The organism is Ruegeria sp. AB5, assembly GCF_056542645.1.
Window position 1 is genome coordinate 112893 of record NZ_JBQGAE010000007.1, and the last position, 100235, is coordinate 213127.

Sequence of the window (100235 nt, forward strand, 5' to 3'; positions counted from 1 at the left end):
GCACTCTGGAGGCCACGATGCACAGCATCGGCATGTTTGACCGCCTCGGGCCGCTCAACCTGGACAATTTCGAGGGCTCAGGTGCCGACTGGATGCCGCAATACAAAAAGTACATTGAGGATGGCGAAACTGTCATTTGTTCGCCCCACAAGGTTTATAGCCCAGCTCAGAATGACCTGAACTTGCAATTGCGTAAACGCAAGATCGACAAGGTGATCCTTGCGGGGATGTCGGCGAACCTGTGTACGCAGGCGCATCTCTACGAGCTGCTGGAGCTTGGCTACGAAGTTGCTGTCGTTCGCGATGCCACGGCCGGGGCCAAGGTGCCTGAAGGTGACGGGTATCTCGCAGCCATCATCAACTTCCGAATGGTCGCCAACGGCGTCTGGTGGACCGACGACGCGGTTGAGCGCATTGGCCAATCGGCCTGACCCAAATCGATCTTCAAATTTGATCCTGACATCCTGAAAGAACATATCATGACACGCATCTTTACATTTCCCGCACTTACAACAGTGTTGACTCTCGCCCTGGCGGCGGCGGCATTGGCCGATGATGAATACAACGTTTCGAACAGTCTTACTTTGACCGGACACCCCCTTGGTATGCACGGCGTCGATCCTGTGTCGATGTTTGAAGCTGAGAAACCCGAGATGGGCAACGCCGCTTACACGTCGGCTCATGATGGTGTGGACTACTATTTTGCATCACAGGCAGCGCAAGCCACGTTCGAAGCGGATCCGACGGCACATCTGCCTCAATTCGGCGGCTTCTGCGCCTTTGGCGTCTATGTCGGCAAGAAGCTTGATGGCGATGTTCGGTATGCCGATATCGTCGACGGCAAGCTCTATCTCTTTGTGAATGAAGACATCTTCAAGAAGTACCTTGAGGACAAAGAGACCGTGATCCAAGGCGCCCATGCCAAGTGGGCAGACATCCACCACACGCCTGTCGGCAGCCTTTGATCGAGGAATTTGGTGGCTTTTGCCGGTCGGAGCCACCGCTGCCTCTCCCCTCCCCAAAAGGCCGGCATTTCTCCAAGACGCCCTGTCCGCAATGACAATTCGCGTGCGTCGAAAACTCTTCCCAAAGGAACCCAGACATGACTGATTTTGAGACATATACAATCGCCTCAGCCCCTGATGCCGCGAAACCAATTCTGGAAGCATCGCTGAAAGGATATGGTTTTGTGCCCAACCTTTATGCGGCCATGGCCGAAGCGCCCGCAATTTTGGAAGGCTATACGACACTTTCCAACATCTTTGGAAAGACCAGCCTGTCAGAGACTGAGCGCCAGATCATCCTTATGACTAACAACCGGTTGAACGGGTGCAAGTACTGCATGGCCGCCCATACCACTCTTTCACAGATGGCCGGTGTCCCCGAAGACGTGATCGCAGCGTTACGCGATGGCAGCCCTATCGCCGACCCCAAATTGGAAGCACTGCGCAAATTCGCCATCGTGATCAACGAAAGCCGAGGCTGGCCCAGCGACGCACAGGTCGAGGCGTTTCTGACGGCTGGTTACACACGCCAATCTATGCTGGAAGTCATCCTCGGCACAGCGTTGAAAACCCTGTCGAACTATACGAACCATGTGGCGGACACCGCGTTGGATGATGCCTTTGTGCCAAATGCATGGATCGCCTCGGTCGCGGCAGTGGCTGAATAGCGCGACGCCCGCCCATTTGTTAATCTTGCTTTTGGACCTGTGTTTGATTCCCGACAAGAAGGGGATGTGATTTTAGACGTCCGACAGCAAAGTCAACAAAGGTGCGCACCTTCGCAGACATGGTTCGTCCCTCTTGATGCACAAGATGGATGGGGACTTCGGGTGGTTCATACGACTTTAGAACAGTCTTGAGCCGCCCATCTGCAATGTAAGGTGCGACTTGATAGGACAGAAGCCGTCCGACACCATGACCTTGCAAGGCCAACTCGATCACAGCGTCATTTGTGTTCATGCTGATGCGTGGGCTCATGCGTTTGGATATAGTCTTTCCCGGCTTCTAAAAGGCGTCTGACGTCAGCGCCCATGGGACAGTTTAGGTCGATCTGATAAGAGAGGGTTTCTGGCTCATCGTAAGCGCCGAGGAGTGGAGATGAGATAGGTCAAAGCGTCAAGCGTTTGATCCAGTGGATCAAACGTAGCGCATGACCGGAACCAAGCAGAGCCACGGTGAGAAGGTCGTAAAGGACATTCACCGTGCGACCCGCAAACAGTACTCCGCAAAAGAGAAGATCAGGATCGTGCTGGTTTTCCCGCTGCGAGCGCACGCAGCCTAAAAAACGAACTCACAGGATGGGCTCCTTCGGTCATTCTTTGCGCGTTAGAAGAGCTGCTTCTCGGTTGCTCATCCAGAAAATCATGAATTCCAGAACCTTAGAAATTCAAACCTCCAAGTAACTGATTTTGTTGCGACTACAGTCTCAGCAATTTCAATGGGCAGCACGAAAGAACTGAAAGTGCTTACGAGCCAGGAGTGTTGTCTTGATCTGACGCCTCGTCGGGCCAACCAGAAAGGAAAAACTGCCAGGTCGCAATGGCTCCAATCGCGCCAAACAGAATGGCCCAGAACAAGTTCCCGGTTACAAGCTCCAAGATCGCCCATCCAACGCTCAAGAGTGTGACGGCAACCCGCCGCCAGAGCGGAAGAAAGAAGGGTACACGAAGTTCGAACATGTTCATCCGGGGATCACTCCAACGTTGTGGAACACGCGATGTTAGACCTTTGGCACGATAGGTGCGCCAGCAAATGCAATCAACCAACGCCCTACCCCACGGTTACACGTCTCGGATTCTGCGCAAGCCGTTGAGTGGTTGCAAAGGTCGACGGCCGCACTGCCAACCTTCGATGACTCGGCATCGTGGCGCACAGCTCAGGCATCCACACCACGATATCATTCGCTGTCACTTCACCACGTCTACCTTGCTTCTGTTCAGCGAAATAGCGATGGCCGCAATCAGCAAAACACCCAAAGCGACCTGACTCCATGATGGTGGCACGCCCGCGATTGTCAGCCCGTTGCGGACGATTGTCAGGGTCAATGCCCCGATGATCGTTTTGACCACACTGCCATAGCCACCCGTCAGCGGCGTACCACCAAGCGCAACTGCGGCAATTGCGTCGAGCTCAATCATCAGACCCGCCTGAGGCGTTGCCGCCCCTGCCCTTGCCAGGTTGACGCAAGCCGCCAACCCCACCATCAATCCTGCAGCGGCAAAGACCTTGATCTTGAACGTCGTGACATTGATCCCGACCAGGCGGAGGACTTTCTCATTGCCACCTACGGCGCGCAACTGTTGACCAAAAACGGTCTTCTCATAAAAGGCCCACATGAACAGCGCGACAATCGCCGCAAGAATGAAGATCGCGGGGAATTTGCCCATCGATAAAAGCCAGGGTGCTGCGACAGACGAGATGTTGGTGCCGCCTGACACGCTATCGTCCGTTATGTAGATCGCCGTACCGTCTGATGCGATAATCACAACGGCGCGCACGATGATCAGCATTGCCAATGTTGTCACAAATGATGGGATCTTGAGCAGTGAAATGATCAGGCCGTTGACCATGCCAACAAGGCCACCTGCGACAATTCCCAGGATCAAGCCCACATCCCCGAACCAGAGCATTCCAAGTGCCCCCAGAAACGCCGAAAATGCCAGGCTTGACCCGATGGAGATATCAATTGAACCGGTTGTCACGATCATCAACTGTGCGAATGCCAGCAACATCAAGACAGGCGTTTGCTGCGCGATGAACGTCCAGTTGCGCACCGACATGAAACGGTCGCCGGAAATCGCCCAGAACAACAAGATCACCAGAACAATGGCAATGAACGGCACATAGTCTCGCAACATTTCCGCGCGTTTGGGCGTCAGGAAGGGGCCGGAGGCGGTTGTTTCGGTCATGTCGTTCTCCTCATTCGCCGAGAGTTATGGCCTTCACGAGCCGGTCCGAGGTAATCTCGTCGCGTTTGAATTCACGCGATGTGACCCCGTGATGGGTCACTACGATACGGTCAGCGAGGCGGCGCACCTGATCGAGATTGTGGCTGACCAAAAGGAATGACGTGCCCTGCTTGTCGCGAACATCCTCGACCAATCGCTCAACCTCCGCCGTTTCATTCGGTCCAAGTGCAGCAGTCGGTTCGTCAAGGATTACGATGTCACTTCCCCAGGCAATGGCGCGCCCGATCGCGATACTTTGTTGTTGTCCTCCTGACATCGAGGAGATTGGCTGCGACAAATCCTGAACGGTGGTGACATTGAGCTGCGCGAGGGCTTCACGGGTTTTTTCGCGCATCTTTCGTTCATCCACAAAAATCCCCCATTTGCGGGGGATGCGCCCCAGAAACAGGTTGTATGGCGCCGTCATATTGGGAACCAATGCCAGATCCTGATAGACAACTTCGATCCCGCATTCCTGCATATGAGAAACGCTGTGCTCAGCCCGGGACACTTCCTTGCCATTGATGATGATCTCTCCACCGTCCGGAACATGGGCCCCAGCCACAACTTTCATCAACGTTGATTTTCCGGCACCATTTCCGCCCACGATCGCGACAACTTCACCGCGATGAAGATCAAAGGAGCCGTCACGCAATGCCTGGACACCACCGAATGACTTCGAAACGTGTTTCACCGAAAGAAGAGGTTGAGCCGTCTGGTCATTCATAGTGGGTTCTCCTTCATTCCTATCCGCTTGCTTCGGCAACAACGGCTTCTGGCTCGGCTCTGGGAGAACCGAGATAGGTTTGTGCAAGTACGTCCAGAAAGGCTCCGCGCAGAACTGTATCTTCGCTTTGCTGGCTCAGCTCGATGTCGACCGCATCATAGATGCTTGGCAAAACCGTCGCTCTTACATGGGTCTTGATTTGTTCAAGAAAGTTTTGACCGAACCCGGCATATTCATCTCCGATCACCACCAAATCCGGATTGACGAAGTTGATGCAGTTGGTGATGCCTTGCGCCAGATAACGCGCAACCCTGTGCACCTCTTCGCTGGCAAGCCGGTCATCCGCCGCATATGCATCGAGGACCTGAGAAAAATCAGCGTCTGAAGTCAACGTTGTGCCGCTGACGTCCTCCGCGCGCTCCCGAATGGCGCGCAGTAGGGCAATGCGTGACGTAAAGAGTTCCAGACAGCCTCGATTTCCACATTTGCACTGCTCGCCATCAACGCTGATGGACGTATGCCCCAGTTCACCTGCAAGTCCTTGCGCCCCGCGGTGCACATGGCCATCCACGACAAGCGCCGAGCCGATCCCCTGACCGGCCGACACGTACAACATGACCTTGGCCCCCAGCGCCCGGCCATGATGGCGCCATTCAGTCAAGGCAGCTGCCTTGGCGTCGTGTGTGGAGTGAACAGGAATGTCGGGGTAGCGGGAGCGCAGCTCGGGGATCAGGTCGAAGCCCTGCCATTGAGGGCTTTCAGTCATGAGGATGACGCGTTCATCCCGCTCCAGGAACGGGCCAGGAACAGCCACGCCAATGCCATCGACCTGTTTCAAATTGCCAATCTGGCGATCCAGTGTCTCGGAGATCTCCTTGAAAGTCTGCTTGGCGGACCCGTCTCGTGCGATGGGGAATTCATTGGTCTCCAGCAGGTCACCGCGCAGATTGAATGCAGCGATGGAAAAGCTACGCCGCTGCAGTCGGAGACAGAGGATGTATCGCCCGGAACCGACAAAGGCCAGGTTGATCGATCGTCGGCCGCGCCCCCCGCGAACAAGCCCCACTTCCTCTACGATGCCATTGTCGATAAGGGGTGCAATTGCACGGGTGACGGTCGCCTGATCCAATCCGGTGGCCACACTGATTTCCTTGCGCGAGCACTCTCCCATGTCGTGCAAAGCCGCAAGGATGGCGCGCCTGTTGTGGCCTTGAATGCCTTCGATCGACAGACCTTTTTGAGCAAGCTTCATGTCCGAACCCCAATTCTTTCAATTTGGCTCAAACATAGCGAGTTTTGATTGCGACCTGCAATCAACTGTCGGGTGCTACGCATCGACGATCTCCTGAAACAGGATGTCGGCGAATGTGGCACTTTGTCGGATCCTCTCCGCGTTGGGCATGTCGGTCTTGGTGATCTTTTCCCGCGTCTCGACTTCACCTCTGCCGCCACGTTCGTGGCGTTGCAGCAAGCGCTGCTTCAGGAGATCGTCCGGCGTGTCTACAAAGATACGCAGGTCGAAATGCGATGCCGCTTGAACCCAGGTCGCTTCATTCATCAGAATGTAGTTGCCCTCGATTATGCAAACGGCTTCGTTTCCTTCGATCCGAGTGCCTTGTGGGACCGGGTCATGTATGTGCCGGGAATATCGCGGCCACCAGAACGCATCTCCCCTGGACAAACGTACGACCGCATGGGCGAACGCGTTGCCATCAAATGTATCGATACGGCCTTTCACGCTTCTAAGCCCTTCGGCCTCAAGCTGGGCGTTTGTTTTGTGAAACCCGTCCATCGGGCAGTAGGCAGCAATGTGCCCGGCAGCGCGTAGATCCTCGGCCAGCCGCTCGGACAGCGTAGACTTACCCGTCGCCGGAGGCCCCGCAATTGCGACAATGAGCGGCGGTTGACCTGCCCCTATCCGCTTTTCAGTTGCACCCAGAAGGCTGGCATAGTCGGCGAGCTGCTCAGGCATCCATCCAACTCCGCGTACCCGCATGGGTGCAGGACTTACCCGCAATCTGGTTTGCGATATTCAACGCATCTACAAATGACCCGATCTCGAGATACGCATGGCAGAAAGCGCCGTGGAAAATGTCTCCTGCGCCCAAACTATCGACAACGTCCACCTCCAAAGCGGGTATCTCGCCCTGACGTCCCTGATCATGCCAGACGACCCCAGCGTGACCCCGTGTCATCGCCCAGCGATGGATGCCCAGGTCCTCACACATATTGGCAAAGGCGCGTGGTCCCTCGGGACAAAACACGTCGCTGACAATTGGAATATCGGCCAGCTTTAGAAAGTCCGGTGACCAGTCTTTCCAGCCACCGCCATCCAAAATGATTGGCCCTTCAAACGCACGCAAAGCGTCAGCGTGGGCCGCAACAAAATGCCGTTCGTACTGGTCGATCTGAATCAACCCGTATCCTTCCGTCAGGATCAGATCATCTTGAGAGTGCACCTTTTCGCACTCATCCCCTGCGCCATTGACAATCATCCTGGCCCCAAGGCTCCGGGTTGAAACAACTGTCGAAAGAGGAATGCGATAGTCCGGGTCATTACAGATGTCGTGCACCGTAACGTTTCTGTCCTTCAGATCGGACGTCAGCATTGTCTTCATTGGGCCCGGCGCACCCAGCGATGTAGCCAGCGCCGCCCTTCCGCCAAGATGGGCGAACGTAACGGCGGCGTTCAAAGCAGACCCGCCCGGGATCACATCATTGCTCAAAGCCTTGGTCTTGCCGTCCGGACCCGGAAAATCCTCGACAAGCGCGGTGACATCCATCACCGAGCGGCCTATGAACAGCGCCCGGCTCACGCGGCCTTCCGGGATGGATCGAGCCCGCCATCAGCATACCGCTTTGCCATTTCGGCAACTGGGATCGGCTTGATTTTACACCCGTGGCCCGCTGCCCCGAACCTCTCGAACCTGTCACGGACCAGCGTCTCAAGCTCCACCATGCCGGCCAGGATAAACGCCCGCGGATCGAAGTTCGACGGGTTGTCCCGGGAGAAGCGCCGCATTGCGCCGGACATGGCCATGCGGCAATCGGTGTCGATGTTGATTTTTCGAACACCATACCGGATCCCGCGTTCGATCTCTTCGACGGGGACGCCCCAGGTTTGTGGCATTTCACCGCCAGAGGCGTTTATCAGGTCCTGTAAACCCTGTGGCACAGAGCTCGATCCATGCATCACAAGATGGGTATTCGGTACGCGACGGTGGATCGCCTCAATCTGGCTGATGGCCAGGATGTCGCCATCCGGTTCCCGTGTGAACTTATAAGCGCCATGAGAGGTCCCACAGGCTATCGCAAGCGCATCGACCTTGGTTGCAGCTACAAACTCCGCCGCCTGATCGGGGTCGGTCAAAAGCTGATCGTGATCCAGTTTGCCCTCTGCCCCGGACCCGTCTTCTTCACCCGCCTCGCCGGTTTCAAGCGATCCAAGAACACCCAACTCTCCTTCGATTGAGGCACCCGTCCAATGTGCGATCTGTGCAACGCGGGCCGTGATATCGACGTTGTGGGCATAGCTGGCGGGTGTCTTACCGTCGCCCATCAGGGAGCCATCCATCATAGCCGAGGTGAACCCCGCAGCGATGGCGCTGACGCAGGCCTGTTCGTCGTGGCCGTGGTCCTGATGAAGACAGATTGGGTTGTCGGGATACATGGACGCCAGTGCGTTCACTATGGCGACGATCATCCGATCTCCGGCATAGGCCCTGCGAACATTCAAGCTGGCCTGCAGGATCACCGGTGCGTCGCAGGCGCGCGCAGCGTTCATGATCGCAAGGCCCTGCTCCATATTGGAGATGTTGAACGCTGGCACACCAAATCCTTGATCCGCCGCATAATCAAGCAATTGTCTGAGGGTTATGAGGGGCATGGCGAGGCCTTTACTTGCGGAAGTTGAGATTGTGGAATTTGGCCGAGCCTTCCTGAACAAAGAGACCCCAGGCATCGGTATTGGAGATGTCATAGACCCGGAAGGATGCAACAACCTGCCCGGCCACAAAGCATTCTATGGCCGACCCGTTGCGCAGGATCTGGACCCGGTAACACCCATCCTCCGGTGTGAAGGCGAGCGGACGCTCGACCAATGGGCTGTCGATCTCCTGACGGACCTCAATGCCATGCCGCTCATTGAGCACCAGGCTGTCCCAAAGTGGATCCATCGCGGCAGGCCAGCGATCAAACAGGACGCGCTCCTTCATGGGCTCGATTGAAAGGCTGTAACCGCTGTCCAGATGATCGCCACCGCGAGGTTCGATGAGAATACCCACTGCTTCAGTTGCGGGGCTGGGCTCGATAAGCACATCGAGCAACACATCATCCCGGTTCGGACCGTCGATGAACGCGTATCCGTATGATCCTGTCGCATCACACCGAGGGTCTGCATCGCCGGTCCAGTCTCCCAACATGGGGCGCAGCTTGTGAGGCACGGTCTCTGCGTAACTCTGGTCCACGTTATCGGGCAGTTTGCAGGTCAGCGTGCCGTCTGGCAGCGAGACAAGTTCGCGCGGGCTGCCCAGTTCTCCGCCCCAGACCCAGCTGCGCTTGGGGCCGTGATGCTTGCGGAACGGAATCCATGCGAAACTCATGCGGCGGTCGCCATCGCTGGCGGATTTGGCGGCGTAGAACCGACGCCCGTCAAGACTGTCGAGCTTGCGGCTTTCCCAAGGACCATCCGGGGACTTTGACACCCGATACACGGTTTGCATTCGTTCCGAGTAGCGGCTTTCAACGAGATACCACCAATCGCCCAGCTTGAAGATTTCCGGGCATTCCGGGCAATGCGTCAGCATCGAGGACGCCAGCGGCGGGCCGACCTCCCAGTTTTCCAGATCATCGGACGTGGCAACGGCAACACAGCCCCGACGAAACTGCGGACCTTCCTTGAGGCGGGCCGAGATCAGCATCTTGAAGCACCCTGCCTCTTCGTCGCGGTAGACAAAGGGGTCGCGCCAATCGACGGTTTCGTACCAGCGGGGATCGGGGGAGATCATCGGGTTGGATCCGGATTTCTCCCAGGTCTTGAGATCGGTCGACGTTGCTTTGCAAATTGACTGTGGCGAGGCCGATTGACGGTTGTAGCCTGTATAAAAGAAGTGAAAAACGCCCTCGTGCTCAATGACAGAGCCGGTCCAGATCCCATCACCGTCGCATTCGCCATGCGCGCCGGGACCAAAAGCGTCGGGCATTACTTCCCAGTTTACGAGGTCATCTGACCGAAGATAAGCGGTCGAGACACGCGCCCGCTCAACATATTCCCAGGCGCCTACGGGGGGTTGGGAAAAAAACAGATGCCATGTGCCATCGTGGTAGAATGGCATTGTATCACCAGCGGCAGCACCGCGCTCCGGAGCGTATCCGAAAAGTCTCATCTGCGGACCTCGAAAAAGAGTTTGATATTTCTGGGTCCCCCGGCCCATTGAGCCGGGGGAGGGCATGCTGCGTGCAAGGGGAGTTATTGCACGTAGTCTTGCCAGTTTGCCTGCCAGGCGTCGATGAAACCAGGCAGATCAGCGTCGGGATTATGGACCTTGCTGAGACTGCGAATGGTGTCCGGCGAAAGAATACAGCCGTTCAGAAGACTGTTGGCATAGGTATCTACATTGTCGGCCGTTACCGGAATGAGGCCAACCCGCGGCTGGGTGTCTTCAATCGGGTGACCGTGCAGATAGTCATAGAGCTGGATAAGACCGAACCCGCCAACCATCCAGTGACCACCGATCGAGAAGTCCAGCTTGCCGTCCTTGATGAACTGAGCCACCTGCTCGTCGATATCTGTGGTGATGATGGCGATGTCATCTCGCCCGGCCTGTTCCACCGCAAATTGACTGCCAAGGCCAGCGACCGCACCAAGCACGACGATCGCGTCAATCTCGCCAGGTCCGAAGCGGGCAATGAACTGTTCGGCATATTTCTGGCCATTCTCCCGGTTCAGACGATCCCAGGCCTCGGCGATCACCTCGACCCCTGCCGCATCCAGTTCCGATTGGACACCAGCCCAGATTTCTTCCGCAGAAGTCACACCCTTCTGGTTCCAGACCATCGCGACTTTCTTGTGCCCCAGATCTGCCGTGGCTTTGCCAATCGCCTGCCCCCAAGTGTCATTGTTCTGGGTCACCTGCGCGATGAAATCCTCACCTTCATAGTCATCGTCGTAGCTGGACACCACCAGTCGACCGACAGCAATGCCCGGAATGTCATTCTCTTCCAGAAGACGGGCGACCTGGATACCGGCCGGCGACGTCAGCGGGTTGAAGATCAGCCCGTCCGGGCCGCTTGCGATGATGGATTCAGCTTGCGCAGCGTGCTGTTCTTCCGAGTTCTGATCGTCAAACTCCTTCAGCTCGACACCAAGCGCATCGGCGACGCAGCGTTCAAAACGATGGCGGTTGATTACCCAAGGGTTTGTTTCCGGCTGGCCAAGATCTGCGATTACCAGATCGGTACGAGCTTCGCTTTGAGCCGTTGCCACGCTCGCAAGCGGCAACATGGCTGCTGTCACAAGCAAAGGCTTGAGCATCTTGTAGGTCATGATCTCCTCCCTGGAGAGTTTTTCGCGTTGATTGCGGAGAGGTAAACTCCTATTTAATGCGTACTGCAATTAAATGCAGTTTGCAAGTATATATCCAATCCGCTGAACCAACCCGGGAACCTTGAGGTCAGGAAGTAGTAAAAATCCAGGCTTTACGGCTCAAGCAGTCAAGGCATCAAGTTCCGCGCGAACCACGCGGTACGGCAGGGCACGGTGAGGAACCGGTTGGGCCGATGACCGACGACTGCGGGTCCATCGCACCCAATAGGAGGAAGATGAGCCTTTGGTATGAGCGCAAATCAAGGAAGTTGAACGTTTAGCCGGCAAAATCTCAAACGATACAAGCTACTTCTTCATTTCTCAGCCTATCTTGAACCGGCTTTGGATCAAGGCTCTAATCGGCCTCGAACAGTTGGTGATTTTGGCGCTGCTCTTGACGTCATCCGTATCGGAAAGCTGCGCTCCGTTTCGGTTTCAATCAAAAAAGGCGCCAAACACTACGATCTGGAGGCTTGTAATGGCGGCGGCAATTTGCACTGGTCAGTGTCTTTGTGGAAAAATTGAGGTTCGTATTTCGGGTTCTCCCGAATTTTCGGTTTTGTGTTTCTGTCTGGACTGTCAGAAAATTTCCGGTGGCGGCCATCTTCCGCAGTCTGCGTATCTTAGGCAGCATGTGGTAATTAGCGGCGAGCCGAAGCTCTACAGCTGGGAGTCTGACGCCGGGAACACCGTCAGCCTGGGTAATTGTTCTGACTGTGGTTCGCCGATCTACAAAGCGACGTCGAAGATGCCGGAGTTTCTATTCGTCGCGGTAGGTGTTTTGGGCGACCACTCTGGTTTCGAGAACCCCCATATGGCTTTCGTCGAAAACTGCCGGGATTGGGACAGGTCACGCGCTCTCAAACTGAAGGGTTCTCTACAGTGAAGGCTGGTCCAAATTCAATTCGCCAAGACGGTCGCTTCTCTCAACGCGCCCGTAAATGATCAGGCATATTTTTTGATCGCCGCAGTTTGATGGCCTCCGGAATTACCAACAGGTGCAGCCTGCCCTGCCTCCCAAAGTGGGGTCGTTTGCGGTACGGGGCGAATTGACACTCTAAGCGTTTTCGCGATGCCGCTTGACGATGCTGAGCACCGTGTTTTTGCTGATACCGAGGTCGCGCGCGATCCAGCGATAGCTACGACCTTCCTCAACGGCAGCAAGAACGTCGGGTGCAAGTTTGTCTGATTTTGGGCGCTGCCCCGGCTGACGCCCAAGTTTTTTACCACGCGCTCTGGCGGCAGCCAGGCCAGATTTTACGCGCTCGCTGATCAGGTCTCGCTCAAACTGCGCGATCCCAGCCAGCATTGTTGCCATCATGCGCCCATGTGGCGTGTCTAATTCAAAAGTCATACCGGACATTGCTACGACCGAGACTTTCCAACCCGAGAGCCTATTGAGGGTATCAAGCAAGTCTTGAGTGGAGCGCCCCCACCGGGAAAGCTCAGTGACCAACACGGCGTCGATTTTCCGAGTTTGAGCCAGTTCCATGATTTTTGACCGCTCCGCGCGGTTCGACTTGGTGCCTGACGCGGTTTCCTTGAAAACGCCCATCACATCATAACCGCCTCGCTCCGCAAACTCGGCCAGCTCACGCAATTGGCGTTCGCAGGACTGATCGGAAGTCGAAACCCGCGCATAGATAGCCGCTCGCTGTCCCATTTGAACCCTCATAGATTTTCGCTTTGCAAGTCATTGAATTTACTGACGTGATTATTGTCATAAACAGACATATTTTTAATAGGTACATATTTCATGCCCCGCCGCAATATTCTGACAGAACGACAACGCGCAGCGTTGTTTGATCTTCCCTCCGATGAAGCCTCGCTTCTGCGGCACTACACTTTGTCCAACGAAGACTTGGAGCACATCAATCAGCGCCGCCGTCCGGAAAACAGACTGGGTTTTGCGCTTCAGCTTTGCGCCCTGAGATATCCCGGCCGAGCGCTGACACCGGGCGAACTGATTCCGCACGATGTGCTTGCCTTCATAGGAGCTCAGTTGGGACTCACCGGTGAGGCGTTGCTTTCATACGCCGCGCGACGACAAACCCGACAGGAACACATGGAGGTACTGCGTAGCTTATACGGCTATCGGGCATTTTCTGGTCGCGGCGCGCGTGATCTTAAGGCCTGGCTTGATGAGGCAGCAGAAGTTTCCATATCCAACGATGACATTGCGCGTCGCTTTGTCGAGGAATGCCGGATGACACAGACGATCCTGCCAGCGGTCACGACGGTCGAGCGTTTATGTGCGGATGCTTTGGTGGCTGCTGAACGAAGGATCGAAACTCGGATCGCACAACGTTTGACTGATGATCTATGCGGCCAGCTTGACGCATTATTGTCTGAACGCATTGATGATCGGCTCACGCGGTTCGTCTGGCTGCGACAGTTCGAGGTTGGCAACAATTCGGCAGGTGCAAACCGACTGCTGGACCGGCTGGAATTTCTACATCGTATCAACCTCCCGTCTAATTTGGTTGCGGGTGTGCCGGAACACCGTGTCACCCGCCTCCGGCGGCAGGGTGAAAGGTATTTCGCCGATGGTCTTCGCGATCTGCCCGACGATCGTCGTTTGGCCATCCTGGCGGTCTGCGCGTTGGAATGGCGCATGGCCATTTCAGATACGATTGTCGAGACCCATGACCGCGTTGTCGGTAAAACCTGGCGCGAAGGGCAACGGTTTTGCACGGTGCGGATTGAGAATGCCAGATCAGCAGTTCAGCAAACGGTTCGGTCATTCCGGGACCTGGGTGCCGCTTTGCTGGAAGCCAAACAGGATGGGGCCTCTTTGGAGAATGCCGTTGAAAGCAGTCTGGGCTGGGATCGTCTGCCTGATCTGGTCGCCATCGCCGCGAGATTGTCCGATACGTTGTCGTCAGATCCGATTGCACACGTCGTTCAAGGTCACAATAGATTCAGGCGCTATATCCCGCGAATGCTGCGCCTTCTGAGCATGGAAGGAGCCAATGTTGCTCTGCCACTCATAGAGGCGACGGATCTGATCGAGAGCGGCGTAAAGCATGACCAACCAAGGGATTTCCTGCGTCGGACATCCAAGTGGCATCGGCATCTGGATAGCCAAGACCCGGGGGACAAGCGCCTTTGGGAAGTGGCAGCGTGTTTTCATCTGCGGGACGCCTTTCGGTCGGGCGATGTTTGGCTGAAGCAATCCAGGCGCTATGGTGATCTGAAACGTGTTTTGGTCCCGGCGACGGTGGCGGCAAAGAATGCTCGGCTGGCCGTGCCGCTTGATCCGGAAACATGGCTGGCAGATCGGCACGCTCAGATGGAGATCGGGCTGCAACTACTGTCGAAGGCTGCAAAGAACGGTGAAATTCCGGGCGGCGCGATCAAGGATGGCGTTCTCAGCCTGAGCCGTTTGCCAGCGAAAGCACCTTCTGACGCAGCCGCTCTCTTGTTCGATCTTTACAAGCGTGTACCAGACACGCGGATCACCGACATCATGCTGGAAGTGGATGAAGCGACCGGATTCTCGGATGCTTTCACCCATCTGCGGACTGGCGCACCGCCGAAAGATCGCATCGGCTTGATGAATGTCCTGCTGGCCGAGGGTCTGAACCTCGGGCTGAGCAAGATGGCTGAAGCCAGCAATTCCCACGGATTCTGGGAACTGATGCGTATTTCCCGCTGGCACATTGAAAGCGAGGCATATGGCCGAGCGCTAGCAAGGGTTGTTGACGCCCAAGGCAATCTTCCGATGGCGCGGTTTTGGGGTATGGGGCTGACAGCCTCAAGCGACGGACAATTCTTTCCTACCACCCGCCAGGGCGAAGCCATGAACCTGATCAACGCAAAATACGGGAACGAACCGGGCTTGAAAGCCTATACCCATGTGTCTGATCAGTTCGCCCCATTCGCATCCCAGACCATCCCCGCCACCGTCAGTGAAGCACCTTATATATTGGATGGACTGCTTAACAACGAAATGGGCAAGCGGATCAAGGAACAATATGCCGACACCGGCGGGTTCACAGATCATGTATTCGCCGTCACTTCAATCCTCGGCCATCGGTTCATCCCGCGCATCCGGGACCTGCCCTCAAAACGGTTCTATGTTTTCGATCCCGGCGGTACTCCGCCCAACTTGAAGGGGATGGTTGGCGGCAAAATCCGGGAGGAGCTGATTGCCTCAAACTGGCCCGACATCTTGCGGATCGCCGCGACCATGACCGCAGGAACCATCGCGCCAAGCCAGATCCTGCGAAAACTGGCGTCATATCCGCGTCAGAACGATCTTGCCGTTGCTTTGCGTGAGGTCGGTCGTGTCGAACGCACCTTGTTCATGATGGATTGGGTATTGAACACCGACATGCAGCGCCGAGTGCAGATCGGCCTGAACAAAGGCGAAGCCCACCACGCGCTAAAGAATGCACTCAGGATAGGACGACAGGGCGAGATCAGGGACCGAACCGCGGAAAGCCAGCACTACCGAATGGCCGCGCTCAACTTTTTGGCCGCCATCGTGATTTACTGGAATACGGCCCGTTTGGGTGAAGCGGTCGCCGAGCGCAAGGATGCTGGGCTGCCCATTCCGCCTGAACTTCTGGCGCACACTTCTCCACTTGGCTGGGCGCACATCCTGCTCACAGGTGAATACAAGTGGCCGAAAAAGCGCTGACAGACCCTGAACTCGGACATTGGCTGCGCCTTGTTCAAACTGGAAAGAAGCGGACATAGCACCATTTCGCTGCACAAACCCCAACGGCGGCAATCATCGCATCGCGAATACGGTGGAAAACGCCTTGGGCGGGAGGCTGATCTTCTCCATGGTCGCAAAGTAATCGGTTAGTGAGCGAAAAAGCCGACATTCAAGTTGCGCGACATCCAGTCTCTCTTCTGCATGCTTGCGTGGCGGTTCCATGCTCGTCTTGCCAGCACCAAACTTGCATAACACTAAGGGCTCAAACGCCTCCCATTGTATGAGAGGGTCTCATATTTCTGACCATTCTTATTAATTTCCTTTGGAGGTCATGAAGATGTAGCCTCATCATCAGTACCGCGTCAAAATCAGGGTAGTTCGCAATGGATCGACAGGCACCAGCAAAACAGGGCCAACAGGAAGAGCTCCCTAGAGGGCGGCGGAAGCGAGGGCGATCCAATGCTGGTTCGGACACTTCCGGCACAGCCGCTCGCAATTCGAACTATTGCGCTTTGAAAAATGGCCTCATCAGGCAACCCGCATTTTCCGAAGACCGGTTGGAGAGTTTGCACCGAACCGCCTTGCGGGTCCTCGACGAATTGGGAATTCGCGTTTTGCATGCTGAGGCTCGAAATAGGTTTGCAGCGGCGGGTGCGAACGTGGATGAAGCGACGGAGATCGTCCGAATTGATCGCGCATTGGTGGAACAGGCCCTCGCGTCAGCACCCAGCGAATTTACTCTGCACGGCGCCACGCCGGAAAAGGATGTCTCGCTGGGAGGAGACAGCGTTGTTTTCTGCCCAGTAATTGGTCCGCCCTATGTCTCCGATCTTGATCACGGCAGGCGCACAGGGACGCTGGAGGATACTCGGAACTTTATTAGGCTATCCGAACATTTTGATGTGATCCATGTACAAACCACCAACGTTGAATCCCAGGATATTCCCTCTCAATTTCGGCATTTGCATACTACTGAAAGTCAGCTGACGCTCAGCCGGAAGCCAGTTTTCATTTATTCTCGTGGCGCGCCACAGGTGCGTGACGCGCTCGAGATGGTAAGAATCGCGCGTGGCCTAAGTGGCGAACGGTTTCGGGCGAAGCCTTACTGCTACACGTCGATCAACACAAATTCCCCGCGTCAACTGGATGTGCCCATGTGTCAGGGCATCATCGACTTCGCGGACGCGGGGCAGATGCTGATTATCACGCCTTTCACGCTGGCGGGTGCCATGGCGCCAGTTACGTTGCCCGGCGCGCTTGCCCTCCAGCATGCAGAGGCATTGGCGGGGATTACGCTTGCGCAGATTGTCCGGCCCGGTACGCCCGTGGTCTACGGTTCCTTCACCTCAAATGTCGATATGAAATCCGGGTCGCCAGCCTTCGGGACACCTGAGTTTGTGTCCGCCGCATTCGGGGCTGGCCAACTGGCGCGGCATATCGGCCTCCCCTGGCGTGGTTCTGCCGCAACTTCGTCGAACGCTACGGATGCGCAAGCCGTCTACGAAACTGCAATGTCCGCCTGGGGCACTCTGTTGGGAGGGGCAAATTTCATGATGCATTCGGCTGGCTGGCTGGAGGGCGGGCTCACTGCATCGATGGAGAAATTCGTCCTGGATGTGGAGCTGTTACAAATGTTCGGTGAGATCTTTCAAAGACAGCAACTTGACGATGCCGACACGGACTTTGAGGCGATAGCAAGCGTTGATCCCGGTGGGCACTTTTTTGGCAGCGATCACACTTTGTCACGCTACCGAACCGCATTTTACGAACCGCTTGTCTCAGATTGGAACAACTTTGGCACCTGGACTGAGGCAGGCAGTAAATCTGCACCTCAACGTGCCAATGAGATCTGGAAACGCATTCTACGCGAGTTTGAACCTCCGCGCTTGGATGACGCGGTCGCCGAAGAGCTCAGGGGCTTTGTGGAGCGCCGCACGAGCGAGGGCGGTGCGCCGCCGGAATCTTGACTTCTCCGAAAACTCGGAAGCCCTAAAACGAGGCACTATCGTATGCGTATCAGCGAAATTCATGTCTTTCAAAAAGATCTGCCGATAAAAGGTGGCCCATACACTTGGTCAGGAAACTCTTTGCATTCGGTTGATTCCACTATCGTAAAGATGGTTTCCGACACAGGGCTGGTTGGTTGGGGAGAGGTCGCACCCGTTGGGCCAACTTATCAACCGCAACATGCACTTGGCGCACGCGCGGCGATTGCGGAAATGGGGCCAAATCTGATCGGGCAATCAATTCTTACGCCACTTCTCTTGCGTCGGCGGATGGACGGTCTTCTCAACGGTCACAACTACGCCAAGACGACAATCGATGTCGCGGCTATGGACATGCTGGCCCGGAACTATGGGGTTCGGGTCTGTGATCTGCTCGGTGGTGCGGCGGCCGAAAGGCTGCCCGCATATTATGCGAGCGGTCTAGGCGAGCCTGATGAGATCACACGACTGGCAAAAGAAAAAGTTGCACAAGGCTATCCAAGGTTTCAGATCAAGGTTGGGGGCCGGGACGTTGCCATTGACATTGCGGTCGTCCGAAAAGTTTGGGAGGCGGTTGGCAACAGGACACAAATTGTTGTCGATGCAAACCGCGGCCTGACGGCAAGCCAAACCTTGCGGTTGAGCTTGGCCTGCAAGGATATTCCATTCGTTCTAGAGCAGCCCTGCAGCACCATAGATGAGATCGCTTCTATTCGGGCACAGGTTGCTCACCCCATCTATCTCGACGAGAGTACGGAGAGCCCCAACGACGTCCTTCGGGCCATCGCAATGGGGATTTGCGACGGGTTTGGTCTCAAGTTGAGCCGTTTGGGTGGTCTGACTCCCTTTGCAACAGTGCGTGATCTATGTGCGATGCGGTCTCTCCCGCATACCTGTGAAGACACCTGGGGTGGCGATATTGCTGCAGCTGCCTGTATTCACATCGCAGCAACCGTTGAGCCACGTCTGTTAGAGGCTGTCTGGACGGCAGGAAGCTACATTGAGCAACATTATGACCCTGAGAATGGCATTGCCATCGAGGGCGGTTACTTCGCGGTCCCCAAAGGGGTGGGACTTGGCATCACGCCCGACGAAAGCCTGTTCGGTGAGCCTGTTGCAAGCTTTGGCTAGAGTTTTGGCGCACATCCGTCAAGGTCTAGGTCGGGCCAGCGGGTGTCAATCTAGTCGACACCTTGGCACCAGTTCTGGTCGGATTTTGCTTGAAGGCTTCAAAGATTACACATGAGAAAATAGCGTGCCTGCGCTCCAATACATGTGCGATTGCATTTTTCACAAGTGAACGCGGCAGCAATGCTATTTTGCATCGAACACACGCTTAATCGGAACCATGCAGGACGGGCCGATTTGGCAATCACACTGTATATCGACCACCGAATTCATCGGGAAACCCAATCTCCAGTTGCACCGAGGTTTCCCAGAATTTGCCGAAATGCTGTGTGACCTCGGTGCAGGGCGTCGCTCTCAAGTTCGACGAGCTTTTCGGGGCTGAACTCCGATTGCTGTAAAACGACGACAGCCGGGTCGAATGGAGGGTCGAGAAATGCAAATGTGCCCTCGCCCAAGTTTACCCCATCCAGCGCTGTGCGACCTTCTTGAATAGGCGCGCTATAAGCCCAGACGTTTTCGAAAGTGAACCGCCGCAATCCCTGATTCAGCAAACGGCGGGTCAGTTCGGTAAGAGGCAGGAACCCGTCCCCCACCGGGACACCCGCAACGGTGAGCTGGCCAGCGTCCTCAGGGCGTATCATCACATGGTCTTTGAAATGGATGGAGTGGACATGGGGCAGCACCGCTTCCAACGCTGCAATCGGGTCCTCGAGAACCATCTGCGAATTGCCGTAATCATAGAGGATTTTCAGATTGGGGTGGGTCACCCGCTCCACAATCTCTGCCAGTTCTGGCCCGGTGAAATCCTCGTGGTTTTCCAGCACGATGATCACGCCCAGTTCACCCGCCTCCTGCATCACCTCCGCCAGATCAGAAGCCGTGTTTTGCATCATCTCCCGCACCTCCCCGCCATGGCGGGTATAGGTGCGCAAGGACGTTGCCCCCATGCGGTGGGCCACCTTCAGCATCTCGGACATATTGCCCGGTGACGTGTCCGAAGTGTCGATCTCCAGGCTCATCCCATGGGCTGTCAGATAGGTGCGCAGCCGATCCATCCGCTCAGTCTCGCGACCGCCCAGATGACGGTAGCTGGTATCATTCAGCGAAAGGCTGATGCCCTGAAAGCCCATTGACCGCGCGAGATCCGAAAAGGCAACGGCGTCAAATCCGGGCTTGTGCGCGAAGTGATGCCAAAGGCTGAAACTGTGGATGGTGGTCTCAACGATCATGCAGGTTGCCTCATGTAATCCAGTTCTACGCCAAGCGCGCGGCGGTACCGGGCGCAAATTTCTGCGTCCGTCAATACTTCGGCCCGCCATGCGCAATAGCCCGCAAAGCGCCAGGCATAGGCCGGGCGCAGCAAGGCATATCGTTCAGCAAGATCCGGGCGGGCCAAGGCTTGCCAGAAGGCATCTACCTCTATGCTGGTCAAAGCCTCACGTTCCGCAAGGATCTGAAACGCAGGTGAGAGAAAGCTATAGATGTCCTCGCAGATGTCACCAGCAGCAGGGCATTGCCAGTCGATCAGACGCAGCGCCGTTTTCGAGCCGACAAGGTTCACACCTATGTCCGTATGGACAAGGGACAGCTTTTCCAGTGCGGGTACCCCGGGCGCCGGCAGCGGTGCGGAAGCTGGCATGTGCTGGCAGCGTGCGAAAAACGCAGCCCCCTCGGCTATGATATTCGGGGATGTCAAAGGCACTTTGCGAAACCCGGAAGGATCGGCGGCTTCCTTGCGTAAAAGCAGCTCTGCGACGCTTGGCATATCCCCGTCCCACATGTCCCCTTCGACAAATTCGTAAACCAGCAGCGCGGCTTCAGGCCAATACCCAACCAAATCCGGAGCAACGTCCAGCCCAGCAAGGCGGCGCAAGGCCTCTGCTTCATCATCTGGCAAATTGGGAAAGAGGGTGCCTGTCATCGGCTCTGCAAACTCTTTGGCGACAAGGCGCACGCCAGGCGCATCGACACGCCAGACAGTGTTGAGATACCCTCCCTTGAGTTTCCGAAAACCCGTCCGGTTGCCTGCCAGACCTTGCTCACAAAGGAACCGTCGCAGTTCAGCCTCTGTCATGCGAAACCTTTCAGCGTCTCATAGAGTTCTACGTCAATCGGAATGCCCTGTTTTGCAAGGTGCTGCTTGTTCGCCTCGCGCCGCGCATTTGGCAGACGGGCGCCGTCCTGTTCGGTGATGGAGGCCACAAGCGCAGTGATCGTCTGATCAAAACTGCCGTCAGACAGTTTGCCCGGCTCAAAGGCCACAAAGAACTGGCCGTTATCGATCGGCTTGCCGTCATTGTCGGTGAATGACCCCTGATCCGGCCCCAGCTTGCCCCCGGCAAGGGCGGCGCACAGCACCTCAACCAACAGCCCGATGCTGAACCCTTTGACGCCGCCCGCGGGTGCCATCGATCCGTCAAGCCCGGCTCCGGCGTCGGTTGTGGGATCGCCATTCGCATCCAGCGCCCAGCCCAGGGGGATCGGTTCGCCTTCTTCGGCAGCACGTTTCACCGCGGTCCAGGCCACCTGCGTTGCCGATTGATCAACCAGAAAGGCTATCCCGCCATTCGGAGCAGGCACTGCATAGGAAATGGGGTTGGTTCCGATGATCGGGGTCTTGCCGCCGACCGGCGCAACGGTAGGAACAGCATTGGTTGCACCGATGGCCAGAAGGCCTGCGCGCGCAAGATACCCGGTGTGAAATCCCAAGGTTGCAGCATTATAGGAATTATGAACGCCCATCGCCGCAACCCCATGCGCCTTGGTCGCCGGGATCAGATGTTTGAACCCGGCCTCAATCGCCGGATGGGCGAACCCGTGCAGCGCATCCACGCGAAAGCTGGTGTCGGACAGCGCCTCGATCTGCGGGATGACCTTGCCATCCACCTTGCCGCTGCGCAGATGGGCGCAGTAATATTGCAGCCAGTAGAACCCGTGGCCCTCCAATCCGGACAGTTCTGTATCCAGAATGGCGTCAGTGAAATACCCTGCGTTCTCTGGCGCGGTTCCGCTGCCGGTCAACGCATTCCAGATCAGTGCGCGGGCCTCTTTGGGTGACAGTAAAACGCTCATTTCGCATGCATCCTTCTTTTGCGGTCACGGATGACAGCCGTCATCTCTTCGGTTCCGTCGTGGTAAGTGCCGAACCATTTATCGAGCGGGAATTCCGGGCTGCCATAGTTGCATTCGTAATAACGGTGGTGAAGCTGGTGAAAGAACCCGCCAATCAAAATGCGCGCTTTGTTCCTGGCAAACACAGCCTCGTATCCGGAATGACCGGTCGGTGCCCCCAACATCTGCCAGTGCAACAGGAACATCATGTATACGGGATGGGCGGGCAGCACGAAAAAGTTCAAAAGACTACTGAAGTAGAACAGATGCTCAACCGGGTGCATCGACAGTCCGGACCAAGGGCCAACGTTGACATTCCGGTGGTGCACCGAATGCACATGCCGGTACAGTGGCGGCCAGTGGATCAGGCGATGGATCAGATAGAAGTGGATCCCCTGCAGCAGGGTCAGCAAAGGGAAAAGCAAGACAAACCATACCGGGCTTTCAGAAAATGAAAGCGGCATCGTCCATCCGTTGGCATAGGCCCAACGTATGGCGATCTCAAAACCAGATGCAATCGCCACACCATAGACCAGCGTGTGAAACATGTTGTCCCATGTCTGGTATCCAAAGAGGAACAGCGCATTCTTGCGACCGGTGATCGGACGGGCATCAAAACGCAGCACGTTGCCCTGTACGTCAATTCCATAGAACCAGATATGCAGACCGCCAACCACCATAAGCACAGCAACCATATTCCGCAGCAAGACCAGCGTGGCCCAATCCCACGACAAAGCCGCCTCAGCAGGCACAAAGGGCATCAGCCAGAACGCGATGACAAAGCTGTAGACCAGAAACAGCGCCCGGTCAGAGACCTGCAAGAAATTCTCAAAAAGCCAGCGCAGAACAGCCCATGGCCGAGGCGGCCAGTACCAGTAGGGCATGGATTGCAACGGTAGTTCTGGCGCGTGGTTCCAGGTCGAAGATTTTCGTTGATTTGTAGACATGGCTCAGCCTGCTTTCAAAGGGAATGCCCATGTTTCCTGGTTTCGGTGATGCACCGAGGGCACTGTTGCAAGCCGTCCGGTTCGACTTCGACCTAAAAACTCGGAAATGGGGCGGCCATTTGGCCGCCCTGTCCAAGTCAACTTTCGAGCCAGACGAGATCGAGGTGTTGCTCCCGCCCTTGCTGCATCTCGTAACCATGAACGCCCTCCCGGTAAGACCGGAAATACGACCGCCAGTAGGGCTGGATGATGGCACCGGACTCGCGCAGCAACGTTTCCAGCTCAGCCATGATCGTGCGTCGGGCATCAACATCCGGCGTCGCCAAAGCCTGGTCCAGAAGGGCATCGAACTCGGGATTCGAATGGGCGCTTTCGTTCCAGGGAACGCCTGACCGGTACGCGAGTGACAGCACCTGAACACCGAGTGGTCTCGGGTTCCAGTTTGTCGACGAGAAAGGATACTTAGCCCAGTCGTTCCAGAAGGTTGAGCCAGGCAATACCGTCCGCTTCACCTTGAGGCCGGCGTCGCGAAGTTGGGCCGCGACCGCGTCGGTGGTGTTCTTGATCCAGTCGACATCCACTGAGATGATTTCAAACTCATGCTCGGACTGACCTGCGTCTGCCAACAAGGCATTGGCCTGTTCTACATCGCGAACATGGGGTCCGATATCGGCATATTCCGGGTGCATCGAACCCACGTGGTGGTTCTCGGCAACGACTCCAGTGCCGTTGATGCCCAGTTCGAGCAGAATGCTGTTTTCAACAGCCAGCTGTGCAGCCCGCCGGACGCGAACATCATCATAAGGCGGTTGATCCGCATTCATCCTGATGACGATTGTCGCTGCGGTTGCGATGCTGGAATTCACAATTCCGATGTTTTCGAACGCGGGCAAGGAGTCCGGCGAGGTTTCGTGGTTTCCATCGACCTCTCCGGCATCGAAAGCAGCGACTTCCGACGCAAAATCTGTTCCGTAGTCAATCCACTCGATACCATCGAGCCAGAACTCACCGCGCCACCATGGTGTCTCCTTTCGGCGCACCTCAGCCTTTTGACTGACAGTGTACTCAACAAGTTCACAAGGCCCAGTGGTGATCGCAAGTGCCTCGAAAGGATCCGCGCTGCCTGAATAACTGCGATGCATTATAAGGGCAGGATAGTCCGCCATGCCGGCGACCAGCGAAATGTCAGCAGTGGGCAGGTTCACGCGGACCGTGTGGTCGTCAATTCTTTCTAGCGAACCATCGCGGACCTTTTTGGTTTCGGTGTCGACGAGCCCACCCATCCTGGCCGCCATCGAGTTTCCTTCTACGTCCGCCTCGCACCAGCGGGATATGTTGTGGATCACGTCGTCTGCATTGAATTCGTCGCCATTTGACCATTTGATGCCTTTGCGAACGTTGAGAGTGTAAGTCTTGGCATCGTCGCTCGTCTCCCAGCTTTCAAGTAGCCAGGGCTCGAAGGTGAAGTCACGGTTCCAGCGCACGAGGTACTCGTTGCACTGACGGGCGACATTGGCAACTTCGTCCCAGTCGAACGTACGCGGGTCCTTGAAACTTTTCACCGACATCGAAATCCGCATAACGCCGCCTTTTTGCGGGCTTTGCGCAAATGCCGGGGTTGCAGTAATTCCCCCGAGTGCCAAAGCCCCCGAAGCTGTCACCCCGAAAGCAGCCATGCTTGCCAGATACTCTCTGCGGCTGAGTTTACCCGCCCTGAAGCTGGCGGCTGTTGGTTCCGCAAGCGGATGCAATGATCTATCCGTCATCATGAAGTCTGTCATGTGTTCCTCCCAGGTTGCCATTCCAGGTGCCGATTACTCGCTTCGAAGGCGACAACACTTGATCTTTCCAAGGCGAGACTTCCGGTCTGGTGCAGTCGATATTTGGTTCGGGCGGCACCGCCCCAACATTGGGGAGCGTAGGTAATTGCTTTGTCTTAAAGAAATTAATAATATTCACCAAAAGTATGATGGAGATTAATTCATGGCGGTCTTGGATCTGCGGCATTATCGTGTGATCCGCACACTCCAAACACAACGTACAACTGTCGCTGCTGCGGAGGAGCTTGGCCTGACGCAATCCGCTGTCAGCCATCAGATTGCGGAGGCAGAGCGACGTCTGGGCCGACCTCTTACGAGACGAGTGGGTCGTAGGCTCGCCCTAAATACCGCGGGTGAGCTTCTGGCAGCCGCCGCTGAGTCAATCCTTCGTGAGGCGGAGTACGTTGAGCGCAATTTGTCAGCGGGTCCGGATGTTGATCGTACCGAGATCATGCGAATTGCCAACTATGCCTATAGCTCTTACAAATGGCTGCCCTGGTTCTTGAAGGAAGTGCAAGCAGAGTTTCCGAGCCTGTTATTCGAATTTGAAGCCAATACATCGAAACTGCCTGTCCGAAGCGTTGCCGACGGAGAAGTGGACATCGGAATCGAACCCGGGACTATCTCGTCGCCGTCCGTGCATGTGGAGCCACTTTTTGCAGACGAGCTTGTTGGTGTTTGCCACGTGAACCACAAGGTTGCTTCGAAGGACTATCTTGAGGCAGCCGATTTTCTGGATGATCCGTTCATCACCTATTCTTCGATTTTTGAAACTGGCATCGAGGAAGACTTGTTTTGGCGCCCGTCAGGAATGAGACCAAGAACGTTACTCAATGCCGGGCTGACCGATGCGGTTGTTGAACTTGTCAGGGCCGAATTCGGCCTGACCATTCTCAGCCGCACAACAATCACACCGTTTCTCAAGGATAAAGAACTGACCTGTCTAAAGCTCACGAAAAATGGCCTCCCTTTGCAATGGAATGCCCTATACCGGCTGGGAAGCCCCCGCGCCGATAGACTTGAATGGATTGTGGGAAATTTGCGGGAGTGGTGCCAACTGAGATTTTAGTCCTACCTCCGGTCCTGCCTTTGTCGCTGGGCTAGACAAGAGCATTCGACATGACGAAGACTGGCGGCCACGATTGCAGTAAATAGGCATTTGCAGATCGCGACAAAATACCGGGGGAGCGATCAGCTGTAAGGTGTCCCACTTCGACATCGCTCACAGCGATCAAATTGTGCTGTTGTGAGGAATGGCCGGTTCGGTGACACTGTTTCGCGGCGAGGCCGGGCCCAATGAATAACCGATAAGGACCTGTCATTGCCATTGCCTATGGCAGCAATTCGCGCTTCGCACCTGTTCATGCGAAGCGCAGCATTAGGTAGATTGGGCTCTTTCGTTGAATCCGCCGCACTATGCGCGAACGGCGGCTTTATCGAAAACGCTTAGAGTGTCATTTCGCCCCGTCCCGCAATGGACCCCAAAGTTCCTGTATTGGGGGACGAGTTCGGCTAGGGGCATGATCGTATCAAAAAAATGCTTACCTTCGCTGCGCGCTGCATGAACCGTTAAAACGCGGACCTTGCCGACATTGGATTTTGGCACTTCGCTGACGCAGTAACTTCTTGCGGTTGCGGCACGACTGTTGCTGTGGCGTGGAAAATGTCTCCATTCCGGTCATTCGAGGGTACTGATATCGTCCGGATCGAAACCGTACTTTCGCCGCTGTAGTCCCGAATCAACAGTGACGGTATAGGCCAGACTTTGGGTTTTCGATCTTCGCTGACGCAGCATTCTTTTGCGCGCGGATCTAACCCAACATGGTATGTTGTCGTTGTGGTAGAATTAGTCCTGCGTCCCAACGCGAAAGATAGGCCACCGCGCGGGTATCTTACAAATTGGCCTCACCGGAAGAAGACAAACCTTTCAAGGATCAACTCGCTTTGGTGACCGTTGGAATATTCGGATCGTGGTCGCCGCCTTGCAGCCGCGCGGCCGTTGCCAGAACGAGCGCTTGCGAAATACACATGGGGGCTGCGATGGAACGTGAAAATGTCTGGCGATGCTCCGGCACAACAAAAAAAGGCTTGGCGGATTTGGCGAGAGGCGAGAGGTTGCTATCTGTGATGGCGATTATCGGGTGTCCAACTTCTTGCACCTGCTCGACAATCTTTACGACTTCGTTTGCGTAATAACGGAAAGACACCGCCACGAGAACGTCTCCTGTCTGCATTGTCTGCGCCATATGGGTCGCCAAGCCTCCGCTCGGATCAAGCATCACACATCGCTTACCAATCATAGTCAGCATGTATCTTATGAAGTCTACCACAGGTGCCGATCGCAGTTGCCCAATCAAGAATACTGTTTCCGCTTTGCTAAGCCGGTCGGCGGCGAGCGCGAGGTCATCGCCTGAAATGTCCTCAATAAGGGACTGAAGGGACGCAATGTCTCTGACCACCAGATCGCGCAGAAAGCCCATATCGCTGGGATCGTCTCGGTTTCCGAGGTCATCCTCTAGCGCACGGACGCGTGCTTCAAATCCGGGTGCCGCAGTCTCCAGTCGCTTTTGAAACAGGACTTGCAGATCTTTGAAGCCGGTGTACCCCATCGCTTGGGCAAATCGGACGAAACTAGAAGCATGAATACCACAGCGATCAGCAATCGCATTGACAGAATGCACCGCAATTTCGTTTGGGTTCTGCGTCAAATAGAGCGCGATGGCCTGATGAGACTTGCTCATCTTGTCGTAGCGTTCCTGCACCAGTTGAACAAAGGTTTCAAAGTCCGAGGGACCCGTTGACAAGTTTTGATCGCCCAATCTAGGACCCTCCGAATTACCGTCGTAGCGTCGACAATGCGACCGACTGCTTCCTGGTGTGAACTTCTAACATCAGACTTTCGCAAACCTTTGCATTTTCTTAGCTCTCCTGATGGGTCTGGACAGTGCAGCGAACCGTCACGGGCTCACATCTATCCAAGTGCGATTGTTGGAAGACTCTTGGATCTGCTCCACCAATGATTGAATTCGCAAGCCCGCGCGGAAATTGAAGGGCTCTGGGCCATCGCCATTGATGGCGGACATGAACCCCGCCACTTCGATGGCCTTGAGTTCGTTAAAGCCGATCTGGTGGCCAGGGGCCATGCAAAAGTGACCATATGGCGGATGGTCAAGTGCAGCTTCGATCCGACGAAAACCCTGACGCCCGGCGGGATCATCGGCAGAAAAAAAATGCAACTCATTGAATCGCTGCTGGCTGAAGGCAAGCGCACCTTTCGAGCCATAGACCTCAAAGTCGTGTTGCATCTTCCGCCCCGTGGCTATCCAGTTGCCTTCGATCGATCCTGACGCACCATTGGCAAAGCGTAGAATTGCGCGACCTACGTCATCGACGGTGCTTTCATGCGCAATGCCCTCTGAATCGGTGCGTGCGCCATGGACTGTCACCAAATCGCCTAAGATTTCAGAGATCGGGCCAAGAAGGAACTCGGCCGTGGCCAAGGCATGGCTTCCCAGATCGGCAAGCGCCCCACCGCCTTCGGGGTCGATGCGGAACGTCGCCGTGCCTGTCGCAGAGGTCATGTAGTCTTCGGCGTGGAGACCGCGATAGCCATAAATCTCACCAAGTTCGCCAGCGGCAATCATCTCGCGCGCCAGCCTAAGCATCGGGTTGCACAAATAGTTGAAACCCACTTGTGTTTTAACACCTGCTGCTTCGGCGGCCTCGGCCATTTCATTGGCGTCAATGACCTTTGGAGCAAGGGGTTTTTCACAGTAGACGTGTTTCCCAGCCGCAGCCGCTGCGAGCGACATCTCTTTGTGCAGGGCATTGGGTGCAGTGATCGAGACAATGTCGACCTCGGAATCGGCGATGATGTCGGTCCAATCCGCCGTGTAGTCCGAAAAGCCAAACGCGTGTGCGGCAGCTTGTGCCGCCTGTTTGTTGACATCAGCGACGGTGTGCAGTTCTGCCTCGATTGGCAAATCGAAAACCCGGGCGGCGTTTACAAAGCCAAAGGCATGAGTTTTACCCATGAACCCGGTGCCAATGAGCCCGACCTTAAGCTTAGGCTTGTTGCGGGACATTGATATGGTCTCTGTTCACAATCAACGTGTGGTCGATTGTTCCATTGAAGTAGTTCAGAATATTCTCGGCGGAAGAGATTGCCATACGTTCGGCTGCGTCCTGCGTAAGCCCGCCGATATGGGGGGACAGGATGACCTGATCAAACTTCTTGAGGGCGCAATTGTCCCGCATCGGTTCAGTTGCAAACACATCAAGTCCTGCCGCACCGACTTTGCCACTTTCAAGCGCTGCGACCAGTGCGGTCTCGTCAATCAGCCCGCCTCGGGCGGTGTTCACCAAAACGACCCCATCGCGCATCGAGGTAAATTGCTCTGTTCCGATCAACGGCTCGCCAGTATGAGGCAGACTGAAGGAAACCACGTCGGCCCAACCCAAGCCATCTTCAAGATTGGCGACGCTTGGCGCTCCGTCGTCGGGCCACCCTGCTTTTCGTAGATAGGGGTCATAGGCACGCACATTCATGCCAAACGCACCCATCATGCGGCCCGTGTGCCGACCGATGCGCCCGTAGCCCACCAGCAACAGATTCTGCCCGCGCGCATCACGGGCCTCCAGCCTATTGCGCCACTCCCATGGGCCATTGCGGACTGATGCGTCGCCCCGCAATAGACGCCTGTTGGCCGACAGGATCAACATGGCGACATGCTCGGCCACGGTGGTTGAGTTCACATCCCCGCAAACCGCCAGGGCGATGCCGCGCTTATTCAATGCTTCTACATCGACAGCGTCATAGCCCACGCCATGGCGTGACATGATTTTGACCTTCGGACCAAGGGCGACCGTAGCCTCGCTAACCGGCTGTGTGCGCAAAAGTACCGCATCGGCATCGGCGATCTTGGCTGCGAGGCTTTGTTCCGAGGTTTCGTCAATATAGGTGACTGTGATGCCCTTGGCCCCATCCAAACGGGCGCGGCCAGAGGGATGCAAGGGGCCTGCGACAACGACATGAGGCATCAATAGCCACCTTTCGTCGTCGCGGCGATTTCGCCGCCGGTGAGATCACGGAAGCGTTTCACGCTGGCCGCAGCCGCGCCGGCCAACAGGCGGCTATCACCTGAAACTGTGGTCAGGCTATAGCCCCATTCGATCGCGCGGACCGCATATTCCGGTGTGCCGCAATGGAGGCAAGCCTTGATGCCCGCATCCTTACAAACATTCGCGATGTGCTGGATCAGTTCGATCATCTCGGGCTCTTCGCGGTCGAAACCGGGCGGCAAGCGGCCCTCCTGGGTGCCCAGAGTCAGATCGGCCGGCCCCACATAAATCCCATCAAGTCCCGGCGTTGCGGCGATTGCCTCGACATTTGCTACACCCTCGGCGGTTTCAATCATGGCGAGTGCCACGACCTCGTCATTCATCGCAGGACCATAACCTGGCATGGCAATACCCGCGCGTGTTGGCCCGAAGCTGCGCTGACCGTGGGGGGGGTAGCGTATGTAGCTGACAAATTCCGCGGCTTGCACGGCCGTGTTGATCATCGGGCAGATGATGTTCATTGCCCCTGCATCCAGAGCTTTCATGATGATCGCCGGATCAAGCCAGGGAACACGCGCGCCGATGCTTACACCGCTTGCCCGCATCGCCTGGGCCATGGGCAGAAACGCGGAGTAATCCAACGCCCCATGCTGAATATCAACCGAGATCGCATCATAGCCTTGCGCGGCCATGATCTCGGCGGTGAACGGGTTGCCGATGGAGCACCAACCGTGGAGCACCGGTTTCCCCGCAGCCCACATCTTTTTGACTTTGTTTAGTCCGCTCATCGTCTCACCTCACAACACGATCTGGGCGAGTTTGATGTCGAGGTAGTCCGCGATGCCTTCTATGCCGCCTTCGCGCCCCATGCCTGAAAAGTTTGTGCCCCCAAATGGGGCCTCTGACGCGGCCAGCGCAAAAGAATTGATCCCCACCATGCCCGATTTCAACGTTGCAACTGCGCGTCGCGCGCGGTCTGGGTCGGAGGTGAAAGCGTAGGCTGACAGGCCCATGGTTGAGTTGTTCGCCCGCGTCAGTACTTCGTCTTCATCCTTGAAGGTGGTAATGGCAGCCACCGGACCGAAATTCTCTTCGTCGAAGACCCTCATGGAATCTGTCACGTTGGTCAGCACCGTAGGCACATAGAAATGCCCTTCGTTGAAACCAGCCGCGCGCTTGCCCCCAAGGGCCAGTGTTGCGCCCTCGGCCACGGCCGCTTGCACGATCGCATCGATGGTTTCGAGGCTGTGATCATTGATAAGCGGGCCCATCCCCACATCAGGATCAAGCCCGTTGCCCACTTTGATCTTGGACGCTCGTTCGACAAACCCATCGACAAATGCGTCGTGCAAACTTTCGTGGACAAAGAACCGGTCCGGCGTCACGCAGACCTGGCCGCAGTTGGCGTATTTGGTTGGAACGCTCACATCCAGCGCGGCTGCCAGATCGGCGTCATCATAGACGATCAGCGGTGCGTTCCCGCCTAGCTCCATCGAAACCTTCTTTACGGTGTCAGCGGCATCGCGGATCATTTGCTGGCCCACACGGGTTGACCCGGTCAAGGATACTTTGCGCACTCGTTTATCCGCCATGATTGGCCCATATGTGCTGGCGGTGGAGCCTGTGACGAGATTCACTGCCCCATCAGGAAGGCCACCAGCGCGCAGGCAATCAACAAGAACCATCGCCACGCCCGGCGTTTGCGAGGAAGGACGCAGCACAACAGAACAACCTGCCGCCAGCGCGGGGGCCAATTTGCGTGCGGGAAGTGCCGCCGGGAAGTTCCATGCGGTAAACGCACCAACGATTCCCACCGCTTCGCAACTGATATCGAACCGTCCGCCTGGTACGCGACTTTCGACAGTACGGCCGTAAATGCGCCGCGCTTCCTCGGCGTACCAACGGAACTGATCGCAGGCGAGCGTCCATTCGCGACCCGCCTGAGCAATCGGCTTGCCCGTCTCGGTAGAGATCATCGTCGTCGCCTCATCGGTGCGCCGGATCATCTCATCCGCCACCTTGTGCAGCGCATCAGCGCGGCCAAACCCGCCCATTTCACGCAGCGCTCCGAGCGCGCTTTCCGCCGCATCAATGGCCGCTGCGGTATCATCTCGGGTTGCCGCCGCAATCTTACCCAGCGATTTTTCCGTCACCGGAGAGAACACCTCGGTTGTCTCTCCCCCTTTGACCCATGCGCCAGATAGAAAAAGTCCAAAAGTATCGTACATAGCTCACTCCAACTCGCTGGTTTTCACGACGCGGCCTTCAGCCACGGACATAAAACAGGCATCTGCAAGCAGGAGTGCCAAACGGCCATCTTCAAATCCTACGGGGACTGGCGCGCCTGTTTCGATCGCATCGACGAAATGGTCGATCTCGATGTTAAAGGCCGCGCCGTAGCGTTCGATGAAGAAATGCTGCAATGCTGCCGACACGTTCGTCTCGGTTGCAGAAAACTTCCTCATGTTGTGATTATGGTGATTGTCAGAGATCACCATGCCCTTGGATCCTAAGAGCTCGACCCGCTGGTCATAGCCATAGACGGCTTCACGCGAGTTGGTGATGATAGCCTGCTTACCGCTGGCGGTTTTCATCGTCACGACAACGGTGTCGAAGTCGTCACACTCATCCATCAGTGCCGGGTCCACCAGTCGCGATCCGGTGGCAGAGACTTCGGTGACCTCTTCACCCAACATGAAGCGGGCCAGGTCAAGATCATGGATCGTCATGTCGCGGAAGATGCCGCCGGACGTTTTGATATAATCATCGGGTGCCATGCCCGGATCGCGGGAGGTGATGGTGACCTGATGCAGCTCGCCAATCTCACCTTCCGCCCGCGCCTTTTGACAGGCCGCATGGCCGGGATCGAAGCGGCGCACAAAGCCCAGCATGATCGGCACGTCCTTGCCAGCAATTCGTTCCTTAAGGGCGTTTACACGCGGCAAGGACAAGTCGATTGGCTTTTCACATAGAACCGGTTTGCCCGCGTTCACACAGGCCTCGAGCAGATCCACATGGGTCGAAGTTGGCGTTGCGATAAGTACTGCATCGACGTCTTCGGCAACTATAGCTTCGTCGGCCGAAGCGAATTTGGTAACGCCATGCTTTTGAGAAATTTCCTCAGCAGAGGGGTCGTGCACATCAAAAACACCGGCCAAATCTGCTCGCGGATGTGATGCAATGTTGTTGGCGTGCATGCGGCCAATACGTCCGCAGCCGAGCACAGAAATCCTTGGCAAGTTCGTTCTCCCATTTTTCTCTTGCAATGATTGTTGCAAGATGTATTGAATGTCAATAATCAATTCAGTGGGTGCTGAACGCAGGCATTCAGGGAGGAAAAGCGAGATGACCGCCAGCACAGTACGCCTTACGATGGCGCAGGCTTGTGTCCGGTACTTATGTGCCCAATACACAGAGATTGATGGCGAACGTGTGCCGTTGTTTGCTGGTGTTTTTGGCATCTTTGGCCATGGCAATGTCACCTGTTTTGCGGAAGCGCTGGAGCGTGTTCAGGATCAGCTGCCGACCTGGCGTGGCCAGAATGAACAATCCATGGCGCTTGCGGCCATCGCGTTTGCGAAAGCCAAAAAGCGGCGCCAGATCATGATCGCCACCACTTCTGTGGGCCCGGGCGCGACGAATATGGTGACCGCTGCAGGCGTGGCTCATGCCAACCGATTGCCGGTGCTGTTGATCTCGGGAGACACCTACGTCAACCGTTTGCCGGACCCCGTGCTGCAACAGGTTGAACATTTTGGCGATCCCTCGAAGACCGTGAATGACAGCTTTAAGGCTGTCTCGCGCTATTGGGACCGGATTGTGCACCCGGCGCAGATCATCCAATCTCTGCCACAGGCGATCGCGACGATGCTTGACCCAGCCGATTGCGGCCCCGCTTTCATCGGACTCCCGCAAGATACTCAAGAGCGGGCTTATGACTATCCGGTCGAATTTTTTGAGGAGAAAACCTGGACGATCCCGCGTCCGCGCCCCTCAGTTGATCAGGTAACTGCGGCGGTCGAGGTGTTGAAGACAGCCAAGAAACCTCTGATCATTTCTGGCGGAGGTGTTCGTTATTCCGGCGCGGAAGAAGCCGTTGCTGCATTCGCCAAGAGACGTGGCATTCCCATGGCCGAAACCATCGCCGGAAAAGGCGCGGTTTGCCATGATGACCCCGCATATGTTGGCCCGATGGGTATCGAGGGCACCGAAGCAGCCCGCCAATTGTCGGAATCGGCTGACGTGGTTCTGGCTATTGGCACAAGGATGCAGGATTTCACCACCGGGTCATGGACGACCTTTCCGAAGGATGCGACGTTCATAAACGTGAACGCCGCACGGTTCGACTCGCTCAAGCACCGCGCCGTGCCGTTAGTGGGTGATGCATTGGAATCGATTATCGAGATCGACGCAGCGCTTGGTGATTGGGCCGCCCCTGCAGAGCGGATGGCGCAGGCCCAGGCCTGGTACAAAGACTGGAACGATCTTCTGGACGAGGGGCAGGCACCCACAAACGCCGAAATTCCAAGCTATGCGCAGGTGATCGGTATCGTGAACAAGATGGCGAAGCCAGAGGACGTGATGGTCACCGCCGCGGGTGGCTTGCCCGGTGAAACGATCAAGAACTGGCGTTGTAAATCGCCTCACAGTTTTGACTGTGAGTTTGGTTATTCTTGTATGGGTTATGAAGTTGCAGGGGGCTGGGGCCATGCCATGGCGCTTGAGGGCACTCCGGGCACACCAATCGTTATGGTGGGCGATGGGTCCTACATGATGATGAACTCGGACATTCATTCGTCGGTCATCGCGGGACACAAGATGATTGTCGTGGTCTGCGACAATGGCGGCTTTGGTGTCATCAACCGTTTGCAGACGGGGATGGGCGGCGCAGGGTTCAACAATCTTCTCAAAGACAGCCGCGTCGTTAATCCGGCCAATGTACGCCATGTGGATTTCGCCAAACATGCAGAAGCAATGGGTGCCGAAGCGCGCCATGTGGAAAGCTTGGCCGATCTCGAAGATGCTCTTGCCTGGGCTCAAACCACGGATCGCACAACGGTGATCAGCATCGAGTCGGATGCCTATACTTGGACCCCGGGCGGGGCCGATTGGTACGTGGGTGTTCCGGAAGTGTCACCCCGCGAAAGTGTCAATGAGGCCCGCAAAGGCCAGGAAGAATTCCGCAAGAGACAGCGGATTGGAGTCTGAGTCGGAATGCTGAAAGCCAAATTAGGTATAGCCCCCATCGCCTGGTGGAACGACGATCTTGAGGAACTCTCGGACGACGTGAGTTTGGACGAATGTTTGCGCCAGGCTGCCGAAGCTGGCCTGACGGGTATGGAAACCGGCCGGCGCTTTCCCATGAATATGGATGAGCTGGGGCCGGTTCTGGACAAACACGGGATGTCGGTCTGCGGCGGATGGTTTTCGGGTCTTTTGCTTGATGGCGATATTGAGGTTGAAAAGGACCGAATCGCCGAACAGCACGCCTTCTTCAAAGCCGCGGGCGCGCCTTGCATCGTCTATGGTGAGACCGCGCGCTCGGTTCAGGGTGAGCGTAACACGCCACTGGCGCAAAAACCAAAACTGACTGAGGCTGAGATGGACGCCTATGGTCGCAAGGTTTCGGATTTTGCCGATTGGTGCGCCAAGGAAGGCATGCCGCTAAGCTATCATCACCATATGGCGGCAGCGGTGGAAACCGAGGCGGAACTGGACATGTTCATGAAGCATTCCTCAGTGCCGCTATTGTTTGACGCCGGACATATGGCCTTTGCAGGCGGGGACAATTTCCGCGTCATTGAAAACCATCACTCCCGGATCAGTCACGTTCACGCAAAAGACATCCGCAAGGATGTTGTGGACGGGCTGAACCGAGAGCGTGAGAGTTTTCTCGATGCGGTGATCAAGGGTGCGTTTTCCGTGCCGGGTGACGGCTCGCTTGATTTCGAAGCGATTGCCAAGGCGCTTGCCGCGAAGGGCTATGAAGGTTGGTTCGTGATTGAAGCCGAACAAGACCCGGTCGCTAATCCGCCGCTTGAAATGGCCAAGAAAGGCCGAGCTGAATTATCCCGTGTCATGAAGGCGGCCGGGTACAAGGTTGTCGCATGAATCGGATAGATGGAAAAATCGCCCTGATCACAGGCGGAACGCAGGGATTGGGTGCGGCCATCGCACGCGTCTTTGCGCAGGCTGGCGCTGCGGGCGTCGCAATTGTGGGTCGCGGCGCGGCCAAAGGTGAGGCTAAGGCCGCAGAAATCAGCGTGGCCACCGGTGTGCCAGTGGAAATGATTGCCGCAGATCTTGGGAATGTCGAGGACGTGCAACGCATTGTCCCGGCAGCCGTAGCGCGCTTTGGCACTATAGATATCTTGGTGAATGCGGCAGGATTGACGGATCGCGGGAACCTTCTAAACACGACACCTGAGCTTTTCGATCAGATGTTCGCGGTCAATGCTCGCGCGCCATTCTTTCTGATGCAGGACACTGTCAAACAGCTTGAAAAGGATGGCAAAGGCGGACGGATCGTGAATATCGGCTCAACCTCTTCGCATGCCGGTCAGCCATTCATAGCGCCCTATTGCGCGTCCAAAGCGGCGCTTTCGACGCTGACGCGCAGCTCAGGCTACGCGTTGATGCGCAACGGTATTCACGTAAACCAACTCGATATTGGCTGGATGGCCTCCGACCACGAGCGCCAGCTTCAACTTGAAGAATCCGGTGATCCTGACTGGGAGGAAAAGGCGAATGCTGGCCTGCCCTTCGGTCGATTGCTCGACCCGCAAGAAGTAGCCCGGGCTGTTTTGTTTCTGGCATCGGACGACGCCGGGATGATGACCGGCGCGGTCATTCACTACGATCAATCTGTCTGGGGTGGCTATGATGCACAAGCCCCAGGACCAGCAGAAAGGCTGAAGGAGTAATCAACCGAATTTCCGCCGTTCCTGATACGGATCACAAGGCAACCGATGACCGTTTGCCAAAATCAGTTTCCCTGCCTGACGATCTTGGAGAGTTGGCAGACAGGGAAACCTAGTATGTCGTGCCGCCAGTGGCGGTAACAAACAGAGGAGGTATACGACATGACTTTGAAGAAAACCATCGTGGGAGCAGTTGTCGCTTCGATGACGGCAGGCGCTGCCATGGCGGCAGACATTGCCCTCGTTATTGGCTCTAATCAGGACTCGTTCTGGAATGTCGTCAAGAAGGGTGCCGAAGATGCCGCCATGGCCATTGAGGCACGTGGCGGTTCGGTCAATATCCTGCAGACCAACAATTATGACAACTATGGCGCGGACTTGGCTACGCTGATCGAGCAAGCGACAGCTCAGGGCGTAGACGGAATTGCAACCGTTCTGCCGGAACCCAACGCACAGCTCCCGGCAATCAAAGCTGCTCAGGAAGCCGGCATCGTTGTGACGTTGTTGAACGGCGGCGGTGACTCCCTCGAAGAGTCCGGTGCTCTAAACTACTTTGGCTCTGATGAGTACGTCGCTGGCGTTGCTGGAGGCAAATATTTGGCTGAGCGTGGCTCCACGCACATTCTGTGCCACATCCAGATCCCTGGAACCGTGAACCTCGAAGCGCGCTGCAAAGGTGTTGAAGACGGTGCGAGTGAATCTGGTGCAAAAGTTACAATTTTGCGTCTTCCAACAACGTTGGACGGCGATATGGCGGGGACGTCAGCAGCTATCGAATCTGAGCTGAATGGCGATCCAAGCATCGACGGCGTCATTACACTTGCGTCGTGGTCCGCCAGTGCCGCATTCGCCGCGATCGAACAACTGGGCAAGGTGGAATCTGTTCAGTTGGGTCAGTTCGACCTGAGCCCCGCAACGCTGGACCGCATCAAGGCCGGGACCCAGGCAATGGCTATTGACCAGACGCCTTATTATCAGGGCTTTCTGTCGGTCTCTACGCTAGCTGCCAACATTGACTTCGGCACCAAGATTGCCACTGAACCGGTATTGACCGGCCCGGCGATCGTTGACTCATCGAATATCGACGCGACGTTCGCGGGTGTGGAAGCTGGCGCACGCTAAGGCCATATGACAAAATCCGGTCGCCTCAATCGGAGCGGCCGGACTCCCGTTCAGGCACTCGATGCGTTCGAGCGATCCGTCGGGTGAAGGGAAGAATTGGAGAGACGCTTTGTCAAAAGTAAATACGAAATATGCGGCTGCAGAAAGCTCTGTTTCCGGCGAGGCCAAAAGCACGTTTTCTTTTGGCGAGCTCATGAGAAGCCCGGCCATGGGTGCCCTTATCGGGATGCTAGTTGTTTTTGTAATCTTCGCAATGTTCGGCTATCACCGGAACTTTCTTTCATTTGCTGGCTTTGCCAATTGGATGAATTTCGCCAGCACGGTGGGGATCATTGCAATCCCAGTTGCATTCCTGATGATCTCGGGTGAATTGGACATATCAACCGGCGCCGTCATGCCTGCATCAGCGATGATGTTGGGGATTTCCGTAAATCACTATGACTTCCCGATGTGGCTGGGCATGGTTTCCACCCTGGCCATGGCCGCTGGAGTCGGGCTCATCAACGGGCTGTTGGTGACACGCACCCAAGTGCCGTCTTTCATTGTTACGCTGGCCACGCTCTTCGCTGTAGGGGGGCTGACACTGGCATTGTCCGACCTCCTCATAAACAACACCAACGTCTCTCTTAACTCACCGGATTGGGCGAAAGCAGTATTTGGCACACGCTATTTTGGCTTCCGCACATCGGTTTTCTGGTGGTTGGGTCTGATCGTCATATTCTGGTTTTTTCTGCACAAGTCACCTTGGGGTAACTGGGTGTTTGCCATGGGCGGGGACCCCGAAAGTGCTCACAATGCCGGTATCCCGGTTAGCAAAATGAAGATTGGGCTGTTCATTCTCTGTGCGGTGTGCACGTCTTTGGCGGGAATGCTTCAGGTGATCCAGTTCAACTCCGCCCAATCTGCAACCTTCTTCAACATGATCTTCTTTACGATTATTGCGTGTGTTGTTGGTGGAGTGCTGCTCAACGGTGGTTTTGGCTCGGTCGTTGGAGTGGTCTTCGGGACCATGACTCTCGGTATCGTACAGCAGGGCATCAACTATACCGAGATTGACCGAAACTATTCGTTGTTAATCATCGGTGTGATGCTGCTAATCGCAGTTCTCATGAACGGAACCTTCCAAAGGCTGGCGACCAATTGGTCAACTGGCAAGAAAGAGGATTAAGCATGTCTGAAGCAAACACCGTTTTGGAACTTCGCAAAGTCGACAAGTCCTTTGGGCCAATCGACGTATTGCATGAGATAAGCCTGAAGGTGAATGCTGGCGAAGTGCTTTGCCTTCTCGGCGACAACGGCGCCGGCAAGTCAACACTGATCAAGACGATGGCCGGGGTGCATGCGCCAACGCGCGGTGAAATCCTCATGGATGGCACCCCCACGTCTTTCACCAGCCCGCGTGACGCGCAGGAGCGCGGGATCGCCACTGTGCACCAGTTCGGCGGGACTTACCCACTGATGTCAATCGGAAAAAACTTCTTCATTGGGATGGAACCCACCAAGGGGCTCGGGCCGTTCAAAGTATACGATCGTGAAAAGGCGAACCGTATTGCGGTGGAAGAAGTACAGAAGATGGGCATTACCCGGATCACTGACGGTGATCGTTTTGTGGGCGGACTTTCGGGTGGTGAACGCCAGTCACTGGCCATCGCCCGCGCAGTCTATTTCGGGGCACGGGTTCTGATTCTGGATGAGCCGACCGCAGCGCTCGGCGTCAAACAGGCGGCGCATGTCCTGCGCATCGTCAACGAAGCCAAGCGGCGCGGTCTGGCGGTGATCTTCATCACCCATCAAGTAATGCATGCCCTTTCGGTAGGCGACCATTTCGCGGTGCTTATTCGGGGCGCCATTGCCGCAGACTTTAAGAGGGGCGAAAAGTCTCGGGAAGAAATCGCGGACCTGATGGCCGGTGGAGAGAGCATGGCAGATCTTGAAGCCGCCATCGGCGCACCTCAGGCGAGTTGAGGTTGGTATCAAAATGACAGAACGCGTTGCCATGATCGAATTCGTGATTTTGGGCGGCGATCATGAAAAGATGGCCGCCCAAAATATATCAGGTGTGTGGCCATCACTGGAAAAGACCGTCAAGTCGTTCGCATAGGGCTTTGTTGCAAAGTTTTGAGCTTACCGAATTGTCTTGGCGATCAGAACGAAGTTAAGCTGCCAGTTCAGCGAATTGTTTAAACGGACAGAGTCCGGGCGCGAATTGGCCCTTTCGGATCATGTGCGACACCTCGATGCCAGCAAGTGTTGCTGCAGCTGAGGCAAAGCTCTTGAAACCGAGCATCGGGCGAGTTCGCCTTTTGATGAAACGATGGTCTTGTTCTACGATGTTGTTCAGATATTTCCGCCTGACCATCTCGATCGGGATGGGGCAGCCAAAACCCGCAAGCATCTTGTTGATTGCCTTGATGCCAGCGGTGTTGGCACCGCTTTTGTCGATAACGATCTTTCGCGGCAGACCGTTGACCTCCATCATTCGGGCGAAAAACCTTGTGGCGGCCGGCTTGTTTCGACGCTCGAACAGCATGAAATCAAGAGTTTTGCCGTGTTTGTCTACGGCACGATAAAGATAAACCCATGTGCCTTTTACTTTGATGTACGTTTCATCCATTCTCCAGGAGCGGTCGCATGGTCCCTTGCGACGACGCGCTGCATCAGCAATTGCGCCAGAATACCTTGTCACCCAGCGGTTCAGTGTGGTGTGATCCACCGTGACGCCTCGCTCGAGCATGATTTCTTCCAGATCGCGATAGGACACGCCGAAACGGACATAGAAGAAGACCGCAAACAGGATCACGTCTTTCGGATATTGTGCGCCTTTGAAAGAGATCATGAACCGACTCTCGAGTTGAAAATAACGATAGCCATTCACTCGCAGCACCGAAGAGCGTCAACAGCTAAAAGTTTGCAACAGATCCAGGAACGCTGAAACAGTCTGAGCATTTGTCGGCGTTATTTTTCGAACAATAGCGAAAACGAGTTCAGATTCCGTATTGGTCCTATGGACTCAACGTGACTGGACGTTGTTTATTCAACTCTTTCGCAGCAATTGCCATGAAGTTTCGAAGCAAGGCCGCACCATCCTGATCATCCGAATAGTTCTCGACATGCTCTGGCTCGGTCTGTTCATACATGCAGGACCAGACTGATCGGCGGGATTCCGGATGGAATTGTGTCGTATACCAATGGTTGCCGTGGTCGATACAGATGGCGTTGCTCTCACCGATGCGGGCCAGTACCTTTGCTTTCTGCGCTTCTGACGGAATCACATGCAGATAGTTGGCAAAGTTGAAACGGGGGAATGTGGACAGGCCTTCAAAAAGGGGGTGCTGGCGCCCAAGGTCTGTCAGCTCAATCTCATAGGTTCCGGCAAGCGTACCTCCGGTACGGCCATCAAGCACGCCATCCTCGAACTGCGTAGACACCAATTGATGTCCACCACAAATGCCAAGCAAAGGTTTCCCGGCATCGCGATACCGGCGCAACCAGGAATAGAGCGCGTGCAGCCAGGGGCGGTCCTCGGTGACTACATGCATCGTGCCGCCGAGGATGACACAATCGACATCATCCACCGCAGGCAGTGCATCACCGCGACAAATGTCGACGCCGGATAGTGAAAAACCCGTTTCCAGCGCCACGGGTCCAAACCAGTCCACGATCCAATCTTTTTCCTGGCCGGAAGTACACAAGCCTCCAAAGTGATCGGGGTTGAAAAGCTCATTCTCACCCAACATGGAAATGAACAGCAAAGAGTTCCCGGCTGTATCGGTCATGGTATTTCTTTCGCTATCTTGGGCGGGCAGACGCTGCGGCCGCCCCGATGTTCAATGATTGAAGAAATCTAGCTCAAATTGTATACCAATTCAATGATTTTAACTGGATAATCTACCAAAATGTGCCCCAATGAAGATATAGGTATACCTATGAAGGATCACTCTGCTTCAAAAAGAACACCGCCTTCCTCTTGGATGGCATCCAGACGCGACACGACCACTCTGAGATAGGTTTTGTGGATCGAGGCCGTCAACTTGATATCGCCGATCTCCAGACTGCGGCGCAATATTCGGATCTCATCCTTCAAATCCTCGACTTGGACGCGCATCTCGACGCGATCCAGCAACAAGAACCAAAAGCGCGCGGACTGATAGAATAATGTGTCGTTGATATCCTCCAGCACCGCGTTGGTGGTCAACCCATGCAGGATTTTGTGCAAGCGCAGAAGCACGCGCGCGAATTCGCGTTTGTCGTGACTATCCAGCATCGCATCGCATCGCGCTTCCAACTCGCGCATCTCGTCCAGTATGGCCGGATTCCGAGGGGACGGAGCGGAATCACCCAGCGCATCCATGAGCCTCATGCGCACGATATAGACATCGCGCATGGATTTCAGATCGATTGAGGTAACGATGGTGCCATGCCCGTGCTGGCTGGAGATCAGACCGATGTGTTCAAGCTTTTGCAGCACGGCCCGCATCGGCGTGCGGCTGACGCCAAATTCCGTTGCCAATTCCCGCTCGTTCAGGCGCGTTCCCGGCTGATAGTCAAGAAGGCAGATACGCCGGCGCATCTCGAGATAGATATCGTTCTTCGTCATGCGTTGCTCACTATCGATAACGGGTATTCGCCAACTTATGCCATCCACGTGAGAAAACTGTCCATATCAACGTTGCCGCCCGTCACCAGAGCAACGACGGTCTGCCCTTGCAAGGCGCGTTTGTTTGACACGGCTGCGGCCACTGAAACTGCGCCGCCGGGTTCGGCAACAACCTTGAGCTCTGTGAACAAAGTCCGCATTGCGGCAACAACATCTAGCTCGTTGACGGAATAGCCACCCGACAGGGTCTTCAGGTTGATTGGAAAGGTTAGCTGTCCGGGTCGCGCGGTCACGATCGAGTCGCAAATCGAGCTGTGACCCGGCTCAATCGACAGGGCAGTTCCCGCTTCTAGAGAGCGCTTGGTATCATCAAAATTCCGGGGTTCAGCCGCCCAGATTTCAGTGTCCTCATGGCGCGCGAGCATGGCAGTAGACAGCCCGGCGATTAGCCCGCCACCTCCGGCAGGGCAAATGACTCTATCCGCCCTTACGCCAAGCGCGTCCAATTGCTCAGCTATTTCCAGCCCAGTTGTACCTTGCCCGGCCATCAGGTCGTAATCGTCATAGGGCGGCACCAGCGTTGCGCCGGTTTTTTCGGCGATGTCCTGGGCTATTTTGGCCCGGTCACCCGTCTGTCGGTCATAGGTGATAACCTCGGCCCCCCACTGGGCGGTGTTGTCCAGCTTTATGCGGGGCGCATCTGCTGGCATCACTATCTTAGCCGAAACCCCCATCGCGTTTGCGGCAGCCGCAACGCCTTGTGCGTGGTTGCCGGATGAATATGCCACGACCCCTGCCTTGCGCTGGCCTTCGCCAAGCGACGCAATCTTGTTGTAAGCACCACGTATTTTGAACGAGCCGGTCTTTTGCAGGCAATCCGATTTGATCAGCAACCGGAACCCAAGCGCGTTGTTGAGCAGTGGAGATTCCAACAACGGGGTTCGGATCACGACATCCTGTAACCGCTCGGCAGCCTGAGTGATCATTTCAATGGTCAACACTGCGTCACGTCCCCACCTGCAAAGTTGAATGAAAGCGGCGTAGAAGGGCGATCACGCTTCGGGCGGTGATGATGCCGGTAGCCGGGTTTTCAGCGCTCGGCCGGTTCTGAATAGACATTGTGAAATCCGAGCTGTCGGAAGTTACCTCTACCGAGTGTGTGTTTCGCGTCAGGGATGGATCAGCCCAGACCTCCATGCGGGTCTTGTCTGGACCAAGCCCGGCCATGCTGATCGCTGCCGCGACATTCACGTTGGCGGGGAATTCGCGTGCCACTTCGGTGACACTGCCTGCGATCACTTGTTTTGGCCCTTGAAGCGCGGTTAGATCCATGCCCAACCGCGCGACAAAAGGTGCCCTGATAAGGCTTTCGACCGGTTTGCGGGTCACTATTGTGACCGAATGAATCTGGCCGACATTCACTGCATTCAACGCGTCCAGACCCAGCATCGCACCTGATGCGACCATAATGCGGCTACCGTTTTTCGCCGCAAGAGAGATTAGGTCGTCCCGGGCAAGCAACTGGCTGGCCGAAAGCACAATCAGTTGCTTGCCTGCCCGCAAAACCGGGTCAGCCAGATCGCCGAACAATGCGGGGGGGAGAGCTTCGATCACACAATCACAGGTCAAGGCCAACGTTCCGAAATCCACTACATGCGCCGGATGTTTCAGAGTATCATTCAGGGCAGCCGCCTTTTCGCTGGTTCGCGCCGCCAGACCACCCAGCGCACATCCTGGAACTTCACCGTTGTCCAATGCGCGTGCAACCGCCGCACCGACAGCTCCGATACCGGCAACTCCAATTCTCATAACAGGTCTTTCTTTGGTGGCGGTTCCTCGGGAACCGTATCATGACGTCAGGTGCAAGGCTCAATCCGCCGCTTTTACTGCTGACAGGAATTGCTGTGTGCGTTCGCGTTTGGGATTGCCGAACAGATCCTCCGGAGGACCCTGTTCTTCGATCTTCCCTTGGTAGAAGAAACAAACGCGATCTGAAATGTCACGCGCAAAGCCCATCTGGTGTGTCACCATCAACATGGTGAGGTTGTGCTCGGCCACCAGTTTGCGGATGACGCCGGTCACTTCACCGATTACCTCGGGGTCAAGCGCCGAGGTGACTTCATCAAACAGCATCACCTTTGGGCGCATGGCCAACGCCCGGGCGATAGCAACACGTTGTTGCTGACCACCCGACAGGCGCGAAGGATGCTGGTCCTTCTTGTCGATCATACCGACCATCGACAACAATTCTTCGGACCGTTCTCGGGCCTCAGCCGTTGGCAAACCCAGCACCTGCACAGGCCCTTCCATGCAGTTCTGTAGGGCGGTCATATGTGGAAACAGGTTGAAATGCTGGAAACACATGCCGATTGAGGACCGGGCCCGGCGCAGGTATTTCGCGTCCGCCGGCACCAGAACCCCGTTCTTTTCCATATGGGTAAGCGGTTTGCCGTCGACATAGATCACACCACCATTGATGGTTTCCAAAGTCATCAGCATGCGCAGAACGGTGGTTTTGCCCGATCCGGACGGGCCGATCACGGTGACCATCTCACCCTCCGACACGTCCAGATGCAGACTGTCCAGTACGGTCAGGGCACCATAGCTTTTGGTTACGTTCATGAACCGCACCATTGGCACATCGGGCCCACTCAACTCAGTTGGGTATTGAGACATATCTTCCATCAGTTCATTCCCAGTTTCTTGCGCACCCAGGCCTCAAAGAGTTTGATCAACCCGGCTGCGGGCAGTGAAATCGCCAGGAAGATGATCCCGACCATGGTATAGGGTTCCAAATACCTGTAAGTTGACCCACCAATGGCATTCGCCGCCTGCATCAGCTCGGCCACGCCGATAACCGACAGCATCGGTGTGTCCTTGAATATCCCAACCAGGTAATTGCCCATCCCAGCCATTGAGGGCGGCAGGGCTTGGGGGATGATAACGCGAAAATAGGTCTTGGTCGTGCTCAGGTTCAGTGCGGTGCAAGCCTCCCACTGTCCTTTCGGCACCGACTCGAGGCCGCCGCGATAAACCTCGGACAGGTAGGCCGAATAATGCAGCCCGATGGCGATCATCCCTGCCACCCAGGGGCTGAGGCGTATCCCGAATTGCGGGCCGACAAAGAACACAAAGAAAATCTGCAGCACCAGCGGCGTCGATCGGATGAATTCGACACATTCCCGCACCACCATTGTGACGATGCGCGACGGTGTGCGTTGCGCCAGTGCAAAAACCAGCCCCAGTACCACTGCGATCCCATAGCCGATTCCGGCAGCGGCCAGCGTGTTCAGCGTGGCCTGTAAAAGCCGGGGAAGAATTTCAAAGGTAAAATCCCAACGCCAGTCAAACATAGCTTACGCCCTCCCCAATTTGCGTGCCATGAAGCGTTCGAGCCACCGCATGAACGGCGTCACGATCAGCCGCGCAAGAATGTAGTAAATTATCAGTGCTGTCCCGAAAGCCTGCGCTGACAGGAAGGTGGAGCCGTTTATTTGCTTGGCTTCGAACATCAGGTCAGTAACCGAAATCAACGACACCAGCGCGGTCGCCTTCAGCAGTTCGATCATCAGGTTGCCCCAAGGCGGCAGCATGTTCAAAAACGCCTGTGGCAGGATGATCCGATACATCCGTTTGGCCGGAGACATCGAGATCGCATAAGCCGCTTCCCACTGCCCTTTGGGCACCGACTGAATGCCGCCACGCACGAGTTCGGCACCATAGGCCCCGAGGTTCAGCCCGACCGCAATGAAACCGGCAAAGAACTTGTCCAGCGTCAATCCGAAGAGAGGCAGGACAAAGAAAATCCAATAAAGCTGCACTAAAAGAGACGTGCCCCGGAAGATTTCAATGTAAACGCCGGCCGTCCAGCGCACCGCAATATTCCGTGACAGTTTCATCAACCCTGCGGTCAGAGCGAGCACAATGGCAAGCGCTGCCGACAGAAAAAACTGCGCGATTGTGACCAGCGTTCCGTCCAGAAAACGCGGCGCGTTTTCGGCGAGAAATTCCCAATATGACATGACGTATCCCGGATGGCGGACGTAAAAGGCGGGCCGAACCTGACCCGCCTGCTAAAGCAATGCCGTCAACGGTTCTGGCAAATCCATTCGGTTTTCACGCTTGGATCCGGAACCTGAAATTCAGTGTATTCGTATGGCGCAACGGCGGCCAACATCTCTTCTGAACCCAAGTACTCTGCCTGCGCGGCATTGAAGGCCTCAAGAAAGTCGCTGTCTTCCGGGCGGAAACCGATACCAACCCAGTTCTGGGTCCATTCGGGCAACGCGTTAGGATCGGTGACCTCAAGCTCGCCATCGGATTGGGCCGCCAGGTTTTGCGCCGTGAAGAACGTCATAGCACCTGCGTCAGCACGACCAACACGCATTGCGGCTAGCACCTCAGTTGGCCCGGGCACTTCGAGGATCTGCTCGGCTGCCACGCCTTCGCGTTTGGCGGCATCAACCGTGTTGTAACCGGCGCCAGTGACCATCGTGGCCCCCTGATCTTTGATGTCAGCATAAGAGGTGATGTTCTTCGGGTTGCCAGCGGGAACCACAAAGGCATCGCCAAAAATCCCCATCGGCTCGGAGAAATCAATGCTCTCACAACGCGCTTCAAGAATGTACATGCCACCCGTGATGATATCAAAGCGATTGGCTTTGAGGCCCGGGATCAATCCACCCCAATCTGTCACGACGGGCTCGATGTTGTCGTAGCCCATTGCCTTCAGGACACCCAGCGTGTGTACGTTTGCAAATCCAAGTGGTGCGTCGTTGTCGCCGGGGTAAGACCACGGCACTTCATTGGAGAAACCAATCCGAATGGTCTCACCACTTTCGATACGATCCATGAGTGGACCCGCCAGCGCCGATGTCGCGACACCCACAATGGTTGTCGCGGCGATAATAGTGGTTCTTAGTATTTGGCTCATTGGTCTCTCCCTGATTGATTCCCTGAACTACGGCGTATTGGTATACCTTTTTGGGAAGTTTCTCAACATAAATCTGCAATTTCGCAAAAATGTCCCAATATTTTGGGGCCTATCATGAACAGCGCCAGCCTCTTGACTTATCATTGGTATACCTTAACAGTCGACGCAGTGGAATCAATCTCAGTTAGGAGACACCGAATGATCGAACACGCCCCGTTCCCAAAAGAGGAGCTGGACCACCGACTCAACCGTGTAAAAACCGTCCTGTCCGAGCAGAATCTGGACGGGATCGTTATCTCGGTGCCCGAAAACATCTATTATCTGACCGGTTTGGACCACTGGGGGTTCTTTGCTGCCCATGTTCTCGTTGTGAACCGAGATGGCGAGATGGCGCTGATCTGCCGGGCCATGGAAAAGATCACGTTTGACAATCAGGTGAGAAACGCCCGGTTCTATGGTCATCAGGATCACGAAGAGCTTTCTGACTACGTGGTACAGGCGATGAAGGACCTAGGCCTGTCCGGTGGTCGCGTCGCGCTCGAAAGGCGCAGCCTGTTCTTGCACCTGCATCATGCCGAAGGGATATTGGCAAAGGCGGAGGGCGTCGAATGGGCGGACGGATCCGGTCTGGTCGACAACCTGCGACAGGCAAAATCCCCGCTGGAAATCGAATACACACGCAAGGCCGCCAAGGCCGCAGATGTCGGCATGAGCGCTTGCATTGACCTGATCCGCGACGGCGCGACAGATTATGAGATTGCCGCGGAGTACATGCGCGCCTCGACTCTGGCAGGTAGTGAGCCGACCGGCTTTGGCCCGTTCATTCGTCCAGCCACACGCTCGGGCGAAGAGCATACGACCTGGCGTGGCGAAACCTTCCGAACTGGTGACGCGGTGTTTCTGGAAAATGCCGCATCCTATCGCAAATATCACGCGCCTATGGGCCGGTTGGTCTTTGTGGGCAGCGCGCCGGAGGGGGCTGAGAAGTCGGCAGAGCTGGCCATGGACGGCATGAAGGCAATCTGCAGTGCATTGAAAGTAGGCGGCAAGGCCGGGGAGGCATACGCCGCCTGGCGCGAGGTAGCCGCAAGCGGCGGCTTGGCAGACTACGAACGGCATCATTGCGGTTATATGGTGGGCATCGGATTCTCACCCAGTTGGACAGGTGGGTCCATGGTAACCAGCCTCTTCCCCGGGTCAGAACGCACGCTGGAGGTCGGCATGGTGTTCCACGCCCACAGCTGGTTCACAGACACCGACGTCGTCGACTACTTCATCTCGAACACGGTCATTCTCACCGAAGATGGTGCCGAAGTGCTGACCGCCACAACACCTGAAAGCCTTGTCATAAAGTGATGACACGCACCGAAAGGCACACAATGCTGACGCAAGAACACATGACCGCTTATCGAAACGATGGCGTGGTTCAGATCAAAAACGCATTTTCGCAGGAATGGTTGGACGAAGTGCGAAGTTCGATTGAATTTGGTCGCGCCAATCCGGGGCCGATGTATCTGGACTATTCCAAAGACACCAATCCGGGCACCTACTGCACAGACATGTGGATCTGGCGCGAAAATGCCCACATGAAGAATTTCATTTTCAATTCTCCAGCGGCGGAACTTGCAGGCGAAGCGATGGAGGCCAGTTCCGTTGCACTCGTGACTGACAATTGGCTGGTGCGCGAGGCCGGCGCGGTCAACAGAGCGCCCTGGCACCATGACAACCCCTATTTCGATGTCAGCGGCGAATGGTGTGTACTGTGGATGGGACTTGAACCCGTTCGTCAGGGTGAGGGCGTGGTCTTCCTCAAGGGTTCGCACAAATGGGGGCGCAAATTCATGCCTCTCAGCTTTGCCGGCACCGGACAAAAGGCAGCACTACAGGAACCCTATGAGCCCACACCGGACTTCACTGAAAATCTGGATGATTATGACGTGCTGGAATTTGATCTGGACCCCGGTGATTGCCTGATCTTCGATTCCCATACATTGCATGGCGCCCCCAACCCTGTACCGCCTGAACGTACCGTCAACCGTCTGACAATGCGCTTCGCCCACGGGAATGCAGCGTTTGAAAAACGAGGCAGTTGGACCGACGCGCAGACAGAATACTGGCAGGCTCATGGAATGAAGGAAGGTGAACCCATTGTAGGCGAACTGCTGCCGCTTGTGTGGAGCCGGTAGCTGTATTTGAACGAACATCAGTCGCAAAGGTTTCGATGGTTGAATATGCCACTGAGCTAGTAGCCAACGAAACGGCACAACTCCAGCTCTAGAAGGTCTCTCCTCATGGTCCTGGCGCTACTCAAATACGGTCTCTCTCGACGCTATCCGGTGCGTGAGGAGATTCCCCGAACCCCTGATCTGAAAAAACACTACGACGTCGTGATCATAGGTGGCGGCGGTCACGGAGTGTCGCTTGCCTATCATCTGGCGACGAAACACGGCATAACAAATATTGCCATTCTAGAAAAAGGCTACCTGGGCGGCGGCAACACAGCGCGCAATACCACGGTGATCCGCTCCAACTACATCACCTCGCAGTCAATCAAGTTCTATGCCGCTTCTATGCGGCTCTATGAAAGCCTGGCCAACGAGCTGGACTACAACCTGATGTACTCCCGCCGGGGTCAGCTGACCCTGTCTCATTCCGATGGCGTTTCGCGGGCGCTGCGCCTACGGGCGGACAGTGGCACATTTCTGGGTGAACGCAACGAAATCTTGGATCGTCAGCAGATCAAAGAGCTGGTGCCCAGTCTAAACCTGGATATTGAAGGTCGCCCAATCCTCAAAGGTTTGTGGCACCCGGATGCTGCCACCGCGCGGCACGACGCGGTTGCTTGGGGATATGCCATCCGTGCTTGTGACCGCGGTGTGGAATTGCACCAGAAAACTCAGGTGACTGGTCTGACAGTGGACAGGAATAAGGTCACAGAAGTGCAGACCAATCGTGGCAATGTCTCGGCTGGGGCTGTGGTGCAATGTGTGGCCGGGCATTCCTCGGTTGTGGCTGCCATGGCCGGGCTACGCTTGCCGATCCGCAGCTTCCCGCTGCAGGCCATGGTGACCCACCCGGTGAAACCCTTCCTAAACCCGATGGTCTCCTCCACTGCGCTGCATTGCTATATTTCGCAATCCGCCCGTGGCGAGCTGGTGATTGGCGGGGGTTCTGATCCTTATGAGCTCTACAACACTCGCTCAACGCTGGACATGAAGGAAAGTCTGGCGGCCTCCGCGCTGGAGATGTTTCCCTTCATTGGGGATCTGAAAATTCTGCGTCAATGGGCGGGTATCACCGACATGACGCCGGATTACAGCCCGGTCATGGGACGTTCGCCATTGGACAACTACTGGCTGGATGCGGGCTGGGGCACATGGGGATTCAAGTCGACCCCCGCCAGCGGTTTCTATCTGGCACAGGCAATTGCTGAAGACCGGGTGCCGGAAATGATCCAACCCTTCCGCCTTGATCGTTTCGACACTTTTGACCTGGTTAATGAAATGGGTGCCACAGCGGCCAGCCACTAAGGGACAACGCAATTGAAAATCATGCACTGTCCGTTGAACGGACCCCGCAACATTTCCGAATTCATTTGTTACGGCGAATTCCACAACCATCCCGACCCGGACAAGACTTCCGACAAGGATTGGGCCGAGTACGTCTGGCTCGCCAATAACGCCGCTGGCGTAGTGCGCGAATGGTGGTGCCATACGCCGACCAACTACTGGTTCATTGCCGAACGTAACACCGTGACAGACGAAATCCTTCGAACCTATCCATCCGAGGACCTTCGCCCATCCGAGGAACTCCGATCATGACTCAAATCACTCGAACCGGCGCGCTGATCGACAGCACGAAACCGATCACTTTTTTCTTTGAGGGAAAACGCTACTCCGGTGTTCAGGGCGACACCATTGCCTCGGCCCTGGCGGCCAATGGGCAATGGGTTCTGTCGCGCAGCTTCAAATACCATCGCCCGCGCGGGGTGCTGACCATGGCCGGTCAGGACGCCAATACATTGGTGCAGATCGGAAATGAGGTCAGCGTTTTTGCCGACCGTCACCCGATTTCTGAAGGGCTAGAGATCAAGGCTCAAAACGTCAACGGTTCCTTGGAGAAAGATCGCGACTTCTTCATGAACCGTATGGGGCGTTTCATGCCTGTGGGGTTCTATTATCGCACTTTCTATAAGCCTAAAGGCATCTGGGAGAAAATCTGGGAACCGCTGATCCGTGCCAAGGCGGGTCTGGGCACTATGGATATCAATGCGCCCGAAGACGGTTATCACGACAAAGCTTATGGCTGGTATGATGTGGTTGTGGTGGGTGCCGGTCCTGCTGGTCTGGCTGCGGCGCTAGAGGCGGCCAAGTTGGGTGGGTCTGTTCTGCTGGTTGATGAAAATCCACAGCTGGGCGGCGCGGCGACCTATGCACGCGGCATGAATTTGCAAGACCTGATCGATCATGTCGAGGCGATGGAAAACATCGAGACTTGGACTGACGCCGTCTGTAATGGCTGGTTTGCCGACAATTGGCTGGCGGTGATCCAGGGTAACCGATTGCACAAAATCCGGGCGCGTCAGTTGGTGCTTGCCACAGGACTGATCGAACAACCCGCGCAATTCCGCAACAACGATCTGCCTGGGATTATGCAGGGTTCCGCTGCGCAGCGTTTGATAAAATCTTACGGTGTCACACCGGGGCAGACGGCAGTTGTTCTGGCGGGCAACGATGACGCCTATGGTGTGGCTCTTGACTTGGTGGATGCAGGTGTTTCCGTCACTGTCTGCGAACTGCGCAAGGAGGCGGAAGGGCCATTGCGGGCACAGGTTCAGACAGTGGGGCTTACCATCCACGATGGCTGCTGCATCTATGAGGCCTTGCCCGGGCCAGGCCACAAGCATGTGCGGGGCGTCTCCATTGCCGAATTGGACGACGCGGGTGCAGCGACTGGTAAGCAGCGGATGCTACCGTGCGATCTGGTCTGCATGTCGGTGGGCTACACACCAACCTATCAGCTCGCTGTGCAAGCTGGCGGCAAAGTTGGGTATGACGATAAAACGGCCATGTTCTCGATCACTGGGCACAACGCCGACGTTGGTCTCGCTGGATCAATGGATGGCCGATACGCGCTGGAGCGCTGTGTAGCTCATGGCACGGCCATGGGTGCGCGGGCTGCGGCCCGGCTGTCGGAGGCTGATGCCCCGGAAGCGCCAGACAAATGCGCCACTTCGCCCAATTACCCCTGGCCGATTTTCCCACATCCTAAAGGCAAGGATTTTGTGGATTTCGACGAAGATCTGCAAATCAAGGACATCAAGAATGCGGTTGCCGAGGGCTACCGCGAACTGGAATTGGTTAAACGCTTCTCCACCGTTGGCATGGGGCCTAGCCAAGGTCGGCACGCGGCGCTGCCGACCGCACGCCTGGTCGCCAAACACTCCGACCGCTCTGTTGCGGAAGTGGGGGTCACCACCGCGCGACCACCTTTTACAACGGAAAAGATTGCCACGCTGGCGGGACGTAAGTTCACGCCGATGCGCCGCACGCCGATGCATTCCCGGCATGAGTCAGCCGGAGCAGAATGGTTGCTGGCAGGGAATTGGCAACGTCCGGCTTATTATGGGCGGGGCAATGCTAAGAAGACCATTGCGCTCGAAGTCAGTAATGCGCGCACCAACGTCGGTATGATCGATGTTTCAACGCTTGGTGGGTTGGATGTGCGCGGTCATGATGCGGCAGAATTCCTCAATCGGATGTACACATTTGCCTATGCCAAACTGCCCATCGGCAAAACACGTTACCTGCTGATGACCAATGAGGCGGGTACAGTGATTGACGACGGTGTGGCTTGCCGCATTGCCGAGGATTACTTCTACATCACCGCAACCACCACCGGCGTCGACAATATCTACCGTAATATGCTGTGGTGGAACGCCCAATGGCGGTTGGACGTGGATATTGCCAATGTGACCGCAGCCTATGCCGGCGTGAACCTTGCCGGACCAAATGCCCGTACGGTGCTTAACAAGCTGACAGATGATATCGCCACTGGCGCTGAGGATTTCCCGTATCTCGCTTATCGCGAGGGGCATGTGGCAGGCATTCCCGCTCGGGCTTTCCGGGTCGGTTTCATTGGTGAGTTGGGCTACGAAATCCATGTGCCCGCGCGTTATGGCGGGGCGCTTTGGGATGCTATTGCAGAAGCGGGTGCCGAGTTTGGCATTCGCCCCTTCGGGCTGGAAGCACAACGCGTCATGCGACTGGAAAAGGGCCATGTGATTGTTGGCCAGGACACCGACGGTATGACCACGCCGGAAGAGCTGGACATGATCTGGGCGGTGGCCAATAAGAAACCATTCTTCGTCGGCAAACGCAGTCTGGAATTGCGCAACAAGACGCTTAGGGATCGTAAATTGGTCGGCTTCTCCCTGGATGAGATGCCTACGGCTGGATTGGAAGAAAGCAATCTGGTGATCAAAAATGGTGAGATCGCGGGCTTTGTGACGTCGATCTGTCAGTCGCCTTCGGTGGGCAAGGTCATTGGTCTGGCCTATGCGGCCCGCTCTGACAGCGAGACCGGTGCGAAGATCACCTTGCGTGCCAGTGACGGAAGCCTGCATCAGGCAACCGTTTGCTCCCCCCATTTCTACGACCCCGACAACAAGCGGCAGGAGATGTGATCATGGACAATCCAATCGCACAAAGCCCCTTTGCTCATCGTTTGCGCGACACTCGCCCGACAGTCAGCGGCGGTGTGAAGATTACCGACCTTTCCGCCTTGCCGCGCACCGGCTTCAAAGGCCGAGGCACCCGCGACTGGCTGGCATCTCAAGTTGGCACCATGCCAGACGCCCCCAACCAAGCCGCCTTTCAAGACGATGGCACAGTCATCGCCTGGCTAGGCGGGCAGGAATACCTGGCACTGCCTGATCCAGAGGGTCGTTCCACCTTCTGCGCAAATCTGACGAAGGCCTGGGATACAGCGCGGTCCACTAGCACTCAGGGCATCGGCTTTCCGCTGCCTCGGGAAGACAGCCATAGTTGGCTGTGGATCACCGGCGCAGATGTACCGTCGATGATGGCCAAGATTTGTGGTGTGGATCTGCGGCCTGACGTCTTTGCGGAAGGGGACGTGGCGCAAACCGTAGTTGCGCGGCTCGGTGCCATCCTGCTGCGCCAGGATCGCAACGGCGAGTTCGGGCTTTATATGCTGAGCGATTTTGCTTCCGGCCATTACCTGTGGGATGTCCTACAAGATGCGGCGGCGGAATATGGCGGAGGATTTGTCTGAGATGCCAAGCTACCAGTTTAACTCGGACAATGGTGCACCGGTTTGTGACGAGGTGATGCAGGCTTTGATCGCCTGCAACACTGGCGTTGAGACAGCTTATGGCGCGGATCAGTGGACCGAGCGTTTGAACCCGGCATTTTCCGAGTTCTTCGAGCGTGAAGCCTTTGTCTTTCCCGTGCCCACGGGTACAGCAGGCAACGGTTTGGCTCTGGGCGCGATCACGCCACCCTATGGCACTATCTTTTGCCACCGCCTAGCTCATGTGGTCACCACCGAATGTGGCGCGCCGGAGTTTTACTCTGGTGGTGGGCGCATGACTTTACTGAGCGGGGCGCACAATAAGATCACGCCGCAGGCCTTGCGTCAGGCGCTCTCCGATCATGGCATCGGCAACGCCCATCATATGCAGGCCAGCGCGCTTTGTCTGACCCAGGCCACCGAATGCGGTGTCACCTATGGGTTGGAGGAATTAGCTGAACTGAATGCCATCGCTCACGGTACGGGCATGAAGACCCATCTGGATGGGGCGCGGTTTTCCAATGCGCTCGTCCACCTGGGCTGTTCCCCTGCGGAAATGACTTGGAAGGCGGGTGTTGATCTGCTGACCTACGGCACCACCAAAAATGGCACGATGAACGCTGAAGCCGTGATCACATTTGATCCGGCCATCGGCGCGGCGCTGCGCTTCATGCATAAACGAGCAGGGCACCTTTCGTCGAAGATGCGCTACATGTCCGCCCAGCTCCTTGCCCATTTGGAGGATGATCTGTGGCGGACAAATGCGGCCCGCGCCAATGGCAATGCCACACGTATCCTCGCTGCCTTGCACGCCTGCCCAGGGGTCGAAGTTGTCCATCCGGTGCATATCAACGAAGTCTTTGTTCAGTTGCCGCTTGCGCTAGAGGCAGCGCTAGTAAAGGTAGGATTGTCCCTGCGTCCCTGGGTTTGTGACGGGCAAGGCAATGGAGTGCGCATTGTGATGTCCTATGCGGATGAGGAATCCCACTTGGAAATTTTTGAACATACCTGTCGTAATTTTTCGAAAAACTGCAATTAGGGCGCTTATCCGAGGCTTTTTCACGCACCGCTGCAGATTTGATGCCGGGAGATAACAAATGCTTTGAGCGTAGACTTTTAGAATTTTGTCAATGCAACAAACTGGAGGAGAGTGAGTTCTACCATGAGAATCGGAATTGTTGGAACAGGTACCATAGCCGCCGCCGTTGTCGATGGGATTGCTGAGGACGGCCACCAAATCACCGTTTCACACCGCGGAGAGGCGCACTCTTCCCGGCTCGCTGGAAAATATGAAAATGTGACTGTTGCTGACAATCAAGAGGTCCTTGATGCGAGTGACATCGTGTTCCTGGGTCTGGTGGCTGAACAAGCAAGGCCCGTTCTCTCTTCCCTGACATTCAGGCCAGACCAAAAGATCATATCACTCATGTCCGGCCCGACGCTCTCAGATTTGCGAGAAATGGTTGCGCCGGCGACTGCTGTCGCAAATATGATCCCTTTTCCTGGAATCGCCACAGGCGGATCTCCGATCTTGATACTGGGCGATGCTGCAATCGCCAATGCGCTTTTTGGGGCTCGCAATTCTATCTTCCAACTAGCGGATCAAAGTGAACTTGCCGCCTATCTCGCCGCTCAGGCTGTGCTTTCACCGGCAACAGTCATGGTGCAGAAAGCCGGAGAATGGCTGGGAGAAAATGTTAAAGATGCTGCGCAGGGCGAAGCGTTTTTACGTGCTTTGGTCGGCTCTAGCCTGCAAGCCACTCCGGATTGCCAGCACCTGATCCGGGCACTGAACACACCCGGAGGATATAACCAGCGCCTGCGGAATTATATGGAAACTTCGGGCTTCACGGAGCAGCTTAAACAGGGGCTTTCCAAGTTATGAGCAGCTGTAGAGCATGATCCATAAGGGCAGAACAGACGACAGTGGCTGGCGAAACCAAAGTGGCCCGAACGCCAATGAGCGGCCTCCATTCTTTAGTTTTTCGGCAGTGCAGCGGAGCGGCGCGCTGCGTGCGCATGCAGCACAATGCCGCCGAAGCACTTTTTGAAATTCGCTAAAATTGCGCGTACCGCAATGCACGGATTAGCTATATTGCAAAGTTAGCCAAGCCGGTCTCTGAATTCGCTGGGTCGTCTCATAGCCGAACCGCTATCGACACGTACTCAAATCAGTATCTTTTTTCGAAAATTCCACGACGTTCATAAACCGTTGCGGCTTCTTCAATGAACTTCGCCAAAAGTTCTGCCTTATAGATGGACCGGAGAACATCGGCCTGCGCGTGAAGCATTTCCAAATCGGCCCGTCCCGGACGCAGCATTTCATAGGTTTCCATGATAACGTCTTGAGGGATCGCAACGAGTTCGGCCGCACGGTGAAAATTCTCGGCAAGGGTGCGGCGGCCCCCGGCAAGTGCTATTTCTGCCTGCAAATGCAGAGCTTCAGGAGTGATTGCGAGGTCAGCCGCTGTCACCTCCCCAGCCAGAACTGCATCCAGCGTGATGTCTGACAGAAGTTTGCCGGTTGGTGTTTTGACCCGATCAGGCGCGTTCTCGGCAAGTGGGTAAAGGTCTTTAACCGACATGGCACTACGCTCCTTTGGGCGATAACGTGAGTTGAATGGGTTTTGCCTTGGGGTCGGTCATCTCAGTTTCCAATGCGAAGAGGATAGCAACACGCGCATGGAAACGGGCCGAGAGTGCCTCGCCCCGGAAGGGGACAACAACCGGCTCCGGTGCCTCTCCGAAGGTGTGGCGGGCCGCATTCCTGCCAAGTAGCTTGTAATGATCGAGCAGAACCAACGGCGCGTTCGAAAACAACTCAAGGTTCAAATGCGGCAAGCGATCGGAACGGTGCAGGACGGCGGTGCCTTTCGATTGAATGCCAATGCCAATCCCTGAACCAGACAGCTTAGCCGCCGATAAACCAACAAAAGATGTATCGGCCGTATGCATGATCCGCACCAGCCTTGCATTGCCGCCAGCGTCTTCAATGCCCGATACAATAGCGTTGACAACATCGGGCAGGCCATGGCCCGCAGACGTTCTGTGCATCTCTGTCCCGAAAGCCGGACTGACGCCAATGACAACCTCATGTCGGTCCTCACCGGGCTCCGCGGTTCCCGCGTCAAAAAGCCAATCCGGGAATTTCTCCTTTCCCAGAGCTTCCGTTGCAAGAACGCTTTCCTTCGTCAGGGTTCCCCGGACGGATTTTACATCTGCCCAGCGTTTTTCGTCCATACGATAGCCGCTTGCCGGGCCGCTATAATCGTTGGGGTCATTCAGTGCGCTGATGATCTTGCCACCGCGGAAGATCGCAGAGGTTTGCAGGTAGTCGCCGGTCACGCGCTGCTTCAGCATGAAAAGGAGGTTCTCGGCCTCCTCGCGGAAGCCACGTTTGGCCAGGGCGCGAACAACGTCCACGGCAGTGATTTTCCGGCTCTTGATGGCTTCGCTAATCGGAGTGACCTCACCGGCAGTGAAACTTTCCGTGTCATCTGAGCCCGAGGCAAAGACCACAGATTGAATCATTGATGTTGTAACATCGGCCAGACCGAGCTCTTCGAACACCGCAGTCAAAGCCTCTACAGCGCGAATTCGCACTCCAAGTGCGCGCTCTTCGTCAAGTGGTGTCAATCCGCCATCGACTTCGAAGTCTCGTTGCAGCGTCAGGTATTCCTCGATCTCTTCACCGTTGAATAAAGAGGCATTAAATGTGTTGTCATATTTATTGATCGATCCCTGCCCACTGGTGATCAGGTCGGAACCTGCCAGCAGAAGTGGCGTGATCTTGGCGCCAACACGTATTTCAGATTCACTGGTGCGGGCATCGTTGCCAGATGCACATTCCAAACCAAGCCAAACAGCGATCAGGTTCTCGGCCATAAGTTCTCTGACCCCGCCCGGCATCGATGCGGTCAAAGCCGCGCCATCCACGCCGCCATTTTGCGTGCCCTGAATGCCCATTGCGCGCTGCACGCAAAGGCACCGGGCTTCGAGATAGAGTACAGACTTCTTTTCGTGAAACCCCATAAGAAGCTCGGCACCCGCCCCCGACGTGCATCGCGCCTTAATTCCGCGCGACGCGTAAGCCGCCGTGAGGAACGCTTTGGACCAAGGCGTGTCGTCACCATCAATAAAAGCATTTTCTGTTCCGTATACAGAAATGGTCTCTGCATAGGTTGCCAGGCCGGCCATTCCGATCTGCAATTCTTCCGCCTCTTCAATAGAGCACTGAAACAGGGCGTCTCCGCGACCGACGGCGGCTCCGACCGTACAAGCAAGCGCGTTGGCCCAAGAATTCGAAGAAACGCGCATCGTTGTCTCGAGTTCGTCAAAACCCAATTCCGCAGCAGTTGCCGCGTCCGCGGCCAATTGCAGCGGATCGTCCTTGGCATTAGTGACATGCGCCTGATTGCCTGGGGTCTTACGCTGTCGCATTTTTGAATATGCAAACGCGACCTCAAGCGACGAAAGATGCGCGACAACGTTGGCAAGTTTTGCCGGTGTCATGCCGCGCGCCAGCCGCTCCAGCTTTTCTCTGGGAACATTGATATCCACCAGCATCCTAGCAATTTCACCATCATCAATGGCCATGGCCTCTTCAACCAGGTCCGGATCCAAATGATGGCGTGCGATAAATTCGTCCAGAATGTCGAAGTCCTTTTCAGACTTGCCATCCAGACTGACAACACGTCCGCCTTTGATCGTAACGGCAGGCGTGGGATCATAAGGGCTTTTGAAAACCGAAAACCCAGCCTCGGGCTCTTCTTCTGCGAAGAGATCAAGGCGGAGCATTCTATCGTCCCAATCGGAAAAGCGCCGCCAGCGATTGGTGTCAGAGGTGTTGGCCATGGCTTATCTCCTTGTTGCAATGCCGCTCCGATTGAGCAGCGCGGCCGATGTATTCTGGCGAATTGCGCTACTGTTACGCGTTTGATTTCAGAACTAGATGCATTCCCCGCCATCTACGACCAGCGCATGACCCGTCATGAACGAAGACATATCGGAGGCAAGAAATACAATAGCATCTGAGATTTCACTACATGTCGCCCACCGACCCATTGGAATGTTGTCCTTAACATACTGTTCCAACGCACCTCGCCCTCCCATCTGAACCTCGAAGCCGGCATTGAACGGTGTGTCCACAAAGCCCGGGCAAAGAGAGTTGAAACGGATGTTGAGATTGGCATAGTCAGCCGCCATCTGTCGCGTCATCGCAACAACCGCGTGCTTTGTCGTCGCATACGCAATCATGCCTCGATCATATTGGATGCCAGAATTGGATGCTGTGATAATAATGCTGCCGCCGCCCTGTCGTTTCATAGGTTGAATTGCGGCTCGGGCAGCAATGAAATGGGCTCGTACATTTATTGCCCAGCTCGCATCCATCCCCTCCGGGGCAACCTCTTCGAGCGACCCTTCGACTTGAATTCCTGCATGGGAATGAAGAATATCAAGGCGGCCATGTTCTTCCGCCGTTTCAAGAACCGCTGCTTCCAACGCCGCGTCCTCGCCGACATCCAGCTGGCGTGACGAGCCATGGAAGCCTTTGGCCACGATCTCGTTCTGAACAGCCGCGGCCAAATCTCCATCACGATCTGACACGACAACATGTGCGCCACACCGCGCCATTGCGAGCGCCCCGGCCCGCCCAATCCCTGAGCCCGCACCAGTTACCAGGGCAATTCGACCGTTCAGCGAGACCATGTCCGCAGGAGATTTTGACATAGTTTGCGTTGCAATTCCGTTCACGTTTCCAGCATCCTTCCAACCCTCAGAGGAACGGCCACCGCCGCAATTTGGGTCATTGACAAACTTTCAATCAACAATCGGGGCGGCGCTCTCCTCACTTGCATGATCTTACTGCCTTCCCTCATCAGCAACCGGAGCTGGCATTAAGCTCAACCATGAGATACCGCTGATATTTAAAAAATTGTATAAAAATAGCGCATTGATGTATATATCTCAAAATGGGTATGCACAATGCAATACGTGGCACGATGAAGTGGAGCACCGTCTATGAAATTTGACTTTGATCCCACAGGGCAGTTGATCGGTGATATCGGAAAAACTGCGTTCGGAGCCAGTTTGTCAGCTGCGCTTCAGGAGATCGTCCCTTTCGACTACACCGTAGTATTCGGTTATCACGGATCGGCACGGCCGCTTGATCTCTACGATGATTTCCCACGCAAAAAGAGAAAGATCTTTGTCGAAGACTACCAGGAAGGGCCATACCTTCTGGATCCCTTTTTCCTTGCCACGACCAATCCCAACGAGTCGGGACTTTACCGCCTGCGTGACCTGGCTCCGGACCGGTTTTATCAGGGTGAATATTTTCGCAACTACTACGTGCAGACCGACCTCGCGGAGGAGATCGCATTTTTTGTGAACTTGCCCGACGCTGCAGTTGTGGTTGTGTCACTGATGCGTGCCCAAAAGGCATTCACCGTCAAAGAATGTCGTGACCTGAACAGATACGCTCCCATCGTTCTGGCCGCGTGTGAACAGCATTGGTCTGATCTGGCGCAAAAGTTTGGCGCTCCGGGTGCAGATAAGAAGGCTGATAGTGGCGAGGGAAGCCTGGAACTTGCATTTCAGCAATTCGGCCTTGGACTGCTCACGCCCCGGGAAAAGGAAGTGGCCGAATTCACGCTTAAAGGTCATTCCGCTGCTGCCGTTGGACGAATTTTGGAAATCTCACCCGGCACCGTGCGCATACATCGTCGAAATATCTATTCCAAACTGCGAATCCGATCTCAGGGCGAACTGTTTTCCGAGTTTATTGACACTCTGCTGGAAAACTCTCCCTGATCAAGCAATTCCAAAGGCGGTCACTGCGTGACGGTTGGCAATAGAACATCAGAAAAAACGGCGGCGGTAAAACCACCAACCGCCAGTTCAGGGAGATATTTCTTGATTGTGTTTCATATCCGCTTCGAGTTTGCGTAACAGAAGAACGGTCATTTCATCAAAGTTCAGCTAAAACCAGATCAGCCAGATCAGGAAGACAAGAATCAGGATGATGACATCCCAGAAGATGATCTCACCGATCCGAAACCAGCCCTTACGACGGTTGAGTGCGTTGAGCAAACACCAGAAAAAAGCAGCGACAACGATCGGGACAATATGGACTATAGAGCTCATGACCTACGCCGCCCGTCACTGATTTCGAAGAAATGGCGAGTATGTTCCGGAAACTCCAGATGAATTTGGGAGCTGCGATCAAGACCGGTAGTGTCATGCATGACGCGTACAACCAGAGAGGTGTTGTCTTTCTTGACGAACATCAAAGCGTCGGGTTCGACCAGTTCCAAAACGTCTAGATCAAAGCTGACAGTTTGATCTGTAGGTGCTTCCTGAAGCAATATCTGTTCAGGTCGGACGCCAAGGGCTACCGGCCCGTTCGGTTGTCCCGTGACCGGTAATTCGAACGTTCCCGACCTGAACACGCCACCCGCAACTTCGCCGTCCAGAACGTTCATCGCAGGTCGCCCGATAAATTCCGCGACGAACCGTGTCGCCGGTTCATGGTATACGCGTCGCGGCGTGTCGAACTGTGCCAGCTTCCCACCGTTCAGAACCGCTATTCGGGTGCCAAGAGTCATTGCCTCTTCTTGGTCGTGGGTCACGAAGACAAAGGTCTGGCCCAGATCGCCATGCAGGCGTTTCAACTCTGTTCTGGTTTCTAGCCGAAGCAGCGCATCCAGATTGCTCAGCGGTTCATCCATCAGGCAAATTTCCGGATTCCAGACGAGTGCACGGGCAACTGCAACGCGCTGTGCCTGCCCGCCTGAAAGCTGGCTTGGCCGTCTGTCCAGATAGCTTTCAATTTGCAGAACTTTCGCAATCGCACGGACGCGACTGTCGATGTTGCCGTTGTCGATTTTTCGTATGCGAAGCGGGTAAGCAATGTTTTCGTAAACTGTTTTGTGCCCATAAAGAGCATAGTTCTGAAACACCATTCCCATGTTTCGTTCTCGCGGCGGCAAACTCGTAACCTCAAGGTCGTCTACGGTCACGGAACCGCCCGTTGCTTCTTCGAGACCGGCGAGGATTCGGCATGCCGTTGTTTTACCGCTGCCCGATGGGCCCAGCAGAACGATGAACTCACCCTTCTCGAATTCCAAATTGAGATTGTCCAGCGCAACGGTGCCATCACCGAAAACCTTGCTGATCTGGTTATAGGAAACAGCCATAGTCTTATCCTTTTACTGCGCCGAAGGTGAGGCCTCGAACGAGGTGTTTTTGCACCAGGAATGTGAAGAAGATGATCGGCAGAGTTGCAACGACTGCAACTGCGGCTACCTGCCCCCAAAGCGTACCATGTGGCGTAACCAGACCGGGGATGCCAACCGTCAGTGTCCGCCCTTCAAAGGCGACCAGAATGAACGCATAGAGGAATTCATTCCAGCTGAGGATGAAGCACAGAACTGCGGTTGCCGCGAGTCCGGGCGCCGCCAGGGGGAGCAAGACCCTCAGGAATGTACCACCACGCGTGTGGCCATCCATCATCGCAGCTTCGTCGATCTCTCTGGGAATATCGGCGAAAAAACCGCGCATCATCCAGACCACTAAAGAGACATTGAAGGTCGTATGCGCAAGAATGACGGCAATCGGCTTGTCCGTTAGCCCCAGCACCGAAAACAACAGGAACATCGGCACGACGATGGAAATCGGGGGGGCCATGCGTGTGGTCAGAAAGAAGAAGAACAGGTCTTCTTTTCCAGGAAAATCATACCGGGCAAACACGTAGGCGGCCGGTGTGCCAAACGCCAGCGACAATATTGTGCTGAACGAAGCCACAATCATGGAGTTCCAGACCAGTGGCAGGTAATTCTTGTCGATGAAAATCGTTGGGTAGTTCTCCGAGGTCGGTGTGAAGAACCAAAGGGGTGCGTCTGACAATATATCAAGACGTGTTTTGAAGGATGTCATGACAATCCAGAGATAGGGCGTCAGGAACAAGATCAGAATAGCGATCAGCGTTGCCACCATCGCCATTTTCCAGCCTCGGCTTATCATGATGCTGCCTTTCCGACCGTTTTCGAGCGGCCTTCATTCCAGTACACGGCCTTGTAGAAAACCGAGCACATGATCAGGACGACGAGATACACCATGAAGGCACACACCGCCCCATAGCCAAGATCCCAGTCCCTGAAGTTGATTCGATAGGTGTAAATCGACAGCATTTCCGTAGAGATGCCGGGACCTCCGCCGGTCAGGATGAATACCTTATCGAACTCTTTGAACGCATCAATTCCGCGTAGTAAAAGGACAAGCGCGATGATTGGGCGCAGAAGAGGAAGCGTGACATCTCTGAAAATCTGCAAAGGCCGTGCACCATCCATTATGGCGGCTTCAAATGGTTCCTTTGGCAAGCTGAGCAGACCAGCAAGGATGACCAAGGTTACAAACGGTGTCCATTGCCAGACATCGATCAGCATGATTGCCGGCATGACCAGTGACGGATTGCCCAGAATGGACGTTTGCTGATCGGCAAGGCCGAAGTACCGCAAATAGTAAGTGAACATCCCGAAATCGCCCGAAAGCAAAAGCTTCCAGATCAGTCCGACTGCAATCGGTGCCAGCATCATGGGGACGAGCAGCAGAGTCAGGATGAAGCGATGCTGCTTGATGTAGTGGAAAAGCAGCAACGCCAAGCCCAGACCAAACATGAATTCGACCAAGACGACCCCAAAGACAAACTTCATGGTCAACCAGAAACTATGCCAGAAAATGGGGTCGTCCTGCATCAGTCTCCGGAAATTTGCGAACCCTACAAATGCGCCATCCCGGTTTGGCAGCGCATAGTGGAGATCCGTAAAGCCGGTCCAGACCATGTAGAGGAACGGTCCCAGAAGAATGACGAAGAGCAGGATAACGGAGGGAACCAGCAACAGAGGTGCTACTCCGTGATCCAGCACCCTCTCAATTATCCTGTTTGTTCGCATTTCGGTTCCAGCCTCTACTAGGTTTCAACAGTTTGCAGTTCTATGAACACACTATTCCACCGGATACTTGAGCGGTGCGCAGTCCCCGAGAAGCTCGGACATTTCCACTGCCGCATCATCCAGGGCCTCTTTGGCATTCTTCGCGTCAGACAGGTAACTGCTCAGCTCACGCACCAGAATATCGGTGATCTGCGGCGATTCCGGGATCGTCGGCTTTGGCCGCGCTGCCGCGTTGGTGTCCATCGACGCCTGAGAGTAGCTGATGGCCTGCACATCAGGGTGTGCGTAGACGTCTGGTCGGGCCGTTGCGCCACCGTTCAGATGCTGATTGAGCTGCTGGGTTTCCTCCATCATCCACTGGATGAACAGATAGGCGGCTTCCTGGTTCTTCGAACCCGCCGGGATAAGGTAGGTCCAACCTTCAACCTGGCCCACAGGCTCTCCATTCGCTTGTGGCGGAACAATGTCAAACCCCATCTTTCCTGCAACGGTGCTGGCCTCGTGATCTTCGGCGACGGCATAAGTCGCGTCATTCCACATGATCATCTGATACACCTTGCCCTGCTGCATCAACGCCATGACCTCATCCCAGGTGTAGTTGAGGGAATCCGCGGGCGAATAGGCCAACAGGCTCTTGTAGTATTCAAGTGATGCAATCGCTTCAGGGCTGTTGACGACAACCGGGCCGCACTCACTTCCGGAATTCGTTTCCAGCATGTCGCCACCGAAGCTGTAGAGGAAGTTCAGCCATTCGTACCACAGCGCTTCGTGGCGCTTGCCTTGCAGGGCCGTACCGTAAAAGCCTTCATCCGGTCGATGAAACCACTCGGCGATATCGGTGTATTCCTGCCAGGTGGTCGCCGGCTTCAGCTCATAGCCGTATTTTTCTTTGAACCCGGCTCTCTCATTCGGATCATTGAGCAGATCATCTCGGTACCACATGTACATGTTAAGTGCAGTGAACGGGAACCCATAGACCTGACCTTCATACCAAGAGATTTCATGCCACAAGCCCTGATAAAGCTGTTCCTCTGGCATAAAAGAAGGATCGCGCAGGCTTGGGTCATTCATGAATCTTTCGACCGGCTCGAGATGGCCATTGGCGACAAAACGGCCTAGTTCGCGGTGCGGCTGCAGAATGAAATCGTAGCGTCCGCGGCGCGAGTTCAGGTCCAGCATGACCTTGTTGACCGCCTCGGAATGCTCATACATCTCGATCTCGACGGTGATGCCGGTCCGGCTCTCGAATTCACTTTTCAGCTTGGCCATAGCCTCCAGCGGTGGAAGCGCTTCGCCCACAGTCCGAATCGTAGTTCCCTCATATGGCGCGGCGGCCTCTTCTAGCGACCAGGCCATGGCCTCCGTTCCCTGAAGCGCCAGCAGCCCGCAGACTGCCAAGGAGGCGCTTGATCGAACAAATCGACCCACTAAACTTCTACCAACCATGATTTTCTCCCTTTGGTTAAATGGTGTGTTGCCTCCCGTTTCGAGGCGTTTTGTGAGTGTTGTGCCCGATGCCTTCCCTGCTCAATCCTCTAGCCCGTAATTCTCCTCTGCTTCCCGCAAACACAGATTGATGCGATACCATATTAACTAAAGAAATATTATTAAATTTTTGTTTTACTGCATATATCGCATATGAGGTACTTCATTTGTTATACGTGTAAATTGGTTACCGGCTCATGACGCTCATCATCAACTGAAAGTCGATGATGATTTTCCCACTGCCACGCAGCGTTCAAATTTGCACAGATGCAGCAAATTTCATGCTGTGAGTACGCGCAGCGAAAAAACCAAACTGACAGGTTAGGCTCGATCCGACCCACCGCTGCAGTGCAAATGTAGGTCCGCTCAGGATTGGCGAACGGCAAGTGCCGCCCGCCAACATAGTTCAAATGTCGATTTGCTCGGCGATGCTTAGCGCATCTTCAAGTTCGACGCCAAGGTATCTGACAATGCTGTCTACCTTTGTGTGTCCGAGCAGAAGTTGAACCGCTCTGAGGTTTCCGATTTTGCAGTAGATTTCTGCTGCTTTGGTCCGGCGCCGCGAATGGGTGCCATATCCGCTGCGTTCCAGCCCAATCGCGGCAACCCAATCCCTCACAAGCCGGCCATATTGGCGCGTCGAGATATGCGGGCGGTCATGAAACCTGCTGGGAAACATGAAACGGCGGTACGCGCTACCCTGAATTCCCGAATTTATGGTTCGTCCCGCCTGGAACGAATCATGGATTGAAAGCGACGTTTGTTAAATGGGTGTTCCGGGTGGTAGCCGTATACGGATGTGTAGGTATCGTGATTGCGTCCACTGCCCTGCAGAACAATGGCGCAAATCAACCCGAACAGAACCACCACAACAAACGCGATTGCAATGCCCGGCATCCAGTATTGGGCAAGCCCTGTTGCAACAGCTCCGCCCGCGCAGAACAGTACAAAATATCCCGCCGTTTTGTGATAGGCTTCAAACCACCACCGTCGGGGTGTCATGTCAAAATGGTCACCGCCCCATGAGGAGCGATCTTCCTGATCAGCCTCCGAGCCCCTTTGTCCCCCATGAGTACCCCTGAACCAAGCCGAAACCCCTTGCAAGAGCCCAAGTATCAGAGTGGCCAAACCGAAATACGAATGCATTGTGCCGGAAAAACCTCCGGAAAGCAGCATCGCAAAACAAACTCCCCCGATCGCCAAAATGATCACCGTGTACAGCACGATCTTGTGCATCGTCCAGGGAAACTCTGGCCGGGAAAATTTCGGTATCCCCCCCTTCATACCGTAGGTCGTGGGTCGCACTTTGCCGAAACGCAGCAAAAGAATCATTGCCGGCACAAGTATGAACCAGAGAACGAACATCAGAATTGCGTGGTTGCCCCAATGAATAGTGATCGGTTCAGAGAGGAATGGAAGATAACCCTCCTTTGGAATCTCATACTCCATGCCCGGTCTCATCCAATTGGCAGCGGTTGAAAATCAATGTCGGATTTAGTTGCCCTTTCAAGCCCGCAAGAACATTCTGAGCAGACACAACGCCCATTGAGCGTGTCGATTCCGCGCTAAGCGCAGCAGAGTGCGGGCTGAAAACCACATTTGGCAGAGAAAAAAGCGTATGATCGGTATTGGGTGGTTCTGATGCGAGGCAATCCAACCCTGCACCACCAATTCTGGTGAAATTCAAATCGCCCTTTCGCTGCAACAAGGATCTAACAGCAAGACGCGAGACAATCCCAATTTTTGCAAGCGCGTCTATTGTTTACGCAGAATCACTCGATGGCGTGGCTTTCATACTGTAGTGATGCAGCACGATGCCGCCTACCATAACAGCATTGACCTTTTCGGGCGCGTATCAGTTGAATGGCCGGGTCGTGCGCTTGCATTGTTTTCTCCGGGCAGTCTCGAAGCATTTGACGCCTGGAATGCCAGCACTCGAGCAGCTTGAAACCCGAATATCAGCACACTTTCGTTGGCCGGAAGTTAGCGTGACAACACCTCTGAAGTTAGTGCGCAAGCACAACCTTTTCTTCTCGAGGCGCTATGCCGAAGTGCCTTCTGTAGTGTTTGGAAAACAGGCTCTGTGTTGAGTAGCCACAGGCCGTGGCAACGTCGGTCACGCGCATCTGGGTTTGCTGCAGCAATACGCGTGCCCTCTCGAGCCTTAGAACCATCATGTATGTTTTTGGACTCATTCCCAGATATCGGCCAAACAACCTTTCAAGCTGCCGTGTCGATATCCCAACCTGACGAGCGATAACCGACGGTGAAACAGGCTCTTCCAAGGTTTCCTGCATATAACTCAACGCAATGAATAGCTTTTCGTTTCTGTGTTTCGGGCCGTGAAGACTGGAGATGGTCTGACGGCAGTTTCCGTCACGCATAGATCCACAAAGGAGTTGATCAGCGACCTGACTGGAAGTTTCCGGACCTGCTTTTCGGCGGATCAACGCAGAAAAAAGGTCCAGAGTGGCGGCTCCACCCCCACAGGAAACGATATCTGAGGTCTCATCGAAAATTGTGCAGGCTGGCTCAAGGTCCAGAAAGTCTTCTTCAAAGACCGGTTTCATTTTCCAGTGTGCGCTGATGCGTCCTTCGTTGGCGATGCCGATGCGAGCGAGAAACAGAACGCTGCCGCCTACACCACAAACTCGCGCGCCTTGTCGCGCGGCGCGCCTTAACCACGCCACAGCCTTCCCGGTTTTTGGGTAGTGGTTCGAATTGAAGGCGCTGCAAACGACGATGCAATCACCACGCTGAACATCCGGCAAGGCGCTATCAACGGCCACTGTCAGCCCTGACGAAGATACAATGCTGTCCCCTGTTTCGCTTACGGTTTTCCATTGAAAGGCGGCTCTACCCAACGTTTCGTTTGCCGCTGCCAGCGAGTCGGTTCCCGATCCGAGCTCTAATGCCGAAAATCCCGGCATTAACAGGAATACAAAGCGGTTCACCTCTACAAGTTCGCTTAGAACCGCGTTTATGCCTCTCTCTGGTCGCCCCATAGGTTTGTCTCCCGATCAAGCACGCATGTTTGCGCCGTTGGCGTCGTAGAAGTTACCCAGTACTTCCACCTGGAGCGTAGTGCCAGGAGCCGCACGCTGGGCGGCGACATAGCCAATTGCCATTGACCTGCCGACATGCTGTGCATAACCGGCCGAACTGACGTAACCGACAGGTTTGCCGTCCCGCAGGATCGCTTCGTCATGCGCGGCGTCGGTCCCATCGGTGTCAATGGTCATCATTACCAGCTTCTGCGAAACGCCCTCATCGCGCGCCTTCAGCGTTGCCTCTACTCCCGACCAAATTTCAAGCGCAACCGCGCGGCTGCACTCGCTGAGTAGCGCGGTCTTTGCGCGACCTAGAGGCGACTTTCCAGCCTCACCGGAGACCAGTTGGCAATTATCTGACAGCACCAGCTTGCGCATTATTCCCCACAGGATAGAGATACCTTTGCACCGGTAAGAAGAGTCTATTGAGCGCGTTCTTCAAACGGGACACTGTAAATAACTTCGTTCAATATTACCTCGATCAATTCGAATGAAGACTGGCTGTTGATGTCTTCGAAGTAGAGATGGCTCGGCCAGGGGGTGGTGGCATAGGTATCCCCGGGCAGATTAGTTGCCTCACAAACACGTCTGATCGCGTCAACATGAGATTTGGCGAGTTCTGCCAATTCAATTCTTACCGTGCCCATGTCTTCGATACTGTTTCGGTCAATCTGGGGCGAACCGATGCCGGAAGTCAGCGCCATATTGCGTTGGATTGCCTGATCTTTGTAGAAGGAGATAGCCACTTTGTCCGCATCCAATCGCATGATAAAGTAACGATTGACGCTGACTTTAGCATCGGTCAATTCTACCAGACTGCCGCGTTCAGAATTTGCGCCTTCAGGCGTCTTGCGGCGGGATCTGCGATCCTTCTTCTTAACCTCTGATGTAAAATCACCGCGATAGTTGTTGCAGAAAACGCGGTCCGCATAGGGCTTGTCTCGCAACATATGTTTGATGGCTCGGATCGACATGTTTTTGCAGTTTTCCGGCCCGATGAAGAAAGGCGAGCCCGATGCATCCGACAACTCGACCCAACCGTTCGGAAATTTCTCGTAGAAATGGTCCATCCATGGTCCCAACACGACATCGCCGAGATGATCCAACAGCGCATTCACCATATCAGGGTCGTGAACTACGTCGTCCAACAGGGGTTCCTGTCCGTAGATATCGGCGGCAAGGCTATAAGGGGCCGAAACCTGCAACATCGGGGGTAACCCGGTCAACTCCTCTGTCACCCGCAGGATTTCGTCGATCATTTTAGGTACGCCAGTCGTGAAATCGGGCGTCTGAAGTTCGTGCCAGTTGCTTTTGTTGATCAGCACGGTATCCGGATCCGATCCCGGTGGGTATTTGTCCGGATACATCATTTTCTGACCCAGAGGCTCACAGGTCAGCGCGTAAAGCGCCCAAGTTACATAGGGTTTTTCAACACCAAGCAACTTGGAAAGAGCGAGACTTGCGCGAACAAAGCGATATGCGTCGACATTGTAGTAATCCCACGATTCGATGCCATAGAGGTCATGTAGTACACCCAACCCAAGCATCTGCATACAAGCGGTTGAATGAACTCGGTCGGGCAATTCTGTCAGCTTAAAACTCTCATCTAAATCACCCGAAATAGCCGCATCCATGACTTCGGTTAGTTCTCGTTTCGCATCCAAGTCACCTGACTGCCACCGCCCTAGCAGGCGGAGTCCTTCGGGAAAGGCATAAGTATCGATATCGACCATGATGCGGTCCAGCCTTTGTGCTTAGTTACAACAGCGCGTCTCGATTGACGTTGCCTTCTCAGGTTATTTTGATTTGGAAGGGTCATCTATATCCATTATGAAAGATTCTATAGACCCATTGTGATCCTGCTATGCCAAAGCCCCCGAAGGGAGCATTGCTCCAAAACCTGAGTATTGAACGCGGCACGTCCGAGCCAATCTACCGGCAAATCGACGCGTCGTTGCGCCGTTTGATCCTGGAAGGCAACCTACAGCCGGGGCAAAAACTACCTTCAACGCGAGAGCTTGCCGACGAACTCGGGGTGTCACGTATCACGGTAAAATCGGTTTATGAGCAGCTGTCGACAGAAGGCTTCGTTCGGTCAAAAACTGGCGCGGGTACGTTTGTGGCCGAGGGACTGGATGTCAAAGCCTTGCCCGATTTTCAGCGACCACACCGCCAACCCAGATTGGGTAGTACAGTGATCTCTGTTCGCGCGAAAAAGATAATGCCCTCTAAATCCGCAGTGCGACTGGGCAAGGTCGATCCCTTTCGTCCGGGTGTGCCCGCACTAGAGCTATTTCCAGTCAAACTTTGGAACAAATACCTGCTGGACGCAGCGATTTCCTGCGACAGACAGAACATGAGCTATGGTGAATTCAAAGGTCAGAGTTCGCTCCGCCAGTCCATTGCCAGGCATTTGATAAACACACGCGGCATGCAAGTAGATCCTGAGCAGATTATCATCACGGCCGGGGCACAGCAGGCTTTCGCCTTAACGGCTCTGGTACTGCTGAATCCAACCGACACTGTCTGGTACGAAAACCCGGGCCACATCGCAGGACGAGAAGTCTTGGAGGTGCTGGGAGCAAATGTAGTACCCGTACCGATAGACGAAGAAGGTATGGATATTAATTACGCGATCGCCAAGCACTCCAAACCGGCATTGATCTTCACAACACCATCGCACCAGCAGCCACTTGGCACAACAATGAGCCTTTCCCGGCGGCTGATGTTGCTGAATTACGCCCGTGAAAGTGGTGCCTGGATTGTCGAAGACGACTATGACAGCGAATTCCGGTATCGCGGGCAACCCCTGCCGGCGCTTAGTGCGCTGGATAGCGAACGCAGCGTTTTCTATGTCGGCACGTTTTCCAAGTCTATGTTTGCGGCCATGCGAATTGGCTATGTCGTGGTGCCCCCTGCGTTTGTAGAGGCCTTTGCGCTGGCCCAGAACTTGCTTGGGCAGAGTTCTTCTTCAGTTGTGGAGAAGGCTCTGTCAATGTTCATGGATGACGGAAGGTTTTCTGACCATATCCGAAAGATGCGCCGAGTTTACCGCGAAAGGCACAACATTTTACATGATTGTTTGGTGACGGAATGTGCTGATAGTCTTGAACCCCAACCGACAGATGCCGGAATGCATATGCTGGCCTGGCTGAAAAACAATGTAGACGATCAAGCGGCACATAGGGCCCTACTAGATGTCGGCATCGAGTGCCTTCCATTGTCCGTTTACTGTACGGAGCCGTTGGAACGCTCTGGGATTGTTTTGGGATTTTCCGGAGTAAATGAACGGCACATGCCGAAACTAGTAAAGCGCATGTCAGAAACACTTAGAACCCTTTAGCCGCACGAACAACTTGCCACGAGTGGAATATCGGGAGTTTAAAAGATCTAAGTCGGTATTAGGGGTCGGTTCAATTCGACCTGACAACATCAATCGTTGGGGCAGCAAGTGCAGCCAGATGACCCAAAGAATACACAATTAGACACTTAGCACGTTCAAGTATCTTCGTACGGCCGCCGAGAAGCCTCTCACAAGCGCTTCAGCAGTAATTCCATGTCCAATTGAGACTTCAGCGATATTGTGAACACGGTCCGTTAGGGTTTCAAGATTTTCAACTGTCAAATCGTGACCCGCATTGACTTTCAGTGTTTGGAGCATACTTGCCCGCTCGGCTGTCGATGCTAAAAATTCAAGCTCCTTTTGAATGTCCTGATCGTCTTGAGCTGCTCCGTACGGTCCAGTGTAGAGTTCAATCCGATCCGCGCCAACGTGTAAGGCAAGATCGGCGTTCCGTGGGTTTGGATCGACGAATAATGCAACGCGACTGCCCGCGTTGTGATATTTGCCTATTTCGGTCCGCAGAAAGTCCACGTTGGAGTCGATGTCCCAACCGTGGTCTGACGTAGACTGGTCTGGATGGTCAGGCACAAGTGTAATCTGTGTTGGCCGCGCATCAGAGACCAGTTCCAAAAACTCTGGTGATGGATACCCTTCAATATTGAATTCAGCTAAAGGATATTCAGTCCGAATAAGTGTTGATAAATCTTGAACGTCACTACGTCGAATATGTCTTTCATCGGGTCTGGGGTGGACAGTGATGCCATGGGCACCGGCATCAAGTACAAGTCGAGCGATGTTGATCAGGTCTGGCCAAGGGACGTCTCTTCTGTTCCGCAAGTACGCCACTGCATTGAGATTAACAGATAGGTTAGTCACCCGCTTTTTCCTTCGCCACTTTTGCTCGATGTTAGGTTAAGTGTGGCACAGTTTCTATGATCAAAACAGACGAGTGCGGTCAATATCTCTCCATCAAAATCCCCTGAGATCATAAATGTCGAGAACCAACCTATGGAAAGTTGGAATCGAACAAGCGATGTATCAGCTGCTTGTACCAAACCAAGAAACGTCTCCAACATAGGAGAAGGCCTGCCTCACCCGTGCTGCTTCAATTAAGGCAAATCGGAACAGAACTTTTGTGTTTCAAGCCGGCATGTTTCGCGATGGTTGCTTCAATGAATTCATCTAGGCGCGATATTTGGTTTTTGTCCATTGTAAGTCCGAGCTTGGTGCGTCTCCAAACGACGTCTTCTGCTGTCCGTGCAAACTCCTGCTCGATCAACCACAAGACTTCCCGTTCCGTCAGTGAGGCACCAAAATGCTCCCCAAGATCCTCGACTTTTTCTGCATTCTGCAAAACGTCCTTCGCTTCAGATCCGTAGGCTCGGATCAATCGGTTCGCCCAAATATCGTCCAGAAATGCATAGTCTGCCTTCAGCTTGGAAATCATGGAGGGAATGTCCTTGACACTAAAGTTACCTCCCGGCAGCGCAACTCCGCCCGTCCAAGTTTTTGTGGCTTGCGGGTGAGAGGCCGAGATCAATGCCAATGCCTGCTCAGCCAGTTTCCGGTATGTTGTGATTTTTCCACCAAATACGTTTAGAACTGGTGCCCCTTCGTCGTCGTCATACTTCAGGACATAATCCCGGGTAGCCGCTGCGGCAGATCCCGCACCATCATCATATAACGGGCGCACGCCTGAGTAGCTCCAGATCACGTTATCAGAACTGATTGGTGTTTTGAAATATTTGGACGCGAACGCGCAGAGGTAATCAGTCTCTTGTGCCGTGCAGATTGGTGCGACAGACGGGTCGGAGTGATCGGCATCTGTTGTGCCGATCAAAGTAAAGTTCGCTTCGTAGGGAATCGCAAAAATGATTCTCCCGTCCTCGCCCTGAAAGAAGTAACTCTTGTCGTGATCGAAGAGTTTTTTCACCACGATGTGGGAGCCTCTTACCAATCGTACTCCTGCGCCCGCTTCGATCTGCATGACATCCGCAATGATGCCGCCCACCCATGGGCCGGCGGCATTGACCAGGCAGCGTGCCCAGGTCTTCTTTCGTGCACCGGTTTCTGTGTCCTCAGTTGTGATGCACCAGTGCCGGTTAATCCTCTTTGCTGAAATAACTTTTGTGCGCGTGCGGATTTTGGCACCGCGGATTTTGGCATCTCGGGCATTGAGAACCACCAGACGCGCATCGTCAACCCAGCAATCGGAATACTCAAAAGCCCGAGTGAATCGTTCCTGCAAAGGTTCGCCGGAAACATCGCTCCTCAGGTTGATTGTCGACGTCCCCGGCAAAATCTCTCGACCTCCGAGGTGATCGTAAAGAAACAGACCAAGTCGTATCAACCACGCTGGCCGTCGCCCTTTCATCCAAGGCATCATGATGCTCAGCAGGCGAGACGTTGGAGTTGAGTTTTCGAAGCGTTGATCCTTATGATAGGGCAATACGAACCGCATAGGACGGCTGATATGCGGCATGGCCTTGAGAAGAATCTCCCTTTCGACCAGTGCTTCGCGAACCAGACGAATCTTAAAATATTCGAGATACCGCAACCCGCCGTGAAAGAGTTTGGTCGACGACGACGAAGTAGCAGAGGCCAGGTCGTTCATCTCAGCTAGCTCGACAGAGAGCCCGCGACCGGCCGCGTCGCGCGCGATACCGCATCCGTTGATACCGCCACCGATGATAAACAGGTCGACTTCCGATTCGGGCGTGCTCACTGCCAATATTTTCTCCATTTGCATCCATTGCTTCGATGTGCCCCGAAAAACTGTTCAAGTTTTTCGGGGGCTATGGATTGCGAACAAGTGTCCACAGTTTTCCAACGACCGCACGTCGCTAATAAGTCTCTAATAGGCTCGCAAGGCAGCCCGGTGTTTCTTAGCGTTCGCATCTCCACGAAAATTCTGTTGTGCGAGAACTCCAACAAAGAGCGCTGAAATCCACAGCCACGGTACACCCGAAGTTTGTAGGTAACAACGTAAATGTTGCTCTTACCACATTTTGTGTTTATCATTCAGACTTGAATCAACTTCGACGCAATGGAGATTGCAGTGGACTTCATATTCATGCTCACGAAAGACGATCAGACGGTCGAAGACTGCCTGGAACTTCATGAGGAGATCCTACCGGTTGGCCTTACCCACGTGGGCTTTAAGGATGTGGGTGTCGACAAGGCTACGCTGAAAGCGTTGACGGATGCGATCAACGCTTCCGGCGCAATTTCCTATATGGAAGTGGTTTCGACAACGGATGAAGAGGCAATCAACTCCGCAAAAACCGCCGTTGACCTTGGTGTACAGCGTCTTTTGGGTGGCACGCAGGTGGCTGAGATCACTGAAATCGTAAAAGGAACCAACACGTCCTACTACCCGTTTCCAGGATTCCCTGAGGGTCATCCGACCAAGCTGGGCGGGAACGAGGCAGATGTTGAAAACCATTGCCGCGACTTCATGGAGAGGAACTGTGCTGGGTGTGACATTCTGGCTTATCGTGCCACCGAAGCCGATCCCGTTTCTTTGGTCCGGGCGGCACGCAAGGGGCTTGGCGATGGGTACCTTATCGTCGCGGGTTCGGTAAACGACATCGATCAGATCGGCAACATTGCTGCGGCAGGGGCCGATGCATTTACGATTGGCACCGGTGTATTCAATGGCTCCTACGCATCCCGCATGGGATCGATCCGAAACCAGTTAAAGGCCGTGATGGCAGATTGTGCCAAAGTGAGCGCCCAAACAAATGCCGCTTGACCTACACATCTGATGGCCTTTTTTGCATGGATCTACTGAATAAATGACAGATTTGCTTGACCGACTTCTTTCCGGATGCCTGCCCGACCCTGATGGATCTGGGATGCTGAGTGTTCCTATTCGTTCAGTCGTCATTGATCGAGATTTGGCAAAATCCGCCTATGATCTGATTGCTCCACTCAATTTTGGATCGCACGTATTCATAATATCCGACCCAGATACTCGTCAGGCAATGGGTGAGAGTATTGTCGCGAACTTGCAAAGCAATTTGAAGGTAAGTGAATTCGTTCTTCCGCATTTGCCCCATCCTGATATGGACACAGTTGACCTGATAATGGGCCAGGTTACGGACCCGTCAATTACCGGTGTCGTTTCGGTCGGATCGGGCAGCATTTGTGATTTGGGGAAAATGGTGTCGCGCAGGCTTGACCTACCCTACGCGGTATTTGGGACCGCGCCGTCGATGAACGCTTATACATCTGTCAACGCCTCGATAACCGAGCACGGGCACAAAAAAACACTATCGGCGTCAGCCGCAAGAGGCGTCTTTCTGGACCTCGACGTGTTGGCTGCTGCACCACGTCGGCTGATTGCATCCGGCTTTGGCGATTCCGTCTGTCGTTCTACAACGCAAACCGACTGGCTGGCAGCTCATCTGATTCTGGGTAAACCCTATCGCGAAGCGCCGTTCATGCTGCTCAGAGACGAAGAGGATGTTCTTGTCGATCGTGCCGGTGCACTGATCGAAGGCGATATCGATGCGATCAGAGTGCTGGCCAGAACGCTAGTGTTCTCAGGACTTGGAATGACGATTTGCGGTGGGTCCGATCCAGCAAGTCAGGGTGAGCATTTGGTTGCCCATGTCATTGACATGCTTGGTAGTTCCGACTGGCCCCTCAGCTATCACGGAGAGCAGATTTCAGTAACGACGCTTGCCTGCTCCGCGTTGCAAGAGCGCCTGTATCGGGGTGATGCTGCGCCGGTAATCAGCGCAAATAAGGAAACAGAAGAGGATGTAATTGCTGTATTTGGTGAAGAGCTTGGCACGTCCTGCTGGAATTCCTTTAAAGGCAAAATGCTCAGCGCGGAAGCCGCGGCGGAGGCAAACGCGCATTTGGCAACGGATTGGCCCGAGATTCAGTTGCAGCTTAACCAGGTCATGCGACCAGTGGATCAGATTCGCGCTGCTCTTGAGGCGGTCAATGCTCCGACAAGCCCTCAGGATATCGGCGTCCCGGCTGAATTCTACAAGGATGCAATCGTAAAGTCCCGACTGATTCGGGATCGATTCACATGTCTGGATTTTGCAGCTTCTGCCGGCATTCTCGAGCAAGTTGCCGGTGAGGTTTTACAGGCATGAAGCCGCTTTCCGAGTTTCCGCAACAGGAATTGCAGTCGGTGCGCGCTGTTCTCACCGACATCGACGATACATTGACCGATGAAGGGCGCCTGCCTGCGTGTTCCTACCAGGCAATGGAAGACCTCAGAAATGCGGGTATTATTGTTGTTCCGGTAACCGGACGACCAGCAGGTTGGTGTGATTTGATTGCGCGTCAGTGGCCTGTCGACGGAGTTGTCGGTGAGAACGGAGCGTTTTGCTTTCGCTACAGCGACACTGATCGCAGAATGTATCGTGTTTATGCCAAAAGCACCGAACAACGCGCCGACGCCTGGAAAAAACTTGAGGTCATCAGGGATCGGGTTCTTGCGGAAGTCCCCGGTGCGGCCATCTCTGCGGATCAGCCCTATCGAGAGTCTGATCTGGCGATTGATTTTTGCGAAGATGTCCCACCGCTGAGTGCGGCGGATGTCGAAAAGATCGTCGGGATTTTCGAAGCACACGATGCGATAGCCAAAGTATCTTCAATTCATGTGAACGGTTGGTTTGGAAGTTTCGACAAACTTACTATGTCCCGCTCGTTTCTGCAAAGAGACTTCGGCATTTCCGCTGAGGGCAACAACGAACAGATTGTCTTTGTCGGTGATTCACCAAATGACAGTCCGATGTTTGACTTCTTTGCGAACTCCGTTGGGGTTGCCAATGTGCGGGCGTTCGAAACGACAATGCTCGCTCCGCCTAAGTGGGTGACAAACAACCCCGGTGCCCGTGGATTCGTTGAAATCGCGCAGAAAATTCTGAACACGCGGTAACACCACCGTTGAGGGCCCGTTGAATTCTCCTTTTTAGTGTCCAAGGACGTGGCGTAGTTTCCGCGCTGCTTGCGGTTTGGATTGGGTGACCGCTGAAGTGTTAGTGATCCGTCCAACCAATGGATGGACCATGAAACTCAGATTTTCAGACGAACAGATCATCGGGATGATCAAGAGTATGAGGCGGGCGCAAAGGCGCGGGAGGTATGCCGCTGGTACGGGATCAGCGACGCGCCCTGACCGGCCTCACTTGAGCTTTGCAATGGCACCACTCAGCCGGTCTTGACCACAACCAGATCAACCTCAAGGAGCAGGAACAGATTCTACGCCTGAACGGCCTGGATCAGAGGGCAACGTCACCGATGTTCACCCATATATTGGGCCAAGGCATATTAGGGTTCCTCCAAGGTACCTAGTATTCTTCCACGGCTGGATTGCCATGCCCTGGCTCCTTGGAACACAGCGTCATACACTGCTCGCCCTGTTGCCTCACCGACTTCTGTGTGAAGCCCACAAAAATGAATATCCCCAGGCGGGGCGGCGACAGCAGCGCAATCCGTTCCGGTGCCGGTTGCCAGACCAAAAGGCGTTTCGATCCCGATATCGATTACCGCAGCGGTACGTGCCTGAACAACTAAACTCATCGCTTCCAGTAATCCGGAGTGACTGAGACCGTGATTAATTCTTACTGCCACATTTATTGTGCCCCAGTCCTGACCTGCCCAGTCTCTCCTATGCCCCACTCTCTCGGCATTCAAGAGACCAACAGTTGCGACCGCCTGAACTTCAGTATCATCAATCGCGACTGCCTTATGGCAAGCAGACCGGACATCGCGCGAAGTGAGAAGAACCACAGCATCAGATATTCCGCGCATCGCGATCTCCCCGGCCAACCACTTTCTCACATCAAGGTGCTTGGGTAGCTCGGCATTGCTCACTTCCCGCCAAACAATTCGCCTGGAATTAGTAAATCCCGGTCGATTGAGTGACCAGCTCAGCACCCGTAGCTGCCTTTGTAAATCAAATTCGAGCCAAGGCCGATCAAGGGAGATATTTTCGTGCATCGGCCGCCTCAATGTTGACTATCTTCTATCTGCTTTTATCCCGCGATGCATGCTCGATTTCGGCAAGTACCGGTGCTTTCAATTTTTACGAAATTAAACGTATTCAGTTGGGTATATGGTAAATCGGATATAGCCTTCAGGGTTCGGTTCCACAAGCAAATGGTCCGGCTAACTGGATATTCAGTGCTGGTCAGAGAGTTGAATACGGTTAGTTTTGGAATATCTTCACCGTCGCTCTGAATCCTGAATTTCCTAACAGTTGTGATTTGAGTTTTTGTTGGGACTTACCAATCTGGCAGAAGCAGCGGAAACGATGAAAGCATCAAGGTTTGCGGACGCACAGAAGGCGTTTGTGTTGATGCAAGCTGTCATCGGGGTCTCCGTGTGGTTCGTAGTTGAAGCGTTGAAAATCCAAGCGACCTTACAGTGCTATCGAGAACATGCCTCAGACAATGCTGGCAAGCTCAAATAGCGGCACCAGCCCGTCATTCTGAGAAAACGGGGAATCCCCTAGCAAAGATCGACACAGGGTAGGGGCAGAACAAGAAACGAAAAAATCTATGCCTAAGTTTCTATGCTTAAAACAGCCTGGTTCAAAGAGCTGGGTCACCTGCAACGCTTACTCTGACATTGGCCGAAACTAGGGTGTTCGATAAATCTCGTGAGGGCTCCTGATCAGTGACCAGATCATCAATTTGGTCTAGGCCGCAAACAACCTCAGTTTGGTTAACGCCAAATTTTCTTCTGTCGGCAAGCAGAATTAGCCGATCCGCTCGCTCGAGCATTGTGCGTTTGACCCAGCAGCCACCCGAGCTGATGTCCGAGATCCCTTCGGTCGTGATACCCCCCGCTCCAATTATTGCAGTGTTTGCGTGAAATTGACGCAAAAAAGCTAGTGTTGCAGGCCCCGATACTGCAGCGTCGTGACTTGTGTAATCTCCAGGGCACAGGACAGTTCGAATAGATTTCGAAGCCCCTAATGCACGAGCGACACTGATGCTATTAGTAATAACAGTGATTTTTTTGGGAGAATTGTCAGAGATCGACGCTGCAAGTTGTGATGCAAACTCAGTGGTCGTTGACCCGGCGTCAACCATCAACACTTCGTCAAACGTGACCATAGAAAGAGCATATTTTGCAATACGAGTTCGTTCCTCCCTAAATACTCTTTCGCGAACCTCATACGTTGGCTCCGAACCTAGTGGCGTAACTGCGGCGCCGCCATACGTTCGATCAACCAAGCCTTTTCTCGACATTTCATCGACATCTCGACGGACGGTTTCTGTTGTGACACCAAACTCTTCTGCCAATTCTGAAATTCGAACGGTTGGTCGGGCTTTCAATTCTAGTAAGATACGCTCGTGCCGCTCGTTTTTCCTTAACATTCCACGATCGCTCTCTCCAGTGAACTTGTTACCCCGTAACAGCCAAAATTTTGGCTCTCAGATTGGAGTAACTTGGCTAAAAAATATGTGAAAGTCGCATTTGATACAACCCGACGAACAGAGATTCGGAGTAGTACCCGCATCCTCGCATGCAACGGCCTGTGGAAGCTTAGCTGCAGCATGGGGTGTAGTAAATCTGTTGGCCTTGAAGAGTTATTGCAGTCGCGACAGGTTCTTCTGCTTTCAATTTTTTTGATCCAGTTTTTGCAGCTTGGATCATGAGCAGTGACCACATCGACCCCAGAAATGGATTCCATTTCCGGCTTGTGCAAGGTTCTGGTGATCGCCGAAGTCATTGCCTGTAGGTCACGTCCATCTATTTGGTATAAAGTAGAAGGCCTGATATCAAGCTCAGGCTCACTGTGCGGCGCTTTCCGTGGCTCGCTCGACTTGAAACTAGTGGTCTTAGAAGAACCTGCTTTCGCAATAGCGCAAGGGCGGCGCGTTGTTCAGACATCCCCTAAGTGAACCGACCTCCGAACATAGTCAGTTCGGGGCGATAGCAATCGAGGTGACACCACCGCTATATATTATCCAGCCTCCTTCATGTTCTTGTCCTGAATAAGACGCGTTTCAAGCAATTGTCCGTTTCGATACAAAATTGGGTAGGCGATTGCCGAAATATGACCGTTGATATCACGAAGTGCCCGCAGCGTTTCCAGATGCATATCACTGGTTTCAAAACTCTCTTCCCGACCATTTTGGAGACGAGCCAAATGGAGTTTCCGGCTTTTGCGTTCTGCTCTTTTGATTTCAGACTTTTCCATGACCAGCAAGCGAGCGCTTTCCAGGTCATCCGAGATTAGTACATTGCAAGCCAGTTTGAGATTGGCGCAAACAGCCTCATGCATGTGCACCAGTTCCATCCATCCCTCTTCGGAAAAGCGCGCTTTTTTTTCCTGCCTTTCCTTTGCAATGGCCGTGAGCTTTTTGGCGATGATATCTCCAGCCGCTTCCAGTCGGATGGCATAGTCCATCAATCCACGCACTATTTTCATGTCCTGCTTCGCATAGGTCCCAGCCGGCATGCTCGCAACATAGGACCGAATACCCGAAAGTGCGGAGTTCACAAACTCATCCTGGCTTCGCATCGCTAGCATTTGCTCTCTATCGCCGCTCTCATACAGCTGCAGCACGGTTCGGAACATGCGGTCGACTAGATCTGTCATACGCAATAGTTCTCGTTTGAGACTGGCAATTGATTGCCTTGGGTTACTCAGCGCCGCCGGGTCCAGTGCGCTGGTCATTTCCTGTTCGGACATTTTTAGATCGGTGCCCAACTTGACCGGCATTAGCAGACTAATTGGCGCTTCAAATGATCGGGAGAACGGAAGAGCAACCACAAGTAGAGACAAGTTAAATCCGATGTGGGCGTAAACAAGAGATTGGCCAGGGCTGGCAAGCATCAGGACAGTAGGGTCTATCGCAAGATTAATCCCCAACAACGCCACCAATGCCCAACTTCCGCGCAACATCAGGTTAGCGACGGGTATTCTGCGCGCTTCGACAGTCATTCCTCATGTGAGCCAAATAGGGATAAAGGCGCTACCCAGATTGGCCCCAAGAAGCAATGAAAGCGCAGCAGGAAACGGGATTGCGCCAATCTGAACAAGCGTCACGCACATGAGAATTGCCGCGACACTGGAGTGAAAAACGAAAGCCAACGCGGCACCTATGATGAAGGCAGTGATGAAATCGCCGGCCAGATAGTCTGCGGTCGCAGGCAAGAAGCTGCTTTCGCGGACAGGGTCCATCGCGTCCCTCAGAAATTGCAGAGAAATCAGTATGAACGCGACACCCATTAGAATTCGACCGAGCTGCCGCCCTTTCTTGTGCTCAGTTGTTACAAACAACCAACCTCCGATCGCCAACAGCATTGGAATAAGCCAGTCCATCTTGAATGACAGTATCTGAATAACCAGAGCCGAACCCAGATCGCCGCCTAGTACAACGGCCAGGCCGCTGGAAAACGACAGGTAGCCGCTGGCCAAGAACCCTGATGCAAGCAAAGCAACTGCCGCCGAACTTTGCAGTACCATCGCCAATGCCATTCCAGTAAAGCTTGAACTGACCAAGTTCGTGTTTTGAGTGAGCACCCTTTGAAACGATGCGCCAAAGCTCCGTTCAATACCGGTTCTCACCATGCGCACAGCAAACAGCAGCAGCATCGTCGCGCCAGCCAAATCAACAAGGAATCTCATGATGGCCATGTTTATTCGGGTTCCTGTTCGAGGCCTTGGTCACATAATTTTTCGGGCGTTACGCAAAGATCATTTGAAGATTGGATGCCATCGCGAACGTATTTTCACGCGGGTGCGGAAACCTCTGCAAGACTCACTCCTGCGTTCAATTCCTCAATCTCACGATGGCAGGCGATTTCGTGACCAGCGACCGGCTTTCTGATCGGTGCGGTCTGCGTGTCGCACACACCTTTGATGGACATGGGGCAACGATCAGTAAACGGGCACCCAACCGCACTCAAAGTGACATTTTGAGCGATACCGCTGCGCGCTTCCTGAGTCTCCATTACATCTTCAAGCCATCCCTGGCGCAGTTCCGGCACCGAAGAAAGAAGAAGCTTCGTATAGGGATGAAACGGCGGTGATAAAACTCGAGATGTCGGCCCTTGTTCTACTACGCGCCCTGCATAAAGAACCACGATGCGATCTGCAAAGGCAGCGACGGTAGACAGGTCATGACTGATGAATACATAAGAAACACCAAGCCTTTCTTGCAGGCTCTCAAGCAACCGGATAATAGACGCCGCAACGACGGTATCCAGCGCCGAAGTCACCTCGTCGCAAAGGATGACTTCGGGTTCCGCCGCCAAGGCCCGTGCTAGGTTTACGCGTTGCTTTTGCCCCCCTGACAGTTCGCCAGGAAAGCGTTTGGCGAATTCGCGCGGCAATTCGACCATTTCCAGCAATTCGCCCACACGCTCTTTGCACTGTGCCGGGTTCATATCGTGATAAAATTTGAGCGGTCGGCCTAGGATTTTTCCGATGGTCTGACGAGGGTTAAGCGCGACATCGGCCATCTGAAATACGAATTGAATGCGCTTCAACTCTTCTCGACTTCGTCTTTTCACTGCGCCAGGCAGGACCGATCCGTCGAGACGTATTTCACCAGCTACCGGAGGCAGCAAGCCGGAAATCACTCGTGCCATCGTACTTTTGCCACAACCGGATTCCCCGATGACGCCAATGGTTTCCTTTTTGTCTACCACGACATCCACGTCCCGGAGGATCGTCACCGGACCATAGGCGGCCGTCATATTCCTGACCTCTACCAAATGAGTATCTGCTTTTGCCGGATCCTCTTCGTGGGCTTGATCTTTTGGGGGTGTCTGGCGAACCGCGGACATCAAAGTCTTAGTGTATTCGTGCTGCGGGCGCTTTAATATCTGTTCTGTCGATCCATGCTCCACCATTTCACCGTTACGCAGCACAACAATTTGGTCTGCCACCTGAGCCACAACAGCCAGATCATGTGTTACGTAAATCGCCGCCGTGTTTTCGCGCGAAATGATTTCTTTAAACGCTTTTAGCACTTCGATTTGCGTGGTAACGTCTAATGCCGTGGTCGGTTCGTCGAGAACAAGCAAATCAGGCGTGCAGGACAATGCCATGGCAGCCATCAGTCGCTGCAGTTGCCCGCCACTTACCTGGTGTGGGTAGCGCTTTCCAATCGTTTCAGGTTTGGGAAGGTCCAAGGTCTTGTATAAATCAACTGCGTGACTAACGGCTTCGTTTTCTTTCATGATCCCATGGAGTGTCGGGGCCTCTGTCACCTGCTTGTTTATTCTCAGCGACGGGTTGAAAGACGCCGCAGCACTTTGCGCCACATAGGCAACTTGTGCACCTCTTAGGTCGCGACGGCTTTGCATATCTAGCAACAACACATCCTCTCCGTTGAGAAGCACTTCACCCTTTGAGATACGACATCCAGGACGGGCATATCCCATCGTTGACAAGGATATTGTAGATTTCCCCGATCCAGATTCTCCAATAAGCGCCAGGACTTCACCCGGCTTTATGGAAAAACTAATCCCTTTAACAATCGGCACATACTCGCCGCCGGGTGGACGCCCCTCAACCCAGAGATCATTGACTTCTAACAGATTACTCATCCCATCAATTCCTCTGGTATCATTGCGCTTGAGCGATGGAGAAACCAGTCAACCAGCAGATTGACTGCGACCGATATTGTCCCAATGCACGCCGCAGGAATAAGCGCCGCAGGCGCGCCGTAAAGAAGACCTTGGAGGTTTTCTTTGACCATCACGCCCCAGTCTGCGCCCGGCGGCTGCACGCCCAGACCGAGGAAGCTCAGCGAGCTGATGAACAAAATCGCGAACGTGTAGCGAATGCCGAACTCAGCGGCCAGAGGCGTTATCGTGTTGGGAAGGATCTCATGGAGCATGATCCAGTTCACACCCTCACCCCGCGCCCGGGCGACACTTACGTAATCCATTACAGACGCATCCAGTGCCAACGCGCGCGACAAGCGAAACACCCGTGTTGCATCAATCAACGCTACGGTCAGGATCACCACCGGAAGCGACGTGCCGACACCACCGATTATGATCAGAGCCAGCATGATTGACGGGAACGCCATGATGGCATCTACGGTTCGACTAAGAACCTGATCAATCCAGCCGGGTGAAATCGCGGCGACAAAACCCAGAACAATTCCGGTTGTGAAGGAAATCAACGTCGCGATCAACGCCAGTCCCAATGTCATGCGGGCGCCATAAATAATCCGCGACAGCACATCCCGTCCAAGGTAGTCGGTCCCAAGAAAGCTGGCTTCCTCAACTACTTTGAAACTTTCAAATGACACCATATCGGCCTTGTCAAATGGTGCCAAAATCGGGGCAAAGACCGCGACAACCACCCAGAAAACAATAATAAAAATTGAGACCCAAGCCACCGGCGTAAGCCTTAGATTGTCGCGTTTCTTGCGACTATTTTGCTCCTCGGGTGAAGCAATCGCTTCTGAAGCATCAGCATTATCTGTCGTCACTTTTGTGTCCTCAGGCGTGGATTGCTTAGAATTGAGAGTATGTCTGCGAGTAGGTTCAATAACACATACGTTGCGCAGAAGATCATTCCGCACGCTTGCACCAACGGGACATCGCGTGTCCCAACAGCATCAACCATAAGCCGGGCAAGCCCGGGGTAGCCGAAGGCCGTCTCGACGATCACGACACCTGCAACCAGATAGGCCAGGTTAAGCGCGATCACATTGATGATCGGGGAAAGCGCGTTTGGGAATGCATGAAATAGGATGATGCGCCAGTTGGGAACACCCTTTAACAGAGCCATTTCAACATAGGCCGAGGACAATACGTTGATAACCGCGTTGCGCGTCATCCGCGCCATATGTGCAAGCACTGCGAATGTTAGCGTCATTACGGGCAGCGCCATTGCGGTCAGCGCACTCCATAGAGATTGATCCGGACGGACAATCGGAAGTGCAGGCAGCCACCGCAATTGGACAGCGAAGACATAAACCAGGAGCGCGGCCACAAAGAACTCCGGAAGGGAAATCATGCACAGGGTTCCGATCGAGATCGAGCGGTCCAAAAAAGTCCCTGCACGCATCGCGGAAATCAAGCCAAGGATAACCGCTAGAGGTACTGCGATAATCGCTGTGACCGAAGCAAGACGCACCGTATTCCACAAACGATCATCAATCAGTTCGGAAATTTCTCTGCCACTGCCAAGCGAAACACCAAGATCTCCTACGAAAAGACCGCTAAGCCAATGCCAATACCGCACATATGCTGGCTCGTTTAGCCCCAGCCTTTCGCGCATTACAGCAATAACGTCGTCCGGCGCTTCCTTTCCAAGAATGGATTCCGCGACATCTCCAGGAAGGATCTCGGTGCTTGCAAAAACAAGCAATGAGACAACCCACATTGTGACCAATCCGAGAGCCAAGCGGCGAAAAATCAGACCTGTCATAAAGTACCTCCCCTGCCGCGCGGCTGGCGGCACTATTGTCATCTTGCCCGATCTACGCTTCTTTGCAGGTTCAACCAGAGAAGCATAAACCGGGCAAGATGTTAGTTACGCGCTATCAGGCCAGCCAAGCAGACTCTGCGCTAAACTGATCGCTGAGACCGCCGCTTGGATGAGGCTCTACGCCCATGAGATTTGCTGACCGGCCGTGAAGGTAGTCGACGAAACAGGATACCAAGTCACCGCCGTCTTCATGAACAATCATCTGCAAATCACACCAGATGGCTTTCCGTTTGGTGTCATCCAGCTCTGCCCGAGCTTGTGCTATGAGCTGGTCTATGGTCTCATTGAAGTACTTGGACTCATTGCCCGGCGACGATGTCATGTGAGTTGTTGCATACATGAGGTCTGCAGTTGGACGGGCATTCCAATGCGATCCAAATATTGGATACTTTTCTGCCGTGTGGCTCCAATACCCTTCGGGCGGCGTCTGGTGAACCTGAACTGTAAGTCCTGCTGCAGCCGCAGTTTGCTGGAACACCAGTGACTGCTCAACATTGCCGGGGCCAGCAGTTGTTGATGTGTAAATATCGACAGTCGCATTTTCCATTCCAGCAGCTTTCAGGTGAAACTTTGCCTTGTCCGGATCATAGGGACGAATTGGAATATCGGCACAGTACATCGGATCCGACGGTGCAATCGGATGGTCGTTCCCGATCTGCCCAAAGCCTTTATAGACGCTTTTCAGTACTCTCTCACGATCCTGAAGATATTTCATCGCAAGCCGGAAATCTTTGTTGTCCGTCGGGCCACGATCGCACATCATCGCATTGTAAACCTTCTGGCCACCCTTCGCCGCTATAACTTCAACGCTTGGTGTTAATTCAAAGAGAGGAATCGATTTGGCATCAATGCTGATCGCCAAGTGAATCTCGCCCGCAAACAACGCGTTCATTCGCGCCACTGGGTCTGGAATGCTGAACGTCTCCACGGCATCAGCATGGGGCAGCCCTTCCTTCCAGTAGTTGTCCTGCCGCACAAAGGTCGAACTGATCCCAGCTTTGAATTCGCCCATTTTAAACGGGCCAGTCCCAATTGGGTTTTCAAAGTCTGTGTGACCCTCAGGAATAATCATGGCCCGCGGGCTGGACAACGTGATCGGGAATTCAGAATTTGGACTACTGATCTTGATCCTGACGACATGGTCCCCGTCAGCCGATATCTCGGTGATCTGCTCCATGAAAGCCTTGATGCGCGATTCTGTATCCGGGCCAAGGTGGCGCTCGAGGCTGTAAATCACATCAGCGGATGTCAGCGTCTTGCCGTTATGGAATTCTACGCCCTTACGGATATTAAACGTCCATAGGGTGGCAGTTGGGTCTGCTTCCCAGCTTTCAGCAAGCGCAGGCTCAGGTTTTAGATCGTTTCCCATGCGCACAAGACTGTTGTAAATTTGAGTACAGCGCGCAGCCTCAATGTTGCTGTTCATCTTGATAGGGTCCATGCTTTCGCTTGGATCCGAACTTTCAAGGGCAATCCGGATTGTACCGCCCTTTTTTACTGTCTCGGCGCTGGCGATTCTCGGGAAAGCGCCTGTTAAGGCAGCACCAGCTCCGATGCCAAGAACCCCCTGGCCAAACCGGCGGCGAGATATTCCATTTTTGAATTTTGTTTGTCCCATCGGACCTCCTCCCAAAGCACGAACAAGCCGATTTCTTGGCTTTGCATCGCTGCAGTATGCAAGACCTCCAACCCGGTTGAAGATCCGACGCATTTGTTCTGGCCTCCTCAGGCCAAAACACTCATCGTGATACACCCGCGAACATCAAGAAAGTAGAGATATCGCGGAATATGTTGTACCTACCACATTGTGTGCTGGTCTTGCAAATTTTTTGTGCCATTATTGGCATTCAACTCAGCTAGGGACCTACTAATCCCACGGCAGATACCTTGATTGATTTTGTAACTTGATCATGACAATTAGATGACGCGGAAGAAGCAGGAGATCACGAGAAGATTTCAGCCGCAAAAATCAGGCGCAAGTAAATATTTTTAAATGACTATTACCGAATTCAAATTTGACGGAGTCAAAGCATCCAAGGAAGACTGAGATCGTGGTGGAAGTACTTCACCTTTGTTCGTTTCAGATCGCCATTCAGGGCATAGATGTCGAAGTGCCTTCTAAGTTGGTAGGAACCAATTTTTTCTCTGCTTTCACTTGACGTCGGCTGAAAAACTTGGCTCAACTCTGGTACCAATGTCCGAGTATTAAGCCGTATGTCGAGGATAGCGGCTCAGGGGGTTTTACATTGTCATCGCATGGGTCGCAAATAGCGTTAGGAATTTGAGGCAACGTTTTCTCCATCCAATCAACCAATAGCTAACTCATGGATATGCTCATGAAACCAGTTGAAAATTTGGACCACTTGCGCGGCGCTATTATCGATATGGATGGAACAATCTATATCGGCGAGCAGCTGTTCCCCTGGACGATGAGATTTCTAAAAACTCTGGAAAATGCGGGTATCAGGCGACTATTTCTCACTAACAATTCGGCCGAGAGCACCGCTGAATATGCATCCAAACTACGTCGGCTTGGTATTCCTGTTGAAGACAACGAGGTTCTGACCGCTGGTTGGGCAACGATTCACTACCTCATTACCGAAACACCTTATCGACGCATCTATCTTGTTGGCACGCCAGGTTTGCGTAAGGAATTTGAGGAAGGCGGTTTAACTGTCGTGAACGGCGATGGAGCTGAACACGAGGGTGATAAACCAGATGCCGTTGTGCTTGGATTTGACATGTCAATCACATATGCCAGAATTCGAAAAGCAGCCGAACTCATTCAGAACGGTGTTCCATACATAGCAACCCATCCAGACCAGATATGTCCCAAGGAAAACGGCAATGTCCCGGATTGCGGATCGATGATCGAATTGCTTGCGCCCGCCACGGGCCAACGCCCGCTGATCATTGGCAAACCACATAGCAGGATGGTTGATGCCGCTCTCTCTCGTCTTACAACGACTGCCGCCCAGACTGCTGTAATCGGGGATCTGCTGCCCACCGATATAAAAATGGCTCAGGACAATGGCCTGACAGGCATATTGGTAATGTCTGGGGAAACATCCAAGGAAGATCTTGAAGACAGTGCCTTTTCACCAAGCCTGGTCGTAGAGCACACAGGAGAGTTGGCAGATTTGTTGCAGGTCCGAAATCCTGAATGATCGAGTGAGAAATTTCTCAAGTTCAGTTTTTGAGTGAAGTTACTGCACTCTCCAAAATCCAGGACGTGAACATGAACTCACCGGAATCTGCAGGCGACGGGACGATCACTACGTCGGTGGCGATCGTCGGCGCCGGGATCGTCGGTGTCGCGACGGCGCTTAATCTCCAGCGTAAGGGGCTCGACGTAGTCCTCGTGGACGAGCGAGAACCTGGTGAGCGGGCCTCATAGGGGTCTAATGCCGGAGGGGGCAGGATCCTACGTTCTTATGAGCGTTTTTGGTTTTCACGACACGATGAGACTATCCCGCTGGCGCGGAATGGTCAAAATTTGTAGCCTGTACAGGCGCTGGAGACGGTGGGCCGAACCGAGTGTTGTCTTCAAACGGGAGTTCGGTCGCGTCGGCACAACGATAGCTTAGCCAGTCGTGCTCACTTCGTTTCGTTGCGCGCTCCACCATCTGTTCTGAAATGTCGATGCCTACAACTTCACCACCGGGTCCAGTTTGATCCGCTATTTGAGCCGCAAGAAAGCCGGGCCCGCTTCCAATATCCAAGACCCGCTCGCCCCTTTGAACCGAAATCCTTCGAAGGGTGTCGTCTCTTTGAGAAACCACGTCCGGCCCAAGGTAAACCGCCTCTAATCGCTCCGCTGCGGCGTCGTCGTATTCCATACCCATAGAGTGATCCCCCAATTCCTGGCAGTTACGCTAGCATTGCGGCTAGTGGTCGGGAAGAGGGGCGGTGTCGCTGAACGTTACCGATACGAAGGCAATTCAGACTTTGGTGCTCTCTGCGGCATTCGGGAACAAGGGTTCGTTGCAGACCCCGGAGCGGACGCAGCATAAGGCCTGCCCCGTTTTTCCACTACCTATCAACGGCCCAGAGCTGCCGTCGACCTACCGGTCAAGATGCTGCGGCGCGGCCAGTCAGAGGTGACATTCGCTGCACGTGCGAAATCGAGCAATATGCGAACTGCCAGTCTGCGGTACGAAGCAGGCATTTGCTGGGGCAACTTTCGCAATTGCTTCCAGTCACAAGGTCGCCTCGGCGATTAGTTTCCGACTTGGGTCAAAGGGAGGTCAGCGCCCGCGCTCGCGATCCATTTCGATGACGTCCGGCAGGGTTTCATTCACGAATGGAGCGAAGGCGATGACGCGGTGGTTGCCGGACAGTGGACCCAGATCATACCGTCTTCGGTTTTCAGCATACGGTTCAAGCGATCCTTGCTGCATTAAGACCCACCTTGGCAGTTTGATACCGTCGTGGGGCGGTCTCATCACCAGAGTTAACCGCCCCTCTCAGTCACTGGCCCAGCGGCGGGATAGTCCGGCTGCGGGCAGCGCAAAAGTCGTCCACTTTTTTCCCTATAGACGAATTCCCTTCTCGCCAATCACCCCCGCGGCGCGCCCACCAGCGGTTCGCGCTCGCCCGCCCGGATCACAGCCGGGTCATAGGGCTGGCGGGCAAAGACCTCGCGCACCATCGGCGCAAAGAACTCCAACGGCAGATCATCGTAGTCGGGATCGAAGCTTGCCTGATCCCAGCGCTCGCAGAACTCCGCGCAATCGTCAAAATAGGGATGGCCCTTGAACCGGTCGCGTTTGTGCTGATTGCCGCCCACGTGATGCCCATAGTAGAGCATCTGGAAATCGCCATGGGTCTGCACACACCAGGCGCATTGTTCGCGCACGAATGGGCGCAGGATCGTCGCCGCATATTCGTCGTGGTTGTAGGGCGCGTAGATGTGGCCTATGTCGTGCAAAAGCGCAGACACGACCCAGTCGATATCCGCCCCGTCGCGCCACGCCCGCGTTGCCGATTGCACCGAATGTCCCAGCTGCGTGATCTGGAAGGGCGACGGGCTCTCGTCCAGATCCACCAGCGACTCGAGCAGCCGATCTGCCGTGCCTTGGATGTTGTGTTCGATCTCGTGCTCGGTCAGGAACTCCCACTCTTCCCTCGTCCCGTCCTTCATCTGGGTGAAATTCACGCGATCCATCATATGAACATCTCCTTCGCGCCCTTGGCACCCTTCATGTAAACCTTGGCCTGCGACTGCCGAATTGTTTCGTAAAGTGCCAACGCCTCCGGCTCAAAGAGCCCCGAGGGGCTTGTTGCGTGGCGGAAATTGCCGTGGCGGTCCTCACCCCGAACGGGGACCACCCATTCTTCATGCCCGCCCTCAGTGGCCATGTCCGGGCGGATATACCGGATCACGCAGGCAATGCGCCGGTCATCCGAAGTGTTGGGGCCGGAGCCATGGATTGTCAGCCCGTGATGCAGGCTGATCTGCCCCGGTTGCAGCTCAATAGCGGTCTTGTCGTCCTCAGCGACGTCCACCGCCACTTCCTGCCCGCGGCTCAACAGGTTGTTTTCCGCGAAAGTATCCGCGTGCGGTAGGATCGCGTTCTTGTGCGAGCCGGCCACGAAATCCATGCACCCCGAGGCCCGTGTGGCGGGCGAGAGCGGCACCCAGACCGTGACCAGCCCATCTATGGCACCGAGCCCCCAGTAGGTGAGATCCTGATGCATGGTGACCACGTGTTTTGTCTGCGCCTCCTTGATGAAGAATTCGCCCGAGTACACCATGATGTCGGGCCCGAGTATCCCCTCCACCGCGTCCAGAATACGTGGGTTTCGTGCAATCCGGTCCACTAGGGGCATGACCAGATGTGCGTTAATCCGCTTGTAGGTATTGAGCGGCAAAGGGAGCCCCGCATCGAGCCAGTCTGCCTCGATCCGTTCCAATTCCGCCCGCGCCGCCGCGGCCTCCTTGGCAGTCAGCCCGTCGAGCGGGAACAGGAATCCGTCCCGCCAGTATTGCGCCACCAGCGCGTCGCTCAGGTGGCCATTTTCAAGAGCAAGTGATGCGGACATTCGCGGTCCTCCCTGTCTATCTGCAGTTGTTCGAGCAACACCACCTCGTTCGGCGTTCGCACCTCGAGTATCGCCATCTTGAACTAGGTGCGCCACCAGCGTTCAATCCAGCGGCCGCCGTCGAGATCCCAGTTCGACGCGCGCTGCTCGGGCATGCCAACGCTATCCGTGGTCGCTGCGAGATATGATGCGAACATCGGGATCAGAGCTCCGCCGTCGTCCCACAGGATCTGCTGCATTTCACCGTACATCTGGGCACGCTTGGACTCGTCAAGCTCGGACCGCGCATTGAGCAACAGTTCGTCAAAACGATTGTTGGCCCAATGAGACTCGTTCCACGCCACGCCGCCCTTGTAAGCTGTTGTGAACATCAGGTCCGCCGTCGGGCGACCACCCCAAGCACTCGCGCACCACGGCACCTGGTTCCAAACTTCACTCCAGTATCCGTCGTTCGGCACGCGCTTGACATCAATGCTGATGCCGGCCGGTTTCGCGGAATTCTGCATCAACACAGCGGTGTCGATCGCCCCGGCGAACGCCGCATCAGCGGCCGAGAGCTCGAACGTGTTGCCGAGGACACCGGCCTTCTTGAAGTGAAACTTCGCCTTGTCCGGATCGTACGGGCGCTGCGGAATGTCGGCGTTGTAGAATTTCTGGCTGCGTGACAGCGGGATGTCGTTGCCGACCGCGCCGTAACCGAACAGGACCTTATCGATTAGCTCCTGACGATTGATTGCGTACTTGAGGCCGAGCCGTACGTCGAGGTTGCTGTAAGGATCGACGTCGCACCACATCGGAAACGAAAAGTGCTGGGTGCCATCCGTGCGAACCAGATTTATGCCCGGTGCGCTGCCGAGCTGCCCGGCGGTCTTCTTGTCAACTCGGTCGATAATGTCGACGTTATTGGATAGGAGTGCGGCGCTACGCGGGGTCGCGTCGAGAATTGTCAGCATCTGGGCGCCATCGAGATAAGTCTTCTTCCAGCTGTTTTCGAAACGCGACAGTTCCGCCGATACGCCTGGCTCGTAGTTATCGAGTTTGTAGGCACCGCAACCGACGCCGCTCTGCCAATCAATGGAGTCGCCTTTCGCTTGCGCCACGGTTATGTGGTAGTCAGTCAGGATAAACGGGAAGTCGGCGTTTCCGTTGGCCAGCGTCACCGTGAACGTGCTCTCGTCATCGACCTTTATGTTCGTGACCTCTGTCAGCAGCGAGCTTGCGGCCGATGTCGAGTTGTCGCCACGGTGGAAGTTGAGCGACGCGACACAATCCGTTGCCGTCACAGGTTTTCCATTGTGGAACTCGACACCCTTGCGAACTTTGAACGTCCACTTCTTGGCGTCCGGTGTGCTTTCCCACGATTCAGCGACGCCTGGCACAACATTGCCGTCGACGCCAACTTCGGTCAGATAGCCGTTGAAGCCGAAGGACATACAAAGCAGGAAATCGCCAGCAAATTGGCCCGGGTCCAATGTGTCGGAGGTTGAGCCGAAACCGAAACCGGCCTTCAACGTACCGCCCATGTTCGGTGTAGCAGCTTCGACGCTCGATGCGAACGAGCTCGCCGCAGCAACGGTAACGCCAGCTGCCAGAGCGTTGGTCATAAACTGGCGGCGGCCTATTTGACCACGTGAGAATTTAGCTTCTAGTTCCCGGATGAAGTTCTCTTTCCGCATGATCATCTCCCGACAAAACATATATGACAAATGCTCCAATCAAACCGGGACGTAGACAAATGATAAATTCAACGGTAATTGATTATCTCAAATAATGAATTGGGATTGCTGTGTCGAACACCGACCACATGCCGCATCGGGCATCGGGCATCGGGCATCGGGCATCGGGCATCGACGAAATTCTCTTCCAAAGGAAATTCAAGCGGCCGGTTAGCTCCCAGTTATTCACGCATCGCTGTGAGCCTCTCTTGAACAGCGCCCAGTTACTGGGCTTGTAGAATCAAGTCACTGGCGCGTTCGGCGATCATGATAACCGGCGCGTGGGTGTTGCCGGCCGTCACTGTCGGCATTACGGATGCATCTATCACGCGCAGCCCTTCGACCCCGCGCACCTTGAGTTCTGGCGTGACGACCGCCTGCTCATCGTTGCTGGCCCCCATGCGGCACGAGCCGGCAAGATGGTGACTGATACTTACCGTGCGGCGAATCCACTCTTCATCCGTCTCTTCACCGGGCTTTGGTATCAGCGACTCTCCGGCGTAGGGTGAAAACGCGGGCTGTGCCAATATCTTGCGGACAATGTGCAAACCTCTGACAAAGGCTTGGATGTCGCGCTGATCCTGCAGAAACTGGAAGCAGAATCGTGGTAACTCGCTTGGGTCGCTGGATCGCAGGGCTGTCCAGCCACGGCTCTTGCAGCCAATCAGTTCCACATAAATTTCGAATCCGTGACCGTCGAACTTTGAGTACAGATCCCCGAGTGCCAGCGGTACCAGCGTGAACTGCAAATCGGGGCGGTCAAGATCGTCCCGGCTGCGCATGAAGCCGCCGACGTCGAAGCTGCTACTGGCGGCTGGACCGTCGCGCATCACGAGCCAGCGTAACCCGGCAAGCCATTTTCCTGGAAACCGTGTCGCGGGGTAGAGGCTGACTGGCAACTTGCAGCGGAAGGATAGCTTGATAACCGGGTGTGTGTGAAGATTGCGCCCTACACCGGGCAGATCGATCAACGGTTCAATGCCAAGCCCGCGCAACTTCTCGGGGGAGCCGATACCCGACAGTTGCAGCAACTGCGGCGAGGCAAGCGCACCGGCGGCCAGAAGGATTTCGCGCCTCGCTGCCACCTGACTGACTACACCGCCGCGTTTGAACTCGACAGCGCTGGCGCGCCCGTCATTCAGCACGATACGCTGGACGTGCGTATCGCTCCACACAACGAGGTTCGGGCGTGACAGAGCCGGTTGCAGGTAGCCGCGATAGACGTCGCAACGACGGCCTCGGCGCGTGTTGCGTTGCATTGCGCAGAAGCCTTCCTGACGAGGGCCGTTGTGGTTGTCGTTCAAGGGATAGCCGGCCTGTTCGGCCGAGCGCAGAAATGCGCTGTTCAACGGTGTGGTGGTGTCGCCCCGTGTGATCGAAATAGGTCCTGACTGACCCATGTAAGCATCATTGGGGTCCTCGTAATCTTCGATGCGCCGATACACCGGCGCCACCTCTTCGTACGACCAGCCGTCGCAACCCTGCGCCGCCCAGTCGTCGAAATCGCGTGCGCTGCCGCGCACCCAAACCATGCCATTAATGGCCGACGAACCACCGACGATGCGACCAAGCTTGTACGGCAGTTGCCGGTTGTTCGCGTGGGGCTCGGGTTCCGACAAGTGATGCCAATGGAACTTGCCGCCGGTGTAGAGATCGCCCAACGCACCGGGCACCTCGATGGCGAGACCACGCCATGACGGGCCCGATTCGAGAACCAGCACGCTGACATCGCGATTTTTGGTCAATCGCGATGCAACGACGCAACCCGCGGTCCCGCCACCGATGACGACGTAGTCGAAGGAAATCATCCGTACTGTTTTCGGTACGTGATGTCGTCAGGAAGACGAGTTGCCTTACGATTCTCCTCAGCTGTAATGAATTCGAGCAGTGCCGGTTCGCCTTCGTCATTGCGGGCAAGCGCGCGCTTTATCGCAGGCTTGATCTCTGCGGGATCTTCGATCCGTTCGGCATAACCACCCAGTGCGCTTGCGAGATCGGCGTAGTTGCCGCCCAGTTCGTTGATCGCGTACTTTTCCGAAGCAACGGGATGAAAGTTGGTGTAATTGCCCATTACGCCGTTGCGCAATACTATCGTGGTGGTCCCGATACGGTTACGTACGCTGGTTTCGAAATCCATGCCGACCATGCCCATTGCCGATTCGCCCATGATGTTGATTGCGTGCCAGTCCGGGCGCGCCAGCTTCGCGCCCTGAACGAGGCCAAGACTGGTTCCGAGTTGGGTCGTCTTGCCCCAGCCGATGTACCCATGCGGCACGATGGCTTCGTAAAAGGGGGTGATCTGATCACGGGGCGAACCGGCTTCGTGAGTGACAACCGTTCGGGTACGATCAACACAGTGCATGAGATCCCAGACCACACGGTAAGGACTGATCGGTCGTTCGTTGCACTCCAGCAGAGGTCGCCATTCATCCAGAAAAGCTGCTTTGAGTGCGGCAAGTTCTTCGCGCACCGAATCTTCCGCACGTCGGCCTTCGTCTCCAAGCCTGGCCTTTACTTCGGCATTCATTGCCGCGATTGACGGGCGGGCGTCGCCGATCACGGCAAAGTCCACCGGATAGTCTTTGGAGATGTCGCTTTCGCTGTTGGTTAGCTGCGCATAGCGCCGTCCTTTCAGCGGCAGAGGCGTGATGTACTCGGAACGGGTGAAACTGGTGCCGATGCCGACAACCAGATCGCACTTGTTCAGAAAGTGCACGATCGCGTCGGGCCGTGACAGGCCGCCGCACCCCAAGGACAACGCATGATTTTCGGGAAAACAGCTTTTGCCATTGAGCGTCGACATCACCGGAGTCTGCGTGAGTTCCGCCAGTTCGACCAGTTCCTCCGTAGCGCCAGCGTAAAGTATCCCCTGGCCCGCGACGATCACTGGCGCACTTGCCGCCAGCAACATGTCCACCAGTTCCCTTACCTCGGTGACATCAGCGCTCGGAGTAGATTTGCGCTGTGGACGGTAGCGTTCCAGTAGCGACTCATCGACTTCGCCGGTAAAGATGTCGACAGGTACTTCGAGTGTGACCGGCCCTGGGCGACCGTTGCGCAACTGCGCGAAGGCATGCTGCAGCATCTGGGGCAGACGTTCCGCGTCATGTACGAACTCGCACCACTTGTTGATGCTCTGCAGGCTGCGGGCCGCGTTGAAGTTCGGTCTGACACCCTGACTCGCAATCGGCTATCCGCCCGGGATGTGAAGTACCGGGGAATTGTCCGCAAAACACTGGGCCACACCGCCAGCGGCGTTTTCGGAGCCTGGTCCGTATTGTACCGTGCTGACGCAATTGCGTCGCCCTCCGGTCGCACGCGTGTAGCCGTCGGCAATGTGCAGAGCCTGGCGTTCCTGGCGAACGATGATGGGTCGAATGCCAATTTTCGCTGCAGCTTCGATCAGGTCGCTGTGTGGAAAAGCCGGCAGCACTTCCACACCTTCGCGCTGAAGAATCGCCGCTATCAGATCGGCACCGTTCATTGCACACCCCCGACCGCTAAGCCAGCAATCACGAATTGCAGAAGGCCAATCTGACAACTTGAATATTCATCTTCTAGTGACGGAATGAAGTTCTCTTTCCGCATGATCATCTCCCGAAAGAACATATATGACAGAATTTCCAATTAAACCGGGACGTGGACAAATGATAAACTTAGCGGTAACTGATTATCAGAAATAATGAATTGGGGCCGCCTTGTCGAATACCGACCACATGCCGCCGCTCAACTGGCTACGCAGCTTCGAGGCCTGCGCCCGGCTCGGATCCTTCACAGCCGCCGCAGTGGAGTTGAATATTACCCAGCCTGCGGTGTCCCATCAGATCCGGCAACTGGAAGCTCATCTGAAACTTGCCCTGTTCCGTAGAGTAGGCCGGACCAAGCAGCTGACAGACGAAGGTCGCAACTATCTGTTCTTCGTGCACGAGGCCTTCGAACTGCTGCGCGCCGGGTCACGGAAAGCAGTTGATCCTGATCGCGGAAAATCGCTGACGTTGCGTGCGAACATGGCTTTGACGCTCTTCTGGCTTATGCCACGATTGGACAGCTTGTATAGGCAATACCCTTGGATCCGGCTGAATATCCTACCCCATATCTCGGACATCGAAGAGCGGGTTCCCAACTTCGAGATAGAGATCGTGAACCTGATCAGCAAAGCCCGAGCAGACCTGAGACCACTGCGGGATGAGTATTTTTTCCCGGTTTGCTCACCCGAATTGGCGCAATCGGGCAGACTTGATCATGTTCCCCTGTTTGACACTTCCAGTATGACAGCCAGTTGGGATGAGTGGCACGGGTCCAAATACCGCGGCCCCCCGCCCAAGCCGGTGAATTTCGCCTCGACCGTGGTGTTGTCCATGACTGCGGCGATCAATGGCGTAGGATTGGCATTGGCGCATACTAGTCTGTTCGAGGCCGCCTCAAAGGCTGGGCAACTCGTTCGCCCATATGATGGTCAAATCAAGATGAAGGAGCGTTATTTCATTAGCGAGGTACGCGCCAACGAACAAACTCCGGCCAGCCGTACCTTTATGGAATGGCTGGACGAACAGCTCGATTCCTAATGCGCTAGTCCGTCTGAAGCCCAACGGTTTTGCGCGCTCTGTGCATGAATCGTGCCCGGTGGACATGCTCTGAGGCGGCGTGATCGCCTCTGTTCCCGAGGTGCCGGCAGGCCTGCGTCAACCCCTTCCAGCCTCGGAGCAATGCCAACCTCCGGCCGCCAAACATTGAGATGGACCAAGTCAGCGGGAGAAATCCAGCGATCCCCATACATCAAACTGGGTAATGTGTTACTTTGAAATTTATAATTTGTCGAAAGGACTGATTGGCAAGAGATTAGACCCGAAACCTTTTTTTGGGGTCAAACCATGCCAACACACTCTCTTCGATCTGCTGAAACGGGTTCAAACATGGACCACTGGAAAGAACGTACCGAGCTTGCAGCTTCCTTTCGCTGGGTCGAGCGGCTGAACATGCACGAATCCGTCGGCAACCATCTCAGCGTGGCGGTGAATGAAGATGGCACGCAATTTTTGATGAACCCCAATTTGGTGCATTTCAGGCTGATCAAGGCTTCAGACCTGATCCTGATTGACGCCAACGACCCTGAAACCCTGAACCGCCCGGATGCACCTGACAAAGCGGCCTGGGGGCTGCACGGTGCCATCCATCGGCGCTGTCCACATCATCGCTGCCTGATGCATGTGCATTCGATCTATTCCACCGCTTTGGCCTGCCTTGAGGACAGCAGCCTGCCGCCATTGGATCAGAACGCTGCCATGTTCTTCAACCGAGTGGTCGTTGATGAACACTATGGCGGTCTTGCCTTTGA

General features: G+C 54.8%; 93 protein-coding genes (1 of these 93 only partly in view). 31 read left to right on the forward strand and 62 right to left on the reverse strand.

Going from position 1 to position 100235, the window contains the following annotated elements:
• The 3 genes from ACR0L4_RS13955 to ACR0L4_RS13965 all read left to right on the forward strand — a co-directional run.
• A protein-coding gene (locus ACR0L4_RS13955; protein WP_170686481.1) for a cysteine hydrolase family protein crosses the window boundary here: on the forward strand, positions 1-431 show its 3' end. Its footprint begins 436 nt before the window's first position; the window shows 431 of its 867 coding nt (coding positions 437-867); its start codon lies beyond the left edge, outside the window; the stop codon is at positions 429-431.
• A 48-nt stretch (positions 432-479) separates the two neighbouring features.
• A complete protein-coding gene (locus tag ACR0L4_RS13960; protein WP_170686480.1) occupies positions 480-965 on the forward strand; it encodes a YHS domain-containing (seleno)protein in 486 nt (161 codons plus the stop codon).
• A gap of 137 nt (positions 966-1102) precedes the next feature.
• Positions 1103-1672: a carboxymuconolactone decarboxylase family protein gene (locus tag ACR0L4_RS13965; protein WP_170686479.1), complete on the forward strand. Its 570-nt coding sequence runs from the start codon at positions 1103-1105 to the stop codon at positions 1670-1672.
• A 19-nt stretch (positions 1673-1691) separates the two neighbouring features.
• Here the strand turns inward: ACR0L4_RS13965 and ACR0L4_RS13970 are convergent, their stop codons facing one another.
• The 9 genes from ACR0L4_RS13970 to ACR0L4_RS14010 all read right to left on the reverse strand — a co-directional run bounded on the left by ACR0L4_RS13970 (position 1692) and on the right by ACR0L4_RS14010 (position 11223).
• Positions 1692-1982: a LysR substrate-binding domain-containing protein gene (locus ACR0L4_RS13970; protein ID WP_480513642.1), complete on the reverse strand. Its 291-nt coding sequence runs from the start codon at positions 1980-1982 to the stop codon at positions 1692-1694.
• 929 nt (positions 1983-2911) lie between these two features.
• The gene (locus ACR0L4_RS13975; protein WP_170686478.1) at positions 2912-3913 is read right to left on the reverse strand and encodes an ABC transporter permease; all 1002 of its coding nucleotides are present in this window, start codon (positions 3911-3913) and stop codon (positions 2912-2914) included.
• 10 nt (positions 3914-3923) lie between these two features.
• Entirely contained in the window at positions 3924-4679 is a 756-nt protein-coding gene (locus tag ACR0L4_RS13980; protein WP_170432336.1) for an ATP-binding cassette domain-containing protein, read from the reverse strand.
• A gap of 19 nt (positions 4680-4698) precedes the next feature.
• Positions 4699-5931, reverse strand: coding sequence for an ROK family transcriptional regulator (locus ACR0L4_RS13985; protein ID WP_170432339.1), 1233 nt, complete (start codon positions 5929-5931; stop codon positions 4699-4701).
• Between the two features lie 75 nt (positions 5932-6006).
• Complete coding sequence (locus ACR0L4_RS13990) at positions 6007-6651, reverse strand: AAA family ATPase (protein ID WP_170686477.1); 645 nt, start codon at positions 6649-6651, stop codon at positions 6007-6009.
• Positions 6644-7495: a PfkB family carbohydrate kinase gene (locus tag ACR0L4_RS13995; protein WP_170686476.1), complete on the reverse strand. Its 852-nt coding sequence runs from the start codon at positions 7493-7495 to the stop codon at positions 6644-6646. The genes ACR0L4_RS13990 and ACR0L4_RS13995 overlap by 8 nt, the downstream gene beginning before the upstream one ends.
• Complete coding sequence (gene fba, locus ACR0L4_RS14000; RefSeq protein ID WP_170686475.1) at positions 7492-8565, reverse strand: class II fructose-bisphosphate aldolase; 1074 nt, start codon at positions 8563-8565, stop codon at positions 7492-7494. The genes ACR0L4_RS13995 and fba overlap by 4 nt, the downstream gene beginning before the upstream one ends.
• Before the next feature lie 10 nt (positions 8566-8575).
• Positions 8576-10063 carry a family 43 glycosylhydrolase gene (locus ACR0L4_RS14005; protein ID WP_170686474.1) on the reverse strand — a complete coding sequence of 496 codons (1488 nt, stop codon included), beginning with the start codon at positions 10061-10063 and terminating at the stop codon, positions 8576-8578.
• Positions 10064-10146: 83 nt separating this feature from the next.
• Positions 10147-11223, reverse strand: a complete 1077-nt coding sequence (locus tag ACR0L4_RS14010) for a sugar ABC transporter substrate-binding protein (protein WP_480513645.1) — start codon at positions 11221-11223, stop codon at positions 10147-10149.
• A 517-nt stretch (positions 11224-11740) separates the two neighbouring features.
• Between ACR0L4_RS14010 and ACR0L4_RS14015 the strand changes: the two genes are divergently transcribed.
• The gene (locus tag ACR0L4_RS14015; protein ID WP_170686473.1) at positions 11741-12148 is read left to right on the forward strand and encodes a GFA family protein; all 408 of its coding nucleotides are present in this window, start codon (positions 11741-11743) and stop codon (positions 12146-12148) included.
• A 171-nt stretch (positions 12149-12319) separates the two neighbouring features.
• Here ACR0L4_RS14015 and ACR0L4_RS14020 read toward each other — a convergent pair whose 3' ends face one another.
• Positions 12320-12937 (reverse strand): recombinase family protein, encoded by a 618-nt coding sequence (locus ACR0L4_RS14020; protein WP_480513647.1) that lies wholly within the window; start codon positions 12935-12937, stop codon positions 12320-12322.
• An 81-nt stretch (positions 12938-13018) separates the two neighbouring features.
• Here ACR0L4_RS14020 and ACR0L4_RS14025 point away from each other — a divergent pair, with 81 nt between their 5' ends.
• The 3 genes from ACR0L4_RS14025 to ACR0L4_RS14035 all read left to right on the forward strand — a co-directional run bounded on the left by ACR0L4_RS14025 (position 13019) and on the right by ACR0L4_RS14035 (position 19044).
• The gene (locus ACR0L4_RS14025; RefSeq protein ID WP_170686471.1) at positions 13019-15907 is read left to right on the forward strand and encodes a Tn3 family transposase; all 2889 of its coding nucleotides are present in this window, start codon (positions 13019-13021) and stop codon (positions 15905-15907) included.
• Positions 15908-16311: 404 nt separating this feature from the next.
• Positions 16312-17895 carry a trimethylamine methyltransferase family protein gene (locus ACR0L4_RS14030; protein WP_170431623.1) on the forward strand — a complete coding sequence of 528 codons (1584 nt, stop codon included), beginning with the start codon at positions 16312-16314 and terminating at the stop codon, positions 17893-17895.
• A 42-nt stretch (positions 17896-17937) separates the two neighbouring features.
• Positions 17938-19044, forward strand: a complete 1107-nt coding sequence (locus ACR0L4_RS14035) for a mandelate racemase/muconate lactonizing enzyme family protein (protein WP_170686470.1) — start codon at positions 17938-17940, stop codon at positions 19042-19044.
• Positions 19045-19310: 266 nt separating this feature from the next.
• On the opposite strand, the gene ACR0L4_RS14040 is transcribed toward ACR0L4_RS14035, so the two are convergent.
• From ACR0L4_RS14040 to ACR0L4_RS14060, 5 genes are all read right to left on the reverse strand, one after another.
• Positions 19311-20270: a sugar phosphate isomerase/epimerase family protein gene (locus ACR0L4_RS14040; protein ID WP_170431619.1), complete on the reverse strand. Its 960-nt coding sequence runs from the start codon at positions 20268-20270 to the stop codon at positions 19311-19313.
• Positions 20267-21115: a protein kinase family protein gene (locus tag ACR0L4_RS14045; protein ID WP_170431617.1), complete on the reverse strand. Its 849-nt coding sequence runs from the start codon at positions 21113-21115 to the stop codon at positions 20267-20269. Before ACR0L4_RS14045 ends, ACR0L4_RS14040 begins: the two co-directional genes overlap by 4 nt.
• Positions 21112-22113, reverse strand: a complete 1002-nt coding sequence (locus tag ACR0L4_RS14050; RefSeq protein ID WP_170686469.1) for an Ldh family oxidoreductase — start codon at positions 22111-22113, stop codon at positions 21112-21114. The genes ACR0L4_RS14045 and ACR0L4_RS14050 overlap by 4 nt, the downstream gene beginning before the upstream one ends.
• A complete protein-coding gene (locus ACR0L4_RS14055) occupies positions 22110-23099 on the reverse strand; it encodes a sterol desaturase family protein (RefSeq protein ID WP_170431613.1) in 990 nt (329 codons plus the stop codon). Before ACR0L4_RS14055 ends, ACR0L4_RS14050 begins: the two co-directional genes overlap by 4 nt.
• Positions 23100-23236: 137 nt before the next feature.
• On the reverse strand, positions 23237-24880 hold the full coding sequence (locus tag ACR0L4_RS14060; protein WP_170686468.1) for an ABC transporter substrate-binding protein: 1644 nt from the start codon (positions 24878-24880) through the stop codon (positions 23237-23239).
• A gap of 202 nt (positions 24881-25082) precedes the next feature.
• Here ACR0L4_RS14060 and ACR0L4_RS14065 point away from each other — a divergent pair, with 202 nt between their 5' ends.
• Positions 25083-25988 (forward strand): LysR family transcriptional regulator, encoded by a 906-nt coding sequence (locus ACR0L4_RS14065; RefSeq protein ID WP_170431610.1) that lies wholly within the window; start codon positions 25083-25085, stop codon positions 25986-25988.
• Between the two features lie 865 nt (positions 25989-26853).
• Here ACR0L4_RS14065 and ACR0L4_RS14070 read toward each other — a convergent pair.
• The 6 genes from ACR0L4_RS14070 to iolG all read right to left on the reverse strand — a co-directional run bounded on the left by ACR0L4_RS14070 (position 26854) and on the right by iolG (position 33339).
• On the reverse strand, positions 26854-27738 hold the full coding sequence (locus ACR0L4_RS14070; protein ID WP_254436329.1) for a MurR/RpiR family transcriptional regulator: 885 nt from the start codon (positions 27736-27738) through the stop codon (positions 26854-26856).
• 138 nt (positions 27739-27876) lie between these two features.
• Positions 27877-29004 (reverse strand): Gfo/Idh/MocA family protein, encoded by a 1128-nt coding sequence (locus tag ACR0L4_RS14075; RefSeq protein ID WP_170686467.1) that lies wholly within the window; start codon positions 29002-29004, stop codon positions 27877-27879.
• Positions 28985-29959 (reverse strand): hydroxyacid dehydrogenase, encoded by a 975-nt coding sequence (locus ACR0L4_RS14080; protein ID WP_170432360.1) that lies wholly within the window; start codon positions 29957-29959, stop codon positions 28985-28987. Before ACR0L4_RS14080 ends, ACR0L4_RS14075 begins: the two co-directional genes overlap by 20 nt.
• Positions 29959-30768 carry an HpcH/HpaI aldolase family protein gene (locus ACR0L4_RS14085; RefSeq protein WP_170432363.1) on the reverse strand — a complete coding sequence of 270 codons (810 nt, stop codon included), beginning with the start codon at positions 30766-30768 and terminating at the stop codon, positions 29959-29961. The genes ACR0L4_RS14080 and ACR0L4_RS14085 overlap by 1 nt, the downstream gene beginning before the upstream one ends.
• Before the next feature lie 9 nt (positions 30769-30777).
• Positions 30778-32208, reverse strand: coding sequence for an NAD-dependent succinate-semialdehyde dehydrogenase (locus ACR0L4_RS14090; RefSeq protein ID WP_170686466.1), 1431 nt, complete (start codon positions 32206-32208; stop codon positions 30778-30780).
• Between the two features lie 3 nt (positions 32209-32211).
• Positions 32212-33339 carry an inositol 2-dehydrogenase gene (gene iolG, locus ACR0L4_RS14095; protein WP_480513653.1) on the reverse strand — a complete coding sequence of 376 codons (1128 nt, stop codon included), beginning with the start codon at positions 33337-33339 and terminating at the stop codon, positions 32212-32214.
• Here iolG and iolD point away from each other — a divergent pair.
• The 6 genes from iolD (at position 33326) to ACR0L4_RS14125 (ending at position 39987) form a co-directional block, all read left to right on the forward strand.
• Positions 33326-35188, forward strand: coding sequence for a 3D-(3,5/4)-trihydroxycyclohexane-1,2-dione acylhydrolase (decyclizing) (iolD, locus tag ACR0L4_RS14100; RefSeq protein WP_170432368.1), 1863 nt, complete (start codon positions 33326-33328; stop codon positions 35186-35188). The genes iolG and iolD overlap by 14 nt on opposite strands.
• Before the next feature lie 6 nt (positions 35189-35194).
• Positions 35195-36091 carry a myo-inosose-2 dehydratase gene (gene iolE / locus ACR0L4_RS14105; protein ID WP_254436331.1) on the forward strand — a complete coding sequence of 299 codons (897 nt, stop codon included), beginning with the start codon at positions 35195-35197 and terminating at the stop codon, positions 36089-36091.
• Positions 36088-36903, forward strand: a complete 816-nt coding sequence (locus ACR0L4_RS14110; protein ID WP_170432371.1) for an SDR family oxidoreductase — start codon at positions 36088-36090, stop codon at positions 36901-36903. The genes iolE and ACR0L4_RS14110 overlap by 4 nt, the downstream gene beginning before the upstream one ends.
• A gap of 159 nt (positions 36904-37062) precedes the next feature.
• On the forward strand, positions 37063-38022 hold the full coding sequence (locus ACR0L4_RS14115) for a substrate-binding domain-containing protein (protein ID WP_170686465.1): 960 nt from the start codon (positions 37063-37065) through the stop codon (positions 38020-38022).
• A gap of 109 nt (positions 38023-38131) precedes the next feature.
• The gene (locus tag ACR0L4_RS14120) at positions 38132-39190 is read left to right on the forward strand and encodes an ABC transporter permease (protein WP_254436332.1); all 1059 of its coding nucleotides are present in this window, start codon (positions 38132-38134) and stop codon (positions 39188-39190) included.
• A 2-nt stretch (positions 39191-39192) separates the two neighbouring features.
• Entirely contained in the window at positions 39193-39987 is a 795-nt protein-coding gene (locus ACR0L4_RS14125) for an ATP-binding cassette domain-containing protein (RefSeq protein WP_170432456.1), read from the forward strand.
• A 190-nt stretch (positions 39988-40177) separates the two neighbouring features.
• Here the strand turns inward: ACR0L4_RS14125 and ACR0L4_RS14130 are convergent, their stop codons facing one another.
• The 9 genes from ACR0L4_RS14130 to ACR0L4_RS14170 all read right to left on the reverse strand — a co-directional run bounded on the left by ACR0L4_RS14130 (position 40178) and on the right by ACR0L4_RS14170 (position 47552).
• Complete coding sequence (locus tag ACR0L4_RS14130; protein WP_170432380.1) at positions 40178-40858, reverse strand: IS6 family transposase; 681 nt, start codon at positions 40856-40858, stop codon at positions 40178-40180.
• 166 nt (positions 40859-41024) lie between these two features.
• Positions 41025-41798 (reverse strand): type 1 glutamine amidotransferase, encoded by a 774-nt coding sequence (locus tag ACR0L4_RS14135; protein WP_170432386.1) that lies wholly within the window; start codon positions 41796-41798, stop codon positions 41025-41027.
• 158 nt (positions 41799-41956) lie between these two features.
• Entirely contained in the window at positions 41957-42619 is a 663-nt protein-coding gene (locus ACR0L4_RS14140; protein ID WP_170432389.1) for a GntR family transcriptional regulator, read from the reverse strand.
• Positions 42620-42654: 35 nt separating this feature from the next.
• A complete protein-coding gene (locus ACR0L4_RS14145) occupies positions 42655-43620 on the reverse strand; it encodes a threonine ammonia-lyase (protein ID WP_336509504.1) in 966 nt (321 codons plus the stop codon).
• Between the two features lie 4 nt (positions 43621-43624).
• Positions 43625-44428, reverse strand: coding sequence for an aspartate dehydrogenase (locus tag ACR0L4_RS14150; RefSeq protein ID WP_170686464.1), 804 nt, complete (start codon positions 44426-44428; stop codon positions 43625-43627).
• A 60-nt stretch (positions 44429-44488) separates the two neighbouring features.
• On the reverse strand, positions 44489-45304 hold the full coding sequence (ehuA, locus tag ACR0L4_RS14155; RefSeq protein ID WP_480513658.1) for an ectoine/hydroxyectoine ABC transporter ATP-binding protein EhuA: 816 nt from the start codon (positions 45302-45304) through the stop codon (positions 44489-44491).
• On the reverse strand, positions 45304-45972 hold the full coding sequence (gene ehuD / locus ACR0L4_RS14160) for an ectoine/hydroxyectoine ABC transporter permease subunit EhuD (RefSeq protein ID WP_170432395.1): 669 nt from the start codon (positions 45970-45972) through the stop codon (positions 45304-45306). The genes ehuA and ehuD overlap by 1 nt, the downstream gene beginning before the upstream one ends.
• A 3-nt stretch (positions 45973-45975) precedes the next feature.
• On the reverse strand, positions 45976-46641 hold the full coding sequence (ehuC, locus tag ACR0L4_RS14165; protein WP_170432397.1) for an ectoine/hydroxyectoine ABC transporter permease subunit EhuC: 666 nt from the start codon (positions 46639-46641) through the stop codon (positions 45976-45978).
• 65 nt (positions 46642-46706) lie between these two features.
• A complete protein-coding gene (locus ACR0L4_RS14170; protein ID WP_170432400.1) occupies positions 46707-47552 on the reverse strand; it encodes a transporter substrate-binding domain-containing protein in 846 nt (281 codons plus the stop codon).
• Between the two features lie 198 nt (positions 47553-47750).
• Between ACR0L4_RS14170 and ACR0L4_RS14175 the strand changes: the two genes are divergently transcribed.
• From ACR0L4_RS14175 to ACR0L4_RS14210, 8 genes are all read left to right on the forward strand, one after another.
• Positions 47751-48908 (forward strand): M24 family metallopeptidase, encoded by a 1158-nt coding sequence (locus ACR0L4_RS14175; RefSeq protein ID WP_170432403.1) that lies wholly within the window; start codon positions 47751-47753, stop codon positions 48906-48908.
• A gap of 23 nt (positions 48909-48931) precedes the next feature.
• Positions 48932-49738 carry a phytanoyl-CoA dioxygenase family protein gene (locus tag ACR0L4_RS14180; RefSeq protein ID WP_170764665.1) on the forward strand — a complete coding sequence of 269 codons (807 nt, stop codon included), beginning with the start codon at positions 48932-48934 and terminating at the stop codon, positions 49736-49738.
• Positions 49739-49843: 105 nt separating this feature from the next.
• Complete coding sequence (locus ACR0L4_RS14185; protein ID WP_170686463.1) at positions 49844-51082, forward strand: FAD-dependent oxidoreductase; 1239 nt, start codon at positions 49844-49846, stop codon at positions 51080-51082.
• A 21-nt stretch (positions 51083-51103) separates the two neighbouring features.
• On the forward strand, positions 51104-51373 hold the full coding sequence (locus tag ACR0L4_RS14190; protein ID WP_237212687.1) for a sarcosine oxidase subunit delta: 270 nt from the start codon (positions 51104-51106) through the stop codon (positions 51371-51373).
• Positions 51370-54237, forward strand: coding sequence for an FAD-dependent oxidoreductase (locus tag ACR0L4_RS14195; protein ID WP_170686462.1), 2868 nt, complete (start codon positions 51370-51372; stop codon positions 54235-54237). The genes ACR0L4_RS14190 and ACR0L4_RS14195 overlap by 4 nt, the downstream gene beginning before the upstream one ends.
• A 2-nt stretch (positions 54238-54239) precedes the next feature.
• Positions 54240-54848: an aminomethyltransferase family protein gene (locus ACR0L4_RS14200; RefSeq protein WP_170686461.1), complete on the forward strand. Its 609-nt coding sequence runs from the start codon at positions 54240-54242 to the stop codon at positions 54846-54848.
• Positions 54829-55905 carry a beta-eliminating lyase-related protein gene (locus ACR0L4_RS14205; protein WP_170686460.1) on the forward strand — a complete coding sequence of 359 codons (1077 nt, stop codon included), beginning with the start codon at positions 54829-54831 and terminating at the stop codon, positions 55903-55905. Before ACR0L4_RS14200 ends, ACR0L4_RS14205 begins: the two co-directional genes overlap by 20 nt.
• Before the next feature lie 123 nt (positions 55906-56028).
• Positions 56029-56751, forward strand: a complete 723-nt coding sequence (locus ACR0L4_RS14210; protein ID WP_170686459.1) for an NAD(P)-binding domain-containing protein — start codon at positions 56029-56031, stop codon at positions 56749-56751.
• Between the two features lie 286 nt (positions 56752-57037).
• On the opposite strand, the gene ACR0L4_RS14215 is transcribed toward ACR0L4_RS14210, so the two are convergent.
• The 3 genes from ACR0L4_RS14215 to ACR0L4_RS14225 form a co-directional block, all read right to left on the reverse strand.
• Entirely contained in the window at positions 57038-57451 is a 414-nt protein-coding gene (locus tag ACR0L4_RS14215; RefSeq protein WP_170432421.1) for a diol dehydratase small subunit, read from the reverse strand.
• 4 nt (positions 57452-57455) lie between these two features.
• The gene (locus ACR0L4_RS14220) at positions 57456-59720 is read right to left on the reverse strand and encodes a propanediol/glycerol family dehydratase large subunit (RefSeq protein ID WP_170432423.1); all 2265 of its coding nucleotides are present in this window, start codon (positions 59718-59720) and stop codon (positions 57456-57458) included.
• Positions 59721-59813: 93 nt separating this feature from the next.
• Positions 59814-60575, reverse strand: a complete 762-nt coding sequence (locus ACR0L4_RS14225) for an SDR family oxidoreductase (protein WP_170686458.1) — start codon at positions 60573-60575, stop codon at positions 59814-59816.
• A 312-nt stretch (positions 60576-60887) separates the two neighbouring features.
• On the opposite strand from ACR0L4_RS14225, the gene ACR0L4_RS14230 reads away from it, so the two are divergent.
• Entirely contained in the window at positions 60888-61679 is a 792-nt protein-coding gene (locus ACR0L4_RS14230; protein WP_170432426.1) for a helix-turn-helix transcriptional regulator, read from the forward strand.
• 168 nt (positions 61680-61847) lie between these two features.
• Here the strand turns inward: ACR0L4_RS14230 and ACR0L4_RS14235 are convergent, their stop codons facing one another.
• The 11 genes from ACR0L4_RS14235 to ACR0L4_RS14285 all read right to left on the reverse strand — a co-directional run bounded on the left by ACR0L4_RS14235 (position 61848) and on the right by ACR0L4_RS14285 (position 71087).
• Complete coding sequence (locus tag ACR0L4_RS14235; protein ID WP_170432428.1) at positions 61848-62012, reverse strand: hypothetical protein; 165 nt, start codon at positions 62010-62012, stop codon at positions 61848-61850.
• Positions 62009-63064: an ABC transporter ATP-binding protein gene (locus tag ACR0L4_RS14240; RefSeq protein ID WP_170432429.1), complete on the reverse strand. Its 1056-nt coding sequence runs from the start codon at positions 63062-63064 to the stop codon at positions 62009-62011. The genes ACR0L4_RS14235 and ACR0L4_RS14240 overlap by 4 nt, the downstream gene beginning before the upstream one ends.
• 4 nt (positions 63065-63068) lie before the next feature.
• Positions 63069-63869, reverse strand: coding sequence for a carbohydrate ABC transporter permease (locus tag ACR0L4_RS14245; RefSeq protein WP_170686457.1), 801 nt, complete (start codon positions 63867-63869; stop codon positions 63069-63071).
• 17 nt (positions 63870-63886) lie between these two features.
• The gene (locus tag ACR0L4_RS14250) at positions 63887-64792 is read right to left on the reverse strand and encodes an ABC transporter permease subunit (RefSeq protein WP_170432433.1); all 906 of its coding nucleotides are present in this window, start codon (positions 64790-64792) and stop codon (positions 63887-63889) included.
• Positions 64793-64870: 78 nt separating this feature from the next.
• Positions 64871-66175 (reverse strand): ABC transporter substrate-binding protein, encoded by a 1305-nt coding sequence (locus tag ACR0L4_RS14255; protein ID WP_170432436.1) that lies wholly within the window; start codon positions 66173-66175, stop codon positions 64871-64873.
• A 535-nt stretch (positions 66176-66710) separates the two neighbouring features.
• Positions 66711-67022, reverse strand: a complete 312-nt coding sequence (locus tag ACR0L4_RS14260) for a tyrosine-type recombinase/integrase (protein WP_336509505.1) — start codon at positions 67020-67022, stop codon at positions 66711-66713.
• Positions 67019-67753, reverse strand: coding sequence for a cytochrome b561 domain-containing protein (locus ACR0L4_RS14265; protein WP_170686455.1), 735 nt, complete (start codon positions 67751-67753; stop codon positions 67019-67021). Before ACR0L4_RS14265 ends, ACR0L4_RS14260 begins: the two co-directional genes overlap by 4 nt.
• Positions 67743-68012, reverse strand: a complete 270-nt coding sequence (locus ACR0L4_RS14270; RefSeq protein WP_480513666.1) for an NAD(P)-dependent oxidoreductase — start codon at positions 68010-68012, stop codon at positions 67743-67745. Before ACR0L4_RS14270 ends, ACR0L4_RS14265 begins: the two co-directional genes overlap by 11 nt.
• 298 nt (positions 68013-68310) lie before the next feature.
• Complete coding sequence (locus ACR0L4_RS14275; RefSeq protein ID WP_170431439.1) at positions 68311-69309, reverse strand: GlxA family transcriptional regulator; 999 nt, start codon at positions 69307-69309, stop codon at positions 68311-68313.
• Positions 69310-69324: 15 nt separating this feature from the next.
• Positions 69325-69732, reverse strand: a complete 408-nt coding sequence (locus ACR0L4_RS14280) for a glycine cleavage T C-terminal barrel domain-containing protein (protein ID WP_254436290.1) — start codon at positions 69730-69732, stop codon at positions 69325-69327.
• Positions 69733-69776: 44 nt separating this feature from the next.
• A complete protein-coding gene (locus tag ACR0L4_RS14285; RefSeq protein ID WP_170686453.1) occupies positions 69777-71087 on the reverse strand; it encodes a uroporphyrinogen decarboxylase/cobalamine-independent methonine synthase family protein in 1311 nt (436 codons plus the stop codon).
• Positions 71088-71218: 131 nt separating this feature from the next.
• On the opposite strand from ACR0L4_RS14285, the gene pdxR reads away from it, so the two are divergent.
• Positions 71219-72697 carry a MocR-like pyridoxine biosynthesis transcription factor PdxR gene (gene pdxR / locus ACR0L4_RS14290; protein ID WP_170431443.1) on the forward strand — a complete coding sequence of 493 codons (1479 nt, stop codon included), beginning with the start codon at positions 71219-71221 and terminating at the stop codon, positions 72695-72697.
• Between the two features lie 138 nt (positions 72698-72835).
• Here pdxR and ACR0L4_RS14295 read toward each other — a convergent pair whose 3' ends face one another.
• A complete protein-coding gene (locus tag ACR0L4_RS14295; RefSeq protein WP_170431445.1) occupies positions 72836-73573 on the reverse strand; it encodes a pyridoxine 5'-phosphate synthase in 738 nt (245 codons plus the stop codon).
• Positions 73574-73802: 229 nt separating this feature from the next.
• Positions 73803-75446 (reverse strand): glycerol-3-phosphate dehydrogenase, encoded by a 1644-nt coding sequence (gene glpD / locus ACR0L4_RS14300; protein ID WP_254436291.1) that lies wholly within the window; start codon positions 75444-75446, stop codon positions 73803-73805.
• A 324-nt stretch (positions 75447-75770) separates the two neighbouring features.
• Here glpD and ACR0L4_RS14305 point away from each other — a divergent pair, with 324 nt between their 5' ends.
• From ACR0L4_RS14305 to ACR0L4_RS14315, 3 genes are all read left to right on the forward strand, one after another.
• The gene (locus ACR0L4_RS14305) at positions 75771-76451 is read left to right on the forward strand and encodes a hypothetical protein (protein WP_480513669.1); all 681 of its coding nucleotides are present in this window, start codon (positions 75771-75773) and stop codon (positions 76449-76451) included.
• Positions 76452-76554: 103 nt separating this feature from the next.
• A complete protein-coding gene (locus ACR0L4_RS14310) occupies positions 76555-77811 on the forward strand; it encodes an iron-containing alcohol dehydrogenase (protein ID WP_480513684.1) in 1257 nt (418 codons plus the stop codon).
• Positions 77808-78602, forward strand: coding sequence for an HAD family hydrolase (locus ACR0L4_RS14315; protein WP_170431450.1), 795 nt, complete (start codon positions 77808-77810; stop codon positions 78600-78602). Before ACR0L4_RS14310 ends, ACR0L4_RS14315 begins: the two co-directional genes overlap by 4 nt.
• Before the next feature lie 392 nt (positions 78603-78994).
• On the opposite strand, the gene ACR0L4_RS14320 is transcribed toward ACR0L4_RS14315, so the two are convergent.
• The 8 genes from ACR0L4_RS14320 to ACR0L4_RS14355 form a co-directional block, all read right to left on the reverse strand.
• Positions 78995-79666, reverse strand: a complete 672-nt coding sequence (locus ACR0L4_RS14320) for an adenosylcobinamide amidohydrolase (protein WP_170686452.1) — start codon at positions 79664-79666, stop codon at positions 78995-78997.
• A gap of 593 nt (positions 79667-80259) precedes the next feature.
• The gene (locus ACR0L4_RS14325) at positions 80260-81051 is read right to left on the reverse strand and encodes a DeoR/GlpR family DNA-binding transcription regulator (RefSeq protein WP_170686451.1); all 792 of its coding nucleotides are present in this window, start codon (positions 81049-81051) and stop codon (positions 80260-80262) included.
• A gap of 590 nt (positions 81052-81641) precedes the next feature.
• Entirely contained in the window at positions 81642-82625 is a 984-nt protein-coding gene (locus ACR0L4_RS14330; protein ID WP_480513672.1) for a Na/Pi cotransporter family protein, read from the reverse strand.
• Positions 82626-82628: 3 nt separating this feature from the next.
• Complete coding sequence (locus tag ACR0L4_RS14335; protein WP_480513674.1) at positions 82629-83279, reverse strand: Na/Pi cotransporter family protein; 651 nt, start codon at positions 83277-83279, stop codon at positions 82629-82631.
• A 137-nt stretch (positions 83280-83416) separates the two neighbouring features.
• The gene (locus ACR0L4_RS14340) at positions 83417-85240 is read right to left on the reverse strand and encodes an ABC transporter ATP-binding protein (protein WP_170431458.1); all 1824 of its coding nucleotides are present in this window, start codon (positions 85238-85240) and stop codon (positions 83417-83419) included.
• Positions 85237-86043, reverse strand: coding sequence for an ABC transporter permease (locus ACR0L4_RS14345; protein ID WP_367647821.1), 807 nt, complete (start codon positions 86041-86043; stop codon positions 85237-85239). Before ACR0L4_RS14345 ends, ACR0L4_RS14340 begins: the two co-directional genes overlap by 4 nt.
• Positions 86044-86132: 89 nt before the next feature.
• Positions 86133-87122: an ABC transporter permease gene (locus tag ACR0L4_RS14350; RefSeq protein WP_480513676.1), complete on the reverse strand. Its 990-nt coding sequence runs from the start codon at positions 87120-87122 to the stop codon at positions 86133-86135.
• 73 nt (positions 87123-87195) lie between these two features.
• The gene (locus ACR0L4_RS14355; RefSeq protein WP_170431462.1) at positions 87196-88758 is read right to left on the reverse strand and encodes an ABC transporter substrate-binding protein; all 1563 of its coding nucleotides are present in this window, start codon (positions 88756-88758) and stop codon (positions 87196-87198) included.
• A gap of 718 nt (positions 88759-89476) precedes the next feature.
• On the opposite strand from ACR0L4_RS14355, the gene ACR0L4_RS14360 reads away from it, so the two are divergent.
• Together ACR0L4_RS14360 and ACR0L4_RS14365 are read left to right on the forward strand one after the other, a co-directional pair.
• A complete protein-coding gene (locus ACR0L4_RS14360; RefSeq protein ID WP_170431464.1) occupies positions 89477-90307 on the forward strand; it encodes an HAD-IIA family hydrolase in 831 nt (276 codons plus the stop codon).
• A 71-nt stretch (positions 90308-90378) separates the two neighbouring features.
• Positions 90379-90537 carry an FAD-dependent oxidoreductase gene (locus tag ACR0L4_RS14365; RefSeq protein ID WP_170686450.1) on the forward strand — a complete coding sequence of 53 codons (159 nt, stop codon included), beginning with the start codon at positions 90379-90381 and terminating at the stop codon, positions 90535-90537.
• Positions 90538-90607: 70 nt separating this feature from the next.
• Here the strand turns inward: ACR0L4_RS14365 and ACR0L4_RS14370 are convergent, their stop codons facing one another.
• From ACR0L4_RS14370 to ACR0L4_RS14405, 8 genes are all read right to left on the reverse strand, one after another.
• A complete protein-coding gene (locus ACR0L4_RS14370; RefSeq protein ID WP_170686449.1) occupies positions 90608-90985 on the reverse strand; it encodes a methyltransferase domain-containing protein in 378 nt (125 codons plus the stop codon).
• Positions 90986-91387: 402 nt separating this feature from the next.
• Positions 91388-91540, reverse strand: coding sequence for a hypothetical protein (locus ACR0L4_RS14375; RefSeq protein WP_170431470.1), 153 nt, complete (start codon positions 91538-91540; stop codon positions 91388-91390).
• 158 nt (positions 91541-91698) lie between these two features.
• Positions 91699-92307, reverse strand: a complete 609-nt coding sequence (locus ACR0L4_RS14380) for an HD domain-containing protein (RefSeq protein ID WP_170431637.1) — start codon at positions 92305-92307, stop codon at positions 91699-91701.
• Complete coding sequence (locus ACR0L4_RS14385; protein WP_170431472.1) at positions 92307-93185, reverse strand: phytanoyl-CoA dioxygenase family protein; 879 nt, start codon at positions 93183-93185, stop codon at positions 92307-92309. The genes ACR0L4_RS14380 and ACR0L4_RS14385 overlap by 1 nt, the downstream gene beginning before the upstream one ends.
• An 83-nt stretch (positions 93186-93268) precedes the next feature.
• The gene (locus tag ACR0L4_RS14390) at positions 93269-94861 is read right to left on the reverse strand and encodes an ABC transporter substrate-binding protein (RefSeq protein WP_217356457.1); all 1593 of its coding nucleotides are present in this window, start codon (positions 94859-94861) and stop codon (positions 93269-93271) included.
• 263 nt (positions 94862-95124) lie between these two features.
• Positions 95125-96708 (reverse strand): GMC family oxidoreductase, encoded by a 1584-nt coding sequence (locus tag ACR0L4_RS14395; RefSeq protein WP_170431474.1) that lies wholly within the window; start codon positions 96706-96708, stop codon positions 95125-95127.
• Positions 96705-97985 carry a thiamine pyrophosphate-dependent enzyme gene (locus tag ACR0L4_RS14400; RefSeq protein WP_170431476.1) on the reverse strand — a complete coding sequence of 427 codons (1281 nt, stop codon included), beginning with the start codon at positions 97983-97985 and terminating at the stop codon, positions 96705-96707. The genes ACR0L4_RS14395 and ACR0L4_RS14400 overlap by 4 nt, the downstream gene beginning before the upstream one ends.
• A gap of 105 nt (positions 97986-98090) precedes the next feature.
• Positions 98091-98384: a thiamine pyrophosphate-binding protein gene (locus ACR0L4_RS14405; protein WP_170431479.1), complete on the reverse strand. Its 294-nt coding sequence runs from the start codon at positions 98382-98384 to the stop codon at positions 98091-98093.
• Between the two features lie 214 nt (positions 98385-98598).
• Here ACR0L4_RS14405 and ACR0L4_RS14410 point away from each other — a divergent pair, with 214 nt between their 5' ends.
• Together ACR0L4_RS14410 and ACR0L4_RS14415 are read left to right on the forward strand one after the other, a co-directional pair.
• Positions 98599-99465 (forward strand): LysR family transcriptional regulator, encoded by an 867-nt coding sequence (locus tag ACR0L4_RS14410; RefSeq protein WP_170686448.1) that lies wholly within the window; start codon positions 98599-98601, stop codon positions 99463-99465.
• A 348-nt stretch (positions 99466-99813) separates the two neighbouring features.
• Positions 99814-100235: class II aldolase/adducin family protein (locus ACR0L4_RS14415; RefSeq protein ID WP_480513680.1), on the forward strand; the 422-nt coding region annotated here is incomplete at its 3' end.

Bases quoted from the DNA above. Each gene is read 5' to 3' on its own strand.
- ACR0L4_RS13960 (WP_170686480.1), top strand. From the start codon at position 480: ATGACACGCATCTTTACATTTCCCGCACTTACAACAGTGTTGACTCTC.
- ACR0L4_RS13965 (WP_170686479.1), top strand. From the start codon at position 1,103: ATGACTGATTTTGAGACATATACAATCGCCTCAGCCCCTGATGCCGCG.
- ACR0L4_RS13970 (WP_480513642.1), bottom strand. From the start codon at position 1,982: ATGAGCCCACGCATCAGCATGAACACAAATGACGCTGTGATCGAGTTG.
- ACR0L4_RS13975 (WP_170686478.1), bottom strand. From the start codon at position 3,913: ATGACCGAAACAACCGCCTCCGGCCCCTTCCTGACGCCCAAACGCGCG.
- ACR0L4_RS13980 (WP_170432336.1), bottom strand. From the start codon at position 4,679: ATGAATGACCAGACGGCTCAACCTCTTCTTTCGGTGAAACACGTTTCG.
- ACR0L4_RS13985 (WP_170432339.1), bottom strand. From the start codon at position 5,931: ATGAAGCTTGCTCAAAAAGGTCTGTCGATCGAAGGCATTCAAGGCCAC.
- ACR0L4_RS13990 (WP_170686477.1), bottom strand. From the start codon at position 6,651: ATGCCTGAGCAGCTCGCCGACTATGCCAGCCTTCTGGGTGCAACTGAA.
- fba (WP_170686475.1), bottom strand. From the start codon at position 8,565: ATGCCCCTCATAACCCTCAGACAATTGCTTGATTATGCGGCGGATCAA.
- ACR0L4_RS14005 (WP_170686474.1), bottom strand. From the start codon at position 10,063: ATGAGACTTTTCGGATACGCTCCGGAGCGCGGTGCTGCCGCTGGTGAT.
- ACR0L4_RS14010 (WP_480513645.1), bottom strand. From the start codon at position 11,223: ATGACCTACAAGATGCTCAAGCCTTTGCTTGTGACAGCAGCCATGTTG.
- ACR0L4_RS14015 (WP_170686473.1), top strand. From the start codon at position 11,741: ATGGCGGCGGCAATTTGCACTGGTCAGTGTCTTTGTGGAAAAATTGAG.
- ACR0L4_RS14020 (WP_480513647.1), bottom strand. From the start codon at position 12,937: ATGAGGGTTCAAATGGGACAGCGAGCGGCTATCTATGCGCGGGTTTCG.
- ACR0L4_RS14025 (WP_170686471.1), top strand. From the start codon at position 13,019: ATGCCCCGCCGCAATATTCTGACAGAACGACAACGCGCAGCGTTGTTT.
- ACR0L4_RS14030 (WP_170431623.1), top strand. From the start codon at position 16,312: ATGGATCGACAGGCACCAGCAAAACAGGGCCAACAGGAAGAGCTCCCT.
- ACR0L4_RS14035 (WP_170686470.1), top strand. From the start codon at position 17,938: ATGCGTATCAGCGAAATTCATGTCTTTCAAAAAGATCTGCCGATAAAA.
- ACR0L4_RS14040 (WP_170431619.1), bottom strand. From the start codon at position 20,270: ATGATCGTTGAGACCACCATCCACAGTTTCAGCCTTTGGCATCACTTC.
- ACR0L4_RS14045 (WP_170431617.1), bottom strand. From the start codon at position 21,115: ATGACAGAGGCTGAACTGCGACGGTTCCTTTGTGAGCAAGGTCTGGCA.
- ACR0L4_RS14050 (WP_170686469.1), bottom strand. From the start codon at position 22,113: ATGAGCGTTTTACTGTCACCCAAAGAGGCCCGCGCACTGATCTGGAAT.
- ACR0L4_RS14055 (WP_170431613.1), bottom strand. From the start codon at position 23,099: ATGTCTACAAATCAACGAAAATCTTCGACCTGGAACCACGCGCCAGAA.
- ACR0L4_RS14060 (WP_170686468.1), bottom strand. From the start codon at position 24,880: ATGACAGACTTCATGATGACGGATAGATCATTGCATCCGCTTGCGGAA.
- ACR0L4_RS14065 (WP_170431610.1), top strand. From the start codon at position 25,083: ATGGCGGTCTTGGATCTGCGGCATTATCGTGTGATCCGCACACTCCAA.
- ACR0L4_RS14075 (WP_170686467.1), bottom strand. From the start codon at position 29,004: ATGTCCCGCAACAAGCCTAAGCTTAAGGTCGGGCTCATTGGCACCGGG.
- ACR0L4_RS14080 (WP_170432360.1), bottom strand. From the start codon at position 29,959: ATGCCTCATGTCGTTGTCGCAGGCCCCTTGCATCCCTCTGGCCGCGCC.
- ACR0L4_RS14085 (WP_170432363.1), bottom strand. From the start codon at position 30,768: ATGAGCGGACTAAACAAAGTCAAAAAGATGTGGGCTGCGGGGAAACCG.
- ACR0L4_RS14090 (WP_170686466.1), bottom strand. From the start codon at position 32,208: ATGTACGATACTTTTGGACTTTTTCTATCTGGCGCATGGGTCAAAGGG.
- iolD (WP_170432368.1), top strand. From the start codon at position 33,326: ATGACCGCCAGCACAGTACGCCTTACGATGGCGCAGGCTTGTGTCCGG.
- iolE (WP_254436331.1), top strand. From the start codon at position 35,195: ATGCTGAAAGCCAAATTAGGTATAGCCCCCATCGCCTGGTGGAACGAC.
- ACR0L4_RS14110 (WP_170432371.1), top strand. From the start codon at position 36,088: ATGAATCGGATAGATGGAAAAATCGCCCTGATCACAGGCGGAACGCAG.
- ACR0L4_RS14115 (WP_170686465.1), top strand. From the start codon at position 37,063: ATGACTTTGAAGAAAACCATCGTGGGAGCAGTTGTCGCTTCGATGACG.
- ACR0L4_RS14125 (WP_170432456.1), top strand. From the start codon at position 39,193: ATGTCTGAAGCAAACACCGTTTTGGAACTTCGCAAAGTCGACAAGTCC.
- ACR0L4_RS14130 (WP_170432380.1), bottom strand. From the start codon at position 40,858: ATGATCTCTTTCAAAGGCGCACAATATCCGAAAGACGTGATCCTGTTT.
- ACR0L4_RS14135 (WP_170432386.1), bottom strand. From the start codon at position 41,798: ATGACCGATACAGCCGGGAACTCTTTGCTGTTCATTTCCATGTTGGGT.
- ACR0L4_RS14140 (WP_170432389.1), bottom strand. From the start codon at position 42,619: ATGACGAAGAACGATATCTATCTCGAGATGCGCCGGCGTATCTGCCTT.
- ACR0L4_RS14150 (WP_170686464.1), bottom strand. From the start codon at position 44,428: ATGAGAATTGGAGTTGCCGGTATCGGAGCTGTCGGTGCGGCGGTTGCA.
- ehuA (WP_480513658.1), bottom strand. From the start codon at position 45,304: ATGGAAGATATGTCTCAATACCCAACTGAGTTGAGTGGGCCCGATGTG.
- ehuD (WP_170432395.1), bottom strand. From the start codon at position 45,972: ATGTTTGACTGGCGTTGGGATTTTACCTTTGAAATTCTTCCCCGGCTT.
- ehuC (WP_170432397.1), bottom strand. From the start codon at position 46,641: ATGTCATATTGGGAATTTCTCGCCGAAAACGCGCCGCGTTTTCTGGAC.
- ACR0L4_RS14170 (WP_170432400.1), bottom strand. From the start codon at position 47,552: ATGAGCCAAATACTAAGAACCACTATTATCGCCGCGACAACCATTGTG.
- ACR0L4_RS14175 (WP_170432403.1), top strand. From the start codon at position 47,751: ATGATCGAACACGCCCCGTTCCCAAAAGAGGAGCTGGACCACCGACTC.
- ACR0L4_RS14180 (WP_170764665.1), top strand. From the start codon at position 48,932: ATGCTGACGCAAGAACACATGACCGCTTATCGAAACGATGGCGTGGTT.
- ACR0L4_RS14185 (WP_170686463.1), top strand. From the start codon at position 49,844: ATGGTCCTGGCGCTACTCAAATACGGTCTCTCTCGACGCTATCCGGTG.
- ACR0L4_RS14190 (WP_237212687.1), top strand. From the start codon at position 51,104: ATGCACTGTCCGTTGAACGGACCCCGCAACATTTCCGAATTCATTTGT.
- ACR0L4_RS14195 (WP_170686462.1), top strand. From the start codon at position 51,370: ATGACTCAAATCACTCGAACCGGCGCGCTGATCGACAGCACGAAACCG.
- ACR0L4_RS14200 (WP_170686461.1), top strand. From the start codon at position 54,240: ATGGACAATCCAATCGCACAAAGCCCCTTTGCTCATCGTTTGCGCGAC.
- ACR0L4_RS14205 (WP_170686460.1), top strand. From the start codon at position 54,829: ATGGCGGAGGATTTGTCTGAGATGCCAAGCTACCAGTTTAACTCGGAC.
- ACR0L4_RS14210 (WP_170686459.1), top strand. From the start codon at position 56,029: ATGAGAATCGGAATTGTTGGAACAGGTACCATAGCCGCCGCCGTTGTC.
- ACR0L4_RS14215 (WP_170432421.1), bottom strand. From the start codon at position 57,451: ATGTCGGTTAAAGACCTTTACCCACTTGCCGAGAACGCGCCTGATCGG.
- ACR0L4_RS14220 (WP_170432423.1), bottom strand. From the start codon at position 59,720: ATGGCCAACACCTCTGACACCAATCGCTGGCGGCGCTTTTCCGATTGG.
- ACR0L4_RS14225 (WP_170686458.1), bottom strand. From the start codon at position 60,575: ATGGTCTCGCTGAACGGTCGAATTGCCCTGGTAACTGGTGCGGGCTCA.
- ACR0L4_RS14230 (WP_170432426.1), top strand. From the start codon at position 60,888: ATGAAATTTGACTTTGATCCCACAGGGCAGTTGATCGGTGATATCGGA.
- ACR0L4_RS14235 (WP_170432428.1), bottom strand. From the start codon at position 62,012: ATGAGCTCTATAGTCCATATTGTCCCGATCGTTGTCGCTGCTTTTTTC.
- ACR0L4_RS14240 (WP_170432429.1), bottom strand. From the start codon at position 63,064: ATGGCTGTTTCCTATAACCAGATCAGCAAGGTTTTCGGTGATGGCACC.
- ACR0L4_RS14245 (WP_170686457.1), bottom strand. From the start codon at position 63,869: ATGGCGATGGTGGCAACGCTGATCGCTATTCTGATCTTGTTCCTGACG.
- ACR0L4_RS14255 (WP_170432436.1), bottom strand. From the start codon at position 66,175: ATGGCCTGGTCGCTAGAAGAGGCCGCCGCGCCATATGAGGGAACTACG.
- ACR0L4_RS14265 (WP_170686455.1), bottom strand. From the start codon at position 67,753: ATGGAGTATGAGATTCCAAAGGAGGGTTATCTTCCATTCCTCTCTGAA.
- ACR0L4_RS14275 (WP_170431439.1), bottom strand. From the start codon at position 69,309: ATGGGGCGACCAGAGAGAGGCATAAACGCGGTTCTAAGCGAACTTGTA.
- ACR0L4_RS14280 (WP_254436290.1), bottom strand. From the start codon at position 69,732: ATGCGCAAGCTGGTGCTGTCAGATAATTGCCAACTGGTCTCCGGTGAG.
- ACR0L4_RS14285 (WP_170686453.1), bottom strand. From the start codon at position 71,087: ATGGTCGATATCGATACTTATGCCTTTCCCGAAGGACTCCGCCTGCTA.
- pdxR (WP_170431443.1), top strand. From the start codon at position 71,219: ATGCCAAAGCCCCCGAAGGGAGCATTGCTCCAAAACCTGAGTATTGAA.
- glpD (WP_254436291.1), bottom strand. From the start codon at position 75,446: ATGCAAATGGAGAAAATATTGGCAGTGAGCACGCCCGAATCGGAAGTC.
- ACR0L4_RS14305 (WP_480513669.1), top strand. From the start codon at position 75,771: ATGCTCACGAAAGACGATCAGACGGTCGAAGACTGCCTGGAACTTCAT.
- ACR0L4_RS14310 (WP_480513684.1), top strand. From the start codon at position 76,555: ATGCTGAGTGTTCCTATTCGTTCAGTCGTCATTGATCGAGATTTGGCA.
- ACR0L4_RS14315 (WP_170431450.1), top strand. From the start codon at position 77,808: ATGAAGCCGCTTTCCGAGTTTCCGCAACAGGAATTGCAGTCGGTGCGC.
- ACR0L4_RS14320 (WP_170686452.1), bottom strand. From the start codon at position 79,666: ATGCACGAAAATATCTCCCTTGATCGGCCTTGGCTCGAATTTGATTTA.
- ACR0L4_RS14325 (WP_170686451.1), bottom strand. From the start codon at position 81,051: ATGTTAAGGAAAAACGAGCGGCACGAGCGTATCTTACTAGAATTGAAA.
- ACR0L4_RS14330 (WP_480513672.1), bottom strand. From the start codon at position 82,625: ATGACTGTCGAAGCGCGCAGAATACCCGTCGCTAACCTGATGTTGCGC.
- ACR0L4_RS14335 (WP_480513674.1), bottom strand. From the start codon at position 83,279: ATGCTGCTGCTGTTTGCTGTGCGCATGGTGAGAACCGGTATTGAACGG.
- ACR0L4_RS14340 (WP_170431458.1), bottom strand. From the start codon at position 85,240: ATGAGTAATCTGTTAGAAGTCAATGATCTCTGGGTTGAGGGGCGTCCA.
- ACR0L4_RS14350 (WP_480513676.1), bottom strand. From the start codon at position 87,122: ATGACAATAGTGCCGCCAGCCGCGCGGCAGGGGAGGTACTTTATGACA.
- ACR0L4_RS14355 (WP_170431462.1), bottom strand. From the start codon at position 88,758: ATGGGACAAACAAAATTCAAAAATGGAATATCTCGCCGCCGGTTTGGC.
- ACR0L4_RS14360 (WP_170431464.1), top strand. From the start codon at position 89,477: ATGAAACCAGTTGAAAATTTGGACCACTTGCGCGGCGCTATTATCGAT.
- ACR0L4_RS14365 (WP_170686450.1), top strand. From the start codon at position 90,379: ATGAACTCACCGGAATCTGCAGGCGACGGGACGATCACTACGTCGGTG.
- ACR0L4_RS14370 (WP_170686449.1), bottom strand. From the start codon at position 90,985: ATGGGTATGGAATACGACGACGCCGCAGCGGAGCGATTAGAGGCGGTT.
- ACR0L4_RS14375 (WP_170431470.1), bottom strand. From the start codon at position 91,540: ATGCAGCAAGGATCGCTTGAACCGTATGCTGAAAACCGAAGACGGTAT.
- ACR0L4_RS14380 (WP_170431637.1), bottom strand. From the start codon at position 92,307: ATGGATCGCGTGAATTTCACCCAGATGAAGGACGGGACGAGGGAAGAG.
- ACR0L4_RS14385 (WP_170431472.1), bottom strand. From the start codon at position 93,185: ATGTCCGCATCACTTGCTCTTGAAAATGGCCACCTGAGCGACGCGCTG.
- ACR0L4_RS14390 (WP_217356457.1), bottom strand. From the start codon at position 94,861: ATGCGGAAAGAGAACTTCATCCGGGAACTAGAAGCTAAATTCTCACGT.
- ACR0L4_RS14395 (WP_170431474.1), bottom strand. From the start codon at position 96,708: ATGATTTCCTTCGACTACGTCGTCATCGGTGGCGGGACCGCGGGTTGC.
- ACR0L4_RS14400 (WP_170431476.1), bottom strand. From the start codon at position 97,985: ATGCTGCAGCATGCCTTCGCGCAGTTGCGCAACGGTCGCCCAGGGCCG.
- ACR0L4_RS14405 (WP_170431479.1), bottom strand. From the start codon at position 98,384: ATGAACGGTGCCGATCTGATAGCGGCGATTCTTCAGCGCGAAGGTGTG.